Raw genomic sequence first — 113,581 nt, forward strand, 5'->3', positions numbered from 1 at the left:
CCGATGGCAGCGGTAAGGGGCTCGCGGAGGCCGAACAGCTGCACGGCAAGGAGATGTCGTTCAACAACTACACGGACACCGAGGCCGCCCGCCGGGCCGCGTACGACCACACCGAGCCCTGTGTCGCGATCATCAAGCACGCCAACCCGTGCGGGATCGCGGTCGGGGCGGATGTCGCCGAGGCGCACCGTAAGGCGCACGCCTGCGACCCGCTGTCGGCCTTCGGCGGAGTGATCGCCGTCAACCGCCCGGTGTCGGTCGCCATGGCCGAGCAGGTTGCCGAGATCTTCACCGAGGTGATCGTCGCCCCGGCGTACGAGGACGGCGCGGTCGAGGTGCTCGCCCGTAAGAAGAACATCCGCGTGCTGCGCTGCGCGGAGCCGCCGGCGGACGCCACCGAGCAGCGTCCCATCGAAGGCGGCTTGCTGCTGCAGGTCAAGGACCGCCTCCAGGCCGAGGGCGACGACCCGGCCAACTGGACCCTCGCCACGGGTGAGGCGCTGGACGCCGACGGCCTCGCCGAGCTGGCCTTCGCCTGGCGCTCCTGCCGCGCGGTGAAGTCCAACGCGATCCTGCTCGCCAAGGGCGGCGCCACGGTCGGCGTCGGCATGGGCCAGGTCAACCGCGTGGACTCGGCGAAGCTGGCCGTCGAGCGGGCCGGCGCCGAGCGGGCCGCCGGTGCGTACGCCGCCTCCGACGCCTTCTTCCCGTTCCCGGACGGCTTCGAGGTGCTGGCCGAGGCGGGCGTGAAGGCCGTGGTGCAACCGGGCGGCTCGGTCCGTGACGAGGCGGTGGTCGAGGCCGCCCAGAAGGCGGGTGTGACCATGTACTTCACGGGCACGCGCCACTTCTTCCACTGAGCGAGTACCGAGTGACCAGCGAGCGAGCACCGGGCGATCGCTGAACGAGCACAGGAGGCCGCACCCCGGCCGGATCACGGGGTGCGGCCTTCGCCGGTCCGGTCCCGGCCGGCCCCTGATTGGATCCGACGTCCCCGCATCCGGGAGGATGAAGTCATGACCGCCCAGATTCTCGATGGCAAGGCAACCGCAGCCGCGATCAAGTCCGATCTCGTCAGCCGAGTGGAGGCGCTGAAGGCCAAGGGCATCCATCCCGGCCTCGGGACCGTGCTGGTCGGCGAGGACCCCGGCAGCAAGTGGTACGTGGCGGGCAAGCACCGCGACTGCGCCGAGGTCGGCATCGCCTCCATCCGGCGCGACCTGCCCGAGACCGCCACCCAGGAGGAGATCGAGGCCGCGGTCCGGGAGCTCAACGAGGACCCGTCCTGCACGGGCTACATCGTCCAGCTGCCGCTCCCCAAGGGCATCGACGCCAACCGGGTGCTGGAGCTGATCGACCCGACCAAGGACGCCGACGGGCTGCACCCGATGAACCTCGGCCGCCTCGTGCTCAACGAGAGCGGCCCGCTGCCGTGCACACCCCAGGGCGTCATCCAGCTGCTGCGCCACCACGGTGTGGAGATCAACGGCGCGCATGTGGTGGTCGTCGGCCGTGGCATCACCGTCGGCCGGTCGATCGGGCTGCTGCTGACCCGCCGCTCGGAGAACGCGACGGTCACCCTCTGCCACACCGGCACCCGCGACCTGCCCGGGATCCTGCGCCAGGCCGACATCATCGTGGCGGCCGCCGGGGTGCGGCACCTGGTCAAGCCGGAGGACGTCAAGCCGGGCGCGGCGGTGCTCGACGTGGGCGTCAGCCGGGACGAGCACGGCAAGATCGCCGGCGATGTGCACCCCGGTGTGACCGAGGTCGCGGGCTGGGTCTCGCCGAACCCGGGCGGGGTCGGCCCCATGACCCGCGCCCAGCTGCTGGTCAACGTGGTGGAGGCCGCGGAGCGGGACGCGAAGGCGGCCACCGACGCCGGTGCCGGCCATGACGGCTGAGGCGAGCGAACCGGCGGCCGGGGAGCAGCGGCAGGAGCCGCCCGCGTCGCCCGCGGGGCCCGGCCGGTTCATCCGCAGGTCGCGCCGCTTCCCGCTGATCACCCGGGACACCGCGCGTCCGGAGGGCGGCGGCCGGGCCGCGCCCGGCGCCGCTCCGGCGCCCGCCCGGCAGTGGCCGCTGCTCACGGTGATGGGCGGGGTGGGTCTGGGGCTGCTGATCGTCGCCCTGGACGCGTTCCGTGCGGGCACGGTGCTGATCGGGCTGTCCCTGCTGGCGGGCGCCTTCTTCCGGTGGGCACTGCCCGAGGTGGGGATGCTCGCGGTGCGGTCGCGCTTCACCGACATGCTGACCTACGGGCTGCTGGGCGCGGCAATCGTGCTGCTGTCCCTGATGGCCCAGCCGGATCCCTGGGTGTCGATCCCGTTCCTTGACGACGTGGTGCATTTCACGGTGCGCTAGCCGACGACGTGAAACGGCGGCCCGTCCTCTCCCCCGTGGAAGGACGGGCCGCCGTCGTTGTGGCCGGATCCGAATGGTCCGGCGGCGGTCCGCCCTCTCCCCCGAAGAAGGACGGACCGCCTGGTAATCAGGGTTGTGTGTGAGCTGTGCCGGATCAATGAGCGTCGAAACCCTGTGGCGCGGAAGTGACCGTTCCAGCACGAGGTCTCGGCCGTGCAACGACGAGCCGGGCGTGAGGGAGTGCGTACCGGTGCACGAAATGCTCCGATGCGCCCCCATCCGAAGAGCTGACATCCTGGGGCAAGGCATCCCTTTGGGTAGTCAGTTCGGGGCTCGGGTACGCCAACAGCGGTCGCGGCGCGGGAGATTGACAGGTACGTGCGGGGGGACAGGGGGAGGCAATGCCTCGTTGGAGGGACTTACCGGAGGAACTCGATCCGCAGGTCCGGGAGTTCACCGGCCGACTGCGTACGCTCGTCGAGCGCAGCGGGCTGAGCGTCGTCGCCGTCGCCGACCGCACCGGCTGCAGCAAGAGTTCCTGGGAGCGCTACCTCAACGGGCGGCTGCTGCCTCCGCGGGGCGCGGTGGAGGCCCTGGCCGAGACCACCGGCGCCGACGTCCACCACCTCAGCGCGCTGTGGGAGCTGGCGGAGCGGGCCTGGAGCCGCTCCCAGATGCGGCGCGACGTCACGATGGAGGCCATCAGTGTCGCGCGGGCGCGGACCGCCGTCGAGCAGTTCGACCCGGCGGCGCAGGGGGTGGACGCCCGTAAGAACGGCCGCTCCCCGGGGGAGGCCCGGCCGAGGGTCGAACCGCCCGATCCGGAGCAGCCGTTGGTCGCGACGGCTCCGGTGTTCCCGGCCCGCGCGGCGTCGGCCGGGCGGGCACCGGACTCCGCCGAGCCGCCGTCGCCCGCGTCGTCCCTTCCGCCGTCGTCACCACCGTCGTCGTCCCCGCCGCCTTCGTCGTCGGCGTCCCCGAGGGGGCGGAAGCGTGTCGCCGCGCTGTCCGCCGGGGGCCTTGTCGGCGCGCTCCTGCTCGTCGCCGGTGCCGTCGTTCTGCTCGACGCGGGCGACGACGGCGGGAAGCGGGGGCAGAAGCCGGCCACCGCACCGGCCACCAGCGCGCGTCAGCAGCTCCCGGAGGGCGTGAAATGCGCCGGGCAGGACTGCACCGGCCAGGATCCGCAGGCCATGGGGTGCGGCACCTCCGCGACGACGACGGCGGACGTCACCGTCGGCACCGCGTATGTCGAGGTCCGCTACAGCAAGACCTGCGAGGCGGCCTGGGCCCGGATCACCCGGGCCACCCCGGGCGACGTCATCCAGGTCAAGGCGCCGGGTGCGGACGGCGGCGCGGCCCGCTCGCAGAGCGGCAGGGTCGGCGCCGACGGCGATGCCTACACCAAGATGATCCCGGTGGACTCACCCGCGCGGGCCACCGCGTGCGCCACCCTCGGCGGCGGTACGCGCGCCTGCACGGCCCCCGGCGCCCGGGGCTGAACGCGGGGGAGCGAGGCCCGTCCGGGAGGCAGCCCAGAGCTTGTCCGGAGCCGTTTCGCGGGCTCGTCCGGAGCTGACTCGCGGGCTCGTCCGGAGCCGGTTCGGGAACTCACCCAGAGCTGGTTCGGGAGCTCACCCGGAGCCCGTCCGGAGCCCGTCCGGAGCCCGTCCGGAGCCCGTCCGGAGCCCGTCCGGAGCCCGTTCGGAGCCCGTCCGGAGGAATTCGTAAAACCGGGGGGAATGAGCCGGGGGAATCGGGGCAGGCGCTGCCCGAGCCCCCCCCACGGGTGCGGCACTGGGCGGCCGCCTGCACTCCCCCTCCTGGCAGGCGGCCGCCAGAGTGCGCGGTGGTCCCATGTGCGCGGTGGTCCGGAACGCGCGGTGAGCGGTTACACAATGGCCCGAGAGAACGTGGGTCAGGTGCCGTCGGATAGCCTGACGCAAGTATCTCGACACCAAGAGATCTTGGACTGACAACACAGCGCAGGAGACCGCCATGACCCGCACTCCCGTCACCGTCACCGTCACCGGCGCGGCCGGCCAGATCGGCTACGCGCTGCTCTTCCGCATCGCCTCCGGTCAGCTCCTCGGCGCGGACGTGCCGGTCAAACTGCGTCTCCTGGAGATCCCGCAGGGACTGAAGGCCGCCGAGGGCACCGCGATGGAGCTCGACGACTGCGCCTTCCCGCTGCTCCAGGGCATCGACATCTCCGATGACCCGAACGTGGGCTTCGACGGTGCGAACGTCGCGCTGCTGGTCGGCGCCCGCCCGCGCACCAAGGGCATGGAGCGCGGCGATCTGCTGGAGGCCAACGGCGGCATCTTCAAGCCGCAGGGCAAGGCCATCAACGACCACGCCGCGGATGACATCAAGATCCTGGTCGTGGGCAACCCGGCCAACACCAACGCGCTCATCGCGCAGGCCGCCGCGCCGGACGTACCGGCCGAGCGCTTCACCGCGATGACCCGGCTGGACCACAACCGCGCGCTGTCGCAGCTGGCGAAGAAGACCGGCGCCCCGGTCGGCGAGATCAAGAAGCTGACGATCTGGGGCAACCACTCCGCCACCCAGTACCCGGACGTCTTCCACGCCGAGGTCGCGGGCAAGAACGCCGCCGAGGTCGTCAGCGACGAGCAGTGGCTGGCCGACACCTTCATCCCGACCGTCGCCAAGCGCGGTGCCGCGATCATCGAGGCGCGCGGCGCCTCCTCGGCCGCCTCCGCCGCCAACGCCGCGATCGACCATGTCCACACCTGGGTCAACGGCACCGACGCCGACGACTGGACCTCCGCCGGTGTGGTCTCCGACGGCTCGTACGGGGTGCCGGAGGGCCTGATCTCTTCGTTCCCGGTCACCGCCAAGAGCGGGAAGTTCGAGATCGTCCAGGGCCTGGACATCAACGAGTTCTCGCGGACCCGCATCGACGCGTCGGTGAAGGAGCTCGAGGACGAGCGCGAGGCCGTGCGGAGCCTCGGCCTGATCTGACGCACCCCCGGCCCACCCCGGCGCGGTCGCTTCCGAAGGGTCACATTCCGGTATTCACTCCGGAGTGTGACCCTTCGGCCATGCACTGTAATCGCGGGCCATCTTCCCCTACCGTGGAGGCAGTTGCTACGGCCTCGGGGGGAAACATGGCCAATACGCGCGGTGAGCATTTTTCAGGTGATGCTGATTCTTCCGGCGCTCACTCTTCTGGCGATGCTCACTCTTCCAGCGGTGCTCATTCTTCTGTAGGGAATCACTCCGCTCGTCTGCCGCGGTCGCGTTCGGAGCCGTCACGGGCCGTCCCTTCTCCTCGTACCGGCGCTGACGCGTCTCCCTACGCCACCAGCGAGGCCACCCGGCTGTTATGCGCGGGCGCCTATCTGGACGACGACTTCCGGGACGCGGTCGTGGACGAGCTGTATGTCCACGAGGAGCGCGCCGTGGCGCCCTCGCTGGGCATCGACGCGGTCCGGGTGCTCGCACACGCGCTGCGCGCGCGCCGTCTGGAGGCGTGCTGGACCGCGCTGCTGGTGTCCTTATGGGTGCTGGACTTCCTGTTGGCGCAGGGCTTCTTCTATCTCTTCCTGCTCTCTTGCGCGTTGCTACTGCTGGCGGCCTGGGCCAGAGGTGGCGCCATGGGCGCCTTCCGCGCCGACTATCCCGGGGCCGACGGGGTCACCGTCACCCGGCGGCGGGCGGCCGCGGTGCTGCGGGTGCTCGGCTGTCTGACCCTGCTGTCCTATGCGTTCTCCGCCCTGACGCAGGCGTTCACGGACGGGCAGTCCGATCCGGGCGGGCTGCAGGAATTCGTACCGGTCCTGGCCACCGGGTCGGACACCACCGCCGCCTGGTTCGCGCTGGTGATCCCGGCCGCGATGGCCGCCGCGGTCGCCCTGCACCGTGAGCATGTGGCCCGGGTGCTGGCCACCGATCTGGAGCCGGAGACCTTCGCCGACCCCGCCGCGGACCCCGCGGAGCGGTTCGAGGGCGCGCGGTTCCAGCGGGTGCGGGCCCTGATCCGCCGTGAGCAGCACTCACCGGTGATCCTCTACCACGATCGGCACCCCTTCCTCGGCGCGGGCGCCGCGCATGACACCTGGACCCTCGCCGTGGAGCTGCGGCCGCGCGAGGGCGGGGATCCGGTGTCGCTGGACAACCGGGTGATCCTGGAGCGGATCCGGCCGCTGGTCGAGAAGTTGCGCACCCCGTCCGCCCAGGGCATGGCCGCCGTCCAGGGCGCCGCCGCCGCGCAGGGCGCCGCCCCCGTCCAAGGCGCCGCTCGTGCCGCCGCCGAGAGCCGTGACCGGCTGCGCGGCCTGGAGCTCGACGAATGCGTCTTCCTCAAGGTCACCGGATTACGAAGCCGCTCCTTCGTGCCGTACGGAGAGGCGGACTTCGCGCGGGAGCGGGCGGAGGCCGTCGAGGAGGGCGGTGAGATCCGCCGGCACTTCCTGCGCATCCGCGTCGGCGCATGGCGGGAAGAGGTCGTCACCACCGTCTTCGTGCGGGTGCATACGCAGGGCGGCATGCTGATGCTGGAGTTCGCCCCGCATGTACTGCGCCCGATCCGCCCGGACTTCCGGGCGGTCGACCGGCTCTCCGACTCCCACCGCCGCGGCGGGCTGCCGGGCAAGGTGATCTGGGCGCTGGGGCGGACGCCCACGGCGGCGGGCCGGGCGGTCATCCACGCCTTCCGCTCGGCCGCCTTCCTCTGGCGGATGTACGCGGGGGGTTATGAGGCGGCCATCCCCGACGGTCCGTGGGCCTCGGTGCGAGAGCTGGGCAGCGACGCCGGCGCGTCGCTCTTCCAGGAGATGGATGTCAGCCGCTATCTGAAGAGCGTCGAGGACCGGGTGGCCAACGGCGTGCGAAGGGCGCTCGACGAAGCCGGCTGGGAGACCGGTGAGTTCGAGCAGAAGGTCATCAATGTGAGCGGCGGCGGAGTCTTCATCGAGTCCGCGGAGCACAGCGCCTTCGGCTTCGGTGACCACAACACCATCAGCAACACCACCGGAAGCAATGGAGCGGGAGGCGGCCATGGCGATGGCTGACACGGAGGACGGTAGCGACATGGGTGGCGGCGCGGACCACGCGGCGGGCGCGAGCGGTGGCGGCGCGACCCCGGCGGCGGGCGGCGGCAGCAAGTTCGGGAACATCCGGTTCGGCAAGGTGCAGGGCAGCGCCATCGGCTTCGGCGACCACAACCACATCGTGAACGGACCTCAGGCGGAGGCCCCCTGCGACCCCGCTTACCAGGAGCTGCTGGAGGCCGTTCGACAGCTAGCCGAGGATCTGCGGCGGGTGGTCCCCAGCCCGGAGGTCGGCGCGCTCTCCGACGAACTGGACCGGACCGAGGACGAGATCCAGCGCACCGGCCGGGCGGGGGCCGGCCGGCTGGCCCGGATCCGGGTGATGTTGCAGGACGCGAGCGCCAGTGTCGGCATGCTCGCCTCGGGCGTCGCCGTCGGACAGGCGGTCGGCGCGCTGTTGGGCGGGTGAGATGAGCACCCCGGGCGGCGAGGGGGGCCGTCGATGGGACGAGGAGGCCCAGCGCTGGGTGGGAGCGGGCGCGGAGCCACCGGCCCCGGGCCGAAGACCACCCAATCCGCATCTGGGCACGGTGCTGCTGGCGGTGCTCGCCGTGGTGCTGGTCGGCGGGATCGGGTTCGGCGCCTGGAAGCTGGTGTCGGACGGCGGGGATGACAAGCCCCGGGCGGACGGCGGTTCGCCCTCGGCCTCGTCCTGGTCGCCGTCGGCCCAGCAGCCTTCAACATCGTCGTCGGGGCCGTACGCGGAGCCGACCTCCGCGCCGCCGTCGGTGTCCGAGGACAGCACCCAAGGGCCGCCGGCGGACTATGTGCGCACCACCGACCCGGAGGGTTTCCGGCTGGATGTGCCCAGGGGCTGGCAGCGGGTCAAGCGCGACACCGGGGTGTTCTACGAGTCGTCCGACGGGGGCAGCCTGATCCAGGTCTTCGCGCTGACCGAGCCCGACATCACGCCGTATGAGGCGCTGCGCCAGGCGGAGACAGGGCTCAAGAAGAACCCCGACTACAAGCGGCATGAGCTCAAGCGGCTCGGGCCCGGCGATGACGCGGACGCGGAGCTTGAGTACGGCTACCGCAGCGCCAAGTACGGTCCGCGCCGGATACTCGACCGGGCCTTCACCGGCCCCGACCGGGTGCAGTACGCGGTGCTGGTCGCGGGCCCGGCCGACGACTGGCCGAAGCAGCGGGAGCGGCAGGGCATCGTGCTGGCGTCCTTCTGCCCCACGGCCTACTGCCCGGCCACCTGACCGGCGGCCGGGCGACGGATAAGTATCGGTGCGGTGACAGGGGGTGGGGCGGCCCCCGAACCGGGTACACCGATGTGAGCCAACACGGCTTATCCGCATATGGGAGCAGAGATCCATCATCGGGGGGCATAGATGAGCATGTACGACGGGGGCGCGCCGGGGCAGGACTCCAGGCGGGCGCTACGGGCGCTGGCGGTGATGATCTTCCTGGTCGCGGGGGTCGCGTTCTCCGGATGGGTGGCCTTCGGGGGCGATGGCACCTCCCGGAATCAGGCGGGTCCGCTGCCCTGGGACCGCGAGAGCCCCACGGCCACGCCGAGCGGGGACGCCTCCCAGCCGAGCGATCTCTACCCCTCGCCCGGCCCCGAGACCAGTGGGCCGACCGATCTCCCGACCGATCTCCCCACGGACCTTCCGACCGGGGCACCCTCCGGATCCCCGTCCGCGACGCCGTTCGGCACCCCGTCCTCACCCTCCCTGACGGGTGCCGCCCCGCCCGCTGGCTACAGCACCCAGGCCGACCCGGCCGGATACCACCTCGCGGTCCCGGACGGATGGCGGCGGACGACCGAGGGCCCCAGCGTCTACTACACCTCGCCCGACGACAGCACCGTGATCCAGATCTTTGAGCTGCACGGCCCCGAGTCGACGCCGTACGAGTCCGCCCAGGAGGCCGAGCGGATCGCCTCCACCCACCGCGACTACGAGCAGATCGCCCTCACCCGGCTGGGCTCGGCCGCCATGGACCCGGTCCAGCTGGAGTACACATACGAGTCCAAGAGCGACGGCCACCGCCGGATGCTCGACCGCCGCTTCGCCGCCCCCGGCGGCACCATGTACGCGGTGCTGGTGAGCGGCCCCTCCGGGGCCGGGGACCGGGCGGAGGAGCGGAAGGTCCACCAGGCGGCGGTGGACACCTTCTGCCCGACCGCCTACTGCACCGCGTCCTGAGCGCCCTGTCTCCTGACCGCGCCGCCTCCTGATCACCCCCTCTCGACCGCATCCCCTTGTGGCCGAACCACTTCTTGACCGCACGGCCCCTTGACATACAGGCCGATCATGAGCCGAGGGGCCGATTCCGCCTTCGGATCACGTGAGTCGGCCCACTTTCTCTTGCGAATCGCGCATAGGTTCCCGCCTTCCGGTTAGGGGTCCAAGTTGCTGGCTTGGACCAGTGGCACAGCACGCGGAACCGGAAGGCAGAAATCACGTGGCGGCAGTCGAGACCATTCATGTGGACGGGGTGTGGCAGGCAGCCGCATCCGGGGCGCAGCGGGAGGTCCTCGACCCCGCGGACGCCAAGACCCTCGCCGTCGTCGCGGAGGGTGGTGTCGAGGACACCGACGCGGCGATCGCGGCCGCGCGTCGCGCCTTCGATCAGGGACCCTGGCCCGGGACGCCGGTGGCCGAGCGGGCGGCGCTGCTGCGTCGCGTCGCCGATCTGCTCCAGCGCGACCGCGAGACGATCGCGCTCATCGAGAGCCGTGACACCGGCAAGACCCTGGAGGAGGGCCGGGTCGACGTCGATGACGTGACCAACGCCTTCCGTTACTTCGCCGACCTGGTCGCGGGCGAGTCGGCCGGGCGCGTGGTCGACGCGGGCACGCCGGATGTGCACAGCGTCGTGGTCCATGAGCCGGTCGGCGTCTGCGCGATGATCACCCCCTGGAACTATCCGCTGCTCCAGGCCAGCTGGAAGGTCGCCCCGGCGCTGGCCGCCGGGAACACCTTCGTGATCAAGCCCAGCGAAGTGACCCCGCTGTCCACCGTCCATCTGGTGAAGCTGCTGGCCGAGGCCGGGCTGCCGACCGGGGTGGCCAATGTGGTCACCGGCGCGGGCGACCCCGTGGGCGCGCGGCTGTCCGAGCACCCCGATGTGGATCTGGTCTCCTTCACCGGTGGCCTGGTCAGCGGCACCAAGGTCGCGCAGGCCGCCGCGCCGACGGTCAAGAAGGTCGCGCTGGAGCTCGGCGGCAAGAACCCCAATGTGGTCTTCGCCGACGCCTGCGCCACCGCCGAGGGCTTTGACACCGCCGTCGACCAGGCCCTGAACGCCGCCTTCATCCACAGCGGCCAGGTCTGCTCGGCCGGTGCCCGGCTGATCATCGAGGAGTCGGTGCGCGAGCGGTTCGTGGCCGAGCTCGCCCGCCGGGCGGAGAAGGTCAAGCTGGGCCGCGGCACCGAGGACGGTGTCGAATGCGGTCCGCTGGTCTCGGCCCAGCAGCTGGACAAGACCGAGGCGTATGTGGCGTCCGCCCTGGCGGAGGGCGCGTTGCTGCGTTGCGGCGGCAAGCAGCCGGAGCCCAACGAGGTCCGCCCGGCCACCGGCTACTTCTACCTCCCGACCGTGCTCGACCAGTGCCACCGCGAGATGCGGGTGGTGCGGGAGGAGACGTTTGGGCCGATTCTGACGGTCGAGTCCTTCCAAACCGAGGACGAGGCAGTCACACTCGCCAATGACACGGAGTACGGACTGGCCGGCGCCGTCTGGTCCGCCGACACCGCCCGGGCGCGGCGCGTCGCCGCCCGGCTGCGGCACGGCACCGTGTGGATCAACGACTACCACCCCTACCTTCCGCAGGCCGAATGGGGCGGTTTCGGCAAGTCCGGGGTCGGGCGTGAGCTCGGTCCCGCGGGCCTTGACGAATACCGCGAGACCAAGCACGTCTACGAGAACCTGCGACCGAGCCCGGTGCGCTGGTTCGCCGGCTGACACTCCGCCGCCGGCCCCGCCCGGGGCACGGCCGGGCCCGGACTCGTCCCCCGGGGCCCGGACCCGGCCGCGCCCGATCGCGGCGACCGGCGGCGAGAAGCCGTAGGCACTTGAGGCACCCAGCAACACCCCCACCCCCAGGGGCGGCAGCAGCCCCCGGCCCGCACCGGCGCGGGCCGTTTGGGTAAGACCGCGAGGAGTAACCCCACATGTCCGTACCTGTCGCATACGACTACGTCGTGATCGGCGGCGGCACCGCAGGATCGGTGATCGCTTCCCGGCTCACCGAGGACCCGGACATCCGTGTCGCCGTCATCGAGGGCGGACCGTCGGATGTCGACCGGCCCGATGTGCTCACCCTGCGCCGCTGGCTCGGCCTGCTCGGCGGCGACTTGGACTACGACTACCCCACCACCGAGCAGCCACGCGGAAATTCGCATATCCGGCACAGCCGGGCGCGGGTGCTCGGAGGGTGCTCCTCGCACAACACCCTGATCTCCTTCAAGCCGCTGCCCGGTGACTGGGACGAGTGGGCCGAGGCCGGCGCCGAGGGCTGGGACGCGGAGTCCATGGACCCGTACTTCCAGCGGCTGCGCAACAACATCGTCCCGGTGGACGAGAAGGACCGGAACGCGATCGCGCGGGACTTCGTCGACGCCGCCCAGGCCGCCGCCGATGTGCCGCGGGTCGAGGGGTTCAACAAGAAGCCGTTCCACGAGGGCGTCGGTTTCTTCGACCTCGCGTACCACCCGGAGAACAACAAGCGCTCCTCGGCGTCGGTCGCCTATCTGCACCCGTTCCTGGACCGGCCCAACCTCCATCTGATGCTGGAGACCTGGGCGTACAAGCTGGAGCTGGACGACACCGGCCGGGTCACCGGCGTACACGTCCGCACCAAGGACGACGAGGAGATCCTGGTCCGGGCCGAGACCGAGGTCCTGGTCTGCGCGGGCGCCGTGGACACCCCGCGGCTGCTGATGCACTCCGGTATCGGGCCCAAGGGCGATCTCGAGGCGCTGGGCATTCCCGCCGTCCACGATCTGCCGGGCGTCGGCGAGAATCTGCTCGACCACCCCGAGTCGGTCATCGTGTGGGAGACGGACGGCCCGATTCCGGACAACTCCGCGATGGACTCCGACGCGGGGCTGTTCATCCGGCGGGACCCCGAATCCCGGGGCCCGGACCTGATGTTCCACTTCTACCAGATCCCGTTCACCGACAATCCGGAGCGGCTGGGCTACGAAAAGCCCGAGCACGGCGTGTCGATGACCCCCAACATCCCCAAGCCGCGCAGCCGCGGCAGGCTCTTCCTCACCAGCGCCGACCCGTCCGTCAAGCCCGCCCTCGACTTCCGGTACTTCACGGACGAGGAGGACTACGACGGCCGCACGCTGGTCGACGGCATCCGTGTCGCGCGTGAGATCGCCAAGACCGAACCGCTGGCGAGCTGGCTCAAGCGCGAGGTGTGCCCGGGCCCGGAGATCACCTCGGACGAGGAGATCAGCGAGTACGCCCGCAAGGTCGCGCACACCGTGTACCACCCGGCGGGCACCTGTCGTATGGGTGCCACGTCGGACGAACTCGCCGTGGTCGGCCCCGATCTGCGGATCCGGGGCCTGAACGGCGTCCGTATCGCCGACGCGTCCGTCTTCCCGACGATGCCGGCCGTGAACCCGATGATCGGAGTCCTGATGGTGGGCGAGAAGTGCGCTGAGCTGCTGTTCGAGGAGCGCGATCGGGAACGGCGCAGGCCCGATGACCGAGCCGCGACACTGGCGCCGGGAGGTGAGGCGTGATGGCCACGACCGTGGTACCCGAGACGCCCGACACCCCCAAGGTCCCCGAGAGCGGCGAGCGCACCCCGGTGTTCTCGGTCCGCGACCTGTGGAAGGTCTTCGGCCCCAAGGCCGACCGGATCCCCGGCTCCGCCGAGGCCGAGCTGTCCGCCGCTGAGCTGCGTGCCCGCACCGGCTGCACCGCCGCCGTCCGCGAGGTCTCCTTCGACGTCCAGCCGGGCGAGGTGTTCGTGGTGATGGGGCTGTCCGGCTCCGGCAAGTCCACCCTCGTCCGCTGCCTCACCCGGCTGATAGAGCCCACCTCCGGCACCCTGAAGATCGACGGCGAGGACGTCCTGGCCATGGACAAGGCCCGGCTGCGCGATCTGCGCCGGCACCGCGCCGCCATGGTCTTCCAGCACTTCGGGCTGCTGCCGCACCGCTCCGTCCTCGACAACGTCGCCTACGGGCTGGAGATCCAGGGCGTGGGCAAGGCCGAGCGCCGGGCCAAGGCCGCCGAGGTGGTCGACAAGGTCGGCCTCACCGGCCTGGAGCGCCGCCGCCCGGGTCAGCTCTCCGGCGGTCAGCAGCAGCGCGTGGGCCTGGCCCGGGCGCTCGCCGTCGACCCCGAGGTGCTGCTCTTCGACGAGCCGTTCAGCGCGCTCGACCCGCTGATCCGCCGCGATATGCAGGAGGAGGTCATCCGGCTGCACCACGAGGAGGGCCGGACGATGGTGTTCATCACCCATGACCTCAGCGAGGCGCTGCGGCTCGGTGACCGCATCATGCTGATGCGCGACGGCGGGATCGTGCAGCTGGGCACCCCGGAGGAGATCGTCGGCTCCCCGGCGGACGACTACGTACGGGACTTCGTCCGCGACGTGCCGCGCGAGCAGGTGCTGACCGTGCGCCGCGCCATGCGCCCCGCGACCTCCGACGAGCAGGACGGCGGGCCCGCGCTGGCCCCGAGCACCACGGTCGCCGACGCGATCGAGGCCGTGGCCCGCACCGGCGGCCCCGCGCGCGTCGTGGACGGCGGCCGCTGCCTGGGCGTCGTCGACCACGCCTGTCTGCTGAGCGTCGTCGCGGGCCTGGACGGCAAGGAGGTGGCCGCGGCATGAGCCCCATCTCGACCCTCTCTCCGCCAGGTCGCACCGGGGGGCGCGTATGAGTGCCACCGCAACCCGCCCCTCCACCGACCCCGCCACCGAACCGGCGGCCACCGGGTCGGCGGCGGACGAGACGCGCCCGTCCCTGTTGAGCGCCGTCGTGCACAGCCATGCCGCGCGCAAGCTGGCGGTGCTCGTGGTGATCGCCGTCGTGCTGGTGCCGATCGCGCACGCGAAGTGGGCGAGCGGCAGCTGGCCCGACGCGCTGACCGTCGATGTGTCCGGACCGCTCGGAAGGGCCAGCGACTGGATCCTCGACAACCGGGACAGTCACTGGATCTTCCTCTACTTCTTCGGCCACATCAGCAACGTCATCATCATCGGCGTCCGCGCCGTCTACGTCGCCCTGCTCGCCCTCGGCTGGGCCGGTGTCACCGCCGGGCTGACCTTGGTCGCCTGGCGGGTCGCCGGGGTGCGGATCGCGGTGACGACCCTGGTGTCCTTCGCCGTCTGCGGACTGCTGGGCATGTGGGTGCCGACGATGCAGACGCTCGCGCTGATGGTCATCGCCGTCACCGCGTCCGTCGTCATCGGCGGACTGCTGGGGCTGGCCGGCGGCCTCTCGGAATGGGCGTTCCGGGTGCAGAGGCCGGTGCTCGACACCATGCAGGTGCTGCCCGCGTTCGCGTATCTGCTGCCCGTTGTGATGATCTTCGGCAACGGTGTGCCCGGCGCGGTGCTGGCCACCGTGATCTACGCGGCTCCGCCCATGGCCCGGCTCACCGCCCTCGGCCTGCGCGGCGCGGACGCCGGGGTGCTGGAGGCGGTGACCTCGCTGGGCGCCACCTGGCGGCAGCGGCTGCTGTCCGCCCGGCTGCCGCTGGCCCGCAAGGAGCTGCTGCTGGGCGTCAACCAGACGATCATGATGGCGCTGTCCATGGCCGTGATCGCGTCCGTGATCGGCGGCGGTGGTCTCGGTGACCGCGTCTACCAGGCACTGTCCAGCGTTGACGTCGGCAAGGCGCTCGCCGCGGGACTCCCCATCGTGCTCCTCGCCATCGTGATGGACCGCACCATCGGAGCGGCGGGCGAGCGGATCGGCGAGCCCCCGGCCGAGGGCGGGCCCCGGCTGCTGCGCGGCTGGCCCGCGTGGGCGGGCGTCGGGGTGATCACCGTGGTGGTGACCCTCGTCGGACGGCTGGCCGGGTCCCAGACCTGGCCGACCGGGTGGACCGTCGCCATCGAGGAGCCGGTCAACCAGTTCAAGGAGTGGATGGTCGACCACCTCTACACCGGAGTGCCGGTCGTCGGCGGCACTGCCGAATGGGCCGCGGACTACGTCAAGTGGATCCTCGACCCGCTGCGTGAGGGGCTGCAGGGCATCCCGTGGTACGGAATCCTGCTGATCGTCGCGGCGCTGGCCTGGCTGATCGGCACCTGGGGCACCGCGCTGACCGCCACCGCCGCCATGGCGGCGATCGGGGTGCTCGGGGTGTGGGCGCCGTCCATGGACACCCTCTCCCAGGTACTGGCGGCTGTCTTCGTCACGCTGGTCCTGGGTTTCGCGATCGGCATCTGGGCCGCGCGCAGCACCCGGCTGGAGCGGATGATGCGACCGGTGCTGGACATGTTCCAGACCATGCCGCAGTTCGTGTACCTGATCCCCGTGGTCGCGCTGTTCGGTGTCGGCCGTGCCCCGGCGGCCGCCGCGGCCATCGTCTACGCGCTGCCCGCCGTCATCCGCATCACCACCCAGGGGCTGCGGAACGTGGACCCGGCGGCGCTGGAGTCGGCGCGCTCGCTCGGTGCCACCCAGGGGCAGCAGCTGCGCCAGGTTCAGCTCCCGCTGGCCCGCCCGGCGCTGCTGCTCGCCGTCAACCAGGGCGTGGTGCTGGTGCTGGCCGTGGTCGTCATCGGCGGTCTGGTCGGCTCCGGCGCGCTCGGCTACGACGTGCTGTTCGGCCTGGCGCAGGGCGATCTGGCCACCGGTCTGGTCGCCGGCGCGGCGATCGTCTGCCTGGGGCTGATGCTCGACCGGGTCACCCAGCCGACCTCGCGCCGCGACAAGAAGGGGGCCTGAGATGGCTACGGCCCGTACGCATCGCCTTCGGCGGCTGCTGATGGCCGCCACCGGGGCCACGGCCCTGCTCACCGCGACCGGCTGCGGCGCGGCGGACATGACCAAGCAGTCCTCGCCGTACGCCAATGTGGGCGGCGCGAAGAGCGTCACGCTCTCGGTCCAGTCCTGGGTCGGCGCCCAGTCCAATGTCGCGGTCGCCCAGTATCTGCTGGAGCACGAGTTGGGCTACCACGTCGACACCGTCCAGGTGGACGAGATTCCGGCGTGGGACGCGCTCAGCCAGGGCCGGGTGGACGCGATCCTGGAGGACTGGGGCCACCCGGAGCAGGAGCAGCGCTACGTCAAGGACAAGAAGCTGATCGTGCCGGGCGGCGGCCTCGGCGTCACCGGCCATATCGGCTGGTGGGTGCCGAAGTACTTCGCCGACGCCCACCCGGACGTCCTGGACTGGAAGAACCTCAACAAGTACGCGAAGACCTTCAAGACCGCGGAGAGCGGCGGCAAGGGCCAGCTGCTGGACGGTTCACCGTCGTATGTCACCAATGACAAGGCGCTGGTGAAGAACCTGAAGCTGAACTACCAGATTGTCTTCGCGGGTTCGGAAGCGGCGCAGATCACCCAGATCAAGCAGTTCGCCAAGTCGAAGAAGCCGTTCCTGTCGTACTGGTACGAGCCGCAGTGGCTGTTCAACCAGGTGCCGATGGTCGAGGTCAAGCTGCCCAAGTACACGGACAAGTGCGCCAATGAGGGCACCAAGGACCCCGAGTCCATCGACTGCGCCTACCCGACCACACCGCTGCAGAAGTACCTGAACGCGGACTTCGCGAAGAAGGGCGGCAAGGCGTCGGCATTCCTGAAGAAGTTCCACTGGACCAAGGAGGACCAGAACGAGGTGTCCGAATTGATCGCCTCGAAGGGGATGTCGGCGCAGGACGCCGCGAAGAAGTGGGTCGAGGCGCATCCGGACGTCTGGAAGAAGTGGCTGCCCTGAGCCCGGATCGCGCTCAGGGCGGCCTGGGCGACCGGATTACTTGAGGAAGCCCGCGGTGTCGAGATCGAGGCCGAGCGGTTCGGGGAGCGTCAGTTTCTCCCCGAACATCGCTCGGTGCTCATCGCGGTAGAGGCCCTTCCCGTCGGGATGCGAGTACACGGTCGTGCTCCCGTCGCCGTCGTGCGGGTCGATCAGCAAATAGATCGGCACGTTGGAGTGCGCGTAGCCCTTGACCTTGGCTGTGAGATCGCGGTCCCGGGTAGAAGGCGAGGTGATCTCGGCGACGAGCAGAACGTGATCAGCGTTGAGCTGCCAGTCGTCGGGGCTGCTTGTGGCGCCGGATTTGTAAACGACCAGGTCAGGGATGTATCGCTCCTCGGTGGCGGGCAAGAAGACTGTCGTGGTGTTGGTGACGAACCAGTCCTCCGGTACTCCCTGGTTGAGCCATCGCTGCAACCGCGCGTAAAGCTCGTTGTGGAAAATCGTGGGCGTCGGTGAGATGACGATCTCCCCCCCGATGAGTTCCGCTCGCTTCCCCTCCGGCAACTCAAGCCGGGCATGGATATCGAGCAGAGTTTCGAACTCTTGGTCGGGCAGTGGCGCCGTCATCACGAGACCTCCCATTGGCGGGTCCCCCTTCTGGCTGTGTGCCTTCGTGCCGTACTGCCATGCGGGGGCCTGTCACCATCATGCGTTATGTGGTGACTCCGCCGTCGGTTAACGGCCCCCGTCGTCAATAACGACGACGGGGGCAGATGGTCACACGTTCGGCTTGTAGGCACCGGGGGCCATGCGGGTGGTCACACCGATCCGGTTCCAGGCGTTGATGGTGAAGATCAGGGCGATGAGCTGGGCCAGCTCCCGCTCCTCGAAGTGCTTGGCGGCCCGCTCGTAGACCTCGTCCTGGACGAAGCCGTCGGTCAGGACGGTGACGGCCTCCGTCAGGGCGAGGGCTGCCTGCTCCTTCTCGGTGTAGAGGTCGCCGGCCTCCTCCCAGGCGTTGAGGAGGTACAGGCGGTCCTCGGCCTCGCCCGCCGCGCGGGCGTCCTTGGTGTGCATGTCGATGCAGAAGGCGCAGTGGTTGAGCTGTGAGGCACGGACCTTGACCAGTTCGGCCAGCGTCGGGTCGACGCCCTTTCTGGCGGCCGCGTCCAGGGTGACCATGGCCTTGTAGACCTCGGGGGCTGCCTTGGCGAACTGCATCCGGGGGCCGTGTGCGTGAGAAGTTCCGGTAGTCATGGCTCCACGCTAGAGGCCGGGCGGCCCAGGGGTATGGTCCATTTCCATGACGGATTCATGGGCCACTTCGAGGAGTGACCCCGGACAGCGGACGGACGCCCCCGGACAGCGGGCGGACGGCCCGGCCGGGCCGGGGGCGGATCTCCATCTGGATCTGCTGCGGGGCGGCGGGGCCGGGGTGCGGGACGCGCTCATCCGCGCCCTGCGCGACGCCGTCCGCGGCGGGCGGCTCGCACCGGGCACCCGGCTGCCCTCCTCCCGCTCCCTCGCCGCCGACCTCGGTATCGCCCGGAACACCGTGGCCGACGCCTACGGGGAACTGGTGGCCGAGGGCTGGCTGACGGCCCGGCAGGGCTCGGGCACCCGGGTCGCCCGGCGCGTCGTACCGCCCGAGCCCGCGCCGCCGCGCACACCCCCGCCCGCCGCCGTGGCCGCCACCCGGCCCACCTACGATCTGCGGGCCGGTCAGCCCGATGTCTCGGCCTTCCCCCGGTCCGCCTGGCTCTCCGCGGCCCGGCGCGCCCTGACCGCCGCGCCGAACGACGCCTTCGGCTACGGCGACCCCGCCGGACGGCCCGAGTTGCGGCGGGTCCTGGCCGACTATCTGGCGCGCGCCCGCGGGGTGCGGGCCGCGCCCGAACGGATCGTGGTCTGCGCGGGGTTCGTCCAGGGGCTGGCCCTGCTCAGCAGGGTGCGGGCGAAGGCCGGACACCGTGAGGTGGGCGTGGAGTCCTACGGGCTCGACGTCCACTGGAACGTGATGCGCGGGGCCGGGCTGCGCACCGTGCCGCTGCCGGTCGATCAGCGGGGTGCGCGGACGGCGGAGCTGGACCGGTCGGCCGGGCTGCGGACCGTTCTGCTCACCCCGGCGCATCAGTTCCCCACCGGGGTCTCGCTGGACCCCGACCGGCGCGCCGCCGTGGTCGACTGGGCGTCGCGGGTGGGCGGGCTGGTCCTGGAGGACGACTACGACGGGGAGTTCCGCTATGACCGTCACCCGGTCGGGGCGCTCCAGGGGCTCGACCCCGAGCATGTGGTCTATCTGGGCACCGCCAGCAAGAGCCTGGCGCCCGCGCTGCGGCTGGCGTGGATGGTGGTGCCGGACCATCTGCTGGACGACGTCCTGGCGTTCAAGGCGACCGGGGAGTGGCAGTCGGGCGCGCTGGACCAGCTGACGCTCGCGGAGTTCATCGACTCCGGGGCGTACGACCGCCATGTGCGTGGCATGCGGATGCGCTATCGGCGGCGCCGCGACCAACTGGTGGCGGCGCTCGCCGAACGCGCCCCGCGGGTGCGGGTCACCGGCATCGCGGCGGGGCTGCACGCGGTGCTCCAACTGCCGCCCGGTACCGAGCGGTCCGTGGTGCAGGGCGCGGCCTGGCAGAGCCTCGCCCTGGAGGGGCTGTCCCGCTACCGCTACCGCGAGCGGCGGGGGCCGGACGAGCCCGGACCGGGTCCGGACGGGCAGTCGGACGCGCTGGTCTTCGCCTATGGCGCCCCGCCCGACCACGCCTTCACAGGCGCGCTGGAGGCGCTGTGCCGGGTGCTGCCCTGACGCCCCACACGTCGGTCAGGCAGTCCCCGTCCAGCACTAACTAGAAAACACGCAGCGTGTACGTCCCCTCCTGGTTCAACATGCAAGACCACCCATGGGTGCGCGGGGAACCGAGTTCCGCCAGGAATATCCCCATCGCTTTACATTGGGCATGGGTCTTGAAGTTGCCGATAACTGACTGCGACCGTTACGAAGCAAAATGCAGCTCCTTAGAAGGTAATTTCAGCAGATAGCGTTGGCCGCTATCCGCAACAGGACATCACGGAGATCCACCGGGATCATCAGCCAGAATTGTTCTGATCCGGCACTACCTCGTGGCACCGAACGGGGGCGGTACTGAGGGGAGGTTCGATGGAGATCCGCTTACTGCGCTACGTGGTGACTTTGGCCGAGGAGCTGCATTTCGGGCGGGCGGCCGAACGGCATCACATCTCGCAGCAGCCCTTCGGGCAGTACATCCGGCGTCTCGAACGCGAGGTAGGCGCTTCGCTGTTCGAGCGGACCAGTCGGCGGGTGACCCCGACCCCGGCGGGTGTGCGGCTCGTGGCCGAGGCCCGGGTGCTGCTCGAGGTGGTGGACCAGCTCGCCGAGCGCGCCAGGTCCGAGGGCGCGGGACGGGACGAGCGGACGCTGCGCCTCGGGGTGCTCGGATTCGGAGCGGGGCAGCGGTGGGATGACCTGCGTGCGGCGCTGAACGCTCAGGTACCCGGATTGTGCGTCGACTACGTCGACCTGGACTGGTCCACGCAATACCGCGCCGTGCTCGACCGCACCGTGGACGCCGGGATCATGTGGCACGCCGGTCCGGTGGAGGGGTTGCGGTCCGACGTCGTCCTGTCGTCACCCCGCGTCGCGGTGGTGCCCGCCCGGTCGCAGCTTGCCGATGCCACGTCGCTGACCATGGACGATGTCGCCGACGGGCCATGGCTGGCGACTCCACGCCTGAGCCCGGCCTTGCGCGAATGGCTCGGCCCCGCCGCCGAGCCGGGGCCGAACGCACCGGTCGTCCGTCAGCCGGCCGCCATCCCGACCGCCGTCGCCACCAGCGGATACATCTCGCTGCACGCGGAAGTGGCACGCGACTTCTATCCACGCCCCGATGTGCGGTTCGTTCCCCTGGAGGGAGCGGCCCCGGAGATCGCCGTCGTCACACGAGCCGACGACAAGCGGCCGACCATCGCCGCCCTCCGGCGAGCGGCGCGCTTCGCGGAAGCGCGAGGTTAAGGTGGTCGGTCACGGCCCCGGGCGGGACGAGGGCCGCGGGTGGGACGACTGCCTCGGAGGAGATGACGGCCTCGGGGGACAGGAACGGGGAGACGGGGATGGAACGGAAGACGACACGGCGGCTGCGGTCGAGCACGGTGATCCTGGGCGGTATGGGCGCGCTGGCGGCGGCACTCACCTCCTGTGGTTCGGAACCGGACAAGCGCTGTGTGGACCGGGACAGCTATGACGCGGTGAACGGCTATCGGGTCGTCGACTCCAGTGCCTGCAAGGGCTCTTCGTCCACCACGGGCGGCAAGGGCAAGAAGAGCCGGGGCACATCGGGCGTCGACGGCGAGTGGTACTACGACTCCGATGTCAGCGGCCGCTGGGCGGACTACGGCACCTTCGACAAGAGCAAGGCGGCCGACCGGGGCGGCTTCGGCTGCTCGGGCTCCGGCGGCGGCTGAGCGGGCCGCCCCACGATGAAGCGCCACACCATCGACCCCCGCCCCGACTGGCAGTCCACGGTGGAGGAGCAGGGGGTCATCTATCCGCTGACCCGCTACCCGGACGGCTCGCTGCGCCCCTACTGGGACGAGAGCGCCTACTACGCCTTCTCGCTGCCCGAGGTCGAGGCGCTGGAGGAGGTCGTCGAGGAGCTGCACCGGATGTCGCTGGCGGCGGCCGCCCATATCGTCGGGACCGGCCGCTTCGCCGACCTCGGCATCGACGATCCGCGGCTGGCCGGGCTGATCGCCGAGTCCTGGCACCGCAGGGCCGAACAGCCCAGCGTCTACGGCCGGTTCGATCTGCGCCACGACGGTGAGTCGGGCCCGGCGAAGCTGCTGGAGTACAACGCCGACACACCCACCTCGCTGGTGGAGGCGGCCGGCGCGCAGTGGTTCTGGATGGAGGACCGCTTCCCGGGCGCCGACCAGTGGAACTCCCTCCATGAGCGGCTGGTGGACGCCTGGCGCGCTCAGGCGGCGCTGCTGCCGGCGGGGACGCCCCTGTACTTCGCCCATTCGGCCGGGGACGAGCTGGGCGAGGACCTGATGACGGTGGCCTACCTCCGCGAGACGGCCGAGCAGGCCGGGCTGAGGACCGAGGCGATCTCCATGGAGGACATCGGCTGGGAACGGCTGTCGGGCCGCTTCGTGGACAAGCGGTTCCGCTTCATCCGGAGCTGCTTCAAGCTCTACCCCTGGGAGTGGCTGGCCACCGACCGGTTCGGCCCGCATGTGCTGGACACGCTGGACAACGGCGGCGGCACCGGATCCACCCTGTGGATCGAACCGGCCTGGAAGATGCTGCTGTCCAACAAGGCGCTGCTGGCCGTGTTGTGGGAGCTCTTCCCGGGCCACCCCCATCTGCTGCCCGCCTACCTCGACGGCCCCCGGGAACTGGCCCGCACCACCGGCTATGTGGCCAAACCGCTGCTGGGCCGCGAGGGAGCGGGAGTCACCGTGCATCCGCCGGGCGAGGAGCCCGTCGTGCGCGACGAGCCGTGCTGCTACCAGGAACTGGCGCCGCTGCCCGACTTCGACGGCAACCGCGTGGTGCTCGGCGCCTGGGTGGTCGAGGGCGAGTCGGCGGGGCTCGGCATCCGCGAGTCGGCGGGGCTGGTGACGGATGAGTACGCGCGCTTCCTCCCGCACGTCATCCTCTGAGCCGCGCGGGCCCACCGAGCTGTACGGGCCCACCGAGCTGTACCGGGGCCACCGAGCTGTACGGGCCCACCGAGCGGTACGCGTTCACTCGGCCAGCACCGCCCTCAGCTGATCCAGCCCCCACTCCAGATCCTCCTCGCTGATCACCAGGGGCGGGGCGATCCGGACCGTGGTGCCATGGGTGTCCTTGACCAGCACTCCGCGGTCCATCAGCCGCTCGGAGATCTGCCGCCCGGTGCCCCGCGACGGATCGATGTCCACACCCGCCCACAGCCCCCGGCCGCGCACCTCCTGGATCCCCCTTCCCAGCAGCAGCCCCAGCTCCCGGTGGAGCAGCTCGCCCAGCGTGGCCGAGTGGCGCTGGAACTCCCCGGTCCGCACCATGGCGATGACCTCCAAAGCGACCGCGCAGGCGAGCGGGGAGCCGCCGAAGGTGGAGCCGTGCTCCCCGGGGCGGTGCACCCCGAGGACCTCGCGGGAGGACACCACCGCCGACACCGGCACCACCCCGCCGCCCAGCGCCTTGCCCAGCACATAGGCGTCCGGGACCACGCCCTCGTGCTCACAGGCGAAGGTGGTGCCGGTGCGGCCGAGGCCCGACTGGATCTCATCGGCGATGAACAGCACATTCCGCTCCCGGGTCAGCTCCCGGACCCCCGCCAGATAGCCGGGCGGCGGCACCACCACCCCCGCCTCGCCCTGGATCGGCTCCAGCAGCACCGCGACCGTCTCCTCGGGCGCTGCGTCGAGCGTCGCCGCCATCGCCGCCAGATCCCCGTACGGCACGATCGAGAACCCCGGGGTGAAGGGGCCGTGGTCGGCGCGGGCCTCGGGATCGGTGGAGAAGCTGATGAGGGTGGTCGTCCGGCCGTGGAAGTTGTTCCCGGCGGCGATGATCCTGGCCCGGCCGTCCGGGACGCCCTTGATCCGGTAGCCCCATTTGCGGGCGGTCTTGACGGCCGTCTCCATCGCCTCCGCCCCCGTGTTCATCGGCAGCACCATCTCCATGCCGCACAGCTCGGCCAGCTCGGAGCAGAAGGCGCCGAAGCGGTCGTGGTGGAAGGCGCGGGACGTGAGGGTGACCCGGTCCAGCTGGGCCTTGGCGGCCTCGATCAGCCTGCGGTTGCGATGCCCGAAGTTGAGCGCCGAGTATCCGGCGAGCAGATCGAGATAGCGGCGGCCCTCGACATCGGTCATCCAGGCGCCTTCGGCGGACGCGACGACGACCGGCAGCGGATGGTAGTTGTGCGCGCCATGGGCCTCGGCGGCGGCGATGGCCCGCTCCGCGGAGCGTCCCGGTCCCATCTTGTCCTCCTTGTCTCACTAGCTAGAGTGGGGGTGCGCACCGTGACTGGCGAGCCGAGCGTGGAACCGACCACGAGGAAGCGATGCGCGGCCACAGCGCCACGAGGTGCCGCCCGCCTGGGCACCCCGGGACACGACCGGACCGTCACCGATCGCCCCGGAGGAACTCGATGAGCCTGCCCCTGTCCCATCCCGCCCTGCTCGCCGCCGACCCCGAACTGGCCTCCCTCGTCGGCTCCGAGGAACTGCTGCAGTCCGAGACCCTGCGCCTGATCCCGAGCGAGAACTATGTCTCCGCCGCCGTCCTGGAGGCCTCCGGGACGGTGTTGCAGAACAAGTACAGCGAGGGCTATGCGGGCCGCCGCTACTACGAGGGCCAGCAGGTCATCGACCAGGTGGAGACCCTGGCGATCAACCGGGCCAAGGCCGTCTTCGGCGCCGAGCACGCCAATGTCCAGCCCTACTCCGGCTCGCCCGCCAACCTCGCGGTTTATCTGGCCTTCGCCCGGCCCGGTGACACCGTGATGGGCATGTCACTGCCCATGGGTGGTCATCTCACCCACGGCTGGGGCGTCTCCGCCACCGGCAGCTGGTTCCGCGGTGTCCAGTACGGGGTGCGGCAGGACACCGGCGTGATCGACTTCGACCAGGTGCGCGGGCTGGCCCGCAAGGAGCGGCCCAAGCTGATCTTCTGCGGTGGCACGGCGGTGCCCCGCACGATCGACTTCGCCGCCTTCGCGGAGATCGCCCGAGAGGTGGACGCCGTGCTCGTGGCCGATATCGCGCATATCGCCGGTCTGATCGCGGGCGGCGCCCATCCCTCGCCCGTCCCGTACGCCGATGTCATCTCCACCACCACCCATAAGACGCTCCGGGGTCCGCGCGGCGCGATGCTGATGTCGCGCGAGACCCATGCCAAGGCCATCGACAAGGCCGTTTTCCCCGGGCTCCAGGGCGGTCCGCACAACCAGACCACCGCCGCCATCGCGGTGGCCCTGCACGAGGCCGCCCAGCCCGCCTTCCGTGACTACGCCGGGGCCGTGGTCGCCAACGCCAAGGCGCTCGCCGGGGAACTGCTCGCCCGCGGCTTCGACCTGGTCTCCGGCGGTACCGACAACCATCTGATCCTGATGGACCTGACGCCCAAGGAGGTGCCGGGCAAGGTCGCGGCCAAGGCCCTGGACCAGGCCGGGATCGTGGTGAACTACAACACCGTCCCGTACGACCCGCGCAAGCCCTTCGACCCCTCCGGCATCCGGATCGGCACTCCCTCCCTCACCTCGCGCGGTCTGACCACCGAGCACATGCCCGCGGTGGCCGACTGGATCGACCGCGGGGTGACCGCCGCGAAGAGCGGTGACGAGGGTGCCCTCACCAAGATCAGGGCCGAGGTGTCCGAGCTGATGGCGGCCTACCCGGCGCCCGGTCTGCCGACCGGCTGACCCCCGGCGCGGGGCCCTGCCCGGCCTCCAGGCCGGGCAGCGGCCGCCACCACTGCTCCTCCAGGATCCGGTCGTCGTCGGCCACCGGCACCGGCAGGCCCACGATCCGGGCCAGCACCCGCTCGACCAGCGTCTCCCCGCCCGCCGCCGGGACGCCGCCCTCCGCCGCCCCCGAGGGCGCGCCGCCCTCCGGCGCCACGCCGCCCTCCTGCGACACGCCGTGCCGCGACGGCGCGCCGGACGGCGGTATCCCCGGCCCCCGCCCGAGCGCCCGCAGCTCTCCGGGCAGCCCCTCCTCGGCCATCTCCCGCGCCTCCCCACTCCATCTCATCGGCCGTCTCCCTCTCGGTCTCCGACGTCTCCGACGGCCCCAGCAGCCGCTCCAGCCGTCTCAGGGCGCGGCTCAGCCGCGATTTCACCGTGCCGCGCGGCCAGCCCAGCGCCTCCGCGGTCTCCCCCTCGTCCAGATCCAGCAGATAGCGGTAAATCACCACCCGCCGCTGCGGCTCGCTCAGCTCCTCCAGCGCGGCCAGCAGCCGCGCCCGCCGCTCGCCCGCCAGCGCCACGGCCGCCGGATCGGCTGACTCCGGTATCACCGGCTCGGCTCCGGCGAGCAGCGCCCCCTCCCGGTCCGCCGCCGTGCGCCTCCGGCGCGCCGAGCGCACCGCGTTACTCGTCTCATGGGCGACGATCCGCAGCAGCCAGGGGCGGAACGCCGCCTCGCTCTGGAACCGCCCGAGCGCGAGATACGCCTTCACAAAGGCGTCCTGCACCACATCCTCGGCATCCGCGCCCGCCCCGAGCAGCCGGGCGGTGCGGTGCGCGATCGGCGCATGGGCCCGCACCAGCTCGGCATACGCCTCGGCGTCGCCGGCCCGCACCCGCGCGATGATCTGTGCTTCACCAGTCCTCACACATCTCATACACCGGCGGACGGAGTCCGGTTCCACACCTGAGAGAATGGGTGCCATGGCCCTCGATCGTCCCCGTGCGCTCTCCGGTATCCAGCCCACCGCAGGTTCCTTCCATCTCGGCAACTACCTCGGTGCGATCCGGCAGTACGTCGCGCTGCAGGAGACCCACGACGCGTTCTACACCGTGGTCGACCTGCACGCGATCACCGTGCCGCAGGATCCGGCGGAGCTGCGCGCCAACAGCCGGCTCGCCGCCGCCCAGCTGCTCGCCTCCGGCCTGGACCCGGACCGCTGCACGCTCTTCATCCAGAGCCATGTGCCCGAGCACGCCCAGCTCGGCTGGGTGATGAACTGTCTCACCGGCTTCGGCGAGGCGTCCCGGATGACGCAGTTCAAGGACAAGTCGGCCAAGCACGGCGCCGACCGGGCCACCGTCGGCCTGTTCACCTACCCGATCCTCCAGGTCGCGGACATCCTGCTCTACCAGGCCAATCACGTCCCCGTCGGCGAGGACCAGCGCCAGCACATCGAGCTCACCCGTGATCTGGCCGACCGCTTCAACGGCCGCTTCGGTGAGATCTTCACCGTCCCCGAGCCGTACATCGTCAAGGAGACGGGGAAGATCTACGACCTCCAGGACCCGACGATCAAGATGAGCAAGTCGGCGTCCACGCCGAAGGGCATCGTCAGCCTCCTCGACGAGCCCAAGGTCTCGGCAAAGAAGATCAAGAGCGCGGTGACCGACCTCGAGACGGAGATCCGCTTCGACGAGGAGAAGAAGCCGGGCGTCAGCAATCTGCTGACCATCTACTCCACCCTGACCGGCACCGCCATCGCGGAGTTGGAGCGCCGTTACGAGGGCAAGGGCTACGGCGCGCTCAAGACCGACCTCTCCGAGGTGCTGGTCGAGTGGGTCACGCCGTTCCGCGAGCGGACCCAGGAATACCTGGGCGACCCCGCGACGTTGGACGGAATCCTGGCCAAGGGCGCGGACAAGGCCCGAGCCGTCGCCGCCGACACGCTGGCCGCCACCTACGACAAGGTGGGCTTCCTGCCCGCCGTTCGCTGAGCGGCACACCGGCCGCCGTGCGCACCACCCGGTGAGCACGGCGCGCCCCGCGCCCGTACCAATACGGACGCGCGGACAGCGGAACACACCGGTCCGGCCCCCTGACCAGGGGGCCTTTGGACGGGTGTGCCAAAGGACCGAGGAATCTAGCCGCGAGGGCGGCGCAGCCGCCACACTGACACGGGTGCAGCGGCCAGAACCCAGCAGCCCGGGAGGGCCAGGAGGGAGAACGCAGTGGGGACCGTAACGCTCGGCGTTTCGATCGCGGTCCCGGAGCCGTACGGCAGCTTCCTCCAGGAGCGGCGCGCGGGCTTCGGGGACCCGGCCGCCCATGGCATCCCCACGCATGTGACCCTCCTGCCGCCGACCGAGGTCGACGTCTCGGCGCTGCCCGCCGTGGAGGACCATCTGGCGCGGGTCGCGGCCGAGGGGCGGCCGTTCCCGATGCGGCTGGAGGGCACCGGCACCTTCCGGCCGCTCTCGCCGGTGGTCTTCGTCAGGATCGTCGAGGGCGCGGAGGAGTGCGCGGCGCTCCAGGAGCGGATCCGGGCGGAGTCCGGGCCGTGCGCGCGTGAGCTGCAGTTCCCGTACCACCCGCATGTCACGGTCGCGCACGGCATCGACGAGGAGGCGATGGACCGGGCGTTCGTGGAGCTCAAGGAGTACGAGGCCGCGTGGACGATCACCGGCTTCGCGCTGTACGAGCAGGGGGCGGACGAGGTCTGGCAGTTGGACCGCGAATATCCCTTCGGGGCGGATGAACAGCCGGGCGGTGCCCAGCCCGTGGTGCCCCGTCAGGCCGATCTCTCGCGCCCGGCGGCACCCTCTCACTGAGCGCTCCGCCGGAACGCTCCGCCGGGGTTCCGGTGCGTCGGTCAGCCGCGGGCCCGTCGTGGCCGGTCGCGCCCACGCGGCGGAGCCGCACATCAACACGGCCCCGCCCCCCTGCGGGGCCCGCCCAGCCGGGAGACGGCGCGGGGCAGCAGGCGGGGTGCCGCCGTCATCAGCCGCAGCGCGCCCGGCACCCAGACGACCGGGGCGCGCCGCCGCAGCCCCTCCTCGATGGCCTCGGCGACCGCCTGCGGCGTGGTGGCCAGCGGTGCGGGCCGCAGCCCGGCCGTGAGCTTCGTACGGACGAAGCCGGGGCGTACGACCATCACATGGACGCCCGTGCCGCGCAGCGCGTCCCCCAGCCCCCGGGCGAACGCGTCGAGCCCGGCCTTGGCGGAGGCGTGGATGAAGTCGGTGCGGCGGACCCGTCCGGCGGCGGCCGATGAGAGCACCACCAGCGAGCCATGGCCCTGGCGGCGCATGGCGTTGGCGCAGATCAGGGCCGCGGAGACGGCGCCGGTGTAGTTGGTCTGGGCGACCCGGACCGCCGCCGGGGGATCGGTCTCGTCCCGCGCCTGGACGCCCAGGACGCCGAAGGCCAGCAGCACCAGGTCGATGTCGCCCTCGGCGAAGACCTTGCCCAGGGTCACCTCGTGGGCCTCGGGGGCGAGCGCGTCGAAGGGCACCGTAAGGGTGTCGGCACCGAGGTCCCGCAACTGCCGCGCGGTCGACTCCAGGGCGGGCGAGGGACGGCCGGCCAGCCAGACCGTACGGGCGCGGCGGGTGATCAGGCGGCGGACGGTCGCCAGGGCGATCTCGGAGGTGCCGCCCAGGACGAGCAGCGACTGCGGGGAACCGACGACGTCCTTCATGGGGGGAACTTATCCGCACGATCCGGAGCATATGGAGTGATCGTGCGTCCGTATGCGCGCCCTCACCGAAAAGAGTGATGAGGGGAGCGCCGGTCCGGGGAACCCGGATATCCGTACCTCGCGCCCGGCGCGCCGAGGAGTGACAACGCGCAGAAGGGTAGTTGCTGATCATGGAATCGTTGACCCGGCTGCCTGTCGTCGGCCCCGCCCTGGCCTGGCTGATGCGCTCCCACGCCTGGCGTACGTACGAACGGCTCGACCGCGTCCACTGGACCCGGCTCGCCGCCGCGATCACGTTCACCAGCTTCATCGCCTTCTTCCCGCTCATCGCCGTCGGGGCGGCGATCGGCGCGGCGACGCTCACCCAGGCACAGATGGCGCAGCTCCAGAAGAAGCTCGCCCAGCAGATCCCCGGTATCTCCGGCCAGCTCGACCTGGGCGCACTCGTCCAGAACGCCGCCACGATCGGGGTCGTCGCGGGCGCCCTGCTGCTGTTCACCGGCATCAGCTGGGTGGGCTCGCTGCGCGAGTGCCTGCGCGCCGTATGGGAGCTGGAGGAGGACCCCGGCAACCCGCTGGTGCGGAAGGTCAAGGACGCGTTCGTGCTGATCGGGCTGGGCGGGGTGGCGCTCGTCTCGTTCGCCGTGTCCGCCCTGGCCGCCACCGCCGTGGGCCGGGTCGCCCGGCTCATCGGCATCCCCGAGAACGGGGTCGGCGGCTGGCTGCTGCGGATCGCCGCGTTCCTCATCGCCGTCGGCGCCGACGTCCTGCTGCTGTGCTACGTGCTGACCTGGCTCCCGGGCGTGGAGCCGCCGCGCCGTACGGTCGCGGTCGCCGCGCTCATCGGGGCGATCGGCTTCGAACTGCTCAAGCTGCTGCTCAGCAGCTATCTGAAGGACGTGGCGGCCAAGAGCATGTACGGGGCGTTCGGGGTGCCCATCGCACTGCTGCTGTGGATCAACTTCACCGCGAAACTCACGTTGTACTGCGCCGCCTGGACCGCCATCCCGCCCGCCGCCCAGGCCGAGCACGAGGCGGAATGGGCGGCCGAGGCGGACAAGGCCCAGCCGTCCGAACCGGAGGAGCCGCCCGAGCCGGAGGAGTCGTCGGAGCCGTCCGGGCGGCCCGAGCCGTCGGGGCCGCCCGAGCCGGAGGTCGAGAAGCACCGCGCCGGCGGGCCGGAAGGCCCGCCGGCGGCGGCGTGACAACGGACGGCGGCGACCGTAAGGGGACCACGGCGGACCGTAGGGCGGCCACGGCGACCGTAAGGTGGCCACGGCCGCCGTCAGGGCTTCGCTCAGTCGCGCGAGCGGCGGCGCACCAGCTCCGGGAGCGGCCAGCGGCGGTGCACCCCGAAGGCCACCGCGCCCAGCAGCGCCAGGGAGCCGCCCGTGATGCCCATCGCGGTCCACATGCCGCCCGAACTTCCGCCGTCCGCCGAGACGGACGCCTGGGCGTGCTTATGGCCGTCCTCGCCACCGGCCGAGGGGTGGTTCGCGCCCGCCGCGCCCGGCCGGACGAGGGTGCCGACCGGGTTCACCGAGCCCGACGCCTTGAACCCCCAGTCGAAGAGCTTCGCGGTCTCCTTGTAGACCTCGTTCGGCTGCTGCTCCTGCGGATTCATGACGGTGACCAGCAGTACCCGGTCGCCGCGCTGGGCGACTCCGGTGAAGGTGGCGCCCGCGTTCGTGGTGTTGCCGTTCTTGACCCCGGCGATGCCCTTGTAGGGCTCCACGCCGAGGCCGGTCAGCAGCCGGTTGGTGTTCTGGATGCCGAAGCTGGAGCGGGTCTTCTTGCCCTTCTTGTCCTTCTCGAACACACCGGGGAACTGCGCGGTCGCCGTCGAGCAGTACTCCCGGAAATCCGCCTTCTGCAGCCCCGAGCGGGCGAAGAGGGTCAGGTCGTACGCGCTGCTGACCTGGCCCTTCTCGTCGTAGCCGTCCGGGGTGACCACATGGGTGTCCCGGGCGTTCAGGTACTTCGCGTGTGCCTGCATCTCCCTTACGGTCGCCGGGACCCCGCCGTTCATGGCCGCCAGCACATGCACCGCGTCGTTGCCCGAGCGCAGGAAGACGCCGAGCCACAGGTCGTGGACCGAGTAGGTGTAGTTCTCCTTGACCCCGACCAGGCTGCTGCCCTCACCCATTCCCTCCAGGTCGGACAGCTGCACCTTGTGGGTCTTCGTCTTCGGCATCTTCGGCAGCAGCGTGTCCGCGAACAGCATCTTCAGCGTGGACGCGGGCGGCAGCTGCCAGTGGGCGTTGTGCGAGGCGAGCACATCGCCCGACTCGGCGTCGGCCACCAGCCACGACTTCCCGCTGAGCCCCTTGGGCAGCGCGGGCGCGCCCGGCTTCGGGTCCACCTGGGTGTCGGGGCGGCCGAGCCGCTTCCCGCCCACCGTGGACATGTGCGCGGGCGGCTTGACCGCGTCGGCCGAGCCGCCCGGCTGGTCGGCGGCGTGCGCCGGGGCGGCGGCGAGCGGACCGCACAGCAGGAGGGCGGCGGCGGTGGCGGCCAGCGGAGCCACGGCGCGGCGGGCGGGGGTGCGGCCCTTGCCGGAGATCTTGCCGGTGCTCTCGCCGGAGATCTTGCCGGCGCTCTTGTCGATGCTCTCGCCGGTGCGCTTACGGGTGCTGTGTCGGACGTGAGTGCTGGTGAAGGAAGGTGTGGGCACGGAGGTGAACGTACCTCGCGTCGCTGAGGAGAGCGACAGCAGCGCCGACGTATTGACGGCAGACCCCCGCGTGGAGGTATGGGAGGTCGTGCCCATACTGGAGACCATGAAGCTCAGCCGCCCCGTGTCCTGGTTCCTGCTCGCCTTCGGGGTCTGGAGCTGGGTCATCTGGTTCACCTTTGTCAAAAATTTGTGGAAGGACGCCAGCGGACTCGCCTTCGACGACTCCGGCGACCCCACCGCGTACTTTTGGGTGCATCTGCTGCTCGCGATCACCTCGTTTCTCTTGGGGACGGCGATCGGGGTGATCGGGTTGCGTGGTGTGCGCGCCCTGCGCCGGAACGACGCCTCCGAGTAGCCGTTCCAGGCCGCCGTGGCAGGCAGACACAGCCGCAGCCGTGGCAGGTGGTCGGGTAGTGGCTAGGGGAGGGGACCGGGGATGGTCGTGCTCTACGTCCTGATCGCACTGGTCGTCGTCGGTCTGCTGACCGGCGTCCACTGGTACGTGTGGCGGCGGCTCGTCCGCGACACCACGGCGCGCGGGGGGTGGGCGCGCCGTACGGGCACGGCGGCGGCCTTCGCGCTGCCGCTGATCAGCGTCGGCGCGCTGATCGCGGGCCGCGCGGGCGCGCCCTTCCCCCTCCAGCGCGCCCTCGCCTGGCCGGGCTACCTCTGGCTCGCCCTCCTCCTGTACCTGACCCTGGCCCTCCTGGCGGGCGAGGCGGTACGCCCCCTGCTGCGCGCCTGGCTGAGCCGTAGCGAGCCCGCTGATGTGCGGTCGGCCGAGGGCCCGGGGGTGTCAGGCGGACTGCCGACGGCGTTCGCCGACCACAGTGGCGCCGCCGCTCCGGCTCCCGCTCCCGCTCCGGCGGCCGTCGGCACGGGCGGCCGCGAGGGCGCGGCGGCCGAAGGCGGCGCGGGCTCAGCGGCCGGAGATGGCCTGGGCGCCGCTGTGGTGAGTGAAGCCGAGGCCGTCGCCGACGGGGCCATCGAGGCCCCGGCCGGGGCAGTGGGGCCCACTGCGGCCGGGGCGGCCAAGGTCGCCGAGGGCGACGCCGCCAAGCCCATCCCGCAGGCGCCTGCCAAGGCCACCCCGCAGGCGGCTGCCAAGCCCATCCCGCAGGCGGCTGCCAAGGCCACCCCGCAGGCGCCTGCCAAGCCCATCCCGCAGGCGGCTGCCAAGGCCACCCCGCAGGCGGCTGCCAAGGCCACCCCGCAGGCGGCCGCCGAGCCCACCGCACAGACGGCCGCCGAGGCGGCCAAGGGCGGCGCGGCGGATGCCGGGGACGCGGCCCCCGCGCCCTCTCGCCGTCTCTTCGTCGCGCGGGCCGTCGCCGTCGGGGCCACCGCCGTGGCGGCCGGGACGGTCGGGTACGGGACGTACACCGTGTTGCGTGGGCCGCGGGTCAAGCGGATCACCGTGCCGCTCGCCAGGCTGCCGCGCCGGGCGCACGGCTTCCGGATCGCCGTCGTCAGCGATATCCACCTCGGGCCGATCCTGGGCCGCGACCACACCCGGCGGGTGGTCGAGGCGGTCAATCGCACCAACCCCGACCTCGTCGCCGTCGTCGGCGACCTCGTGGACGGCAGCGTGGCCGACCTCGGCCCGGCCGCCGAGCCGCTGCGCGGGCTGAGCGCCCGCCACGGCAGCTACTTCGTCACCGGCAACCACGAGTACTACTCGGGCGCCGCCGAGTGGGTGGACCACGTCCGCGAACTGGGCCTGCGGCCCCTGGAGAACGAGCGCACCGAGCTGCCCGGCTTCGATCTCGCCGGGGTGAACGACGTCGCGGGCGAGAGCGAGGGCCACGGCCCCGACTTCGGCAAGGCGCTCGGCGACCGCGACCGCTCACGCGCCTCCGTGCTGCTCGCCCATCAGCCGGTGGTGATCCACGACGCGGTGAGGGCGGGCGTGGACCTCCAGCTCTCCGGCCATACCCACGGCGGTCAGCTGTGGCCCGGCAACTATGTGGCCGAGCTCGCCAACCCCACCGCCGCCGGGCTCGACCGGTACGGCGACACCCAGCTCTATGTGACCCGTGGCGCGGGCGCGTGGGGCCCGCCGGTACGGGTCGGGGCGCCCCCGGACGTCACCGTCGTGGAGCTCGCCTCGACCCGCGCCTGAGCGACCGCCGTCACGTGGGCGACTGCCGTCACGTGGGCGACTGCCGTCACGTGGGCGACTGCCGTCACGTCAGCCCGCCTCACGTCAGCCGCCCAGCGTCAGCGGGAATTGGCGGCGGACCCCTGATCCTTCGCCGGACCGGGGCCGGTGGTGACCAGGGTGGCCACGGGACGGCCGGGTGCGGCGGCCGGTGCCTCGGCGTCCGCCCGCGCCACCGGGAGCGGGGCACGGTCGGCAGCCTGTCCCGCCCCCCGCGCCGCCGCCAGCACCGCCCGCCTGTGCGGCAGCGTCGCGTTGCGGATGCCCGAGACGCGGTCGTGCGGGGCCAGCCGGTCCGGGTGGCGCAGCGTCTTCCGTACGCAGACCGCCGTCAGCGTGAATCCGACCATCACCGCCAGCAGCTGAGTGGGGCTCAGCGCCATGAGGATCGCCGCCGCGCCCTGCGTGCCCGAGTCGCGGACGGTGGCGAACAGGCCGGACGGATACGGCTCGTTCAGCAGCGTCAGCACCGCCAGGAACAGCCCCGCCAGGAACGGCATCATCAGCGCCCCGATCAGCAGCGCGCGCAGGGTCAGCCGCCAGGCCACCAGCGGGCCGCCGTCGTCCGCCACCAGCTTCAGCAGCAACAGCCGCTTTCCGGGGGTCGCCCCGGTCGCCAGCGGCAGCAGTACGAACCAGGCCACGAAGATTCCCACCAGCATCCAGGTCGGGGCCGACCCGTCCTGGTGGATCATCACGGCGGCGGTGAACACCGAGGCGACGACATATCCGGCCACGTCCACGACCAGCGCCGTCAGCCGCCGTCCGAACGGCACCGGGCGCGCCGCCAGCGCCCGCCCGTCCAGCATCTCCAGCGCGGGCAGCATCCGCGCGACCGGCCCGGCCAGCAGCCAGCCGATCACCGCTCCCGAGGTGTTGACGATCAGGTCGTCCACGTCGAAGAGGCGGTACGGGCAGCTGTAGAGGCCCCACACCCCGGTCCACTGTGTCAGCTCGAAGGACAGCGAGATGGCGAGGCCGATCGCGGCGGCGGCGGGCAGCGAGCGTCGGAAGTGATAGCGCAGGAAGACTCCGAGCGGCAGGAGCAGCAGCAGGTTGAAGACGGTCCCGGCGACGGCGGGGTTCTGGAGGACCAGCGCGTTGAGCCCGATCTTGTGGTGCGCCTCCTTCCAGATGTCGCTGAAGGTGTTCCCGGGCACCCACTGCGGATGAGCCACCATCGCGAACCGCCGGCACATGTCGGCGGTCTGCTTCGGCAGCGGCACGATCGTCATGCAGTAGGCGGTGAGCAGGTAGTAGAGGAAGCCGTAGAGCGACAGCGTCCGCCCCGGGGACATCACGCCGTGACGGCGGTAGAGGGTGACGGCTGTCGGCAGCAGCAATAAGAGTGCCAGCAGGGGGAAGAGTGCGGCAGCGGTCTTGATCGGGAGAGCGTAGGCGGTGGCCATGCACACGACTATACGCGACGTGTATACTCACTGTGCATAGTTCCCCAGTACGCGTCGGAACGACGAAGGCCCCGCCCCCGGAAACCCGGGAAGCGGGGCCCTCGCCCACAAGCTCCTACGGAGCCACAGCCCGCCTCAGAAGCGCCGCGTGATCAGCGCGCGCTTCACCTCCTGGATGGCCTTCGTGACCTCGATCCCTCGCGGGCACGCCTCCGTGCAGTTGAAGGTCGTACGGCAGCGCCAGACGCCGTCCTTGTCGTTCAGGATCTCCAGCCGCTGCTCACCACCCTCGTCACGCGAGTCGAAGATGAAGCGGTGCGCGTTGACGATCGCCGCCGGGCCGAAGTACTGGCCGTCGTTCCAGAACACCGGGCACGACGAGGTGCACGCGGCGCACAGGATGCACTTGGTGGTGTCGTCGAACCGCTCGCGGTCCGCCGCGGACTGCAGCCGCTCACGCGTCGGCTCGTTGCCGGTCGTGATCAGGAAGGGCATCACATCGCGGTACGCCTGGAAGAACGGCTCCATGTCCACGATCAGGTCCTTGAGGACCGTGAGCCCCTTGATCGGCTCGACCGTGATGGGCTTCTCCGGGCTGATGTCCTTGATCAGCGTCTTGCAGGCCAGCCGGTTGCGACCGTTGATCCGCATCGCGTCGGATCCGCAGATGCCGTGGGCGCAGGAGCGGCGGAAGGTCAGGGTGCCGTCCAGCTCCCACTTGATCTTGTGGAGACCGTCGAGGACGCGCTCCTTCGGATCCATGTCGATCTGGAAGTCCTCCCAGACCGCCTGGTCCGAGACCTCCGGGTTGAAGCGCCGGATCCGGAAGGTGACGGTGATCAGGTGCGAGGCGGTGGCGTCGGCCGCCTCGGGGGCCCGGTCGGACTTCTCGAGAGTGGGGGTGCTCATCAGTACTTACGCTCCATCGGCTGGTAGCGGGTCTGCACGACCGGCTTGTAGTCGAGGCGGATGGACTCGGACCCGTCCGCGCCCACCTCTCGGTACGCCATGGTGTGCCGCATGAAGTTGACGTCGTCGCGGTTCGGGTAGTCCTCACGGTAGTGACCGCCGCGCGACTCCTTGCGGGCCAGGGCGGAGATGGCCATGACCTCGGCGAGGTCGAGCAGGTTGCCCAGCTCGATGGCCTCCAGCAGATCGGTGTTGAACCGCTTGCCCTTGTCCTGGACGCTGACGTTCCGGAAGCGCTCGCGCAGGTGGCCGATCTCCTCGACGGCCTCCTTGAGCGTCTGCTCGGTGCGGAAGACCATGACGTTCTTGTCCATGGTCTCCTGGAGCGCCTTGCGGACCTCGGTGACCCGCTCGGTGCCGGTGGCGTCCCGCAGGTTCTCGACCTGCGCCTGGACGAACGCGGCCGGGTCCTCCGGGAGCTCGACGAAGTCGGCCGTGGCGGAGTACTCCGCGGCGGCGATGCCCGCCCGGCGGCCGAAGACGTTGATGTCGAGCAGCGAGTTGGTGCCCAGGCGGTTGGCGCCGTGCACCGAGACGCAGGCGACCTCGCCGGCCGCGTACAGGCCGGGCACGACGGTGTCGTTGTCCGCCAGCACCTCGCCCTGGACGTTGGTCGGGATGCCGCCCATCGTGTAGTGCGCGGTGGGCTGGATCGGGATCGGGTCCGTGTACGGCTCGATGCCGAGGTAGGTCCGCGCGAACTCGGTGATGTCGGGCAGCTTGGCGTCCAGCTGCTCCGGCGGCAGGTGGGTGAGGTCCAGGTAGACGTGGTCGCCCTCGGGACCGCAGCCGCGGCCCTCGCGGATCTCGGTGTAGATCGACCGCGAGACCACGTCGCGCGAGGCGAGGTCCTTCATGACCGGCGCGTACTTCTCCATGAAGCGCTCGCCGTCCTTGTTGCGGAGGATGCCGCCCTCACCGCGGGCGCCCTCCGTCAGCAGGATGCCCATGCGCCAGATGCCGGTCGGGTGGAACTGGAAGAACTCCATGTCCTCCAGTGGCAGCCCGCGCCGGTAGGCGACCGCCTGGCCGTCACCGGTGAGGGTGTGGGCGTTGGAGGTCACCTTGAAGAACTTGCCGCAGCCGCCCGAGGCGAAGACGACGGCCTTCGCCTGGAAGACGTGCAGCTCGCCGGTGGCCAGCTCGTACGCCACGACACCCGCGGTGCGCTTGACCCCGTCGACCTCGGTCATCAGGAGGTCCAGGACGTAGAACTCGTTGTAGAACTCCACGCCCTCCTTGACGCAGTTCTGGTACAGCGTCTGGAGGATCATGTGACCGGTGCGGTCCGAGGCGTAGCAGGACCGGCGGACCGGGGCCTCGCCGTGGTTGCGGCTGTGGCCGCCGAAGCGGCGCTGGTCGATGGTGCCGTTCGGGGTCCGGTTGAACGGCAGGCCCATCTTCTCGAGGTCCAGGACCGAGTCGATGGCCTCCTTCGCCAGGATCTCGGCGGCGTCCTGGTCGACCAGGTAGTCACCGCCCTTGATCGTGTCGAAGGTGTGCCACTCCCAGTTGTCCTCCTCGACGTTGGCGAGGGCGGCGGCCATGCCGCCCTGCGCGGCGCCCGTGTGGGACCGGGTCGGGTAGAGCTTGGTGAGCACCGCGGTGCGGCTGCGCTTGGTCGACTCGATGGCCGCGCGCATTCCGGCCCCGCCGGCGCCGACGATGACGGTGTCGTACTTGTGGATCTTCATGAGTGGATACCTCAGCCCCGGGGCCTAGCGGATGTTCGGGTCGAAGGTGAAGATCACCAGAGTGCCGAGCACGATGGTGAATCCCGCCGCCGTGTAGAGCAGCGCCTTCAGCCACAGGCGGGTGTTGTCCCGCTCCGCGTAGTCGTTGATGATCGTGCGCAGGCCGTTCGCGCCGTGCAGCGTGGCGAGCCAGAGCATGATCAGATCCCATGCCTGCCAGAACGGCGAGGCCCAGCGGCCGGCCACGAAGGCGAAGCCGATCTTGGTGACACCGCCGTCCAGTACCAGCTGGATCAGCAGATGGCCCAGGACCAGGACGACCAGCAGGATGCCGGACAGGCGCATGAAGAGCCAGCCGTACATCTCGAAGTTCGTCCGGGTCGCCCTGGGCGTCTTACGGGTGCGGGCCCGCGGCGGCTCGATGACCGGCGCCGGGTGATCCACGTCGTACGCGCTGACCGCGTCGCTCGCGGGGGTGGTGGTCTCGGCGGACATGTGCGTCAGCTCCCGAACAGTTCGCGCAGCGTGTGCTGGAGGACCGGGTAGAAGGCACCGGCCATCAGCACGACCCAGATACCGACGACGCCCCAGAGCATCTGACGCTGGTACCTCGCGCCCTTGGACCAGAAGTCGACGGCGATGACGCGCAGGCCGTTGAGGGCGTGAAACAGGATGGCGGCCACCAGGCCGTACTCCATCAGGTTCACGACGGGATTCTTGTACGTGGCGACCACGTCGTCGTACGCCTCGGGCGAGACGCGGACCAACGAGGTGTCCAGCACATGTACGAACAGGAAGAAGAAGATGAGGACGCCGGTGACTCGGTGAGCCACCCAGGACCACATGCCTTCCCGGCCGCGATACAGCGTTCCAGCCGGCACGGAAAAACCCTCCGGAAGCGGGATTGGGGCCTGCCGGCTTCACGGTCGGTCGGGCCCGGCCGGGTACGGTCCACCGGCCCTGGCCATCGTACCGACGTGTTGTCGGAGGGTTCCTCCGGGGGGCTCAAGTGTGATCGATCAAGCACGGACGGGCGATCACGCGATCCGGAACCCGGGCACTTCCGGCAAACGGTACCGATTCCCGGTCAGTCGGACCAGTCTGCCGCGGGCGATGCGCCGCAGCTCTTCGGCGGTGTTGTCCCGCTCCCGCTCCCGCTCGTTGCCCAGCCGGTCCCGGATCCCGGTCAGCAGCCGGTCCAGCCGCTCCTCGGGCGGCAGACCATCCAGACAGATGACGAAAACGTGACCGAACCGACGCTCGTACGCGTCGTGGGCGGCCTGGAGCGCGGTGTGCGCCGCCAGCGACCCCAGGCTGTCCGCGGGCGGCAGCTCATGGCCGACGACCGACTCGTCCGCGAGCGCCTCGTCCAGATCGGCGGGGGTGAGGTCATAGCTGGCCTCGTCCCCGGCGGCCAGCAGTGCCTCCAGATCCGGGTACGGGCGGTGGGCCGCGATCAGCCGGGCCCAGCGGCGGCTGCCGCAACAGGCGAGGAACGCGGCCTCGGCCGCGTCGGCGGCGGCGGTGTTGAGCCGGTCGAGGCGGGAGGCGGTGGCGCGGGACCTGGACCTGGACAGCGTGGACTCCTCGGACACGCATGGGGCGCGCATGGGAACGGACACCCGGGAGAAACGGACCCGGGGGAGGCGTGGGACACATGGGCTGGGCGCGTGAGCAGTACACGCTAACGACGCGGGGAGGTGGGTGTGCCGGAGGGAACGCGATATCACCCGAACGGGGAGGTTTTACCGCATGCGGTGGACGGCATTCGGGGCGCAGGGCTTTTTTCGGCCACAAGCGGCCGAACGCATGAAACGGGGAGGGCCCGAGGAGGAGGTGCACCGCCATGGGATTGCCGCTCAGAGCCACCAAGGCGTCCTGCGTCCGCGGTCTCATCGCGGGGGCCACCGTCACGCTCCTCCTGACGGCCCTCGGCTGTCAGCAGACGGACGGCGGGCACCGCCCGCCGGGCACCCACTCGCCCGCGCGGTCCTCCCCACACGCCACGACCGCCACCTCGGCGCGGTCCCCCTCGGCCGTCCCGCCGCACCGCACGGCGGCCTCCGCGCCGCCCCGCACCATCCCCTCCGTCCGCGACTTCACCCCGGCCTCGGGCCCCGGCTGGCGGCCCGCCGACGACAGCCGGGTGGTGGCCGACCTCAAGGGCCCGCTCGCCGACGAGGCCCGCATGATCGCCGCGGAGCTGGGGCTGCGCACCACCTCCGGCCCCGCCCGCCGCGGTGACCTCTCCCTCGCCCTCGCCCCGAAGGAGAGCGGCGGCGGCGAGGCGTACACCCTGAAGGTCACGGGCGGCCGCGCCCGGATCACCGGCCCGGCCGAGGCGGGCGTCTTCTACGGCACCCGCACCGTGAAACAGGCCCTGCGCTCCGGCGGCCGGCTCCCCGAGGGCGTGATCCACGACCGGCCCGGCCGCGCCCAGCGCGGCCTCAACCTGGACATCGCGCGCAAATTCTTCTCGGTCGGCTGGATCGAGGCCCGGATGCGTGAAATGGCCGACCTCAAGCTCAACCAGCTGGCGCTGCACTTCTCGGACGATCAGGGCTTCCGCATCCAGAGCACCGGCCACCCCGAGATCGTCTCGTCCCAGCACCTCACCAAGGACCAGGTCCGGCAGATCGTCGCGCTCGGGCAGCGGCTGCACATCACCGTCATCCCCGAGATCGACTCGCCGGGCCACCTCGGCGCCGTCATCCGGGCCCATCCACAGCTCCAGCTGCGCAACGCGGGCGGCACCACGTTCCAGGGCTCGGTGGACATCTCCAATCCGGCCGCGGCCCGCATCGTCGACGACCTGATGCGCGAGTACGCCCCGCTCTTCCCCGGCCGCTGGTGGCACCTGGGCGCCGATGAGTACCTCGCGCTGACCGTCAAGGACCCCCAGGTGTCGTTCCCCGAGCTGGCGGCCGCCGCCAAGCGGAAGTACGGCCCCAGCGCCCGGGTGCAGGACCTGGTCACCGGCTGGCTGAACGACCGGGCCCGGCTCGCGCGGCAGCTCGGCAAGCAGCCCAAGGCGTGGAACGACGGCTTCTTCGCGGGCGGCGTCGTCCAGCCCGCCAAGGACATCGAGGTCGAGTACTGGACGGGACGGCTGAAGGAGACGGCACGTCCGCCGCTGGAGTATCTGAAGGAGGGCCGCAAGGTGGTCAACCTCAACGACTCCTTCCTCTATTACGTGCTCGGCGAGCCCGGCGGCTTCACCTATCCGACCGGGGAACGCATTTACGAGGACTGGTCCCCGGCGGTACTGCGCGGCTCCACGCCCATCGCCGACAAGAGCCTGACCGGGCCCGACCGGATCCTCGGCGCCCGCCTCGCGATCTGGGGCGACCAGCCCGAGGCCCAGACCCCCGTCCAGGTGGCCCAGGGCATCCGGCTGCCGCTCGCGGCACTGGCGCAGCGGGTGTGGGACCCCGGGAAGCCGCCGCTGAGCTGGTCCGGCTTCACCCGGCTCGCGGAGCGGCTGGGGGTCTGAGCAGGGAAATCCCTCGAACTCGGAGAGCGCTCCGGGAGGGAGGAAAGAAGGACGGTCGGGGCCGCCACCCCCCACAGGAGAGGCCCCGACCGTCGATCAGGAGAGCCCGCAAGAGGCTCGTACCCCTTACAGCGTCGCACGCCTCGATTGCGTCACACCTCCCCTTGGACGAAACCGGGGACTTCACCCCGCTGCCCGGGGCTCGTTCCACTCTGGACGGGACCGGTCGGATGCCCGTAACGTGCAGGTCCGCGCTCTGGGCGCGGTCAGAGGCTCATTTTCTCGCGTGGCCCGGAGCGGTCACGTTCCCAGGGGGACTCAAAAGACCATGTATCCGTGTGGGAACTGCCGCGCTGTCGCCGTCGGCCCCGACGGGCGCTGTGCCGCATGCGGGACCTACCAGCAGCAGCTTCAGCAGCCGTCCGGACCCCCGCAGCAGCCGTCCGTCCCGCCGCAGAGCCCGCCGATGCCCGGCGGCTACGGCTACCCGGCCGCTCCGCCGATGGGCATGCCGACCGGCGGGGTCGATCTGCGGCGCGGGCTTTCCACCACGCTCGTCGTGCTGTTCGGGCTGGCACTGCCCGCGCTCATCTTCCTCCTGGTGGCGCGATCCGGCCAGTACAGCGTGATCGGGGACATGCTGGACGCGGTCGAGGGCAAGTCGGTCTCCATCACCGAGGACGACCTCAACGACGCCGACGACATGTTCACCACGGCCCAGGTCATCTACTCGCTGCTCACCGTCGCGATCGCCGTGGTCTGGGCGGTCTGGTTCCGGCGGCTGCGGCTGAACGCCGAGGTCTTCGCCCCCGGCCAGCACCGCTTCAGCAGCGGCTGGGCGGCCGGTTCGTGGTTCACCCCGGTGGTCAACCTCTGGTTCCCCAAGCAGATCGCCAACGACATCTGGCGGGCCAGCTCCCCGCAGGGGCCGCAGGCCGTCAGCCGCGGTGTACTGGGCGGCTGGTGGGTCACCTGGATCGTGGCGCTGGTCACCAACGCCGTCGGCGGGATCCGGTACAACCTGCTGCGGGGCAAGGTGGAGGGCGACGACTACGCCCCTTCTCCCTCGGAGGCGAAGAGCGACATCGAGAGCCTGCACTCCATCCTGGCCTTCGACATGTTCGCCATCGTGATCTTCATGGCCGCGGCGGTCCTGGCGCTGCTGCTGGTCCGGCAGATCACCGCGATGCAGGAGCAGCGGGCCTCGCTGCCCCCGCAGATGGCCGGTCCGGCTCCGTACGGGATGCCTTCTCCGAACCCGTACGGCTCCCCGGCCCCCGGCCCCGCGCCGTATGGTGCCCCTCAGATGCCGCCGACCCCGCCGCCCGGCCAGCCCGGTCAGCAGTACCCGCCCTACGGGCAGGGCTAGCCCGCGGGTTACGCCGGAATCGACTGGACCACGGATTCTCCGAGTGGGGCAGGAAGAGAGCGTGCAGGGGGACGACGCGGAACTGACCGCCGCGGTGCTCGCGGCGCAGGAAGGGGACGAGACCGCCTTCCGGACCGTCTACCGGTCCGTGCACCCTCGCCTCCTCGGCTACGTACGCACGCTGGTCGGTGATGGCGACGCGGAGGACATCACCTCAGAAGCATGGCTGCAAATAGCCCGTGACCTGCAACGATTCAGCGGAGACGCGGATCGTTTCCGGGGCTGGGCGGCCCGGATAGCCCGCAACCGCGCGCTGGACCACATACGGATGCGCGGCCGCCGCCCGGCCATCGGCGGCGATGAGTCGGAGCTGGAGTTCCGGCCGTCCGACGCGGACACGGCCGGTGAGGCGATGGAGGCCATCGGCACCGGCAAGGCGCTCGGGCTGATCTCCCAGCTGCCGCAGGACCAGGCCGAGGCGGTGGTGCTCCGGGTGGTCCTCGGCCTCGACGCGAAGAGCGCGGCCGCGGTGCTGGGCAAGCGGCCCGGGGCGGTGCGCACCGCCGCCCACCGGGGGCTGCGGCGGCTCGCCGATCTGATCGGCCCGGCGGCCGGGGGCGATTCGGTGCTCGACGGGGTTCCAGGGCAACGCGAGTCACACGGCGGCGGCGCAACCAAGCCGGGTGTGGCGAAGTCTGCTGGTGTGACGGATTCACGCGCGCCAACGCAGAAGGACATGTGATGGCCGAAGACCACCGCTACAGCTGGCTGGATGACAGTGCCGCGGAGCGGTTGCTTCGCGGCGAACCGGTCGAGGGGCAGCCTGCAGCTCCAGACGGCCGAAGCGACCAGTCATATGCCGATGCGGAACGGTTGGCGGCCGTGCTCAGCGCCGCCGCCGGCGCGGGCCGTGCGGCGGCCCCCTCCGACGCGTCCGCGCTTCCCGGTGAGGAGGCGGCCGTGGCCGCCTTCCGGGCGGCCCGGGTCGAGGCCGGTGCACAGGCCGGTGCCGAGGCCGGGGCGGGGTCCGTGGCCGAGGTGGCCGAAATGGACATGGCCCGGCGGCCGCACCGGATCCGGCGTTTCAGAGAGAGACAGCCGCGGCTGCGGCGCCCGCTGCGCGCGGGCATGGTCGCGGTCGTGGCCGGATGTGCGCTCAGCGGATTCGCGGTGGCGGCAGCCGCGGGGGTACTGCCGACACCGTTCGGGCAGAGCGACCACACTCCGGGCCCCTCGGTGAGCATGTCGAACGGCGGGTCCGGCGGGGACTCCGCCCATCCGGAGATCTCCCAGGACGGCGGCACGACGGCGCCTGATCCCAGTGGTTCGGGCGACAACGATGCCAGCGACGTGGGCTCGAACGGCGCCCAGGGCGGAACGGTTCCCTCCGACCCGGAGGACGACGGCAAGGGCAAGAACGGCAAGGGCCCCGGCTCCTCGAACGGGAACCCCGGCGTCCCGAAGTGGGCCCTCGCCGTCTGCCCGCGCTATCTGGACTCGGAAACGGGCGTGGGCGCGGACCTCGACAAGAAGTCGCTGAAGAAGCTGACGAAGGCGGCGGGCAGCGCGTCCGCCATCCACGGATACTGCACGCAGATCCTCGCCGACGACGGCACGGGCAGCACCCCGCGCAGCGACGAGAGCACCGGCAGCGGCGGCGACGGTGGCGGCACGGACAGCGGCAACGGCGGGTCTGACGGCTCCGGTTCCGGTTCTGGTTCCGGCTCCGGCGACAGCGCCGGTTCGGACAGCGGTGGCGGCTCCGGTGGCGATCCGGGAAAAGCTGGAGGGGACGGCGACACGGCCCCGCCGCCCCCTCCGCCGGACACCACCGACACGCCGACCGACGTCACCACGCCCACGACCGCCGCTGATCCCTTGAAGTCCACGGAACCGCCCGCTTCGGGCGACCCCACGACCGCCGCGGAAACGGGTGCCGACTGAGACTCCGGCACCCAGGTGTGACGTTTTTTTCAGCGGCGACGCTGAAAGAAACGGGCCGACTGGTCATCGGCCGCGCGGGAGCCGAGGTTCCCCCCGTACCGACGGCTCCGCGCATTCGGCGCGGGCAGAGCACGTTCCCCCGGCTCTGCCCGCGCCGCCCCCCTCTTCGCGCCTAAACCGGCGCCGCTCTCGCGGACCGGGTCCTCGCCGTCGGGGTTCCTCAATTGATGGTCGCGGTCCTACTTGTAGACCACGACCTTGTCGCCCGCCTTCACCTTGTCGAAGAGGGCCGCGATCTTCTTCTTGTCCCGGACGTTGACACAGCCGTGTGAGGCGCCGCTGTAGCCGCGGGCGGCGAAGTCCGAGGAGTAGTGCACCGCCTGGCCGCCGCTGAAGAACATCGCGTAGGGCATCGGCGTGTGATAGATCGTCGAGACATGGTCCCGGCTCTTGAAGTTGACCTGGAACAGCCCCTCCCGGGTCGGGGTGTACTCCGAGCCGAAGCGCACATCCATCGCCGACACCACCCGGCCGTTCACCATCCAGGCCAGGGTGCGGCTGGTCTTGCTGATGCACAGCACCCGGCCGGTCAGGCACCGCGGATCGGGCTTGGCCAGCGGAAGGGTGGTCGGCGGGTAGAGCTGGTCGCGCGTGGGCGTCTTCGTGGCCGAGCGCAGTGAGGTCCAGGTGCGTTGGCTCACCGAGCCGGTGGCCGCCAGGCCGTGGCCCCGCTGGTACGCGCTGACCGACGCCTGCGTGATCGTGCCGAAGTACCCGGTCGGGTTCCGGTGGAAGAGCCCGAGCGCGCGCAGCCGGGCCTGGAGTTCGCGCACCCGGTCCCCGCTGGTGCCGAAGGGGATCACCGGCGGGGCCACCCTCGGCGCGGTGCGCCGCGGCGCGGCGGGGGCCGTGGTGCGCGGCGGGCGTGCCGCCACCCGCTTGGGCTTGGCCTTGTGGGTGTACGTGCGATGTGGCCGGGGCGACGTCTCGCGCTCGGGCGCGCTCGTACTCGTCCGGGCCTGGGGTCGCTCCTGCCCCCGGCCGTTCACGGTCGCCTCCCCCGGCCGGCACCCGGCGACCAGTGCCGCCGCCGTGGCCGTGGCCAGCGCGGTGCCGACCACCGCTGTCCGGTGCATCCGAACCCCTCCCCTGATCTTTTTGCTCTGAATGCTTCCCGGGGCTGCCGTGGGGCGAACATCGACGCATGCTGTGAACAAGGCCCCGTACCGGGAGAACGCCCGGTATCAGCCATCAGGAGGCGTGACCCATGGCGCGCGAGTCGGAGTCGGGATTCCCCGTCGAGCCGGTGTACGGGCCGGGCGCGCTCAGCGGCTGGGACCCGGCCGGGCGGCTGGGCGAGCCGGGGGAGTACCCCTTCACCCGCGGGGTCCATCCGACGATGTACACCGGCCGCCCCTGGACGATGCGGCAGTACGCGGGGTTCGGCACCGCCGCCGAGTCCAACGCCCGCTACCGGCAGTTGATCGAGCACGGCACCACCGGTCTTTCGGTGGCCTTCGACCTGCCGACCCAGATGGGCTACGACTCCGACGTGCCCCTCGCGCACGGCGAGGTCGGCAGGGTGGGCGTGGCCATCGACTCGGTCGAGGACATGCGGGTGCTGCTGGGCGGCATTCCGCTGGACCGGGTCTCGACCTCCATGACCATCAACGCGCCCGCTGCCCCGCTGCTGCTCCTCTACCAACTCGTGGCCGAGGAGCAGGGCGTGTCCGGGGCCCGGCTGACCGGCACCATCCAGAACGACATCCTCAAGGAGTACATCGCCCGCGGCACCTACATCTTTCCGCCCGTCCCCTCGCTGCGGCTGGTCGCGGACATCTTCAAGTACTGCAAGGCCGAGCTGCCCAAGTGGAACACCATCTCGATCTCCGGCTACCACATGGCGGAGGCCGGGGCCTCGCCCGCGCAGGAGATCGCCTTCACCCTCGCCGACGGCATCGAGTACGTCCGTACGGCCGTCGCGGCGGGCATGGACATCGACGACTTCGCGCCCCGGCTCTCCTTCTTCTTCGTCTCCCGCACCACACTGCTGGAGGAGGTCGCCAAGTTCCGGGCCGCGCGGCGGATCTGGGCGCGGGCGATGCGGGAGGAGTTCGGCGCCCGCGACCCGAAGTCCCAGATGCTGCGCTTCCACACCCAGACCGCGGGCGTCCAACTCACCGCCCAGCAGCCCGAGGTGAACCTGGTGAGGGTGGCCGTCCAGGGCCTGGCCGCCGTCTTCGGCGGCACCCAGTCCCTGCACACCAACGCCTTCGACGAGGCCATCGCGCTTCCGACCGATGTCTCCGCCCGGCTGGCGCTGCGCACCCAGCAGGTGCTGGCACACGAGACCGATGTGACGGCCACCGTGGACCCCTTCGCGGGCTCCTACGCCGTGGAGTCGCTGACCGACACCGTCGAGGAGGCCGCCGTCGGCCTGATGCGGCGGGTCGAGGACCAGGGCGGCGCCGTGGCCGCCATCGAGCGGAACTTCCAGAAGGAGGAGATCGAGCGCAACGCCTACCGGATCGCCCAGGAGACGGACGCGGGGACGCGGGTGGTGGTCGGCGTCAACCGCTTCCAGCTGGCGGAGGAGGCGCCGTACGAGCCGCTGCGGGTGGACCCGGAGATCGAGGCCCGGCAGCGCGCCCGGCTCGCCCGGCTGCGCGCCGAACGCGACCGGTCGGCGGTGAGCGCGGCGCTGTCCTCCCTGCGGAAGGCCGCCGAGAGCGAGCCGGGGACGGCCAACGTGCTCTACCCGATGAAGGACGCGCTGGCGGCGCGGGCCACGGTTGGCGAGGTCTGTGACGCGCTGCGGGAGGTGTGGGGGGCGTACAAGCCGGTGGACGCGTTCTGAGCGCTCCCCGGGCGTCGGTCCGGGGCCGTTGTCGGACGGCTGGGCGACACTGGATCCATGTCGTCGTCACCCCGCCGCACCTGCCCGGTCTGCACCCGAGAGATCGCGGTCGTCGGCGGGCGCTTCGCCCGCCATGACCCGCCGGGACGGCGCTCCGCGTACGAGCTGATCTCCTGCCCCGGCTCGCGGCGGATCGCGCCGCTGCTCACCACTCCGCCGAAGCTGTTCGGCGAGGAGGAACCCCCGACATCGGGCCAGCAGGCCCTGTTCTAGCCCGCGCTGGATGGTGCCGCCTGCGGCGGGCTGTCCCCTCCCCGCCCCTTCCCGACACCGACGATATGCGGCTCCGCCGCGTGGGGGGCTCCGCCCCGGCCTCCGGCCATCCGCCGCACTGGCGCGCGGACCGCGATCGGTTGGTTCGTCGGCCCCCGGGGGGTCCAGGGGTCCAGGGGGACGAAGCGAAACCGGGTCTCCGCCCCGGCCCCGGCTGGACGGTCCGGGTGTGCGCGGGTGTCCGCTTCGGCGGCGTGCCGACCGCGTTCGTGGCGGCGATGGTCGGCTCATCGACCCCGGGCTCCAGGGGCGGAGCCCTTGGTTACGGGAAGGGGCGGGTAGGGGAAAGGACCATCGGCCCGCCACCCCGGCGTGCCAGTGCGCTTGGGGGTCCGGGGACTTCGCCCCAGGTCCCGGTGCCAGGGGGAGCCCTGCCACGCGGGGGAGCCGCATGTCGATGCTGCGGGAAGGGGCGGGGTGGGGAAAGATCCACCGGCCCCGCCGCCCCACCGGCTCCAGCGCTACGCGGCACCCACCAGCCGGGAGGCGATCGTCACCCCCGGGCTCGCCTCCGTCAGTGCCTCCACCAACTGGTCACCGGCCGCCTTCAGCGCCGTGTCGTCCATCGGCCCCAGCGCGTCCAGGACGAACATCGCCCGGGTGGTGTCATGCGTGAGCCGGGTGCGGGTGCACTGGCGCCAGTTCCAGCGGCGGCAGGTGGCGCCCGCCTCGTCCCGCCACACCACCTCGCCGGGCGCCGGGTGCTCGACCACGGGCTCGCCGCCGGCCGTCGTCTCGAAGGTCTCGTCGCCCTCGGCGCGCACGAGCCGGGCCGCGCCCACGTAGTGGTCGAGGTCCTCGCCGCCGAGCGGGATCACATGTCCGACCGAGATCGCGTTGTAGATGTCGGTCAGCCGGTCCACCCGGGGCAGCCCGGCGGAGACGCGCCGCAGCAGGGCCTCCGCGCTGGGCCGGGTGCGCTGCGGCTTGGCGCCGAAGGCGCGGAACGCCTCTCGCCAGGCGGCCAGATGCGGATGTTCCTCCACCGGGCCGTCCCCGAACCGCTGCCGCGCCGCCGACTCGGCGTCGGCCAGGAGTCGCTCGCTGAGCTCGTCGCTGGGCCCGGGGCGCAGCCCCTCGGCGGTGATGAGCAGTACCCGGTAGTCGGGGCGCAGGGCGAGTACGGCGGGGTCGATGGTGGCGGATTCCAGCCAGGCCGCGGCGTCGAACGTCATGCGGTCCACTATGGCATACGGTGCGGTGCAGTGTGATGTACGGCTTCGGGGGGCATCCCCACCCCGGAGACGGCGGGTGCCCCGATGGTGGCGTACGGCCGGAAGCGGAACGCTCTACGGCATGACCACACCTGCTTCCGACTCCGGCCCGCGCCGCCGGGCCCTGCTGGCCGCCACCGCCCTCGCCACCGTGGGGGTGGGGGCGGCGCAGCCGAGGGCGGTCGCCGCCCCGGCCGCGCGGCGGGTGCGGCCGCCCCGGGTGCGGCTGACGCTGCCCGCGCCCACCGGACCGTACCCCGTGGGCACGGTCTCCCACCGCCTCGTCGACCATGACCGGCCCGATCCCTGGGTCGCCTCCCGGCCGTCGCGTGAGCTGATGGTCAGCGTCCGCTATCCGGCCCGGGACGTCGAGCGGTATCCGCGCGCCGCGCAGATGTCGCCGGGCGAGGCGGCCGGTTTCGACCGGCTGAACAACTTCGGGGGCGTGCCGCGGGGCAGCGTCGACTGGGCGGCGACGCGTACCTTCGCGCACCAGGGGGCCCCGCCCGCGAGGACGCGCCGGGGCGCCGCGCACCCGAGGGTGCACCCGGAAGTGCACCCGGTGGCGCGCCCGGTGGTGCTCTACTCGCCCGGCGTCGGCGACCCGCGCTCGCTGGGCACCACGCTCACCGATGAGCTGGCGTCGCGCGGCTATGTCGTGGTCTGCGTCGACCACACCTACGACGCGTCGGCGGTCGAGTTCCCGGACGGCCGGATCGAGACCACCCGGCTGCCGGAAGAGTACGAACGGGCCGAGCGGGAGGGCACGGTCGTCGAGCTGCTGCGGAAGACCTGTGCGGTGCGAGTGGCGGATCTTCGCTTCGTTCTCGACCGGCTGGAGGCGATCGTCCCGGCACCGTTCGCCCCGTCCGTCATCGGCGCGTTCGGGCAGTCGGCGGGCGGTTTCGCGGCCCTTCAGACGATGCACGACGACCGGCGGATCGCGGCGGCCGCGAATCTGGACGGGCTGCTGGCCTACGTCCAGGAGGATCAGGACCCCGGCCCCCTCTCCACGGTCGCCGCGGACGGTGTGGACCGCCCCGTGCTGCTCATGGGCAAGGACGGAAACGACCACCACACCGTGCCGTCGTGGGGTGCGCTGTGGGAGCACGGCTCGGGCCCGCGGCTCGATCTGACGCTGCTCGGTTCGGGCCATGCGAGCTACACCGACGCCACGTCGATGCTGCCTCGGATCGCCGAGCGGCTGGGCCTGCCGAAGGAGGTGGTGACCGGGGCGATCGGCACGGTCGCCCCGGAGCGGGCGGTGGCCGTCCAGCGCGCGTATGTCCCGGCGTTCTTCGACCGCGAGCTGCGCCACCGCGATGACGCGGGGCTGCTGGACGGGCCGTCGGCCCGCTACCCGGAGCTGCGGTTCGTCGGTTAGGCCCGCCCGCTCGGGCCGGGGCCTAGAACAGCCCCAGCCGCGTGATGAGCAATGCGAGGACTACGACGAGCGACCAGCCGAGCAGATGCTCCAACAGGTGGTCCTCGCCGTCGGAGGGGCCTCCGGTGCGGGCGTGGAGGCCGGTGCGGCGCGCCGCGATGTCGGTCATGCGGGTGTCCTCTGTGCTCAGCGATGATCGTGATGAACGTGATGGATGTGATGGACGTGATGAAAAAGGTCATCACCGTTGCCCAGGGTGCGCCGAGCGGCCACCTGGGGTAAAGGGGGAGTGGCCGAACTCACCCGAGGAGGTCCACGGTGACCAGCGTCATTCCCAAGGGTCTGGGCGAGCAGATCCGCGCCCTGGCCGGAGGCGAGGTGACCTCCCGTGCGCTGGTCGAGCAGTCGCTCCAGCGCATCGCCGAGACCCAGCTCACGCTCAACGCGTTCCGCCGCGTCCGCGCCGAGGCCGCCCTGCGCGAGGCCGCCGAGGCGGACCGGCGGCTGGCGGCGGGGGAGCGGCTGCCGCTGCTCGGTGTCCCGCTCGCGGTCAAGGACGATACGGACGTGGCGGGCGAGCCCACCGCCTTCGGCTGCCGCGGCGACTTCCCCGCCAAGGCCGAGGACGGCGAGGCGGTACGGCGGCTGAAGGCGGCCGGGGCCGTGATCGTCGGCAAGACCAACACCCCCGAGCTGGGCCAGTGGCCGTTCACCGAGGGCCCCGCCTTCGGCGACACCCGCAACCCCTGGAGCCCGGAGCACACCCCCGGCGGCTCCTCCGGCGGCGGCGCGGCCGCCGTCGCGGCCGGTATCGTCCCCGCCGCGCTCGGCTCGGACGGCGCGGGCTCGGTCCGCATCCCCGCGGCCTGGACGCATCTCATCGGCATCAAGCCGCAGCGCGGCCGGATCTCCACCTGGCCGGACGCCGAGGCCTTCAACGGCATCACCTGCAACGGCCCGCTGGCCCGCACGGTCGCCGACGCGGCGCTGCTGCTGCATGTCGCGACCGGCAACCGCGAGGGGGATCTGCACTGCCCCGAGCCGGTGGACGTGCTGTCGGCGGTGGGCCGCGATCCGGGGCGGCTGCGGATCGCCCTGTCGTTCAGGACGGCCTTCACCGGCACGCCGAAGCGGCTGGACCCGGTGGTGCGGGCCGCCGTCGTCCGGCTCGCCGAGCGGCTGGCGGCCCTCGGCCACGAGGTGGTGGAGGCCGAGCCGCGCTACGGGCTCGTGGGCTTCTCCTTCCTGCCGCGCGCCACGGCCGGGCTCACCGAATGGTCCGGCCGGGTCCCCGATCCGCTGCTGCTGGACATCCGCACCCGCGGCGCCGTCCGCAACGGCCGCTTGCTGGGCGGCACCGCGCTGCGGTGGGCGCGGTCGTACGAGGAGCCGCTGCGGCGCCAGGTCGGGGCGATCTTCGACCGTTTCGACGTGGTCCTCTCCCCGACGACGGCCGCGCCCCCGCTGCGGATCGGTGCCATGGCCGGTCTGTCCGGGTGGCGTACGGACCGGGCCATGATCGCGGCGTGCCCGTACGCCTGGCCGTGGAACGTGCTGGGCTGGCCCGCGATGAACGTGCCCGCCGGGTTCGCCGACCCCGAGCGCCGCACGCTGCCGCTCGGCGCCCAGTTCCTCGGCCCGGCCAACAGTGAGCCCGTGCTCATCTCGCTGGCGGCCCAGCTGGAGGCCGACCAGCGGTGGTACGAGCGCTGGCCCCAGGTGTCCCGCCCCGGCCCGCAGTGACCCTTCTCTCATACTTTTCAGACATACCCGCTTGAGAGAGAAAGACCAGGTCACGCCTACCGCCGGTAATGAGGAGGACGTCATCTCGCGTGGTCACGAGCGGGCGAACGCGTCACTACACTTCCGCCACATGGTGAAGAGGGTGACCGAAAAGCGTCGGCGAAGAAAACAAGCCGGTCAGATATTCGTCAATGCGTCCGGCGGCCGGAGACAGCTCTTGGCGCTCGCGGCGCTGGCTGTCGGCTGTGCCTGCGTCGGTTATCTGCTGCTGCTCGTGACCGCCCTGTCCGGTGTGCTGTGGCAGGACGACCAGGAGCCGCCGAGGACCGCCGAGCGGTCCACCACCGGCACGGCCCCGGCCGCACGGCCCTGGCCCAGCTCATACACGTACGGCACCGCGGTGACCGCTCCCCTTGCCGCCGACTCGCCGTCCAGGGGCGGCCCCTGGTGAGCCGGCACGCACACCGCCCCGAGCCGCGCGGCCACTGGCTGCTGATGCTCGTCGTCGTCTCCGCCGTCGCCGCCGCGCTGGTCTTCGAAGGCTGGACCACCCACGAGGTCGCCTCCCAGCCCACGCGCAGCGCCTGTACGAGCCCGATCCCGAAGGCCGCCGACACCGGGAAGCCGGTGGTGCGCCTCGACGGCTCCACGGTGCAGACGGCCGGGATGCCCGCCCGCACCGTCGCCCTCACCTTCGACGGCGGACCCGACCCCGTCTGGACCCCACGCCTGCTGCACCTGCTGCGCGCGCACCACGCGCACGCCACCTTCTTCCTCTCCGGCGTCCAGGCGGCCCGCCACCCCGAGCTGGTGCGGCGGATCCGCGACGCGGGCCATGAGATCGGCTCGCTCACCTACACCGGCTCCGACCTGGGCTCGGCCTCCGCCGCGCGCACCCGCCTCGAGCTGTCCCTCACCCGGACCGCGCTCGCGGGCAGCGCGGGGATCGACACCCAGCTGCTGCGGCTGCCGCTCACCACCCAGGCCGACACGATGTGCGGCGGCGAGTGGACGGCCGCCCGGCGCGCGGCCGAGCAGGGCTATCTGCTGGTCACGGCCGACCGGCCGGACCGGAAGCCGGAGCGGGGCGTCATCCAGCAGTACAGCCAGACCGACAGCGCCTACAGCGAGATCAAGAAGCTCTTCCGGAACCGGAAGGTCGAGAAGTACACGACGGTGTCCGAGGGGCTCGGCCGCGCCCCGGCCGACACCCCCGCCTCCACCGTCGGCCAGTTGCAGGGCAAGGCGCTGCTCCAGGTCCAGTCCATCGGGCACGGCTTCGTCAAGGCCATGACCTGGGTGCTCGGCGTCGCGGGCACCCTGGCCCTGCTGCGGCTGGTGCTGATCGTCTTCTTCGCGCGGGCCCACGTCCGGCGCCTGCACCGCTTCCGGCCCGGCTCCCCCTGGTTGCGCGAGGTCAACGACCCGGTGACGGTGCTCATCCCCGCCTACAACGAGGAGGCGGGGATCGAGTCCACCGTGCGGTCACTGCTCGCCTCCACCCACCCGTGGCTCCAGATCATCGTGATCGACGACGGCTCGACCGACCGGACCGCCGACCTCGCCACCTGGATCGACGACCCCCGCGTCTCGGTGATCCGCCAGCCCAACGCGGGCAAGGCGGCCGCCCTCAACACCGGCCTCGCCCACGCCCACCACGACATCGTGGTGATGGCCGACGCCGACACCGTCTTCGAACCGGAGGCCATCCACCAGCTCATCCAGCCGCTCGCGCACCCGGCCATCGGCGCGGTCAGCGGCAACACCAAGGTCGGCAACCGCCGCCGGCTGCTCGGCAGGTGGCAGCACCTGGAGTACGTCTTCGGCTTCAACCTCGACCGCCGGATGTACGAGGTGCTGGAGTGCATGCCCACCGTGCCCGGCGCGATCGGCGCCTTCCGGCGGGACGCGCTGCTGGGCGTCGGCGGGGTCAGCGAGGCCACCCTCGCCGAGGACACCGACCTCACGATGGCCCTGTGGCGGGGCGGTTGGCGGGTGGTGTACGAGGAGTCCGCGATCGCCTGGACCGAGGTGCCCACCTCCCTGCGCCAGCTGTGGCGGCAGCGGTACCGCTGGTGCTACGGCACGCTCCAGGCCATGTGGAAGCACCGCCGCGCCCTCCGCGAGGTCGGCCCGGCTGGGCGCTTCGCCCGCCGAGCGCTGCCCTACCTTTTCCTCTTCCAGGTGGTGCTGCCGCTGCTCGCCCCCGTCGTGGACGTATTCGCCCTGTACGGCGTGGCGTTCGCCGATCCCGTGGAGTCGATCGGGGTGTGGCTCGTCTTCCTCGTGGTGCAACTGTTCGGCGCCGGATACGCGCTGTGGCTGGACAAGGAACGGCTGCGGGCGCTGTGGGCGATGCCCTTCCAGCTCGTCGTCTACCGGCAGTTGATGTACCTCGTGATCATCCAGTCCGTGGTCAGCGCCCTGTTCGGCACGAGGCTGCGCTGGCACCGCATGCACCGGTCCGGCTCCGCCGGGGAGCACCGGACGGTCGGACCGGCCGCGCGTCAGGGTCTGTCATGAGCAGCGGAGGGATGACCATGCCGAACAGCGCCGACGAGGCCACCTCCCGTCGCCGGTGGCCCCGGCGGCTGCGGCGCACGGTGGTCGTGCTGCTCGCGGTGGTCCTGCTCGGGGCCGCCTCCACGTACGGCTGGGCCTGGTCCCGGCTGAACAACGACGTCGACCTGGTGAAGGTCGAGCACCGGCCGGCGCCGGGCAAGGGCACCAACTACCTCATCGTTGGTTCCGACAGCCGTGACGGCCTCTCCCAGCAGGACAAGAAGAACCTGCATACCGGCTCGGCCGAGGGCCGCCGCACCGACTCGATGATGATCCTGCACACCGGCGCCCACGGCGCCACGATGGTGAGCCTGCCGCGTGACTCCTGGGTGACCCTCCCGCCGTTCACCTACCCCATGACCGGTAAGCGTCCCGGGCCGTCCAAGAACAAGCTCAACGCCGCGTTCTCGCTGGGCGGCCCCGAACTGCTGGTACGGACGATCGAGCACAACACCGGGCTGCGGATCGACCACTACGCGGAGATCGGCTTCGCGGGCTTCGTCAACGTCGTCGACTCGGTGGGCGGCGTGCGGATGTGCCTCGACAAGCCCGTCAAGGACAAGAAGTCGGGCGCCGATCTGAAGGCGGGCTGCCAGACGCTGGACGGCCGCCAGGCCCTGGCCTTCGTCCGCCAGCGCCACCAGGAGGCCAACGGTGACCTCGGCCGCAGCCAGAACCAGCAGAAGTTCCTCGCGGCACTGGCGAAGCGGGCCGCGCGGCCGGACCAGGTCTTCGTTCCCTGGAAGTCGCTGCCGACCGTCGGCGCGGGCCTCGACACGCTCATCGTGGACAAGGGGTCCGATCTGCGGACGCTGATGTCGTTGTTCAAGGCGATGAAGCAGGTCGCGGGCGGCGACGGCAACCGGCTGAACGTCCCCGTGGCCAACCGTGGTCTCGCGACGTCCAAGGGCGACGCGCTGAAGTGGGACGAAGGGCGGGCGAAGCGGCTCTTCGAGCGGCTGCGGAACGATCAGCCGGTGGGCCGCCGCGGGTAGGGGACGCGGGGGTCCTTCCCCTCCCCGCCCCTTCCCGAAACTGGGGCTCCGCCCCAGACCCCGGCCGGGGCTCGGCCCCGGGCCCCGGGGTTGGGGTTCCGCCTCAGGCACCGAAACTGGGGCTCCGCCTGTGGTGTCCCGCCTGTCACAGGTGGGTGTTTGACTTTCCGGATGGATCCTGAGGCTACGTTTTCCGCCCTGCACGGCTTCTGCGCCGAGCGCGTCGGCGGCCCCTTGGCCGCGCGCCTCGTACGTCTCGCCCGGCCCGGTTTCGAGCTCACCGAAGCCGGGCCGGGCGAGGCGGCCGGGCACAGTCGATTCGGCGGCCGGGCGATGCTCGAGCCGGGCACGCCGTGGCCCGACTGCGAGGGCGTACCGCTGAGCCTGCTCGCCGTCCTCGACACCGACGCCCTGGCTCGGTGGCCTTCTCCCCGCCGGGACGGGCCTGTTGAACTTCTTCGCCCTCGACTCCGAGTCGGAGCGGTGCGATCCCGTTGCCCTTGAACTGTCGCTCAAGCTGGACCTCCTCGACCCACGGCTGGGGGCGGTCGTCCCGGCTCGTTCCGCCCATGCCGTGGAGAGGGACGCACCGGCCCGGTCGAGCGTCTTCGAGCCGATCGCGTGGACGGCGTCACCCGGGTTCGCCTTCCCCGACACCTTCGACCCGGCCTGGGACACGGTCGACTTGGGATCCGTGGTCGACGACATGCCCGTGTACGACATCACCGATCTGCTCCCCGGCTGGTCGGAGCAGCCGTATGCGATCCATGCCGATGACATGGCCTTCGGCTGGCCGGTGTTCCCCACGGGATCCTCGCCGACGCTGCCGGACGACGAGGATTCCATTCGTTACCAGCACTTGCTTCAGTTGTCCGGGCAGGACGAGTGGTGGATCGGCGGCGACGGCGGCTGGACGCACTGGTCGATCCCCGTCGAAGCACTGCGCGGTGGCGACTTCAGCCGGGCGATCCCGACACCGGACATCTGGTGACGGCGGTGCTCTCGCGCGGCGGGTGCTGACGAGGGACGCGATTCCCTGCATGACGGCGGCGACACGCCGGCCTCCCGTGCCAGCTCACGCAGCGACAGCGCGCCGAAGGCGCGAGACGGCGCCGCGCCCGGCAGCGAACGCGGAGGTCCAACGCGGTCTGCTGATCAACAACGCGGGCACCTCGGCCCTCGAACTCGGAAGGACTCGCGGGCCGTGGCCGGTGGCCGAGGGGTTTACCAAGGGACGGTCCGGCCGAAGCGGTCCAGATACGCCAGACCGGGTGTGCCCAGTCGGGAAAGCAGGATATCCACCAGCAACGGGACGGTCTCCTCGATGGTGAACGGCGCGTCCGGACCACCCAGGGCGGTGCGTATCCAGCCCGGTGCCATGAGCACGAAGGCGCGCTGCGTCTCACTCTGCCGGGCCGCGAAGCTCCGCAGGAACATGTTCAGGGCCGCTTTGCTCCCCCGGTAGACCTCGCGGCCTCCGGTCGTGTTGTTCGCGATGCTGCCCTGCCCGGAGGACATCGCCCCGATGAGCCCGGCCGGGGACACCAGGTCTTCGAGGGCCTCGATGGCGCGCATGGGGCTGAGCGCGTTGGTGACCATCACGTCGATGAAGTCGGCTGTCGCAACCGAGCCGACGGGCGTCTGCTCATTGTTGGTGGTGCCCGCATTGACGAAGAGCACATCGAGTCGGCGGTGCGCCAGGCGTTCGTGCAGCGGGGGCAGTTGGCCGGGGTCGTTGATATCGAGATGTTCGATGGATATCCGCCCGTCGGCGTGGTCCGCGAGATCGTGCAGCGGCGTTCGGGCAGTGGTGTCGCGAACGGTGCCGACGACGTTCCAGCCCCTGTCGAGGAACTCTGCCGCCATCGCGTGGCCGAGGCCGCGCGAGGCCCCGATGATGAGAGCGGTCGATGGGTGTTGTTCGGCGCCGGTCGATGACATCCAGCGTCAACTCCGTTCTTAAAGCGTTGTAATCCGTTCGGGCATCGTCGAGGCCGCGGGATCGGCGCAGGGCGTTGCCCGCTGCGGTGGCCTCTCAACCCGTGTGCTTGAAGTGTTCCGCCCGCGCCGCGCCGCAGGCGAGCCACGAGCGCTCGTTTGTACGATTGCCGCCATGGCAAGGGTGTTCATGACGGAATCCGCTTCGGTAGCGCCTGATGATGTACGAATCATTCGGGCGTTGCAGATCGCTCCGCGGGCTTCGTTCGCCGCGATCGCGTCCGCCCTCGGCCTGACCGAGGGCGCCGTCAACCGCCGGTATCGCCGCCTGCGCGCCGACGGTGTCATCCGCGTGGCCGGTGTGGTCAACCCGGGCGCCCTGGGGCAGAGCAGGTGGCTGGTGAGACTGCGCTGCCGCCCTGGCAGTGTCACGGCGATCGCCGAAGCGCTCGCCAAGCGTGACGACGTCAACTGGGTAGCCCTGAGTGCGGCGGGCTGCGAGATCACCTGTGCGACGCAATCCCGGACGCGGGAACAACGCGAGGACCTCCTGGGGCAGCGGCTTCCCCGCACCGCAGCGGTGATCGACATCAACGCCTTCGCCATGCTCCGCCAATTCCTCGGAGGCCGCGCCCATTATTGGTCCGCCCTGCAAGGCACGCTGTCCCCGCGGGAAGAAGCGGCGTTGGGGAGCGGCGGGTCGCCCTTCACCGAGTTTCCGGTCGTCACCCGCGAGCCCCTGCGCCTCGCCCCCGAGGACGAGAAGATGCTCGACGCGCTCGCTGCGGATGGCCGCGCCAGTCTCGTCGATCTCGCCACAGCCGCCGGCCTCACTCCGGGACGCGTCTCGCGACGCCTTGATGTTCTGCTCCAGCACCGCGTCGTCCACATCGACGTCGAGATCGCGGCAGCGGCGTTGGGCTATCACGCTCGCGCGAACCTCTGGCTTCGCGTGCACCCGTCAGCGGTGAAGAGCACGGGCCGCATACTCGCGCAGGAACCCGAGGTCGCCTTCGCCGCGGCCATCTCCGGGCCCTGGAATATTCACGCCGTCGCACACTGCCGGGACCTCGACGAACTGTTCGAGTTCACTTCGGATCGCATCGGGTCCCTGACCGAACTCCAGAGCATGGAGGTCTCGCCCGTGCTGAGGCACATCAAGCAGGCCGGCACCCGGCTCTCCGGCGATCGCCTCGTCGAGCCGTCCAGCGCTCGCGCGCGACGCTGAGAGGCTGGACGGCCGCGCGGCTTCGCTGGGATCGGAACCACCCTGGGGCGGACTCAGGGCGCGGGCGGCCAGTTGCGCAGCGCCATGTCGGCCACCTGCTGCAACTCCTCCTGTGTGGCGCCGCTGGCCGCTTGGACGGCCATGCCGTTCGCCACGGTCATGAGGTAGCGGGCGAGCACTCCGGGGTCGGTGTCCGGTGGCAGGTCGCCCTCGTCGACGGCCTGCCGGAACCGGTCGCGGAGGCGGGCCGCGCCCTCGTTGCGCCAGTCGATGAGGGCGTCGCGGGCGCTGCGTCCGGGGTCGCCGGCGGCGAGTGAGCCCTGGACGCCGAGGCATCCGGCGGGGCAGCCGGGGCGGGTGTTGGCCCGGACGGAGCCGTGGAGGAACGCGGTGGCCACCTGCTGGGCGGTCGGTTCCCGCATGGCCCGGTCCGCGTACGCGGCGGGGCCCTCGGAGTAGCGCTCCAGGGCCTTGCGGAACAGGTCCTCCTTGTTGCCGAAGGCCGCGTACATGCTGGTGCGGGTGATGCCCATGGCGCTGGTCAGGTCGGTGAGGCTGGCGCCCTCGTAGCCCTGTTCCCAGAAGACCCGCATGGCGCGCTCGAGGGCCTCGTCGGCGTCGAAACCCCTCGGTCGGCCGATCGGTGCCTGCTGCCGCGTCTTCATGCCGTCCAGCATATCTCTTCAGTACCGGTCGGTGCAGAAGTGCGCTACGCTCGCTTTCGGTACCGAACGGTACTGAAATTTGGGGAGGTCATTGACATGGGACAGCTTGAGGGCAAGACCGCCGTCATCACCGGCGGCGGCACCGGGATCGGCCTGGCCACCGCCGTACGGCTGGCGGCCGAGGGCGCGCACGTGTTCATCACCGGACGGCGGAAGGCCGAACTGGACGCGGCCGTCGAGGCCATCGGCCCGGCGGGGGCCACCGCGGTGGCGGGTGACGTCACCGACCTGGCCGACCTGGACCGGCTCTACGACGCGGTCCGCGCCCGGGGCCGGGGCCTGGACGTGGTCTTCGCGAACGCCGCGACCGCCGAGTTCGCCACACTGGAGGAGGTCACCGAGGGGCACCTCGACCGGACCCTCGCCGTCAATGTGCACGGCACGGTGTTCACCGTGCAGAAGGCGCTGCCGCTGCTCAACGACGGCGCCTCGGTGATCCTGAACGCCTCCACCGCCGCCGACAACGGCACGCAGGCGTTCGGCGCGTACGCGGCGTCGAAGGCCGCGGTCCGGTCCTTCGCGCGGACCTGGGCCAACGAGCTCAAGGGCCGTGGCATCCGGGTCAACGCGATCTCGCCGGGCCCGGTCGAGACTCCGGCGATCACGGCCCTCGCCGGCGAGGGCAAGGCGGCCGACTTCAAGGCCCACCTCGCCACGACCACCGCGATCGGCCGGATGGGCCGCCCCGAGGAGGTCGCCGGGCTGGTGGCGTTCCTCGCCTCCGAGCAGAGCAGCTTCGTCCTCGGCGCCAACTTCTATGTCGACGGGGGTGAGAACCAGATCTGACCGGAGCGCACAGTCTGCCCTCGGGCAGACTCGGAGTGCCGCGAGGTCGGGGTACCTCCTCCGAAATCGCTTGACGTATTGGTTGCGCCATATCAAGCATTTTTCGAAGGGGTACCCGGACGCCCGCCGCTCGCAGTCCGGAGGGCCTCCGGGCCACCGAGTGCGGAGGCCGCTCAAAGGCGCCGAAGGCGCGAAGCGAAACCCGCATTCAACAGACGGCCGGTGCGGACCCCGCCGTCCTCACGGTGCCAGGATGTCCAGCTCGCGCAGCGCGCCCACGGTGATCTCCTTCGTGAAGCGCTCCGCCGCCTCCGCGTCGCCCGCGCGGACCGCTTCGGCCACGCGGACGTGGAGGGTGACCGCCTCCGGGTCGGGGTCGCTGAACATGACGCGGTGCTGGGTGCGGCCGGTGAGGACCTCCGCGACGACATCGCCGAGGCGGGCGAACATCTCATTGCCCGAGGCGCGCAGGACCACGCGGTGGAAGGCCACGTCGTGGACCAGGTACGCGGGGAGCTGCTGGCCGCGCGAGGTGGCCACCATGTTGAGCGCGTGCCCGGTGAGTTCGGCGCACTGCTCCGGCGTGGCGTGCTCGGCGGCCAGCCCGGCGGCGGCGGGCTCGATGGCCGAGCGCAGGGCGGTGAGGGAGCGGAGCTGGCGGGGGCGGTCGGGGCCGGCCAGGCGCCAGCGGATGACCTGGGGGTCGAAGACGTCCCACTCCTCGGTGGGGCGCACCGTCACCCCGACCCGGCGGCGGGACTCCACCAGGTGCATGGACTCCAGGACCCGCACCGCCTCCCGGACGACCGTGCGGGAGACGTCGTAGCGCCGCTCCAGTTCGTCCGTGCGCAGCACCGTGCCGGGCGGGTAGTCGCCCGCGGTGATCGCGGGGCCCAGGGATTCCAGGACGCGGTCGTGCAGCCCCCGGCCCCTGGGCCTCTGACCACGGCCCTCGGGCCCCTGTTCGTCCATGGGCTCAGCCTACGCGGCCACCCGTCCATCAAATAAGTATGACTTTTAAGTCACGGCCTCTTGAATACGTCGTATCTGTGGGGTTGAGTGTCCGGCGGCGCCGAGGTCGAAGAAGACAGCGAGGTTTCACACAATGCACGCCCCCCAGGTAGTCGTGGTCATGGGAGTGTCCGGAACGGGCAAGACCACGATCGGCCCTCTGCTGGCGGAGGAGCTCGGCGTCCCGTACGCCGAGGCGGACGACTTCCACCCGCCGGCCAACATCGCCAAGATGTCGGCCGGGACCCCGCTGGACGACGACGACCGACGCCCCTGGCTGGACGCCATCGGTGCCTGGGCCCGGACCCGCGCCGAGCGCGGGGGAGTGGTGAGCTGCTCCGCGCTCAAGCGGATGTACCGCGACCGGCTGCGGTCCGCCGCCCCCGGCATCGTCTTCCTCCATCTGACCGGCGACCGCGAGCGGATCGCCGAGCGGATGAAGGAGCGCAAGGGCCACTTCTTCTCCGGGGATCTGCTCGACTCCCAGCTCGCCACGCTCGAACCGCTCCAGCCGGACGAGTACGGCGTCGCCGTCGACATCTCCCCCGAACCCGAGGTCATCACCGAGCGGGCCGCCGCCGAACTGCGGCGGCTCGAACATCAGTAACGCACGTTAGGAAACCCGCCGTGACCAGACTCAGCGCCGAGATGCTGGCAGCGGACACCGTCGACCCGATCACGTCGGCCGGTCACGCACAGCTCGGCATAGCCGTCCTCGTCGGCATAGCCGTTCTCGTCCTGCTCATCACCCAGACCAAGCTGCACGCGTTTCTGTCGCTGACGATCGGCTCACTGGCGCTCGGCGCCGTCGCCGGAGCCCCGCTCGACAAGGTCATCACCAGTTTCTCGGCCGGTCTCGGGTCGACCGTCGCGGGCGTCGGCGTGCTGATCGCCCTCGGCGCGATCCTCGGCAAGCTGCTCGCCGACTCCGGCGGCGCCGACCAGATCGTCGACACGATCCTCGCCAGGGCAAGCAACCGGACGATGCCCTGGGCGATGGTGCTGATCGCGGGGATCATCGGGCTGCCGCTCTTCTTCGAGGTCGGCATGGTGCTGATGATCCCGGTGGTGCTGCTGGTCGCCAAGCGCGGCAACTTCTCCCTGATGCGGATCGGCATCCCGGCGCTCGCGGGCCTCTCCGTGATGCACGGCCTGGTACCGCCCCACCCCGGTCCGCTCGCCGCGATCGACGCGGTCCACGCCGACCTGGGGATCACCCTGGCGCTCGGTGTCCTCATCGCCATCCCCACCGCGATCATCGCGGGGCCGGTCTTCTCGCGCGTCGCCGCCCGCTGGGTCGACGTCACCCCGCCCGACCGGCTGATGCCCACGCGTCCGTCGGAGGAGCTGGAGCGGCGCCCCGGGTTCGGCGTCACCGTGTTCACCGTGCTGCTGCCGGTCGTGCTGATGCTGATCAAGGCACTGGTCGACATCGTCGTGGACGATCCGGAGGACGGGGTCCAGCGGGTCGCCGACGTCATCGGCACCCCCCTGATCGCGCTGCTGGCGGCCGTGCTCGTGGGCATGTTCACCCTGGGCCGCCCGGCGGGCTTCACCCGGGACCGGCTCTCCTCCACCGTCGAGCACTCGCTCGCCCCGATCGCGGGCATGCTGCTGATCGTCGCCGCGGGCGGCGGCTTCAAGCAGACCCTCATCGACATCGGCGTCGGCAAGATGATCATGGACATCTCGGAGGACTGGAACGTCTCCGCGCTGCTCCTCGCCTGGCTGATCGCGGTCGCCATCCGGCTCGCCACCGGCTCGGCGACGGTGGCCACGATCTCGGCCGCCGGGCTGATGGCCCCGCTCGCCGCCGATATGTCCAGCACGCATGTGGCGCTGCTGGTGCTGTCCATCGGCGCCGGGTCGCTCTTCTTCAGCCATGTCAACGACGCGGGATTCTGGCTGGTCAAGGAGTACTTCGGGATGAGCGTCGGGCAGACGGTGCGGACCTGGTCGGTGATGGAGACGATCATCTCCCTCGTCGGGCTCGTCTTCGTCCTGCTGCTGTCACTGGTGGTCTAGCGCCGAGTAAGAGGTAGGGGTACGTACGCCATGACGACACATCCGCTCTTCGACATCGCGGGCCGCACCGCGCTGATCACCGGCTCAAGCCGGGGCATCGGCCACGCCCTCGCGCGGGGGCTCGTGGAGGCCGGCTGCACGGTGGTGCTCAACGGGCGCGATCAGCGGGCCCTGGAGAAGGCCGCGGCCGAACTCGGCGACGTGGGCGACGTGGGCGGGGTCGGTGCGGGGGGCGCGGGGGTGCACACCGCCGCGTTCGACGTCACCGACGGCCCGGCCGTCGCCGCCGGTATCGCCGATGTCGAGGAGCGGGTGGGCCCGCTCGACATCCTGGTCAACAACGCCGGGATGCAGAACCGGGCGCCGCTGCTGGAGTTCACCGACGACGCCTGGCGGCAGATCCTGGACACCAACCTCACAAGCGCCTTCCTGGTGGGCCGGGAGGCCGCCCGGCGGATGACGGCCCGCGGCCACGGCAAGATCGTCAACATCTGCTCCCTCCAGAGCGAGGTGGTCCGCCCCGGCATCGCGCCCTACGCGGCGACCAAGGGCGCGCTGAAGATGCTCACCAAGGGCATGTGCGCGGACTGGGGCCGGTACGGAATCCAGGTCAACGGGCTCGGTCCCGGCTACATCGAGACCGAGCTGACCCGGCCGCTGGTCGAGGACGAGGAGTTCAGCGCCTGGGTGCGCGGCCGGACCCCGGCCGGGCGCTGGGGCCGCACCGAGGACCTGATCGGGGCGCTGCTGTATCTCGCGTCCCCGGCGGCGGACTTCGTGAGCGGACAGGTGCTGTACGTAGACGGCGGCATGACGAGCGTGTTGTGAACGCCGGGATACCAGGTGAGCGTGAGGAGGCTGGGCGAATGGTGCTGGGCTGTGTGATCCACGGACAGGGCGATCTGCGGGTCGAGGAACTCCCGGAGCCGGAACCGGCGCCCGGGCAGGCGCTCGTGGCGATCCGCTACGGCGGGATCTGCGGATCGGACCTCCACTACCACCGGCACGGCGGGGTGGGCGACTTCCGGCTCCAGGAGCCGATGGTGCTGGGACACGAGGTCGTCGGCACGGTGGTGGCGTACGGCGAGGGCGCGACCGGGCCCGCGGCCGGCACCCCCGTCGCCGTGCACCCGGCCACGCCGTGCGAGGTGTGCCCCGAGTGCGCCGACGGCCGCGCCAACGTCTGCCGCGACACCCGCTACCTGGGCAGCGCCGCGCGCTTCCCCCACGTCCAGGGCGGCTTCGCCTCCCGCGTCACCGTCCCGGCGGCCCAACTGCGCGCCCTGCCCGACGGACTGGACCCACGCCGGGCGGCGCTCGCCGAACCGCTGTCCGTCGCGCTGCACGCGGTGCGGCGGGCGGGCACGGTGAAGGGCCGCCATGTGCTGGTCACCGGCGCCGGCCCGATCGGCTGCCTCACCATCGCGGCAGCCCGCGCGGCGGGCGCGGCGACCATCACGGCGACCGATCTGCTGCCCCGCGCCCTGGAGTTCGCGGCGGCGGCCGGAGCGACCGCGTGCGTACGGGCCGACGACCCGGACGACCCCAACTGGCCCTCGGACGAGTTCGACATCGCCATCGAGGCATCCGGCGTCGCCGCCGGACTCGACACCTGCCTGCGGCGGGTGCGGCGCGGCGGGGTCGTCGTCCAACTCGGCATGCTGCCGCCCGGACAGAGCCCGTTCGCCGGGAACGTACTGGTCAGCCGCGAGATCGAACTGCGGGGCGCATTGCGCTTCCACGCCGAGTTCGACGACGCCCTGCGGCTGCTGGCCGCCGAGCCGTCGTTCGACGCGCTGATCAGCGGGGTCCGGCCGGTGGAGGAGGCGGCGGAGGCATTCACTATGGCCGCCGACCGCAGCCAGTCCTGCAAGGTCCTGCTGGACTTCGCCTAGCCGGGGCCTGGTCTGGCGGTACGCGTACGCCTGCGGCGGGCTGTTCCCCTACCCGCCCCTTCCCTCAACTGGGGCTCCGCCCCAGACCCCGGCCGGTCCGCTGCCGTGGCGACGGTCGGCTCCTCGACCCTCCCGGGGTCCAGGGGCGGAGCCTTTGCCGCGCGGCGGAGCCGCATAGTGATGCTGCGGGAAGGGGCGGGTAGGGGAAAATCCGCCAGCACGGCCGAAACCCGGGCTCGATCATCGCGTGAGCAGGGGGTGTACCCGGGCGCCGTCCGCCGTCCAGCAGACGTAGCCGTCCGGGCGGATGAGGAAGAGGGCCGGGGCGGGGCCGTAGGTGGTGGTGAGGTGGCCGTCCGGGTCCAGGAGGTCGGGGGACGGGCCGCCTGCCCTGATCGTGCGCACGCATCCGGCCGTCCCCAGCGTCGGGGCGAGGCCGCCGAAGTCGGTGTCCGGTGCGGGCGGTGGCGCGTCGCCGAGGACCAGCAGGGTGAAGTGCGGGCCGCGCAGGACGTCGAAGAGCCGGACGGGCGTTCCGTCGGGCAGGGCGCACGGTGCGTCCGGGGCGCGGTCACCGGCACCCAACTGGTTGCGGTGGTCGCCGTCGTTCCGCTCGTTCACCGCCAGCGGGCCGTCCCGGTAGGACAGGCCCAGCTGGTGGACCTCGCTCGTGCGGCGCCGCCCCTCCGCGTCGCCCGCGCGGTGGGCGCGGTGGATGCGGGTGCTGATGCCGAGGACGCCCGTCGCGATCGGCAGGCGTTCGGCCTCGTAGCTGTCGAGCAGGGCCGGGTCCGCGCCGTGTCGTAGCACCTGCCCCAGCTTCCAGCCCAGGTTGTACGCGTCCTGGACGCTGGTGTTGAGGCCCTGGCCGCCCGCCGGGGAGTGGATGTGGGCGGCGTCGCCGATCAGGAAGGTCCGGTCCGCGCGGAAGCGGTCGGCCATAGCCGCCCGTGGGGTGAACGTCGAGGCCCACCGCACCTCGCGCACGTCGGAAGCGGCGAGGTGGGTGCGGTCGGCGATCAGTTGGCGGACGGCCTCGGGGGAGGTGTTGGGGACCGCGTCCGGGGCGTCGTACTGCGCGGCGACCTGGAACTGGTCGGTCCCGGGGAGCGGGCACAGCGCGATGGCGCCGCCCTTCGCGTGCTGCCAGACGTGCCAGTGGTCGCGGCCCAGGCCGCGCTCCGCGCCGTCGATCGCCGCGTCCGCGATCAGCGTCGGCGCCGGGTGGACCGTCTCGCCCGTCATGCCGATGCCGAGCCGCTTCCGGACGGTGCTGCGGCCGCCGTCGGCCGCCACGAGGTACGCGGCGCGCGCGGTCCCGGTCGAGCCGTCGGCGTAGGCGAGGTGCGCGGTGACACCGCCCGCGTCCTGCTCCAGGCCGGTGAGCGCGGTGCCGAACTCGACGCCGCCGCCCAGTTCCCGGAGGCGCGCGTAGAGGACACCCCGAGCGCCGCCGCCCGCGCCTCGTTCATCGCGTACAGCTTCACGCTCGGCTTCGTGATCGAGGAGCAGTCGGTCGAGCCCCGGCCGGGGGAGCGGGCCCCCGGCTACGACGTCACCGAGCGCGAGGAGCGCATGGCCGCCGAGGGCTATCCGCTGGCGGCGGCGGTGAGTTCGGACCTGTTCCTGGACTACGAGGCGCGCTTCGAGGAGGGGTTGCGCGCCATCGTGGCGGGCATCGAGGCCACCCTGGCCCCGGCGGCCCCGGCGGCCCCGGCGGCCCCGGCGGCCCCGGCGGCCCCGGCGGCCCCGGCGGCCCCGGCGGCCCCGGCCTCGCGCCAGTAGTCGGTACCGCGATCGTGCTCGCCGCGGGCGGCCCGCTTCACCGGACGGACGGGCCCGCCTCCCCCGCGGGGAATTCCTCGATGCCGAGCACCCGCAACAGGTCCAGCCGCTCGCGGGTCTCGGCGTCCGCCGGGGTGAGCACCAGCAACTGCTGGCCCAGGTCGGGGGTGACGAGGGTTTCGCAGTCCATCGCCAGCCGCCCCACCCTCGGGTGCAGCACGGTCTTGCGGTCGGCGCGCCGGACCGCCACCTCGTGTTCGGCCCAGAGCCGGCGGAAGTCGGCGCTCGCGGCCCGCAACCGGTCGACGAGTCCGGTGACCGTGGGGTCGCCGGAGCGACGGCCGGCGGCCGCGCGCAGGTCGGCCACGATGCTGCGGGCGTAGTGCTCCCGCTCCTCGGCCGGGTGGACGGCGCGGGCGGCGGGGTCGGTGAACCAGCGGTAGGCCGTATAGCGCCGGTCGCCGGTGAAGCCGCTGTGGTCGCCCGCCAGCAGGATGCCCATCCGGTTCTGGACGAGCACCTCGCCCAGGTCGGACAGCACCATGGCCGGGGTGTCGCCGAGCAGGTCGAGCATGCGCAGCAGACCGGCGCGGGCCAGTCGGGCCGCCCCGTCGGCGGGCGGGGGCCGGTGTCCGGCGAGGTGGAACAGATGGTCGCGCTCGTCGTCGGACAGACGCAGCGCGCGGGCCAGCGCCCCGAGCAGTTGGGGCGAGGGCTGACTGCTGCGGCCCTGCTCCATGCGTACGACGTAGTCCACCGACACCCCCGCGAGCATGGCCACCTCCTCCCGGCGCAGACCGGCGGTGCGGCGGCGGGGGCCCTCGGCGATACCGACCTCGGCCGGGGGGATCGCCTCACGGCGGCGGCGCAGGAAGTCGGCGAGCTGGTCACGCTGCATGCCCTCATGGTCCTCGGGACGGACGAGCCCATCCAGGGAGCGCCGGTCCCTGGATGAACGCTCCGCTCCCGTACGTCCGGGCGGGGGCCCACAGTGAGTGGCGGATCGACGACGTGAGGAGAACACGATGCAGACACGAACCCTGGGCAGCACCGGTCCGGCCGTCTCCGCGCTGGGCCTGGGCGCGATGAGCATGTCGGGCGTCTACGGCGAGGCCGACCGTGCGGAGAGTGTCGCCACCGTGCACGCCGCGCTGGAGGCGGGCGTCTCACTGATCGACACCGGTGACTTCTACGCCATGGGCCACAACGAACTGCTGCTGGCCGAGGCGTTGCGCGGCCGGGACCGGGACAGCTACCGGCTGAGCGTGAAGTTCGGCATGCTGCGCGGGCCGGGCCGGGAGTTCGGCGGGATGGACGGCCGGCCCGAGGCGGTGAAGAACTTCCTCGCCTACTCGCTGAACCGGCTGGGCACCGATCACATCGACATCTACCGTCCGGCCCGGCTCGACCCGGCGGTGCCCATCGAGGAGACGGTGGGCGCGATCAAGGAGATGATCGACGCGGGGTACGTACGCCACCTCGGCCTCTCGGAGGTCGACGCCGCGACGATCCGCCGGGCACACGCCGTACACCCGGTGGCCGATCTGCAGATCGAGTACTCGCTGGTCTCCCGCGCGGTGGAGGCGGAGGTTCTGCCCACGCTGCGGGAGCTGGGCATCGGCATGACCGCGTACGGCGTCCTCAGCCGTGGTCTCATCTCCGGGCACTGGTCCCCCGGCCACACCAGCGGCCCCGGCGACAGCCGCGCCTTCAGCCCGCGGTTCGCGAGCGGGAACGTGGAACACAACCTCGCCCTGGTGGAGGCCCTGCGCCGAGTGGCCGAGACGAAGGGGTGCACCGTCGCCCAACTCGCCATCGCCTGGGTGGCGGCACAGGGCGAGGAGATCGTGCCGCTGATCGGCGCGCGTAGCCGTGAACGGCTCGCGGAGGCGCTGCCCGCGATCGAGGTGGAGCTCACCGCGGACGACTTCGCCGAGATCGAGAAGGCGGTGCCGCTGGGCGCGGCGCGCGGCGACCGATACCCGGCCGTGTTCATGTCCGGGCTCGGCGTGGGGAACTGAGGCCCGGAGCTCCGGGCCCTTCCGGCGCTCGCGGCGCTCCCGGTGGGGCCCGGGCCGGTACCCACAACAGGCACCGTTGCGGTATGAGGGCGCATCGCACGTGCGCTAGGGGGATCCCTAATTGTGACGTCCGGCCTCATGGCAGGTCTGGACCAGTCGTGGCACCCTACCGGCGACAAAGCGTCAGACAACGTTGTCCGGCGCTCTCGGGCACCTCCAACGGACTTGGAGCCGACCGCATGAGACGTGTCGCCACCTTATTCAGCGCCCTCACCCTCGCCACCCTCAGCTGGACCGCCGGAACCACCGCCCACGCCGCCACCCCCGCCCCCGCCCCGGCCCACCCTGCTCCCTCCGCTCAGGGAACCTCCGTCTCCACCGAGGAGCAGCGCGCCGCCGTCCGCTTCTGGACGGCGGAACGGCTTCGCACCGCCAGGGACGTCACCACCCTGCCCGCCGCCCACACCGCGAAGCTCGCGGACCCGGCGCCCACCACGGGCCAGCGGGTGACCGTGCCCCCGCTCCCAGGTCCCACCGCCCCCGCCCCCGCGCCCTCGCCCCGGGCCACGTCCCCCACCGCCTGGACCGGCGGCGGCCTGATCAGCACCACGGCGGGCAAGGTCTTCTTCCAGAACGCCTCCGGCTCCACCTTCGCCTGCTCCGCCACCGTCGCCAACAGCGACAACAAGTCCGTCGTGCTCACCGCCGGCCACTGCACCGTGGACGCGGCCACCGGCACCGGTTACCGCAACTGGGTCTTCATCCCGGGCTACAACAACGGCAACCGCCCCTACGGCACCTTCACCGCCCGCCGCCTCCTCTGGGACGCCCAGTACGTCTCCACCCGCGGCAACGCCAACTGGGACTACGCCTTCGCCGTGATGAACACGCTGAACGGCCGCACCCTGGCCGACACCGTGGGCGCCCAGGGCATCGCCTTCAACTCGCAGACCGGCCGCCACGTCCATTCCTTCGGCTACGGAGGCTCCGCCGCCGAGGGCAACGGCGAGCGGCTGAACCACTGCGAGGGCAATGAGTTCGCCGACGCGGGCCGCCCCGGGTCCACGATGTGGGGCATCGACTGCGTCCAGACCGGCGGGTCGAGCGGCGGCGGCTTCCTCGCCGACTTCTCGGGCGGCGCGGGCTATCTGATCGGCAACATCAGCGTCAGCGCGGGCACGAACGAATACCACCCGACGCTGGGCAACGAGGCCCTCGGCCTCTACCAGCAGGCGGGCGCCGCATAGGCCCGCCACCCACCTCGCACGGCCCGCCCTCTCCGTCCCCGACCAGGAGGAGGGGGCGGGGCACTCGCCGTAAGGCGCTCAGGTGCTCCGGCGCTCGTTCGCTCCGGCGCCCAGGCGCACAATGAGCGCATGACGAGGAGCGACGCACCACCACCGGACACGCGGGACGCGGCCACCGCCCACGCCTGGGCCGCCCTCGGCGGCGACCCGGCGCTGCTGGAGCAGGTGACGTACCGCCCGGTGAGCGGCGGACTGCCCGCCCAACTGCCCGTGGCCGAACTGGCCCGCGCCACCGTGGGCGTGTGCTCGCTGGCCGCCGCCGAACTGGGCGCGCGGCGCTCCGGCGGGGCCGTTCCGGCGGTACGGGTCGACGAGGGCGCCGTCGCCACCGCGTTCGTCAGCGAACGGCACCTGCGGATCGACGGCCGGAAGCCCACCAACTTCGCCCCACTGTCCGGCTTCTGGCGCGCGGCCGACGGCTGGGTCCGTACGCACGCCAACTACCCGCACCACCGGGCCCGGCTGCTCACCGCCCTCGGCCTGCCCGGCGACAGCGGGCCGGACGAACTCGCGGCGGCGCTCGCGGCCCGCCCCGCCCGCGCGATCCAGGAGACCGTCTACGCGGCGGGCGGCTTGGCCGTGGCCGTGGCGGAGCCGGAGGAGAGCGAAATCCCGCTGGCCGCGCTGCCGTTGATCGAGTCCCGGCGGGCCGGAGAGGGCACCCCGCGCCGCCTCCGGGAAGTGCCCCCGCCCGCAAGCGGTGCGCTGCCCGTGAGCGGTGCGCTGCCCGCAAGCGGTGCGCTGCCCGTCAGCGGCGTGCGCGTGCTCGATCTGACCCGGGTCATCGCCGGACCGGTGGCCACCCGCACCCTGGCCCTGCTCGGCGCCGACGTACTGCGCATCGACTCCCCCCGGCTGCCCGAGGACCCGGACGCCCACGCCGACACCGGCTTCGGCAAGCGCTCCGCCGCACTCGACCTCGCCGCGCCCGGGGACCGCCGGACCTTCGAGGCGCTGCTCGCCGACGCCGATGTGGTGGTCACCGGCTACCGACCCGGTGCGCTCGACCACTTCGGACTCGCCCCGGACGCCCTGCTGGAGCGCCACCCCGGGCTGGTCGTGGCCCAGCTGTGCGCTTGGGGCTGGTCCGGGCCCTGGGCCGGGCGGCGTGGCTTCGACAGCCTGGTCCAGGCGGCCACCGGCATCGCCGCGATCGAGGCGGACGCCGACGGTCGCCCCGGTGCGCTGCCCGCCCAGGCGCTCGACCACGGCACCGGCTACCTGCTGGCGGCGGCGGTGCTGAGGGCGCTGACCGAGCGCCAGGAGATCGGCGGCGGACACCATCTGCGGCTCTCCCTCGCGGGCACCGCGTCCTGGCTGACCCACGGCATCGCCCCCGCCGCCCTGGCGGACGGCCCCGCCCATGATCCGGCGCCCTGGCTCGCCGAAACCGCCTCCGACCTGGGCACGCTGCACCACGCCCGTTCGCCGATAGCCACCCCGGACGGTCCCCTCGCCTGGCCCCGCCCACCCGGCCGCCTGGGCGCCGACGCCCCGCGCTGGCTCTGACCCCGGGCACCTCCCCACGGGGTGTCCGGCGGACCACGCGGCGGAGCCGCGCATCGAGGCTTTCCCCTGCCCGCCCCCTCCCGACACCTGACGATATGCGGCTCCGCCGCGTGGGGGGCTTCGCCCCTGGACCCCGGGGTCGGACGAGCCGGATGACCGGGCGGGCGCCCGCGCGCATTCCGGTCGCCCGGCCGGGGTCCGGGGCGGAGGGCCCGGGTTTGTTTCGCTGCCGAATCCCGGGGGGTGTGACGAGGCGGCCGTCGCCTGCGATCAGTCCACCGGTCAGGACGCCGGGGTCTGGGGCGGAGCCCCAGTTCGGGAAGGGGCGGGGTGGGGAACGGCCCGCCGCAGGCGCAAATTCGGTTGCCGCCGAGCCCTCCCCTGACGCGTAGTGGTGTCCGACATGACTCAGGAGGCTCAGGAGGGTGCCGATGAGCGCGAGCACGATGCATGCCGACGAACGGCCCATCGACGCGGCTCTCGTACGGCGGCTGCTCGCCGCGCAGTTCCCCCGGTGGGCGGGACTGCCCATCGAACGGTTCGCCTCGTCGGGCACCGTCAACGCCCTGTTCCGGCTCGGCGACGATCTCGCCGTGCGGCTGCCGAGGATCGCGGGCGGCGCCGGGGACGTGGAGCGGGAGCACCACTGGTTGCCCCGGCTCGCGCCCGCGCTGCCGGTCGCCATCCCCGCGGTGCTGGGCAGGGGCGCGCCGGGCGACGGCTTCCCCTGGCCGTGGACCGTGCAGCGCTGGCTCGACGGGGAGAACCCGCTGGAGGGGCGGGTCGCCCGGCCCGGGGCGCTCGCCGCCGATCTCGTGGAGTTCATCGTCGCGCTGCGCGCGATCGAGCCCGCGGACGGGCCGCCCGCGTACCGGGGCGGACCGCTGTGGGAGGTGGACGAGGAGACCCGTACCGCGATCGGCCTGTTGCGCGGATCAGTGGGCACGGTCGACACCGACGCGGCCACCGCGGCGTGGGAGGAGGCGCTGGCGGCGCCCGGCTGGGACGGGCCGCAGGTGTGGGTGCACTCCGATCTGATGCCGGGCAATCTGCTGGTCGCGGACGGGCGGCTGAGCGCCGTCATCGACTTCGGGACCGCCGGGGTGGGCGACCCCGCCTGCGATCTGATCCCGGCCTGGAATCTGCTCCCGGCGTCGGTACGGGAGGACTTCCGCGCCGCGCTCGGCGTGGACGACGCCACCTGGGCGCGGGGCCGGGGCTGGGCCCTGAGCATGGCGCTCATCCAGCTCCCGTACTACCGCGAGACGAATCCGATGATGGCGGCCAACGCCCGTCATGTCATCGACCAGGTGCTGGCCCAGCGAAACGCCCAGGGGAAACGGGTAGGGGAAACCCCTGAGGGAAACGCCTGAGGGAAACGCCTAGGGCTCCTCTCACCGCTAGCGGCGAACCGCGGAACAGCGAGGGGAGCCCTTGAGCCCTGGGACCGCGCGCGGCCCTTACAGCCGGGCCGTGCTCAGCGAGCGCTTGATCATCGGGGTGAACCGCTGCTCGATGAAGCGGTAGAGCAACCAGGCGAGGCCCAGCATCACCAGCACGGTCAGGGCGAACGTCCCGTAGGAGGGGATGCCCAGCTTCTGGTGGAGCACCCAGACGACGACCCAGCCCAGATGCTCATGGACCAGGTAGAACGGGTAGGTCAGGGCGCCCGCGACGGTGAGCCAGCGCCAGTTTGCCCAGTTCAGCTTCCCCAACGCGATCAGCGTGACCGCCACATAGCCGAAGGCGACCACGGCGATGATGCCGGTGGCCGACCGGTAGGAGAAGGCGTCGATGTCGGCCGGGTGCCACAGCTCGCGGATCGCGTAGTGCTGGCCGATCAGGAAGCTGATCCCGATGATGCCCCAGGCCAGGGCGTCATGGCCGAAGCGGTGGAGCAGATAGATGCCCATGCCGCCGATGAAGTACGAGGAGTACTCCGGCATCAGGACCACGTCCAGCAGCGGCAGGTCCGACGCCTCGGCGAACGCCGAGCCCAGCGTCCAGACGGCGCAGAAGAGCACCACGCGGTGCCGGGTCGCGCCCGGGAGCACCACGAACAGCGCGAAGAGGGCGTAGAAGCGCAGCTCCGCCCAGAGCGTCCAGCACACGCCAAGCACCCGGTCCACGCCGAGCGGCTGCTGGAGCATGGTGAGGTTGACCAGCGCGTCGCTGGGCGACACCGTCTTGTAGGCGACCCAGGGCAGCGCGAAGACGCCGGTCACCAGGATGATCGCGACCCAGTAGGCGGGGTAGAGGCGGGAGACGCGCGAGGCGAAGAACGAGCGCAGCGGCCGTCCCCATCCGCTCATGCAGATGACGAAGCCGCTGATGACGAAGAAGATCTGGACGCCGAGACAGCCGTAGGCGAAGTAGCTGGAGAGGGTGGGGAACTGCGCGCGGGGCGAGGAGCCCCACGCCTGGGTTATCTCACCGTCGCGGCCGCCGTAGTGGTACGCGGCCACCATGAGCGCGGCGAGCAGCCGCAGCCCGTCCAGCGCCCGCAGCCGCACCGGATGGCCTCCGCCGCGCGCTGCCGCCTTGGCAGTGCGCTCGGCGGATCGCTCCAGGGCCGTGTCGGGGGCGGGGGCGCGCGGCGGCGTCGGCGTGGGAGCCGTCGCCGCCGCGGTGGGTATCCGCCCGGTGTCGGGGGCGGACATCGGCCCGGCGTCGGCGGTGGGTATCGGCCCGTCGCCGGGGGCGGGTATCGGCCCGGCGTCCGCGTCGGATATCGGCCCGGCGTCGGGGGTCGGCGGCGCGCTCATCCGGTGACCGTCCGCTTGAGGGCGGCCCGCTTCAGGGCCCGGGCCCGGCGCGCCACCTTGCGCACCGTCTCATTACGCGGGATGAACGCCAGTTGCGAGGGCACCGCCCCGGGCAGGGCGAGCGCGGTCAGCCGGCGCTTCTTGAAGTAGCGCCAGGTGTTGTTGTCCAGGTGGGCGGAGAGATAACGCTCGGTCGCGGGCCGCAGATCCGGGTAGATCTTGGCCTGCATGCAGAAGCCGACCGCGGAGACCAGCCCGGTGAGCCGCTTGCCCGCCCGCTCGTCCACCGGCTGGGCGGCGGCCACCGCCTTGTGGTCCTCGAGGTCGGGCAGCAGCGCGTCCACGATCGTCACCGGCACGCGGTTGCTGTTCTGGTACGGGGTGAGCCGCTCCAGCAGCGTATCGGTGCCGATCCGGGCCACCGGCAGTCCGTAGAAGACGTCGGCGGTGAGCAGCGCGGTGGAGAAGCAGCCGATGACCAGGGCCGGGCTCATCCGCTGGTAGAGCACCTCGGCGAGGACCGGAGTGTCCATGACGGTCAGCTCCGCGCCCAGTTCGGCGGCCTTCTTCTCCAGCATCCGCGACCAGCGGGCCGGGGCGGTGGGGTGCGGTTTGAAGACGACGGTGCGGTGGCCCAGCGCCACGGCGCCGCGCAGCATCCGCAGATGCAGCTCTTCCTCCTCCTGCGGGGAGAGGATGTCGAGCGCGGACAGGTACTGGCCGAGCATCAGCGCGGGGCCGTTGCCGAGCGCGATCCGCTCACTGGCGGAGGCGACGCCGCGCGGGGCGGCCTCGGCCACCTCCGTGAGCACCTTGGTGAACACCTCGGTCGGCAGGATCTCCGGCTCGACGCCGAACTCGGTCAGCAGCAGCGGCCGCAGCCCGGGCACCAGGTCGAGGTGGAGCAGCCGGCGGATCCGGGTGCCGATCAGCGGGTCCAGCTTGTTGCGGGTCGGGCCGTAGCTCATCAGCCCGTCCGCGTAGACGTCGATGGGCGCGCCCTGGAACACATTGGCGACCGCCATCGCCGGGTTGACCTGGATGGACTCCAGGATCAGCTCGACCTTGTCGTCGCCGAGGTTCCACAGCAGCCGCAGATGGCGCTCCCACAGCGGGGCGTCGTCGACGCGCGGGGCCCAGCCGCCGGGGTGGAACGGCGAGATCGTCTCGTTCCAGGACAGTACCCGGTCGAAGCGGTCGCGCAGCCGCTCGAAGCCGGGCATCTCATCGACCGGCGGGGTGGTCTCGGGCGTCGCGGCGTTGTTGCTGATCAGCAGCAGCCGGCGGTCGGCCGGGCCGACGCTGCCCGCGTCGATCGCGGCCGCGAGGGTCGCCGCCCCGTAGAGGGTCGAGGCGAGGAAGATCTGGGTGCGCTTGCGCTCCGCCAGGGGCTTGTAGGCGGACATCAGGCCGCCACCTCCGCCCCCGCGGACCGGCGCTTGACTCGCCGCAGTCGCGCGGCGCGCTCGTAGTCCATGGAATCCAGTGCGTCCTTCAATACGTCCTGGGGCATGCGTTTCATCGCCGCCGCCGACATGGAACGGAGTTTGCGTGCCACCTGTGGTTCGAATCTCTCGATGTTGCCGAGGTGGTGGGAAATGATCGCGCAATAGGTGCGGACGGCCTTCGGCAGCAGGGCGTCGGCGTCGCGGTCCCGTGCGGTTTCCTCGATCACCTGGTCGAATGCGCGAATGAAGTCGAGCTGCCGCACATCGCCGATCTGGGTGAGCGAGGAGGAGACCCCGCGCCGGTAGAAAACCCCGGCCAGTCCGAGGACGGCGAAGCTGCGGGCCTCGCGGTGCAGCCGCCAGATCCAGGGCCGGTCCTCGGCGGTGCGCAGCCCGTGGGTGAAGTGCAGCAGCCCCTCGTCGACCAGGCGGCGGTGGTACATGCCCGCCCAGGCGTAGGGGTAGTCGACGGAGGTGGAGCGGTCGGCCGGGAGGATCACGTCCCGCGGGTTCAGCACCTCATCGCGGCGGCCGTGCGGCACCCGGGTGATGGAGCGCGCCCGGGCGGTGCACTGGACATGGTCGGTGCGGACGAAGTCGCACCCCAAGTCCTCGATCGCCGCGAGCAGTTGGGCGTAGTAGCCGGGGGCCAGCCAGTCGTCGCCGTCAAGGAAGGCGAGGTACTCCCCGGTGGCGTTGTCCAGGCCGGTGTTCCGCGCGGTGGCCAGCCCACCGTTCTTCTCATGCCGTACGTAGACGGCCCCCGGAAGGTCGCGTTCTGCCCGCTCCAGGATCTCCGGGGTCCCGTCGGTGGCACAGTCGTCGACGAGAATGAATTCGAAGTCCTCACGCGCGTTCGCGCGCAGACTTCTGAGCGTGTCGGGGGCATAGGTCTGCACGTTGTAGAACGGCACGATGACGGAGAGCTTAACCACGCGGGTGACGCTAGGTCGCCGGTCGGCATTCGTCTTGACCTAGGGTGTACGTAAAGGTGAACGAAGGACGTCGGAACGGTTAACCCGCCGCTCCCGCCAGCCGATTCTCCAATCGTCGACGTTCTGTTAACCCTTTGTTGCTCTTGCGTTGGGCCGTGAATCGACAACGCTTCCTAGCGTCTCCGACGTGTCCTCACGTACCAAATCTCCTGTGCGAGTCGCCGTGCTCGCCGACTCCGACACCCGGTGGAAATGGGGCGCGCTCACCGCGCATCGCCTCGTACCGGATGGGTCGGGTTCTGCCTCGGAGCGCCGCCTCGACGGCTTCCTGCTGCGCGGCCGCGCCACGCCGACCGCCCGGCAGCTCACCGAGGTCGGGGTGCGCGCCGACGCGATGCGCGAGGTCACGGGCGTGGAATTCGTACGGGCGGTGGACCGTGAGCGCTATGACGTGATCGTCCTCTCCCTGGTGGGCGGCGCCGTCCAGGCCATGCTGCACGGACTGCGCCACGCCTGGGAGGGCGCCGACCGCCGCCCCGTGGTCGTCACCGGCTATGTCGGTGTCGTCTACGAGAAGCTGGCCGACGGGCTGCTGCTGCGCCACGGCGCCGATGTGGTGCTGGCCAACTCCCGCCATGACGCCGAGCGCTTCCGCGACGTCTACAAGGGCGTCGGCGCCGACGCGGAGAGCGTCGTGGAGTGCGCGCTGCCCTTCCTCGGCGGCGACCGCTACGACGAGAAGGCGCGGCTGGGCCGGAAGTACCCCGGCGGCACGGTCGTCTTCGCCGTCCAGCCGTCCGTCCCGGACAACCGCGCCGACCGCACCTATCTGCTGCGCCGCGCCGTGGAGCACGCGCGCCGCCACCCGGACCGCGAGGTCGTGGTCAAGCTGCGCTCCAAGCCGGGCGAGCACACCACCCACATCGAGGAGCTTCCCTACCAGAAGCTGATCGCGAAGTTCGGCGACGATCTGCCCGCCAACTTCCGGCTCGCCTACGGAAACATGGGCGAGGTCCTGGACACCGCCGACCTGCTGGTCACGGTCAGCTCCACGGCCGCCCTGGAGTCGCTGCACCGCTCCGTACCGACCGCCGTGCTCACCGACCTCGGGGTGCGCGAGACGCTCGGCAACCACCACTTCCTCGGCTCCGGCTGTCTGGCCTCCTGGGACCAGTTGGACGCCGGGCACCTGCCCGAGCCGGACGCCGCATGGCTCAGCCGTCAGGGCGTGGCCGCCGACGGGCCGTACGAGACCTGGTTCGACGCCGCGCGGGAGCGGGTGGCCGAGCTGGCCGCCGCACCGGCCCTGCCGCCGCTGGCCCCCTTCTACACCCCCGTCACCGCACCCGGCTATCTGCCCGGCCGGCTCGCCCGGTACGGCTTCGAACCGGACGGCTCACCCCGCCCCGGGGCCTCCGCCGAGGACGAGGCGCAGGTCTCCGCGTTGCGGCGGGTGGTGCGCAACACGATGCGGGAAGCGGCCCGCGGCGCCTACCGCCACGGCGTCCAGCGCGTGGCTCCCGTCATCCGGCGGATGGGGGAGCTGTGAGCGACGTAGCGGCCGTGAGCAGCGCCCCGCGCGCGGACCAAGGCGCCCCGCGCGCGAACCAAGAGGAGGCCGGGACGGCCTCGATCACCTCTGCAACCCCTGAAGGAGCCGCCATGACCGCATCGAGCCCGTGTGTGCTCGCCGTGATCCCCGCCCGTGGCGGATCGAAGGGCGTTCCCGCGAAGAACCTCGCCGCCGTCGGCGGCGTGCCGCTGGTCGCCCGCGCGGTCATGGAGTGCCGGGCGAGCCGCCTGGTGACGGACGTGGTCGTCTCCACCGACGACACCGGTATCGCGGCCGCGGCGCGCGGTGCCGGCGCGGTGGTCGTCCAGCGGCCCACCGACATCGCGGGGGACACCGCCACCAGCGAGGCGGCGGTGATCCACGCGATGGACGCCTACGAGGCGTCGCACGGCACCACCGTGGACGTGGTGCTCCTGGTGCAGTGCACCAGCCCCTTCATCATCAGCGAGGACATCGACGGGGTGGCCGCGGCGGTCGCCGAGAAGGGCGCCGACACCGCCCTGACCGTCGCCTCCTTCCACGGCTTCGTCTGGCGCGAGGGCGAGAACCCCGGGAGGGACGGCGGCGACGGGGTCAACCACGACAAGTCGTACCGCCCGCGCCGCCAGGACCGCCCCCAGGACTTCCTGGAGACCGGCGCCGCCTACGCGATGGACGCGCGCGGCTTCCGCGAGGCCGGGCACCGCTTCTTCGGCCGCACCGACCTGGTGCGCACCGACCCCGCCCGGGTGCTGGAGATCGACGATCCGCACGATCTGGCCCGCGCCCGCGCGCTCGCCCCGCTGTTCGACGCCGAGCGGCCGGGCGCCCTCCCCACCCGCGACGACATCGACGCGGTGGTACTCGACTTCGACGGCACCCAGACCGACGACAGGGTGCTCGTCGACTCCGATGGACGCGAACTCGTGGCCGTGCACCGCGGCGACGGGCTCGGGATCGCCGCCCTCCGCCGCGCTGAGCTGGCGCTGCTGATCCTGTCCACGGAAAAGAACCCGGTCGTCGCCGCACGGGCCCGCAAACTCCAGGTCCCCGTGCTCCACGGCATCGACCGAAAAGATCTCGCACTGAAGCAGTGGTGCGAGGAGCAGGGCATCGCGCCGGAGCGCGTGCTCTACGTCGGCAACGACGTCAACGACCTCCCGTGCTTCGGCCTCGTCGGCTGGCCCGTGGCGGTCGCAGGTGCGCACGACGTCGTGCGCGGCGCCGCACGTGCGGTCACCTCCACCCCCGGAGGGGACGGCGCGATCCGCGAGATCGCCTCGTGGATTCTCGGAAAGGAACTGTCTTAAGTGAGCTCCAACTCTCGCCTCCGCACCCTCGGCGCGAAGACCGCCGGACCCGGCCACCCGGTCTATGTCACCGGTGAGATCGGCATCAACCACAACGGCGACCTGGAGAACGCGTTCAAGCTGATCGACGCCGCCGCCGAGGCCGGCTGTGACGCGGTCAAGTTCCAGAAGCGAACCCCGGAGATCTGCACCCCCCGCGACCAGTGGGACATCGAGCGTGACACCCCCTGGGGCCGGATGACCTACATCGACTACCGCCACCGCGTGGAGTTCGGCGAGGACGAGTACCGCGCCATCTCCGAGCACTGCCAGAAGCGCGGTATCGACTGGTTCGCCTCCCCGTGGGACACCGAGGCCGTCGCCTTCCTGGAGAAGTTCGACGTCCCGGCGCACAAGGTGGCCTCCGCCTCGCTGACCGACGACGAGCTGCTGCGCGCCCTGCGGGCGACCGGCCGCACGATCATCCTGTCGACGGGCATGTCCACCCCCAAGCAGATCCGGCACGCGGTGGAGGTGCTCGGCAGCGACAACATCCTGCTGTGCCACGCCACCTCCACGTACCCGGCCAAGGCCGAGGAGCTCAACCTGCGCGTGATCAACACGCTGCAGGCCGAGTACCCCAACGTGCCGATCGGCTACTCCGGCCACGAGACCGGTCTGCAGACCACCCTGGCCGCCGTGGCGCTCGGTGCCGCGTTCGTCGAGCGTCACATCACCCTCGACCGCGCCATGTGGGGCTCGGACCAGGCCGCCTCGGTCGAGCCGCAGGGCCTGACGCGGCTGGTGCGGGACATCCGCACCATCGAGGAGTCCCTCGGTGACGGCGTCAAGAAGGTCTACGAGAGCGAGCTCGGCCCGATGAAGAAGCTCCGCCGTGTCGCGGGCGTCGTCGCCGAGTCCGAGTCCGAGTCCGCCGACCGCGAGCCCGCCGCGGTCTGAGGCACTCTGCCGTGAATCCACCGGCCGGTGAGCCCGGCCCTTGCCCGGAAGCGGCGGGCACCCCTGACTCGTCGGGGGCTGCCCGCCGCTTCCGGGCCCTGCCTTTGGACGGTGCGATGGTCTCCGCTGCCCCCCCTGCCTCTCCGGCCACGCTTGCCTTCGTAGAGAGCCCGGTTCAGCTGCTGAACGTGCTGGAGTGGGCGTACGCCGACGCCCAGCGCGCCACGGGCCCCGAGGCCACGGTGGTCCAGGACCTCACCGTGGTGGTGCTCTCCCCGCACGATCCGATGACCCGCGGCCAGCTGCGCCGGATGGCCGAGCTGGCGCGGGACGAGGGCTTCGCCGTGCGCTGGGAGGACGCGCGCGGCGGGGCCGGTGCGCCGATCAAGACCATCGGCGGGCTGCGCGGTCCGCTGCGCCGGGCCGGGCGGATCGTCATAGGCGATCCGTTCTCCCGCTATGTCCAGCTGCTGCTGACCCTCACCCGGGCCAAGGACCTGGTCGTGGTGGACGACGGCACGGCCACCATGGAGTTCATCTCCCAGCTGGCCAAGGGGGAGCCCCTGGTGCGCTGGCACCGGCGCGGCAGCAAGGGGCCGCGCGACATGGTGTTCGCGCCGGTCTCCGCCACCGCGCGCCGCCGGCTCACCCCGGGCACCAAGCGCCGGGTCGAGGTCTTCAGCTCGATGCCGGTGGAGCCGCCCGCCGGGGTCACCATCACCGCCAACGACTTCGCCTGGACCCGCGCCCGGTTCGGCCCGCCCCGGCTCACCGGGGGCACCGATCTGGTGGGCACGTCCCTGGTCGAGACGGGCGTGGTGGACCTGGAGCGCTATCTGGAAGCGGTCGGCTCGCTGGCCCGCGCCCATGGCGCCACCCGCTACTTCGCCCACCGCCGGGAGAGCGCCGAGAAGCTGCACCGGGTCTCGGCCGAGGTGGGTCTGGAGATCGTACGACCCGATCTGCCGCTCGAGCTGATAGCCCGCCGCGGCCCCATCGGCCACACGATCGTGAGCTTCCCGTCGACCGTGGTGCACACCCTGCCGCTCGCGCTCGTGGGCACCGGCGTCCAGGTCGCGGTCTGCGATGTGGACCCCGCCTGGCTGACCAGGGACGCCTCCCCGCGTGCCCAGGGCTTCCTGTCCGGGGTCACCGGGACGGCGCGCGATGTGCGCCGGCTGGGCTCGGGGCCGCAGACGGGGCCGCCCCCACCGAGGGACGCGGCCCCACCGAGGGACGCGGCCCCGCCCAGAGACGCGGTCCCGCAGCGAGACGCGGCCCCGCCGGCGAACCCGGGACCGCCCGCGGCACCGGTCGCGGCGTCCTGAGACCGGTCGCGGCGTCCTGAGGCGTCTCAGGTTCTGAGCCAGTCGCCCGTACGGCCGTGTGGCACATCTCACCCGCGGCCGACCGGGAAAACCCGCTGTTATACCCCCTGACTAGGAGGATCATGCAGCGGGCCGGGTACTTTTGCGTACCCGAACAGATTGAATTTTTGTTGATCGACATTCGGCGGACCCACCTGGCGTTCTACGCTTCTTCAGGTGAAGCAATTGATGTCCCTCGATGCGACCGATGTCACACCCGCCGACGCGCCCGCGCTGCCCGGCACGCTCCCCGACGAGCTGCGTGCCGAACTCATCGCCTTCCGGCGCGACTTGCATATGCACCCCGAGCTCGGCAACTGCGAGTTCCGCACCACCGCCGCGATCAAGGCGCGGCTGGAGCAGGCGGGACTCGAGCCGCGGGTGCTGCCCTCCGGCACCGGTCTCATCTGTGACATCGGCCCGCGCGACGGCGTAGCGCCCCTGCTGGCGCTGCGCGCGGACATCGACGGACTGCCCATCCCCGACACCAAGACGGTCGACTACCGCTCGACCGTCGCCGACCGCGCCCACGCCTGCGGCCACGATGTGCACACCACCGTCGTGCTCGGCGCCGGTCTGGTCCTGGCCGAGCTGGCCCGCGAGGGACGGCTGGCGCGTCCCGTGCGGCTGCTGTTCCAGCCCGCCGAGGAGGTGCTGCCCGGCGGCGCGGCCGACGCGATCGAGGCGGGCGTGCTGGACGGCGTCGGCCGGATCCTGGCCCTGCACTGCGACCCGAAGGTCGAGGTCGGCCGGATCGGGCTGCGGGTCGGGCCGATCACCTCGGCCTGCGACCGGCTGGAGGTCTCCCTGGACGGGCCGGGCGGCCACACCGCGCGCCCCCATCTGACCACCGACCTGGTGACCGCCGTCGCCAAGGTGATCACCGAGGTGCCCGCGCTGCTGGCCCGCCGGGTGGACGCCCGCTCGGGTCTGGCCGTCACCTGGGGCCGGGTGGAGTCGGGCCACGCCTGCAATGTGATCCCGCAGCACGCCGAGCTGTCCGCCACCGTCCGCTGCCTGGATCTGCCCTCCTGGCGGGAGGCGCCCGACCTGGTCCATGCCGCGGTGGACGAGATCGCCACCCTGCACCGCGCCAAGTCGGAGATCAACTACATCCGCGGGGTCCCGCCGGTGGTCAACGAGGCGAGCTCCGCCGAACTGCTGCGGGACGCGATGATCGCCCGTCGGGGCACGGACGCGGTCGAGGGCACCGAGCAGTCCCTGGGCGGCGAGGACTTCTCCTGGTACCTGGAGCGGGTGCCCGGCGCGATGGCCCGCCTCGGCGTCCGCAAGGTCGGCGACACCACCCGGCGCGACCTGCACGCGGGCGACTTCGACGTGGACGAGGGCGCGATCGCGGTGGGCGTGGAGCTGTTCACGGCCGCCGTGCTGCTGGACCGGAACGCGTAGACCCGACGGCCCGGATCACGTAGAGCCGACGGTCCGGAACACGTAGAGCTGACGCCCCGGATCACGTAGACCCGATGAGCCGGAACACGTAGACCCGACGGTCGCGGCGCCGCGCGCTTCCCTTGGCGCGCGGCCTGATCACCCCTTCGTCACCGCCGGTACCGCCCGCGGTCACGAGAGGTTCGCGACGATCCGATAACGGCTTCCGAGGGGGCCTTTATCTGGCATCTACGCGCGTTACGATGCGGCGGAGCCAGCGCCGCAAGGGGCGCTTCGAGATCATCAGAGGGGACCCTCGTGCGCCGGGTATCCACGATAGCTGTCGCGGGCATTGCCACCGCGGCTCTCGCATTCTCCGTCACCGCGTGTGGCAGCAGTTCCGAAGAGGGAAGCAAGGACGCCGGCATCGGTCTGGCCTACGACGTGGGCGGCCGCGGCGACCACTCCTTCAACGACTCCGCCGCCAAGGGCTATGACAAGGCCCTGAAGGACTTCGACGTCAAGGGCAAGGAGCTGACGGCGAAGGACGGCGACACGGACGCCGACCGCTACGACAAGCTGGCGAGCCTCGCCGAGGCGGGCTACAACCCCGTCGTGGGCGTCGGCTACGCGTGGACCCCCTCGCTCACCAAGGCCGCCAAGAAGTACAAGGACACCGACTTCGCCATCGTCGACTCGGTCGTCGACTCCAAGAACGTGGCCAGCCTGGTCTCCGCCGAGCACGAGGGCTCCTACCTCGCCGGCGTGGCGGCGGGGCTGAAGACCAAGTCCAACAAGGTCGGCTTCATCGGCGGCACCGACAGCGCCCTGATCAAGAAGTTCGCGGGCGGCTTCCAGCAGGGCCTGAAGGACACCAACCCCAAGGCGTCCCTCGACGTCCAGTGGGTGCAGGTCGGTTCGCCCAAGGGCTTCGGCATGCCGGACCGCGGCAAGGACATCGCCGAGGGCATGCTCTCCAACAAGGTCGACGTGATCTTCTCCGCGGCCGGCGGCTCCGGCGCGGGCGCCATCGAGGCGACCGCAGGCAAGAAGGGCACCTGGTCGATCGGCGTCGACGGCGACCAGTACTACGACAAGGGCCTGGCCCAGTACAAGAAGGCGATCCTGACCTCCATGGTCAAGACCGTGGACGGCTCGGTCTACGACTTCATCAAGAGCGTCGTGAAGGACAAGAAGCCCGAGAGCGGCGTCCAGACCTACGACCTCAAGCGCGGCGGCGTCTCCCTCTCCTACTCCGGCGGCTTCATCAACGACATCAAGCCGAAGATCGAGGCGGCCAAGAAGAAGATCATCGACGGTCAGATCAAGGTCCAGGACACCTACAAGGACTGACCCCTCGCGCCACGGACCCGTAACGAGACCCCCGGCACCCGCCCCGGGTCCGCCCGGGTCCGTGGCGTACCCGGCCGGTCCGGCCCCCGGCCGGCCCCGCCCCCCTCCGCCCCTCAGGAGTGCGCCATCAAAGCCGCCAGCCCACCCAAGGGCGCTCCCGCCGGTGCCGTCACCGACGTCGCCGTAGAACTCCACGGAATCACCAAGCGGTTCCCCGGAGTCGTCGCCAACCACGACATCGACATCACCGTGCGCCGCGGCACCGTGCACGCCCTCGTGGGCGAGAACGGCGCGGGCAAGTCGACCCTGATGAAGATCCTCTACGGGATGCAGCGCCCGGACGAGGGCACCATCGCGATCGACGGCGAGACGGTGGAACTGCACTCCCCGGCGGACGCCATATCCCGCGGCGTGGGCATGGTGCACCAGCACTTCATGCTCGCCGACAACTTCACCGTGCTGGAGAACGTGGTCCTCGGCGCCGAGAAGCTGCACGGCATCGCCGGCAAGGCGCGGGCCCGGATCAAGGAGATCTCCGACGCCTACGGGCTGGGCGTCCGCCCCGATGTCCTTGTCGAGGACCTGGGCGTGGCGGACCGTCAGCGCGTGGAGATCCTCAAGGTCCTCTACCGGGGTGCCCGGACGCTGATCCTCGACGAGCCGACCGCCGTCCTCGTCCCGCAGGAGGTCGACGCGCTCTTCGACAACCTCCGCGAGCTCAAGTCCGAGGGCCTGACGGTGCTGTTCATCTCGCACAAGCTGGGCGAGGTGCTGTCCGTGGCCGATGACATCACCGTCATCCGGCGCGGCACCACGGTCGCCTCCGTCGTGCCGTCCGAGACCAGCCCCCGGCAGCTGGCCGAGCTGATGGTCGGCAGCGAACTGCCCTCGCCCGAGACCCGCGAATCCACCGTCACCGACACCGACATGCTCGTCGTGGACGCGCTGCGGCTGACCGCCACCGATGTGGACGGGGTCGAGCGGGCCGTGCTCGACGGCATCGACTTCGCCATCCGCAAGGGCGAAGTCCTCGGCATCGCCGGTGTGGAGGGCAACGGCCAGGCCGAACTGGTCGAGGCCATCATGGGCATGCGCGACCCCGACGCCAGCACCATCACCCTCGACGGCGCCGACATCTCCCACGCGCCCACCCGCAAGCGGCGCGAGGACGGCATCGGCTACATCCCCGAGGACCGCCACCGGCACGGACTGCTGCTGGAAGCGCCGCTGTGGGAGAACCGCATCCTCGGCCATGTCACCGAGCAGCCCAACAGCAAGGCCGGGCTGCTCAACCCGGCCGCCGCCCGGCGCGACACCGAGCGGATCGTCGCCGAGTACGACGTGCGTACGCCGGGAATCGAGGTCACCGCGGCCTCGCTGTCCGGCGGCAATCAGCAGAAGCTGATCGTCGGCCGGGAGATGAGCCACCACCCCAAGCTGCTGATCGCCGCGCACCCCACCCGGGGAGTGGACGTGGGCGCCCAGGCGCAGATCTGGGACCAGATCCGCGCCGCGCGCCGGGACGGCCTGGCCGTGCTGCTGATCTCGGCCGACCTGGACGAGCTGATCGGCCTGTCCGACACCCTGCGGGTGATGTACCGCGGCCGGCTGGTCGCCGACGCCGACCCCGCCACGATCACCCCGGAGGAGCTGGGCTCGGCCATGACCGGCGCCGCCTCCGGCCATCTGGAGGGCCCGGCGGACGACAGGACCGGGGCCGAGAGTGAGGCCGGGACCGAGGCCGAGGCCGCGACCGGGGGAGAGGACCGATGAAGAAGCTGGACAAGGAGCGGGTGCTGCTCGCGGTCGCGGCCCCGGTGCTGGCGCTCGCCGCCGCGTTCGTGGTGACCGCGCTGGTGCTGCTGGCGACCGGCAAGGAGCCGTTCAACGCCTTCGGCATCATGTTCGAGTACGGCGTGAAGGCCGACAGCCAGGTCTACATCCTCAACAAGGCGACCACGTACTACCTGGCGGGGCTCGCGGTGGCCATCGGCTTCCGGATGAACCTCTTCAACATCGGCGTCGACGGCCAGTACCGGCTCGCCGCCTTCTTCGCCGCCGTCGTCGGCGGGGCGCTGAAGCTCCCCGGGCTGGTGCAGATCCCGCTGATCCTGCTGGTCGGCATGCTCGTCGGCGCCATGTGGGCGTCCATCGCCGGTCTGCTGAAGGTCTACCGGGGCGTCAGCGAGGTGATCAGCACCATCATGCTGAACTCCCTCTCGGGCATCGTCATCAGCTACCTGCTGGTGGACGGGCGGCTGGCCGACCTCGACAAGCAGACCAACATCGTGGCCACCGACCCGCTGCCGTCCTCCAGCCACTTCTTCACCATCCCGGCGGGCGGCGACCTCGACCCCATCTGGGGCTTCATCGTGGTCGCGGCGCTCGCGGGCGTCGGCTTCTGGTTCCTGCTCGGGCGCACCCGGTTCGGCTTCGACCTGCGCGCGGTGGGCCGCTCCGAGTCCGCCGCCCAGGCCAGCGGCGTCAACGTCAAGCGCATGGTGCTCACCAGCATGCTGCTCTCGGGTGCGATGGCCGGTCTGATCGGCATGCCGACCCTGCTCAACGACACCCACCAGTTCACCTCCGACTTCCCCACCGGCATCGGCTTCACCGGTATCGCCATCGCGCTGCTCGGCCGCAACAACCCGGTCGGCATCGGCCTGGCCGCCGTGCTGTGGGGCTTCCTCGAGCGCGGCGCCAACCGGCTGGAGTTCGAGGGCTACGACAAGGAGATCGTCGGGGTGATGCAGGGCGTGATCGTCCTGTGCGTCGTCATCGCGTACGAACTGGTGCGCCGCTACGGGCTCAAGCGCCAGCAGCAGAGGGTGGGCGCGGAGCTCGCCGCCCAGGCCAAGGCCGACAAGGGTACGGACAAGCAGGAGGTGCCGGCATGAGTGCCACGGTGACCACCACCAAGAGCACGAGCACGCCGGGCAAGGGGAACGGGCCCGCCTCCCGGATGTCCCTGGGCAAGGTGCTGCTGATCGTCGCCGGGGCGCTGGTCGCGCTTTCGGTGCTGCGGGCGCTCGTCGACGCCGCCCAGCAGGCGGACTTCGACCGCGTCACCTCCGCCGGGCAGATCGGCGCCGCGCTCTCCATGGCCGTGCCCATCGGCCTCGCGGGCCTCGGCGGGCTGTGGTCCGAGCGGGCCGGTGTGGTCAACATCGGCCTCGAGGGCATGATGATCCTCGGCACCTTCTTCGGCGCCTGGGCCGGCTACCAGACCAACCCCTGGGTGGGGGTGCTCGCGGGCGTCCTCGGCGGCGCGCTCGGCGGGCTGGTCCACGCGGTGGCCACCGTCACCTTCGGGGTGGACCACATCATCTCCGGTGTGGCGATGAACATCCTCGCCCTCGGCGCCACCACCTATCTGGCCAAGCGCTGGTTCGAGCCGCTGGCCGACATCGGCGGCTCCCCGAAGAACTCCCCGCAGGTCGACCCCATCCAGTCGTTCACCGTCCCCGGACTGTCCGACTGGCTCGCCGACCTGGAGAACCACCACTGGTTCCTGGTCTCGGACGTCGCGGGCATCCTCGGCGGCCTGGTCACCGACATCTCGGCGCTGACCGTCGTCTCCGTCCTGCTGGTCGTGGGCAGCTTCTTCGCCCTGTGGCGTACCTCGTTCGGACTGCGGCTGCGGTCGTGCGGTGAGAACCCGACGGCGGCCGAGTCCCTCGGCGTCAACGTCTACCTCTACAAGTACGCGGCCGTGGTGATCTCCGGCGGCCTCGCCGGGCTCGGCGGCGTCTTCCTCGCCCTCGTCCGCTCGCACATCTACAACGAGGGACAGACCGGCGGCCGCGGCTACATCGGCCTCGCCGCCATGCTCTTCGGCAACTGGCGGCCGGGCGGGCTCGCGATGGGCGCCGGTCTCTTCGGCTACTCCGACGCGCTCCAGCTGCGCAACGGCGGGGCGACCGTGCACGCCCTGCTGCTCCTGGTCGCGCTCGGCCTCGCCGCGCTGGCGGCCTGGCGGATTGTCCGCAAGAGTTATGTCGCGGGCGCGGTGTCCGGCGCCGCGGCCGTCGCGCTGCTGCTGTGGTACGCCCTGACCGACACGGTCCCCAACGACCTGGTCAGCGCCACGCCGTACATCGTGACCCTGCTGGTCATGGGGCTCGCCGCACAGCGGCTGCGGATGCCCAAGGCGAACAACCGGCCCTACCGGAAGGGACAGGGCACATGACCGCTTCCGCCGCCGCGGCCCCCGACTGGGAGGGCTTGCGCGTACAGGCCCGGGACGCCATGTCCCGGGCCTACGCGCCCTACTCCGGCTTCCCGGTGGGCGCGGCCGCGCTCGTCGACGACGGCCGCACGGTCAGCGGCTGCAATGTGGAGAACGCCGCGTACGGCGTCGCGCTGTGCGCCGAATGCGGTCTGGTCTCCTCCCTCGTCGCCTCGGGCGGCGGCCGCCTCACCGCCTTCACCTGCTGCGACCGCGAGGGCACCGTACTGATGCCCTGCGGCCGCTGCCGTCAGCTGCTCTGGGAGCACGGCGGGCCGGAGCTCCAGATGGACACCGCCACGGGCATCCGCCCGCTCGCCGAACTCCTCCCGGACGCCTTCGGCCCCGCCGACCTGCGCCGCGCCGCGGCCCACGGCTGACGCCCGCGCCGCCCCGGCCCGCCCGGCCCCCTGAACACGAAAGGCCCCGTACAGCCCCCATGGACGCCATCTCCGTCATCCGCGCCAAGCGCGACGGCACCCGCCTCACCGACGCCCAGATCGACTGGATCATCGACGCCTACACGCGCGGCGAGGTGGCGGACGAGCAGATGTCCGCGCTCGCGATGGCGATCTTCCTCAACGGCATGGACCGGGCCGAGATCGCCCGCTGGACCGCCGCGATGATCGCGTCCGGTGAGCGGATGGACTTCTCCTCCCTGCCGCGCCCGACCTCCGACAAGCACTCCACCGGCGGCGTCGGCGACAAGATCACCCTGCCGCTCGCCCCCCTGGTGGCCGCCTGCGGAGCCGCCGTACCGCAGCTCTCCGGCCGGGGCCTGGGTCACACCGGCGGCACCCTGGACAAGCTGGAGTCCATCCCCGGCTGGCGCGCCCAGCTGACCAATGGCGACATGCTGGCCGTCCTCCGCGACGTCGGCTCGGTGATCTGCGCGGCGGGCGAGGGGCTGGCCCGGGCCGACAAGAAGCTGTACGCCCTGCGCGATGTCACCGGCACGGTCGAGTCGATCCCGCTCATCGCCTCTTCGATCATGTCCAAGAAGATCGCCGAGGGCACCGGCTCCCTGGTCCTGGACGTCAAGGTGGGCTCCGGCGCCTTCATGAAGGACATCGAGTCCGCGCGCGAACTGGCGGCCACGATGGTCGGCCTCGGCAACGACCACGGCGTACGTACGACCGCCCTGCTCACCGACATGTCCACCCCGCTCGGCCGGACGGCGGGCAACGCCCTCGAGGTCCGCGAGTCCGTGGAGGTCCTGGCGGGCGGCGGCCCGGCCGACGTCGTCGAGCTCACCCTCGCCCTGGCCCGCGAGATGCTGGACGCGGCGGGCCTGAAGGACGCCGACCCCACCAAGGCCCTGGCCGACGGCACCGCGATGGACCACTGGCGCCGCATGATCACCGCCCAGGGCGGCGACCCGGACGCCCCGCTCCCGGTGGCCCGCGAACACCACGTCCTCCACGCCGAGTCGACCGGCGTCCTCACCCGCCTGGACGCCTACGCGGTGGGCCTCGCCGCCTGGCGCCTGGGCGCGGGCCGCGCCCGAAAGGAGGACCCGGTACAGGCGGGCGCGGGCATAGAACTCCACGCCAAACCAGGCGACCACATCACCGCCGGCCAGCCCCTCCTCACCCTCCACACCGACACCCCGTCGGCCTTCCCCTACGCCCTGGAGGCCCTGTCGGACGCGATCGGCTACGCCCCCGCGAACACGGAATTCACCGCGGCCCCGATCGTCCTGGACCGCATCGCCCAGGGGTAGGCTGCCTCGGCCGCATCGTTCTGCCGCTCGCTTCATGATCCCCCTTTTCATCGGTCGCCGGGAGTAGGTCTCCCGCCTCATGCGCGCTTTGAGCCTGCTGGCTAAGGTCGGCACTCATGCGGACCCCGGGGATCGTTCGCCGCCAGGCGGCGGAGCGTAGGCGCGACACTCTGGAACGGCTCGTTACCGAGCGGGACGTATGGGTGTCGACAGCACACCCTGATCACGGGCCGCACCAGGTGCCGCTGTGGTTCTTGTGGGATGGACGAGCAGTGTGGATGTGCACCAGTGCCACTTCCGCGACTGCACGGAACGTCCGCGAGGAGCCACGCGTGCGCCTGGCGCTGCCTGACACCTTCGACGTGGTGCTTCTCCAGGGTGAGGCGGAGTGCTTCCTGGACCAGGATGTGCCCGGAGACGCGGCGGAGGCATTCGCCGCCAAGTTCGAGTGGGACCCGCGTGCGGAGGAGGGTTCCTTTCTGTACGTGCGCGTGGCGCCGAAGAGTGTGCGCGCTTGGCGCGGCGAACCGGAACTACACGGCAGAGTCATCATGCGCGCCGGGACGTGGCTGGAATAGCGGCTGTCCCTGACTGACGCCCCTCCCCCCAGAGCTGCGAGAACGGGAATACGGAGGGCGCGCAGGTCGTCGCCTGCTGCCTCCGGGCGTCAAGCAGAAGGACAGCCAGGGAACGCGTCGCCCGACCCGGACATCTTTCGTTGCGAAACGATCAGCGCAACGAGAGGACGTCCTGCTGTGAAGACCATGGGCGCCAGCACATCCCGCCGTGCACTGCTCTCCTTCGGCGCCGGTACCGCGCTCGCCGTACTGGTGCCGACCGGGGCGCGGGCCGCGACGGGGATCCCGGGGCGGATGCGGGAGCTGGAGCGGGAGTACGGGGCGCGGCTGGGGGTGTTCGCGCTCGACACCGGTACGGGGCGGGCCGTGACGCACCGGGCCGATGAGCGGTTCCCGATCTGTTCGGTCTCCAAGACCCTCGCGGTCGGGGCCGTGCTCAGAGATCTCGACCGGGACGGGGAGTACCTAGCCCGGCGCATCCGCTACACCGAGGACGACGTCAAGACGGCCGGGCACATCCCGATCACCGGTACGCCCGAGAACATCGCGAACGGGCTGACCGTCGAGGAGCTGTGCGCCGCGGCCATCTCCTACAGCGACAACGGCGCCATGAACCTCCTGCTGCGCCAGCTCGGCGGCCCCACCGCGGTCACCCGGTTCTGCCGCTCCCTGGGGGACGGGATCACCCGGCTCGACCGCTGGGAGCCGGATCTGAACTCGGCCGAGCCGGGGCGGGTGACCGACACCACCACCCCGCGCGCCATTGGGCGGACCTACGCCGGGCTCGCCGTGGGCCGCGCCCTCGACACCGGGGACCGCGAACGGGCGGCGGGCTGGCTGGTGGCGAACACCACGGGCGACGCGCGCATCCGGGCCGGTGTTCCGGGCGGCTGGACCGTGGGGGACAAGACCGGGACCGGCCGCTACGGCACCACCAACGACGTGGGCATCGCCTGGCCCACGGACCGGGCGCCGATCGCGCTGGCCGTCCTCTCCACGCGGCCGGAGCAGGACGCCGAGGCCGTCGACCCCCTGATCGCCAAGGCCACCGCACTGGCGGTCGAAGCGCTCGCCTGATCCGTGTGCCGGGCCGGCTTACGTCAGCAGCTGGCCCCGGCGGCTCAGCAGGAACTTCTTGAAGGCCGCCACCGGGGGTGTGTCCGGGTGGCCGTCCAGCCAGGCGACGCCGATCTCGCGGACGGCGCGTGGGGCGGTTACGGTCAGCTCGGCCACTCCGGGGCGGGGGACCGCCGGGGGCGGCAGGAGGGCCACGCCGAGCCCCGCGGCGACCAGGCCGCGGAGGGTCTCCGCCTCCTCGCCCTCGAAGGCGATCCTCGGGGTGAAGCCCGCCTCGGCGCACAGCGCGTCCGTGATGCGCCGCAGCCCGTAGCCCGGTTCCAGGGTGACGAACAGCTCCGCGGCGGCCTCGGCGAGCCGGACCCGGCGGCGCCCGGCCAGCCGGTGGTCGTCGGGGACCACCAGCCGCAGCCGCTGTTCGTCCAGGCGGCGGGCGACCAGGTCGGGGGCGTCCGGCACCGGCGAGGTCAGGCACAGGTCGAGGCCGCCCGCGCGCATCCGCTCGATCATCGCCTCGCCGTAGTTCTGGACCAGTTGGAAGCGCACCCGCGGATGGTCCACCCGGAAGCTCCGGATCAGTCCGGGCACGGTCTCGGTCCCCAGCGTGTGCAGGAAGCCGAACGAGACCCGGCCCGCCGCGGGGTCGGCGTCGGCCCGTACGGACTCGGCGGCTCGGTCGACCTCGGCGAGGGCCCGTTCGACCGAGCGCAGGAAGGTCCGTCCGGCCGGGGTGAGCGCCACCGTACGGCCCCGGCGGGCGAAGAGCGACACGCCCAGGTCCTCCTCCAGCCGGACCATCGCCCGGCTGAGCGTGGACTGGGGCACTCCCAACTCCTGTGCGGCGCGGGTCACATGCTCATGGCGGGCGACGGCGGCGAACTGGGCGAGGCGCGGGGTGAGCGCGGCGGCCCAGGACTCCGCCTCGACATCCGCTGTCACCGGAATGTCGTTTTCGTAACTGATGCGTGACACGGGTGGCCCTGACCTTTACTCATGCGGCAGTGGATTGATTATCGCCATTCCGTGCATTGGACGCATCAACCGTGGTTACGTACGGTCGAACCATGCCTCCTGCCGATACCAGGGCGTCCACCGGGAACCACCGCGTGGACGCCTCCGCTTCGCCGTCCTCGAACCAGAACCAGAACCCGAACCCGAACCCGAACCCGGATTCCTCCGAGTCCGAGCGGATGAGCCCGGGCCACCCCGGCTACCTCCGGATGCGGCTCGCCCTCTTCACCGCGGGACTCGCCACCTTCGCCCTGCTCTACTCGACCCAGGCGCTGCTGCCCGCGATCTCCGACGATCTGCGGGTCCAGGCGGACCAGGCCAGCTGGAGCGTCTCCGCGGCCACCCTCGGCCTCGCGCTCGCGGTGGTACCGCTGAGCGCGCTGTCCGAGCGGTTCGGCCGGCGCGCCATGATGACCGTCTCGCTCACGGTCGCGGTCGTCCTCGCCCTGCTGGTGCCCTTCGCACCGGACCTGGGCTGGCTGATCGGGCTGCGGGCGGTCCAGGGCGCGGCGCTGGCCGGGATCCCGGCCTCCGCGATGGCGTACCTCTCGGAGGAGGTCCACCCGAAGGCGCTGATCGGCACGATCGGGCTGTTCGTGGCCGGTAACAGCGTCGGCGGGATGAGCGGCCGGATCGTCACCGGCTGGGTCGCGGACGCGTGGGGCTGGCGGGCCGCGCTCGCCGCGGTCGGCGTGATGGCGCTGCTGTGCGCGGCCTCCTTCCGGATGCTGCTGCCCAAGGCCCGGCACTTCACCCCGGCCGAGGTGAGCCCGCGGGCGCTGGCCCGCACCCTCGCCGGGCATCTCTCCGATCCGCTGCTGTGCCGGCTGTACGCGATCGGCGCGCTGTTCATGACGGTCTTCGGCGGGGTCTACACGGTCATCGGCTACCGCCTGGTTGCCGAGCCCTTCGGGCTCTCCCAGAGCCTGGTCGGCTCGATCTTCCTGATCTACCTGGTCGGCACGGTCTCCTCGGCGGCCACCGGCAAGCTCGTCGGCAGGCTCGGGCGGCGCGGCGCGTTGTACGTGGCGGTGTCCACGACCGCGGCCGGGCTGCTGCTGTCCCTGCTGAACTCGATCCCGGCGGTGCTGGCCGGTCTGGTGCTGATCACCGCGGGCTTCTTCGCGGGCCACGCGGCGGCGTCCTCGGCGGTGAGCCGTACGGCCAAGACCGGACGCGCCCAGGCCGCGGCGCTCTACCAGGCGTCGTACTACATCGGCAGCAGCGTGGGCGGCGCGCTGGGCGCGCTCGCCTTCCACGTGGCCGGGTGGGGCGGCACGGTCACCATGGGCCTGGTGGCGGTCGGCGGCGCGGCGGCGATCACGGTGTACGCGACGCGGAAGGCGCGGGCCGCGCGGCGCGCGGAGGCCGCGCGGCGCGATCTGTGCGGTGTCCCGGCCTAGCCTCGGCCCGACCCCCTGAAGCCCGAAGGGGCCGCTCCGCCACTGTCCGGCGAGCGGCCCCTTCGCCTACGCGGGCCTGGTTCGTGGGGACTTGGGCGTCCCCGCTCGGTCGGGTGCGGCTTTCGTCTCGCGCCTTCGGCGCATTTGAGCATGGGTCGGGGGGTGCCGGGCGCGGGCCTCGCCGCCGGGCGCCGGACCGGTGGGGCCGAGCGCCGGTGGCGGCGCCGGTAGTCCGGGGCCCGAGCCCGATGCCGGGCAGCCGGGGAGTACCCCCTCTCGAAATCGCGTGACAAATTAGTTGCGCCAGATCAAGCGTTTTCTGGAGGGGTACCCGGAGGGCCGTCCGGGATCGGCTCCCAGCCGCCCGCAGTCCGGCGGGACGCCGGCCATCGAGCACGGAAGCCGCCCCGGCGCCCACACCCACCGGCCCGCCGCCCGGCGGCGAGGCTCGCGCCTCCCACCCCCTGCCCCGCTGCTCAAATGCGCCGAAGGCGTGAGACGGCGCCGCGCCCGGCAGCGAACGCGGAGGTCCAACGCGGTTCCGCCGTTGTTCGTGCGCGGCGCCGCCGTGGCTGGTCGCGCCCACGCGGCGGAGCCGCACATCGACACAGCCCCGCGCCCCTTCGGGGCGCGCCCCCACCGCACCCGCGCGGCCAAGCGCTCAGCGGCCCAGGTTCGCTCCGAAGCCCGCCGCCAGTGGCATTCGCAGGCCCAGCGGCGGGGGAGCCGCCAGGGCGTCGGCCACCGGGCGGGAGAAGCCGGAGTGGAAGAGGGAGCCGAGGAGGAAGTCCGCGGCCAGCGCCTGCACCTCGGAGCGGTGCTGATGCAGCCCGTGCCCGTCGGTGTGCACCTCGAAGCGGCACACATCGCGGTTGGCCTTCTTCGCCCGTTCCGCCAGCCGGTAGGACAGCTCGGGGTCGGTGCGCTCGTCGTTCGTGCCGTGGGCGATGAGTACCTGCCGTCCGACCAGCTGTTTCACCGGCTCGGGTTCGAGCATCTCGTCCGGTGCCGGAAGCCAGGGCGCCAGCGCCACCACCGAGGAGACGGCTTCGTGCCCGGCGGCGCGGAGGGCGGCGCGCCCGCCCATGCCGTGCCCCACGAGGCAGACCGGTATGTCGCCGTAGCGCCGCACCACCTCCTCCACGGCCCACGCCGTATCCGACGCGGCGTCGGCGGCAGCGCCGTTCCAGCCCCGGCGCCGGTAGTGGACGACATGGGCGGCCAGTCCCTCCTCCCGGCCCGCCCGGACCAGCCGCCGGGCCAGCGGCAGCGTGGCGGCCACCGAGAGTCTGGACGGCCGTCTGGTCCCGCTGGGCTCCCCCTCGGGGAGCAGCAGCACCACACCATGTACGGTCGTTCGCGCGGCGGCCGCGCCCATCGGCCGCCCCAGCCGTGCGCCCCGCTCGGGCAACGCTTGCTGAGCCATGGCGACACGATCGCAGAAGGATTGGTGTACTCCACTACCCGTGCGGGTCACTGTTGCGTATCTATCCCTCACGTTCTACGCGCGTAGGGGCTACGCTGCCCAGATGACGAGCGAGCACACCCACGAACCCACCCCCGAACAGATCCACCGCGCCCCCAAGGTGCTGCTGCACGACCACCTCGACGGTGGGCTGCGCCCGGGCACCATCGTCGACCTCGCGAGGGAGACCGGGTACGACGCGCTCCCGGAGACCGAGCCCGACAAGCTGGGCATCTGGTTCCGCGAGGCGGCGGACTCCGGGTCGCTGGAGCGCTATCTGGAGACGTTCTCCCACACCGTCGGTGTGATGCAGACCCGCGACGCGCTCGTCAGGGTCGCCGCCGAATGCGCCGAGGACCTCGCCGAGGACGGCGTCGTCTACGCCGAGATCCGCTACGCCCCCGAGCAGCACCTGGACGGCGGGCTGACCCTGGAGCAGGTCGTCGAGGCGGTCAACGAGGGGTTCCGCGAGGGTGAGCGGCGGGCCTGGGAGAACGGCCACCGCATCCGCGTCGGCGCGTTGCTGACCGCGATGCGCCACGCGGCCCGCGCCCTGGAGATCGCCGAACTCGCCAACCGCTACCGCGACCTGGGCGTGGTCGGCTTCGACATCGCGGGCGCCGAGGCCGGTTTCCCGCCCACCCGCCACCTGGACGCCTTCGAGTATCTGAAGCGGGAGAACAACCACTTCACGATCCACGCGGGCGAGGCCTTCGGACTGCCGTCCATCTGGCAGGCACTCCAGTGGTGCGGCGCCGACCGGCTGGGTCACGGCGTCCGCATCATCGACGACATCGAGGTCGGGGACGACGGCTCGCTCACCCTCGGCCGCCTCGCCTCGTACGTCCGTGACAAGCGCATCCCGCTGGAGCTGTGCCCGACCTCCAACCTCCAGACCGGCGCGGCCAGTTCCTACGCCGAGCACCCCATCGGGCTGCTCCGCCGGCTGCATTTCCGCGCCACCGTGAATACGGATAATCGTCTGATGAGCGGGACGAGCATGAGCGGAGAATTCCAGCATCTTGTATCAACGTTCCATTACACGCTCGACGACATGCAATGGTTCACGGTCAATGCGATGAAATCGGCCTTCATTCCTTTTGGCGAACGTCTGGCGATGATCAATGACGTCATCAAGCCTGGATACGCCGAGTTGAAGTCCGAATGGCTGTTCCGCAATGTGGCCTCCGCATCGGCTGTGACCAGGGATTCCGCGCCCGAGAGCGGCTGAGCGGGCGCATCCGGCACCTGACCCGGGCGGGGCAGCGAAGGCCGTTTTCGGTGTTTGCGGGCAGCCGAAATCCATGGCTACGTTTCCGTATCGGTCAAGCCCCCGTCTCAAGGACAGATTTCTGATGAAGCAGGGAACCCTCAAGACTCTCGGTGTCATTGCCCTCGGTGCCGCCGCCGTCGTCGCCGGAGGCAGCGCCGCGTCCGCGGCGCCGGTCCCTGGTGGCTCCGCGGGCCGTGTCGCCGCCCCGGGGCAGCCAGCCGCGCCCGCCAAGCCCGCCGCCCCCCAGGCCAAGCCCGCCCAGGGCATGCTGGGGCAGCTCCCGCTGGGGAATCTGCCGACCGGCGGCCTCATCAAGCTGGGCTGAACCCCGCCCGGGCACACGGCCGGGCCGCACATCCCGATGGGAGTGTGCGGCCCGGCCATTTCCGTATGAGTACCTGTGCGGGGTTACGCCGCGGCGTAGGCGCGCCGGGTCACCACGCCTCGCGGTAGGCGTCCTCCGCCGGAAGCAGGACCCACAGCGCGAGATAGAGCAGGAACTGCGGCCCCGGCAGCAGACATGAGACCACGAAGAGCACCCGCATCGTCGTCGGGGTGGTACCGAAGCGCCGGGCGAGACCGGCACAGACACCGGCGATCTTCTTGTCGTGGCGGGGGCGGACCAGCGGTGCGGCCATGATGGGCACTCCTCGTCGTCGGGTGGGCTCGGGAAGAGCTGGTTCCCGATGTCCTCAACGCTATGTCCGCGAGCTGGAGGAGACATCGCTCCACGGTGCGATCCCGACCCTGGGAATCGTCGGGGTCGGGGCCTGGGCGCCGTCGTTCCGGGGGAGGGGGGCCGCCCGCCCCCGGTCGGCCCGGCGGCGGAGCCACGCCCGTACGGCGGGGACCACCAGCACGTGTGCGAGGGCGACCCCGACGGTGTTCAGCAGCACCGTGTCCACGTTCATGATCTGCCCGGTCAGCTCGCTGCGCAGCAGCGCGAACCCCATGGCCGCCATCGCCCCGGTGAAGGCCGTACGGATCAGCGAGGCCAGCGGATACGCCTCCACCCGGCCCGCGGCCAGCGGCAGCAGCACCCCGAGCGGGGCGAGCAGCAGCAGCCCGCCCCCGATGGAGCGGGCGGCCGACCAGGGGCTGAGCGCCAGATCGGCGCGGATGGTGGCCAGTGGTTCGAGGGTCGCCGCGGAAACCCAGGGGACGTTCACCGGTCGCAGGGTCAGCCAGCAGACGAACGAGAGGTGTGCCACGAGGAGCACGAAGCCCGCGATGCGGTAGCGGAAGGCGGCCCTGCGGCCGAAAGGACCCTGCACGAAAATCAGGACGCCGCACGCGGGGGTCGCGGTTCCGCCCTCACCCCGCTGGTCAGCACCTTGTTACTGACAAGTCGCCGACCTGGGACGGGGCGGTACCGACAGGTGACGAATCAGGACACCAGCACCCCGGAGTTGACCGCGATCATCGGATTGCGGCGCATCTCCTCGGTGCACTGGTACGCCTTGAGCGGATCCCGCTGGCTGTCCGGGCCGCCCAGCACCACCTTGCCGTCGTCGCCGGCCACCGTGGTGTCCGCGAAGGTGCAGACGATCTGGGCGAGCGCCAGGGACTGGATCTCCTCCGGCGGCCGGTTCAGCCGCAGCGCGCTGTCCGGGTCGCCCTTGGCCGGACCGGAGATCTCCATCCAGTCCTCGACCGCCGTGGAGAACCCGGCCGACACCTCGGCCGCCGACGGCGGCAGCCGCAACTGCTCCAGCAGCGCCCGGGCGACCCGCACCGGCTCCCGGGACGTCTTCTCGTCGCCCTGCCGGGTGGTCCGGCTCACCGACAGGATCCGCGACGAGCACAGCAGATAGATCCGCACGGAGACCCGGCCCATCCCCTCGGCGGCCCGCTCCGACTCCGGCGCCCGGCAGGACGCCCGCGAGGGCGCGGCCCCGGCGTCCACCGGCACCGAGGTGCCCCGTATCCCGCACCCGGCCGCCAGCAGCGCGACCGCGCCGGTCAGCAGGAGGGCGGCCGACCGGGTCCAGCGCGCGCTCATGGCCTGCCCTCCTCGTCCCGGCCCGTGGCTCTGCCGGGGCCCTTGCCCTCGGACTCCTCGGCCTCGTCGGAGGCGATCCGGGAGGCGTCCATCGGCAGCCGCAGTGTGAAGACCGCGCCGCTCTCCGGCGAGTTCGCGGCGCTGATGTCGCCGCCGTGGATATGCGCGTTCTCCATCGCGATCGACAGTCCGAGCCCGCTGCCCTCCGAGCGGGGGCGGGACGCGCTCGCCTTGTAGAAGCGGTCGAAGACATGCGGCAGCACATCCTCGGGGATGCCGGGCCCGTGGTCCCGGACCTTGATCAGCAGCTCATCGCCGTCGGTGCGCACCGAGACCCGCACCGGCGAGCCGCCGTGCTTGAGCGCGTTCCCGATCAGATTCGCCAGGATCACATCCAGCCGCCGGGGATCCAGCCGGGCCACGATCCCGCGCGCCGCGTCCAGCTCCACCGCGTCCAGCCAGGCGCGGGCGTCGATGCACGCCGTCACCTGATCGGCGACATCGACGTCGTCGAGCACCAGCCGGGCCGTGCCCGCGTCGAAGCGGGTCACCTCCATCAGGTTCTCCACCAGGTCGTTCAGCCGCCGGGTCTCGCTCACCACCAGCTGCACCGCCGGAGCGATCATCGGGTCGAGCGAATCGGCCTCCTCCTCCAGCACCTCGGTGACGGCCGTGATCGCGGTGAGCGGCGTCCGCAGCTCATGCGACATGTCCGCGACGAAGCGCCGGCTGGACGCCTCCCGCCCCGACAGCTCCGCCACCCGCTTCTGCAGCCGCTCCGCGGCCCGGTTGAAGGTGTGGGAGAGATTGGCCAGCTCATCGGAGCCGGAGACCTGCAGCCGGGTGTCGAGATGCCCCTCGCCCAGCCGGTGCGCCGCCTCCCCGAGCCGCTGCACCGGCCGCAGCACCGTGGCCGCGGCGGCCTGCGCCAGCAGCGCGGCGCCGATCAGCGCGAGCCCGGTGGCGATCCCCAGCGACCAGGCCAGGGAGTTCAGATCCTGGCGCTCGGTGTCCAGGGACTTGAGCAGGTAGCCGGTCGGCCCGCCGCCGTTCACCTTGGCCCCGCCGACCAGGTACGGGGTGCCGCCCAGCGTGATCCGCTGCCAGTAGAGGTGGTACGGGGCGGTGTTCCCCTTGCCCACCGGGCGCTTCTGGTCCACCGCGCGCCGCAGCGAGGAGGGCACCACATCGAGGGTGAACAGATCCTTGTCCGAGGCCGCCGGGCAGCTTCCGGCGTCCTTCGTCCGGGTGATCAGCAGCACCTCGTACTTCTGGGTGTTGTCCGCCATACGACCCGCCGCCTCACGCAATTCGGAACAGGTGGGGACGGAGGGCAACGGGTCGGTGTCGTCCTTCAGCGACTTGCGGAACTCGTCCAGCGCCGCGTCCTGGGTACGGGTGAGCACCGCGTCCCGGTTCAGCCAGTACGCGATGGCGGACGCGGACACTGCGGCCGTCAGCGCCACCAGGCCGAATACCAGCATCAGCCGCAGCCGGAGGCTGAACCACCGCAAGAGCCCCGCGGCCCAGCCCCGGGCCCGACCGGGCTCGTCGCTCACTGCGCTCAATTCCGTACTTCTCCGCCCCCGTGCGCGCGGCACACCGTATTGCTCACCGTGCTCACTGTGGCGTGTCCAGCCGGTACCCGACCCCACGCACCGTACGGATCAGGGTCGGCGACGACGGCACGTCCTCCACCTTCGCGCGCAGCCGCTGTACGCATGCGTCGACCAGCCGCGAGTCCCCCAGGTAGTCGTGCTCCCACACCAGCCGCAGCAGCTGCTGCCGGGACAGCGCCTGCCCCGGACGGCGGCTGAGCTCCAGCAGAAGCCGCAGCTCAGTGGGGGTGAGCTGGAGATCCTCGCCGTTCTTGGTGACCGTCATGGCCGCGCGGTCGATCAGCAGATTGCCGAAGGCCGCGGAGTCATTGGCCTCCCGCTCCCCGCGCCGCAGCACCGCGCGGATCCGGGCGTCCAGCACCCGGCCCTGCACGGGTTTGACCACATAGTCGTCGGCACCGGACTCCAGGCCGACCACGACGTCGATGTCATCGCTGCGCGCGGTCAGCAGGATGATCGGCAACTGGTCGGTACGGCGGATCCGGCGGCACACCTCGAAGCCGTCGATCCCGGGCAGCATCACATCGAGCACGATCAGATCCGGCCGCTGCTCACGCAGCAGTTTCAGGCCGTCCTCGCCCGTCGCCGCGGTCGCCACACGGTGGCCCTGGCGAGACAGCGAGAGTTCGAGGGCCGTGCGGATGGCGTCGTCGTCCTCGATCAGCAACAGGAAAGGCACGTTGGTCATTCTGGCCTACAAGGGGCCTGTAGTTCGACCGTCAGGGGTTTATCGGTCCGATCGCCTGTGACGAGCCTGTGACAGTCGACAGACACCCCCATGAAACTGGCCCGGCAAAGTCTTCTGTGCACCGGGCGGAACACACCGGCCGGGGCAGCCAGAAGCCAGACCGACCAGGCTCCATCGACGGGGGGCGCGAAATGAGCACACTGCACTTCTCCACCACCAGCGCAGTTCGCACACGCCTCCACGACGCCGGGCGGGGCAATGAGAAGTCCGGTGCCGTGAGCGGGCGGGGGTGCGCTCGCGGCGCCGGGCGTCAGCGGCCTCCTTACATGGTGGCCATTGACGCGATCACGGGGGACCAGGAGGCCGGTAACGGCCTCGGGGGGGACAACGGGGGACCGGGGGGCCACGGGGGAGGCTCGTACGGGGAGGCAGAGGGGGAGCGGCGCACCACGTCGGAGGCGGAGTTCACCGCCTATGTCCAGGAGCGCCGCGCCTCCCTGTACGCAACCGCCTACCACCTGACCGGGGACCGCTTCGAGGCCGAGGACCTGCTGCAGAGCGCGCTGTTCTCGACCTACCGGGCCTGGGACCGGATCAGCGACAAGGCGGCGGTCGGCGGCTATCTGCGCCGCACCATGACCAATCTGCACATCAGCGCCTGGCGTCGGCGGAAGCTCAACGAGTACCCGACGGAGGAGCTGCCGGAGACGGCCGGCGACCACGACGCGATGCGCGGCACCGAACTGCGCACCGTGCTGTGGCAGGCCCTGGCCCGGCTCCCCGAGCTGCAGCGCACGATGCTGGTGCTGCGCTACTACGAGGGCCGGACGGATCCAGAAATCTCGGACATCCTGAACATCAGCGTCGGAACGGTCAAGAGCAGCATCTGGCGCTCGCTGCGCCGGCTGCGCGAGGACGAGACCCTCAGCTTCGGCCGTGACGAGGAGGAGTCCTTCGGCGAACTGGTCGCCTGACGGTGGCGGGGACGATCGAAGGCGGGGGGAAATCGGGGGATACGGGGGAAATGGGAGGGAGAAATCGGGGGAGCACGGGGGAAACAGGTGCGAGGCCGGACAGCCGAGGGGGGATGTCCGGCCCCGCACCTTTTTTGGCCGCGTGGCCGCGTGGCTGCGTCGGCCGCGTGGCTACGTCGGCTACGTGGCTACCTCGGCCGCGTGGCTATACGGACGCCTTCTGGCCGGAGGCGGGGATCCGCTCTCCCGCCGCCGCTATCCGGCCCAGCGCCACGTCCTTGCCGCACGCGTACGCGCCCAGTGCCGTCTGCCGGGCCACGATCCCGCGCTCCGCGCGCATCAGCCGCCAGCCGCGCCGCAGCAGATAGAGCGCGGGCTTACGGCCCTCCCGAAGATCGCGCAGCAGTCTGCGCCGGAACGTGGTGGACGGGCGGCCGCGCAGACAGATCGCGTCCGCGAGCACCCCGAGGTCGGCGCACCGCCCGACGATGTCGGCGGCGAAGATCCCCTCGGCGATGAAGAGCGGCGACCGCCCGATGTCCAGCGCCTCCTCGCCGACGCGGGCGCTGGTGGCGATGTCGTACAGCGGCACGGTGGTCCGTGACGTACGGCACAGCTCCTCGATGGCCGCGACCGCCGCGTCCGTGTCCCAGGACAGCGGCGAGTCCCAGTCGGCGCCCCCGCCGTCGGGCAGTTGGGGGAGCGTCGGGTCGCCGCCCTCCTTGTAGAAGTCGTCGAGGTTGAGCACGGGCAGCCCGGCGCGGGCCGCGAGGGAGGACTTGCCCGAACCCGAGGGGCCGGAGAGCAGGACGACACGGGCGGAAGGCGGTTGGCTGGTCACGGAACACCAGTGTGACGCATCCTTATCTCCGCGTGACCCCCGCGTGGCGGGCGAGCTGACCGCCCATGTGGCCCCGGCCCGCCGTCAGACGACCGCGCGTGGCCGTTCCGCCGCCGCCGTACGGGCCGGGCGGGTCCGGGGGCCGAAGACCGCCAGGATGAGGGCGCCCAGGAGCCAGGTGCCCGCGATGAAGAAGAAGACGCTCTGATAGCCGGTGCCGTGGTAGAGGGCCGCGATGATCAGCGGCCCCGCGGCGTTCGAGAGCCGCCCGAGCCCGTAGGAGACGCCCGTCCCCAGCGAGCGGCCGCGGGTGTCGAACAGCTCGGGCGAGTAGGCGTACCCCAGCGCCGTGTAGCCGCGCTCGAAGAGGTTCACCAGGAAGCCGAAGACCACGATCAGGACCGGGTTGAAGGTCAGCCCGTACAGCAGACCGCACAGCGCGATCACCGCGCCGAAGGCCACCAGACACCATTTGCGTTCGAACCGGTCGGTGACCAGGGAGGCCAGGAACGATCCGAGCGGCGCGCCCACGGTGGTGAGGGCCACGTAGAAGACCGACTTCTCGACGCTGAAGCCCTCCTTGGCCAGCAGGGTGGGCGCCCAGCTCGAGTAGCCGAAGAAGCCGATGGTCTGGGTCACCCACAGGACGGTGAGCAGCGCGGTCGGCCCGAGGTACTTCTTCTTCAGGAGGAGGCGGGGCGACGCCTTGGCGGGGCGGGTCTCGTCGATCGGCGGCGCGGGCTCGGGGAGCGGGCCCTTCTCGGCGGCGACCCGGGCCTCGATCTCGCCGAGTACCGCATCCGCCGCGTCGTACTCGCCCCGGCTCTCGTGCCAGCGGGGGGACTCCTTCAGATGCCGGGTGAAGAGGACGAAGAGGAGGCCGAGCGAGCCCCACAGATAGACCAGCCGCCAGGACCAGTCGCTGAGCGGTACGACGGCGCTGGCGATGAGGTTGGTGGCGGGGGTGCCGCAGATGCCGATGACGATGGCGTACGCCTGGTACTTGCCGCGTACGGCGGACGGATACATCTCGTTGACGTAGATCACCGCCACGACGGTCATCGCGGACAGCCCCGCCGAGGTCAGCACCCGGAAGACGCCCAGCGAGACGACGTCCCAGGAGAACGCCGAGGCGAGCGAGAAGACCCCGAAACACAGCGTGGTCTGGATCAGCGCCTTCTTGCGGCCCCAGCGGTCGGCGAGGGTGCTCGCGACCACGGAGCCGATGAACATGCCGACGAACGACAGCGAGGTGACGTAGGCGATCTGGTCGACCGTGATGCCCCAGAGGCCGATGAGCTGGGGAGCGGTGGTGGCGAAGGTGTTGATGTCCGCGAACTCGAAGAAGTAGGCGAACGAGACGGCCAGCAAGGTGATCTTGTGGAACCGGGAGATGGGGAGTCTGTCCAGCCGGTTCACCGCGTTGGAGTGCTGCATGGGCGGCCCTTGTCGAAGAGGCGGGGAGGGGGACGGAGCGGGGGATTCGGGGGGAGCGCGCTTCCGGGCGGGGCGGATCGGGATCGGGGTCAGGCGCCTTCGCCGGGCCAGTAGAGCCGCATGGGGTTGTCCACCAGCAGCTTCCGCCGCTGCTCGGCGGTGACGGCCACCTGGGGCACGTAGTCGACCAGCAGCCCGTCGTCTGGCATATGGGCGGTGAGGTTGGGATGCGGCCAGTCCGTGCCCCACAGCACCCGGTCGGGGAACTCCTCGATCGCGCGGCGGGCGAAGGGCACCACATCGGCGTACGGGTGCCGCTCGGCGTTCAGGGCCGGGGGGCCGGTGACGCTGAGGCGCTCGGGGCAGGTCACCTTCACCCACACCTCGTTGCGTTCGGCGAACCGCAGGAAGCGGGTGAAGCCCGGCCCGTCCGCCGGTTCGGTCACGTCCGGCCGTCCCATGTGGTCCACGACGAGAGGGGTGGGCAGGGAACTGAAGAAACGTTCCAGCTCGGGCAGGTCGGCGCTTTCGAAGTAGAGGACGACATGCCAGCCGAGCGGGGCGATCCGCCGGGCGACCGCGGCCAGCGCGTCCTGGGGCGCGGCGTCGGCCAGCCGCCTCAGGAAGGTGAAGCGCACCCCGCGCACCCCCGCCGCGTCCAGCCGGCGCAGCTCGGCGTCGGTGACGTCCGGGCGTACGGTCGCGATGCCACGCGCCCGGCCGCCGGACGCCCGGACGGCGTCGGCCATGGCGCTGTTGTCCGCGCCGTGGCAGGTCGCCTGGACGATCACATTGCGGGCGACCCCGAGGTGGTCGCGGAGGGCGAAGAGGTCGTCCTTGCCGCCGTCGCAGGGCGTGTACTTGCGCTCGGGCGCGAAGGGGAACGCGGCCTGCGGGCCGAAGACATGACAGTGGGCGTCGACGGTGCCCGGCGGCAGGGCGAAGGCGGGCCTGGCCGGGTCGGGATGCCAGTCCAGCCAGCCCGGGGTCTTGGGGGAGAGCGTGCTCATGAGGGCTCCTCTGGGCGGTGGGCGGCCCTGCGGTCATTGGGGAACCCGGGCGGATCGACGGACGCGCGCGTCATCTCAGCGGCTCTGTTTCGTCAGCAGGGCGTCCAGACGGGGGTAGACGGTGCGGGCATTGCGTTCGAAGACGCCGGTCAGCTCGTCCGCGCCGAGCCCGGCCGCCTCGGCGTAGCGGCGGGTGTCGTCGAAGTGCCGGCCGGTCCGGGGGTCGACGTCGCGGACGGCGCCGATCATCTCCGAGGCGAAGAGGATGTTCCGGGCCGGGATGACGTCGAAGAGCAGATCGATACCGGGCTGGTGGTAGACGCAGGTGTCGAAGAAGACATTGCCCAGGACATGCTCCTCCAGGGACGGCTTGCCCAGGGCCATCGCCAGTCCGCGGAACCGGCCCCAGTGATACGGAACGGCGCCGCCGCCATGCGGGATGATCAGCCGCAGGGTGGGGAAGTCGGCGAACAGATCGCCCTGCACCAGCTGCATGAACACCGTCGTATCGGCGTTGAGGTAGTGCGCCCCGGTGGTGTGGAACGCGGGGTTCACGCTGGTGCTCACATGCACCATCGCCGGAACGTCGTACTCCACCAGCTTTTCGTAGATCGGGTACCACGAGCGGTCGGTCAGCGGCGGGGCCGTCCAGTGGCCGCCCGAGGGATCGGGGTTGAGGTTGACCGCCACGGCCCCGTACTCCTCCACACAGCGGACGAGCTCGGGCACGCAGGTGACCGGATCGACGCCCGGCGACTGCGGGAGCATCGCGGCGGGGGCGAAGCGCTCCGGGTAGAGCTCGCTGACGCGGAAGCAGAGCTCGTTGCAGAGCGCCGCCCACTCGGAGGAGGTGCGGAGATCGCCGATGTGGTGGGCCATGAAGGACGCCCGGGGCGAGAAGACCGTCAGGCCGATGCCGCGCTCGTCCATCAGCCGGAGCTGATTCGGCTCGATGCTCCGGCGCAGCTGGTCGTCGCCGATGCGGAGGTCGGCGGGGGAGGGGGCGCGGGCGGGGTCGGTGAGTCCGTCGATCTGCTGGGTGCGCCATGCCTCCAGCGCCGGGGGCGCGGTGGTGTAGTGGCCATGGCAGTCGATGATCATTCGCGGTTCCTTCGTGGCGTGCGGTTCCTCGCAACCTAACTGTCGATGAAATTGTTGACAATATGTGCGACGAAAAATGCTGGCGCGATGTCCGGGATGCGGGCGGTGCGGGGGCGCTCGGTGCGGAAGAGGGGGGGGGGGGGGGTGCAGGGTGTGTTTCCGGTGGCTCGTGACGCCTGCGGCGGGCCACGCGGCGGAGCCGCGTATCGATGCTTCCCCCTCCCCGCCCCTTCCCACAACTGGGGCTCCGCCCCAGACCCCGGGCCGGACGACCCTGCTGCACGCGGAAGCCCGCACGCCCATCCGCCGCGTCGGCGTACGGACCGCGATCAGCCCGCTGGCGCAGGCGTGCCCGCCCAGCGCCGCGTCCGCGCCCAGCGCCGTGCCTGCGCCCAGCGCCGTGCCTGCGCTCAGCGCCGTGCCTGCGCTCAGCGCCGTGCCTGCGCTCAGCGCCGTGCCTGCGCCCAGCGCCGTGCCTGCGCCCAGCGCCGTGCCTGCGCTCAGCGCCGTGCCTGCGCTCAGCGCCGTGCCTGCGCTCAGCGCCGTGCCTGCGCTCAGCGCCGTGCCTGCGCTCAGCGCCGTGCCTGCGCTCAGCGCCGTGCCTGCGCTCAGCGCCGCGCCCGCGTCCGCGTTCGCGCCGAGAAGGACATCACGCCCGCGTCGGTGTGCCGACCGTGACCAGTCCGCTGGCGCAGGCGTGTCCGCCCAGTGCCGCGTCCGCGCTCAGCGCCGTGCCCGTGCTCAGGGCCGCGTCCGCGTCCGTGGCGAGAAGGGCATCACGCCTGCGTCGGCGGACCGACCGTGATCAGCTCGCTGGCGGAGGTGATCACGCCCTCACCGGTCGCCGCGAACGGCGCACGGCCGCCGGTTTGCGGGGCGGGGGCTCCTGGGGGCCGTCCGGGTGCCGGCCGACCCTTGACCCTGGATCCGGTCTTCGGCGCTGGTCGGCAGATATGGCGACGCGGGTGCCGTTCCGCGGGCGCCCTGGCCCCCTGCTCACCGGGCGGCCACTCGGCCATCGCGTCGCAGGCGGGGTGGTTGGTGCCCGGGCCGGTGAGTCGGCCGTCGTCGCAGTCGGCTCACCGGCCCCCCCGGGGTCCGGGGGCGGGGGGCTCGTCCGTCGGGCTAGGCGCCCATCGGGTGCCAGACGGTTTTGGTCTCCAGGAAGGTGAGGAGGCGGCCGGTGCCGGGGTCGGCGGTCCAATCCACAGGCTGTGGACGCAGGACGCGCTTGAGGTTCTCCGCGGCGGCCTTCTCCAGCTCGGTCGCGAGTTCCGGGTCCGCGCCGGCGAGGTCGATCGCGTTGACGTCCTGGTGCGCGGCCAGCGGGGCGGCGATCTCCGCCGTACGGCCGGACAGGACGTTGACCACGCCGCCCGGGAGGTCGGAGGTGGCCAGGACCTCGGCGAGGGAGAGGGCGGGGAGTGGGGACTTCTCACTCGCCACCACCACGGTCGTGTTCCCGGTGACGATCGCCGGGGCGATCACCGACACCAGGCCCAGGAAGGCGGAGTCCTGGGGCGCGAGGAGCGCGACGACGCCGGTCGGCTCGGGGGAGGAGAGGTTGAAGTACGGCCCGGCCACGGGGTTGGCGGACCCGGCGATCTGGGCCGTCTTGTCGGACCAGCCCGCGTACCAGACCCAGCGGTCGATCGCCGCGTCCACCTGCGCGGTGGCCTTGGACTTCGACAGGCCCTCGGCGTCGGCGACCTCGTGGATGAACTGGTCGCGGCGGCCCTCCAGCATCTCGGCGACGCGGTAGAGGATCTGGCCCCGGTTGTAGGCGGTGGCCCCCGACCAGCCGCCGAACGCCTTGCGCGCGGCGACGACCGCGTCCCGGGCGTCCTTGCGGGAGGCCAGCGGGGCGTTGGCCAGCCACTTGCCCTTTGCGTCGGTCACCTCGTACACCCGCCCGCTCTCGGACCGGGGGAACTTGCCCCCGACGAACAGCTTGTAGGTCTTGAGCACGGAGAGTCGGTTGTCAGACATCGAGGTACGCCTCCAGGCCGTGGCGACCGCCTTCACGGCCGTATCCGGACTCCTTGTAGCCGCCGAAGGGGGAGGCCGGGTCGAACTTGTTGAAGGTGTTGGACCACACCACGCCCGCCCGGAGCTTGTTCGCCATCCACAGGATGCGCGAGCCCTTCTCCGTCCAGATGCCCGCCGACAGCCCGTACGGCGTGTTGTTGGCCTTGGCCACGGCCTCTTCGGGGGTGCGGAAGGTGAGCACCGAGAGCACCGGGCCGAAGATCTCCTCGCGGGCGATCCGGTGGGCCTGGGTGACGCCGGTGAAGAGCGTTGGCGCGAACCAGTAGCCGGAGCTGGGCAGTTCGCACGCCGGGGCCCAGCGCTCGGCGCCCTCGGCCTCGCCCGCGTCGGCCAGGGCGCGGATCCGGGCCAGTTGCTCGGCGGAGTTGATGGCGCCGATGTCAGTGTTCTTGTCCAGCGGGTCGCCGACGCGCAGGGTGCTCATCCGGCGCTTGAGCGCGTCGAGCAGCTCGTCCTGGACGGACTCCTGGACCAGGAGGCGGGAGCCCGCGCAGCAGACATGGCCCTGGTTGAAGAAGATGCCGCCGACGATGCCCTCGACCGCCTGGTCGAGGGGGGCGTCGTCGAAGACGATGTTCGCGGCCTTGCCCCCGAGTTCGAGGGTGACCTTCTTCCTCGTACCGGCCACCGTACGGGCGATGGCCTTGCCGACCTCGGTCGATCCGGTGAAGGCCACCTTGTCGATGCCGGGGTGGGCGACCAGTTCGGCGCCGGTCGAGCCGTCGCCGGTGACGATGTTCACCACACCCTTGGGCAGGCCCGCCTGACGGCAGATGTCCGCGAAGAACAGGGCGCTCAGGGGCGTGGTCTCGGCGGGCTTGAGGACGACCGTATTGCCGGTGGCGAGCGCCGGGGCGATCTTCCAGGCCAGCATCAGGAGGGGGAAGTTCCAGGGGATGACCTGACCGGCGACGCCCAGGGGCCGGGGGTCCGCCCCGCTCGTGCCGTTCAACGGGCTACGCCCGCGGACCGCGTACGCCAGCTTGTCGGCCCAGCCCGCGTAGTAGAAGAAGTGGGCCGCGACCAGGGGCAGATCGGCGTCGCGCGACTCGCGGATCGGCTTGCCGTTGTCCAGCGACTCCAGTACGGCCAGCTCGCGGGAGCGCTCCTGGATGATCCGCGCGATGCGGAAGAGGTACTTGGCGCGCTCGGAGCCGGGGAGCGCGGACCAGGTCTCGAACGCCTTGCGGGCGGCCTTGACGGCGCGGTCCACGTCCTCGACGCCCGCTTGGGCGACCTCGGAGAGGACCTCCTCCGAGGAGGGGGAGAGGGTCTTGAAGACCTTGCCGTCGCCCGCCTCGGCGAACTCCCCGTCGATGAACAGGCCGTAGGACGGGGCGATGTCGACGACCGCGCGGGACTCGGGCGCGGGTGCGTACTCGAAAACTGGCATGGCGTATCAGTCCACCGTCACGTAGTCGGGACCGGAGTACCGGCCGGTGCTCAGCTTCTGGCGCTGCATGAGCAGATCGTTGAGCAGACTGGAGGCGCCGAAGCGGAACCACTCCGGGGAGAGCCACTCGTCGCCCAGCGTCTCGTTGACCATCACCAGGTACTTGATCGCGTCCTTGGAGGTGCGGATGCCGCCCGCGGGCTTCACGCCCACCTGCACACCGACCGCGGCGTGGAAGTCGCGGACCGCCTCCAGCAGGACGAGGGTGACGGGCGGGGTCGCGTTGACGGCCACCTTGCCGGTGGAGGTCTTGATGAAGTCCGCGCCCGCGAGCATCGCCAGCCAGGAGGCGCGGCGGACGTTGTCGTACGTCTGGAGCTCACCGGTCTCGAAGATGACCTTGAGGTGGGCCGCGGTGCCGCTGCCGTCCTCGCGGACGCACGCCTCCTTCACCTGCCGGATCTCCTCGAAGACGTCGAGGTAGCGGCCGGAGAGGAAGGCGCCGCGGTCGATCACCATGTCGATCTCGTCCGCCCCGGCGGCCACCGCGTCCCGGGTGTCGGCCAGCTTGACCGGCAGCGAGGCCCGGCCGGAGGGGAAGGCGGTGGCGACGGCGGCCACATGGATGCCGCTGCCGGTCAGGGCCTCCTTGGCGGTGGCCACCATGTCGCCGTAGACGCAGATCGCCGCGACCTTCGGAGCCGAGCGGTCGGTGGGGTCGGGGTTGATCCCCTTGGCGCAGAGCGCCCGGACCTTGCCCGGGGTGTCGGCACCCTCGAGGGTCGTCAGGTCGATCATCGAGATCGCCAGGTCGATGGCGTACGCCTTCGCCGTGGTCTTGATCGAGCGGGTGCCGAGGGTCGCGGCACGGGCCTGCAGGCCGACCGCGTCGACGCCCGGCAGGCCGTGCAGGAAGCGGCGCAGCGCGCCGTCGCCGGCGGTCACGTCCGCCAGCGACGCGAGTCGCTCCGCGGCCTCTTTGCCGTATGCGGGAACTGTGGTGGGCATGGTCACCAGATGAGCATATCTACGCGCGTAGTCGGATGTCACCCCCGGGCCTGGAATCGATCGGGGCCCGGGAACCGGCGATCCCGCGTCCGCCCTGGGCGCCCGCCGCCCCGTGAGTGTGGTGCACAATCGGGCGCATGACGAGCCCGGACGACGACTCCACCCCCGCTGCCTCCAGCTCCGCTTCCGCCGCCTCCTCCGATGCCGAGACCGAGACCTTCTCGGACCGGATCTACCGCTCCCCGAGCGGTATCGCGGGCGGAGTGCTGCTGCTCGGGCTCAGCGGCTGGCTGGGCATCGACGCGATGATCCGGGGCGAGGGACGGACGCCGTGGCTGGCGCTGGCCGGGCTGTTCTTCGCGGTGCCCGTGGTGATCGCCTTCACGGTGCGCCCGGCGGTGTACGCGGGACAGGACCGGCTGCTCGTCCGCAACCCGTTCCGTACGATCACGCTGCCCTGGGCCTCGGTCGAGGGGGTGCGCGCCGGGTACACCAGCGAGGTGCTCGCGGGCGGGGCCGCCTACCAGCTGTGGGCGATCCCGGTCTCGCTGCGCCAGCGCAAGCGGGCCGCCCGGCAGCAGGCCAGGGCGGCCTCCGAGGACCCCTTCGGCGCCACGTCCGCCCATGTCGCGGCCGGAAAGCCCGACGAGGACCGCCGGGCCCCCTCCGACGCGGCGATCGGCGACCTGCGCGAGATGGCCGAACTCAACGGCCGGCGCGAGGGCGCCCAGGGGGCGCCGGAGGTGCGCTGGGCCTTCGAGGTCATCGCGCCGACGCTGGCGGGCGCGGTGCTGCTCGGCGTCATGCTGGCGATCGGCTGAGAGCTGGGCCCGCTGAGCCCGCTGGGCCCGGTTTCCGCCGTCGGGCTTCCCGGCCCCGGCTTCCCGGCCCCGGCTTCCCGGCCCCGGCTTCCCGGCCCCGGCTTCCCGGCCCCGGCTTCCCGGCCCCGGCCGGGACGGTGCCCGACGCCGGGCCCCGCTACCTCAGCCGGGCCCGTCCCCGCTCCGGCGCCGTCACTGATCGCCGTGGGCGACGGCGACGGGCTCGGCGGCTGATACGCCCGCGTCCGCGGTGGCGGCTTCCGGGGGCTGGATTCCCGCCGCCGCCGAAAGGTCCGCCTTGAGCGCGGCCAGCACGGTGTCCGCCGTGGCGCGGGCCGGAGTGAGCGCGTGGGCGGCGGGGACGTCGACG

General features: G+C 71.6%; 103 protein-coding genes, 1 pseudogene and 1 riboswitch (2 of these 105 running past the window's edge). Of the genes and pseudogenes, 66 read left to right on the forward strand and 38 right to left on the reverse strand.

Annotated features, from left to right (window positions below):
- The 14 genes from purH to LIV37_RS28870 all read left to right on the forward strand — a co-directional run.
- Positions 1-860: the 3' portion of a bifunctional phosphoribosylaminoimidazolecarboxamide formyltransferase/IMP cyclohydrolase gene (gene purH / locus LIV37_RS28805; RefSeq protein WP_020870610.1), read on the forward strand. It extends 730 nt beyond the left edge of the window; only the last 860 of its 1,590 coding nucleotides appear in the window; its start codon lies off the left edge, out of view; it ends in the stop codon at positions 858-860.
- A 156-nt stretch (positions 861-1,016) separates the two neighbouring features.
- Complete coding sequence (locus tag LIV37_RS28810; protein WP_020870611.1) at positions 1,017-1,904, forward strand: bifunctional methylenetetrahydrofolate dehydrogenase/methenyltetrahydrofolate cyclohydrolase; 888 nt, start codon at positions 1,017-1,019, stop codon at positions 1,902-1,904.
- Positions 1,894-2,364 (forward strand): DUF3017 domain-containing protein, encoded by a 471-nt coding sequence (locus tag LIV37_RS28815; RefSeq protein ID WP_020870612.1) that lies wholly within the window; start codon positions 1,894-1,896, stop codon positions 2,362-2,364. Before LIV37_RS28810 ends, LIV37_RS28815 begins: the two co-directional genes overlap by 11 nt.
- Before the next feature lie 401 nt (positions 2,365-2,765).
- Positions 2,766-3,866: a helix-turn-helix domain-containing protein gene (locus LIV37_RS28820; RefSeq protein WP_020870613.1), complete on the forward strand. Its 1,101-nt coding sequence runs from the start codon at positions 2,766-2,768 to the stop codon at positions 3,864-3,866.
- A gap of 496 nt (positions 3,867-4,362) precedes the next feature.
- Positions 4,363-5,352: a malate dehydrogenase gene (locus tag LIV37_RS28825; protein WP_020870614.1), complete on the forward strand. Its 990-nt coding sequence runs from the start codon at positions 4,363-4,365 to the stop codon at positions 5,350-5,352.
- A gap of 407 nt (positions 5,353-5,759) precedes the next feature.
- A complete protein-coding gene (locus LIV37_RS28830; RefSeq protein ID WP_020870615.1) occupies positions 5,760-7,403 on the forward strand; it encodes a hypothetical protein in 1,644 nt (547 codons plus the stop codon).
- On the forward strand, positions 7,390-7,851 hold the full coding sequence (locus tag LIV37_RS28835; protein WP_121825202.1) for a hypothetical protein: 462 nt from the start codon (positions 7,390-7,392) through the stop codon (positions 7,849-7,851). The genes LIV37_RS28830 and LIV37_RS28835 overlap by 14 nt, the downstream gene beginning before the upstream one ends.
- 1 nt (position 7,852) lies before the next feature.
- Positions 7,853-8,647, forward strand: coding sequence for a hypothetical protein (locus LIV37_RS28840; protein WP_214663079.1), 795 nt, complete (start codon positions 7,853-7,855; stop codon positions 8,645-8,647).
- Positions 8,648-8,779: 132 nt separating this feature from the next.
- Entirely contained in the window at positions 8,780-9,598 is an 819-nt protein-coding gene (locus LIV37_RS28845; protein WP_243146147.1) for a serine/arginine repetitive matrix protein 2, read from the forward strand.
- Between the two features lie 259 nt (positions 9,599-9,857).
- Positions 9,858-11,360 (forward strand): aldehyde dehydrogenase family protein, encoded by a 1,503-nt coding sequence (locus LIV37_RS28850; protein WP_020870619.1) that lies wholly within the window; start codon positions 9,858-9,860, stop codon positions 11,358-11,360.
- 209 nt (positions 11,361-11,569) lie between these two features.
- Positions 11,570-13,156, forward strand: coding sequence for a GMC family oxidoreductase (locus LIV37_RS28855; RefSeq protein ID WP_020870620.1), 1,587 nt, complete (start codon positions 11,570-11,572; stop codon positions 13,154-13,156).
- Complete coding sequence (locus LIV37_RS28860; protein WP_020870621.1) at positions 13,156-14,256, forward strand: quaternary amine ABC transporter ATP-binding protein; 1,101 nt, start codon at positions 13,156-13,158, stop codon at positions 14,254-14,256. The genes LIV37_RS28855 and LIV37_RS28860 overlap by 1 nt, the downstream gene beginning before the upstream one ends.
- Positions 14,257-14,302: 46 nt before the next feature.
- Positions 14,303-16,324, forward strand: coding sequence for an ABC transporter permease (locus LIV37_RS28865; protein ID WP_020870622.1), 2,022 nt, complete (start codon positions 14,303-14,305; stop codon positions 16,322-16,324).
- 1 nt (position 16,325) lies between these two features.
- On the forward strand, positions 16,326-17,315 hold the full coding sequence (locus LIV37_RS28870) for an ABC transporter substrate-binding protein (RefSeq protein WP_121824389.1): 990 nt from the start codon (positions 16,326-16,328) through the stop codon (positions 17,313-17,315).
- Between the two features lie 36 nt (positions 17,316-17,351).
- On the opposite strand, the gene LIV37_RS28875 is transcribed toward LIV37_RS28870, so the two are convergent.
- Positions 17,352-17,924, reverse strand: coding sequence for a Uma2 family endonuclease (locus LIV37_RS28875; RefSeq protein ID WP_158634878.1), 573 nt, complete (start codon positions 17,922-17,924; stop codon positions 17,352-17,354).
- 150 nt (positions 17,925-18,074) lie between these two features.
- Complete coding sequence (locus LIV37_RS28880) at positions 18,075-18,554, reverse strand: carboxymuconolactone decarboxylase family protein (protein ID WP_121824388.1); 480 nt, start codon at positions 18,552-18,554, stop codon at positions 18,075-18,077.
- A gap of 46 nt (positions 18,555-18,600) precedes the next feature.
- Between LIV37_RS28880 and pdxR the strand changes: the two genes are divergently transcribed.
- From pdxR to LIV37_RS28900, 4 genes are all read left to right on the forward strand, one after another.
- Positions 18,601-20,109: a MocR-like pyridoxine biosynthesis transcription factor PdxR gene (pdxR, locus tag LIV37_RS28885; RefSeq protein ID WP_020870626.1), complete on the forward strand. Its 1,509-nt coding sequence runs from the start codon at positions 18,601-18,603 to the stop codon at positions 20,107-20,109.
- Between the two features lie 351 nt (positions 20,110-20,460).
- Positions 20,461-21,333 carry a LysR family transcriptional regulator gene (locus LIV37_RS28890; RefSeq protein WP_020870627.1) on the forward strand — a complete coding sequence of 291 codons (873 nt, stop codon included), beginning with the start codon at positions 20,461-20,463 and terminating at the stop codon, positions 21,331-21,333.
- 98 nt (positions 21,334-21,431) lie between these two features.
- Positions 21,432-21,782, forward strand: a complete 351-nt coding sequence (locus tag LIV37_RS28895) for a hypothetical protein (protein WP_020870628.1) — start codon at positions 21,432-21,434, stop codon at positions 21,780-21,782.
- A gap of 15 nt (positions 21,783-21,797) precedes the next feature.
- Positions 21,798-22,985 carry a glutathionylspermidine synthase family protein gene (locus tag LIV37_RS28900; RefSeq protein WP_020870629.1) on the forward strand — a complete coding sequence of 396 codons (1,188 nt, stop codon included), beginning with the start codon at positions 21,798-21,800 and terminating at the stop codon, positions 22,983-22,985.
- An 84-nt stretch (positions 22,986-23,069) separates the two neighbouring features.
- Here the strand turns inward: LIV37_RS28900 and rocD are convergent, their stop codons facing one another.
- Complete coding sequence (rocD, locus tag LIV37_RS28905; RefSeq protein WP_020870630.1) at positions 23,070-24,290, reverse strand: ornithine--oxo-acid transaminase; 1,221 nt, start codon at positions 24,288-24,290, stop codon at positions 23,070-23,072.
- 32 nt (positions 24,291-24,322) lie between these two features.
- A riboswitch (ZMP/ZTP riboswitch) is annotated at positions 24,323-24,420 on the forward strand.
- Positions 24,421-24,460: 40 nt separating this feature from the next.
- On the opposite strand from rocD, the gene LIV37_RS28910 reads away from it, so the two are divergent.
- Positions 24,461-25,732 carry a serine hydroxymethyltransferase gene (locus tag LIV37_RS28910; protein WP_020870631.1) on the forward strand — a complete coding sequence of 424 codons (1,272 nt, stop codon included), beginning with the start codon at positions 24,461-24,463 and terminating at the stop codon, positions 25,730-25,732.
- Between the two features lie 326 nt (positions 25,733-26,058).
- On the opposite strand, the pseudogene LIV37_RS28915 reads toward LIV37_RS28910, so the two are convergent.
- A pseudogene (locus LIV37_RS28915) lies at positions 26,059-26,625 on the reverse strand (RNA polymerase sigma factor); the annotation flags it as partial.
- A 76-nt stretch (positions 26,626-26,701) separates the two neighbouring features.
- On the opposite strand from LIV37_RS28915, the gene trpS reads away from it, so the two are divergent.
- Together trpS and LIV37_RS28925 are read left to right on the forward strand one after the other, a co-directional pair.
- Complete coding sequence (trpS, locus tag LIV37_RS28920) at positions 26,702-27,715, forward strand: tryptophan--tRNA ligase (RefSeq protein WP_020870634.1); 1,014 nt, start codon at positions 26,702-26,704, stop codon at positions 27,713-27,715.
- Between the two features lie 234 nt (positions 27,716-27,949).
- Complete coding sequence (locus tag LIV37_RS28925; protein ID WP_020870635.1) at positions 27,950-28,549, forward strand: 2'-5' RNA ligase family protein; 600 nt, start codon at positions 27,950-27,952, stop codon at positions 28,547-28,549.
- Between the two features lie 92 nt (positions 28,550-28,641).
- Here LIV37_RS28925 and LIV37_RS28930 read toward each other — a convergent pair whose 3' ends face one another.
- A complete protein-coding gene (locus tag LIV37_RS28930) occupies positions 28,642-29,418 on the reverse strand; it encodes a decaprenylphospho-beta-D-erythro-pentofuranosid-2-ulose 2-reductase (protein WP_020870636.1) in 777 nt (258 codons plus the stop codon).
- Positions 29,419-29,588: 170 nt separating this feature from the next.
- Between LIV37_RS28930 and LIV37_RS28935 the strand changes: the two genes are divergently transcribed.
- Positions 29,589-30,623, forward strand: coding sequence for a YihY/virulence factor BrkB family protein (locus tag LIV37_RS28935; protein ID WP_121825201.1), 1,035 nt, complete (start codon positions 29,589-29,591; stop codon positions 30,621-30,623).
- Between the two features lie 92 nt (positions 30,624-30,715).
- Here the strand turns inward: LIV37_RS28935 and LIV37_RS28940 are convergent, their stop codons facing one another.
- Entirely contained in the window at positions 30,716-32,092 is a 1,377-nt protein-coding gene (locus tag LIV37_RS28940; RefSeq protein WP_020870638.1) for a D-alanyl-D-alanine carboxypeptidase family protein, read from the reverse strand.
- 106 nt (positions 32,093-32,198) lie between these two features.
- On the opposite strand from LIV37_RS28940, the gene LIV37_RS28945 reads away from it, so the two are divergent.
- Positions 32,199-32,450, forward strand: coding sequence for an SCO4848 family membrane protein (locus tag LIV37_RS28945; protein ID WP_037953585.1), 252 nt, complete (start codon positions 32,199-32,201; stop codon positions 32,448-32,450).
- 81 nt (positions 32,451-32,531) lie between these two features.
- Positions 32,532-34,217, forward strand: a complete 1,686-nt coding sequence (locus LIV37_RS28950; RefSeq protein WP_020870640.1) for a metallophosphoesterase — start codon at positions 32,532-32,534, stop codon at positions 34,215-34,217.
- A 98-nt stretch (positions 34,218-34,315) separates the two neighbouring features.
- On the opposite strand, the gene LIV37_RS28955 is transcribed toward LIV37_RS28950, so the two are convergent.
- From LIV37_RS28955 to LIV37_RS28980, 6 genes are all read right to left on the reverse strand, one after another.
- Positions 34,316-35,665: a VanZ family protein gene (locus LIV37_RS28955; protein ID WP_020870641.1), complete on the reverse strand. Its 1,350-nt coding sequence runs from the start codon at positions 35,663-35,665 to the stop codon at positions 34,316-34,318.
- A gap of 135 nt (positions 35,666-35,800) precedes the next feature.
- Positions 35,801-36,574, reverse strand: a complete 774-nt coding sequence (locus LIV37_RS28960) for a succinate dehydrogenase iron-sulfur subunit (RefSeq protein WP_020870642.1) — start codon at positions 36,572-36,574, stop codon at positions 35,801-35,803.
- The gene (gene sdhA / locus LIV37_RS28965) at positions 36,574-38,328 is read right to left on the reverse strand and encodes a succinate dehydrogenase flavoprotein subunit (RefSeq protein ID WP_020870643.1); all 1,755 of its coding nucleotides are present in this window, start codon (positions 38,326-38,328) and stop codon (positions 36,574-36,576) included. The genes LIV37_RS28960 and sdhA overlap by 1 nt, the downstream gene beginning before the upstream one ends.
- Positions 38,329-38,352: 24 nt before the next feature.
- Positions 38,353-38,823 (reverse strand): succinate dehydrogenase hydrophobic membrane anchor subunit, encoded by a 471-nt coding sequence (locus LIV37_RS28970; protein WP_020870644.1) that lies wholly within the window; start codon positions 38,821-38,823, stop codon positions 38,353-38,355.
- Between the two features lie 5 nt (positions 38,824-38,828).
- On the reverse strand, positions 38,829-39,209 hold the full coding sequence (gene sdhC, locus LIV37_RS28975; RefSeq protein WP_037953444.1) for a succinate dehydrogenase, cytochrome b556 subunit: 381 nt from the start codon (positions 39,207-39,209) through the stop codon (positions 38,829-38,831).
- A 156-nt stretch (positions 39,210-39,365) separates the two neighbouring features.
- Positions 39,366-39,938, reverse strand: coding sequence for a 2-oxo-4-hydroxy-4-carboxy-5-ureidoimidazoline decarboxylase (locus LIV37_RS28980; RefSeq protein ID WP_214663081.1), 573 nt, complete (start codon positions 39,936-39,938; stop codon positions 39,366-39,368).
- A 236-nt stretch (positions 39,939-40,174) separates the two neighbouring features.
- On the opposite strand from LIV37_RS28980, the gene LIV37_RS28985 reads away from it, so the two are divergent.
- From LIV37_RS28985 to LIV37_RS29000, 4 genes are all read left to right on the forward strand, one after another.
- Positions 40,175-41,821 (forward strand): beta-N-acetylhexosaminidase, encoded by a 1,647-nt coding sequence (locus LIV37_RS28985; RefSeq protein ID WP_020870647.1) that lies wholly within the window; start codon positions 40,175-40,177, stop codon positions 41,819-41,821.
- 328 nt (positions 41,822-42,149) lie between these two features.
- A complete protein-coding gene (locus LIV37_RS28990; protein ID WP_121824386.1) occupies positions 42,150-43,190 on the forward strand; it encodes a DUF4328 domain-containing protein in 1,041 nt (346 codons plus the stop codon).
- Positions 43,191-43,251: 61 nt separating this feature from the next.
- A complete protein-coding gene (locus LIV37_RS28995) occupies positions 43,252-43,932 on the forward strand; it encodes an RNA polymerase sigma factor (RefSeq protein WP_121824385.1) in 681 nt (226 codons plus the stop codon).
- Positions 43,932-45,134 (forward strand): hypothetical protein, encoded by a 1,203-nt coding sequence (locus LIV37_RS29000; RefSeq protein WP_020870650.1) that lies wholly within the window; start codon positions 43,932-43,934, stop codon positions 45,132-45,134. Before LIV37_RS28995 ends, LIV37_RS29000 begins: the two co-directional genes overlap by 1 nt.
- 239 nt (positions 45,135-45,373) lie before the next feature.
- Here the strand turns inward: LIV37_RS29000 and LIV37_RS29005 are convergent, their stop codons facing one another.
- Positions 45,374-46,270 carry a L,D-transpeptidase family protein gene (locus LIV37_RS29005; protein WP_020870651.1) on the reverse strand — a complete coding sequence of 299 codons (897 nt, stop codon included), beginning with the start codon at positions 46,268-46,270 and terminating at the stop codon, positions 45,374-45,376.
- Between the two features lie 131 nt (positions 46,271-46,401).
- Between LIV37_RS29005 and LIV37_RS29010 the strand changes: the two genes are divergently transcribed.
- Entirely contained in the window at positions 46,402-47,991 is a 1,590-nt protein-coding gene (locus tag LIV37_RS29010; protein WP_020870652.1) for an acyl-CoA mutase large subunit family protein, read from the forward strand.
- A gap of 57 nt (positions 47,992-48,048) precedes the next feature.
- Positions 48,049-48,264 carry a hypothetical protein gene (locus tag LIV37_RS29015; protein ID WP_020870653.1) on the forward strand — a complete coding sequence of 72 codons (216 nt, stop codon included), beginning with the start codon at positions 48,049-48,051 and terminating at the stop codon, positions 48,262-48,264.
- 521 nt (positions 48,265-48,785) lie between these two features.
- On the opposite strand, the gene LIV37_RS29020 is transcribed toward LIV37_RS29015, so the two are convergent.
- A complete protein-coding gene (locus LIV37_RS29020; protein ID WP_020870654.1) occupies positions 48,786-49,499 on the reverse strand; it encodes a B3/B4 domain-containing protein in 714 nt (237 codons plus the stop codon).
- Between the two features lie 121 nt (positions 49,500-49,620).
- Here LIV37_RS29020 and LIV37_RS29025 point away from each other — a divergent pair, with 121 nt between their 5' ends.
- Positions 49,621-50,922, forward strand: a complete 1,302-nt coding sequence (locus LIV37_RS29025) for an alpha/beta hydrolase family protein (RefSeq protein ID WP_020870655.1) — start codon at positions 49,621-49,623, stop codon at positions 50,920-50,922.
- 22 nt (positions 50,923-50,944) lie between these two features.
- Here the strand turns inward: LIV37_RS29025 and LIV37_RS29030 are convergent, their stop codons facing one another.
- Positions 50,945-51,091 (reverse strand): SCO1431 family membrane protein, encoded by a 147-nt coding sequence (locus tag LIV37_RS29030; RefSeq protein ID WP_020870656.1) that lies wholly within the window; start codon positions 51,089-51,091, stop codon positions 50,945-50,947.
- A gap of 149 nt (positions 51,092-51,240) precedes the next feature.
- Here LIV37_RS29030 and LIV37_RS29035 point away from each other — a divergent pair, with 149 nt between their 5' ends.
- From LIV37_RS29035 to LIV37_RS29055, 6 genes are all read left to right on the forward strand, one after another.
- Positions 51,241-52,665: an amidase gene (locus tag LIV37_RS29035; RefSeq protein ID WP_020870658.1), complete on the forward strand. Its 1,425-nt coding sequence runs from the start codon at positions 51,241-51,243 to the stop codon at positions 52,663-52,665.
- A gap of 142 nt (positions 52,666-52,807) precedes the next feature.
- On the forward strand, positions 52,808-53,116 hold the full coding sequence (locus tag LIV37_RS29040; protein WP_158634877.1) for a hypothetical protein: 309 nt from the start codon (positions 52,808-52,810) through the stop codon (positions 53,114-53,116).
- Positions 53,110-55,188 carry a bifunctional polysaccharide deacetylase/glycosyltransferase family 2 protein gene (locus LIV37_RS29045; protein WP_373920782.1) on the forward strand — a complete coding sequence of 693 codons (2,079 nt, stop codon included), beginning with the start codon at positions 53,110-53,112 and terminating at the stop codon, positions 55,186-55,188. The genes LIV37_RS29040 and LIV37_RS29045 overlap by 7 nt, the downstream gene beginning before the upstream one ends.
- Positions 55,185-56,222 (forward strand): LCP family protein, encoded by a 1,038-nt coding sequence (locus LIV37_RS29050; RefSeq protein ID WP_121824384.1) that lies wholly within the window; start codon positions 55,185-55,187, stop codon positions 56,220-56,222. Before LIV37_RS29045 ends, LIV37_RS29050 begins: the two co-directional genes overlap by 4 nt.
- A 333-nt stretch (positions 56,223-56,555) precedes the next feature.
- Complete coding sequence (locus LIV37_RS53060) at positions 56,556-56,726, forward strand: hypothetical protein (RefSeq protein WP_476718418.1); 171 nt, start codon at positions 56,556-56,558, stop codon at positions 56,724-56,726.
- Positions 56,671-57,213 (forward strand): YwqG family protein, encoded by a 543-nt coding sequence (locus LIV37_RS29055; RefSeq protein WP_020870662.1) that lies wholly within the window; start codon positions 56,671-56,673, stop codon positions 57,211-57,213. Before LIV37_RS53060 ends, LIV37_RS29055 begins: the two co-directional genes overlap by 56 nt.
- A 233-nt stretch (positions 57,214-57,446) precedes the next feature.
- Here the strand turns inward: LIV37_RS29055 and LIV37_RS29060 are convergent, their stop codons facing one another.
- Entirely contained in the window at positions 57,447-58,163 is a 717-nt protein-coding gene (locus tag LIV37_RS29060; protein ID WP_020870663.1) for an SDR family NAD(P)-dependent oxidoreductase, read from the reverse strand.
- A gap of 172 nt (positions 58,164-58,335) precedes the next feature.
- Between LIV37_RS29060 and LIV37_RS29065 the strand changes: the two genes are divergently transcribed.
- Positions 58,336-59,388, forward strand: a complete 1,053-nt coding sequence (locus LIV37_RS29065) for an Lrp/AsnC family transcriptional regulator (protein WP_121824383.1) — start codon at positions 58,336-58,338, stop codon at positions 59,386-59,388.
- 53 nt (positions 59,389-59,441) lie between these two features.
- On the opposite strand, the gene LIV37_RS29070 is transcribed toward LIV37_RS29065, so the two are convergent.
- On the reverse strand, positions 59,442-60,053 hold the full coding sequence (locus LIV37_RS29070) for a TetR/AcrR family transcriptional regulator (protein ID WP_121825198.1): 612 nt from the start codon (positions 60,051-60,053) through the stop codon (positions 59,442-59,444).
- A 96-nt stretch (positions 60,054-60,149) separates the two neighbouring features.
- Here LIV37_RS29070 and LIV37_RS29075 point away from each other — a divergent pair, with 96 nt between their 5' ends.
- Positions 60,150-60,899, forward strand: coding sequence for an SDR family NAD(P)-dependent oxidoreductase (locus tag LIV37_RS29075; protein WP_020870666.1), 750 nt, complete (start codon positions 60,150-60,152; stop codon positions 60,897-60,899).
- 240 nt (positions 60,900-61,139) lie between these two features.
- Here LIV37_RS29075 and LIV37_RS29080 read toward each other — a convergent pair whose 3' ends face one another.
- Positions 61,140-61,871, reverse strand: a complete 732-nt coding sequence (locus LIV37_RS29080) for a FadR/GntR family transcriptional regulator (protein WP_020870667.1) — start codon at positions 61,869-61,871, stop codon at positions 61,140-61,142.
- A gap of 133 nt (positions 61,872-62,004) precedes the next feature.
- Between LIV37_RS29080 and LIV37_RS29085 the strand changes: the two genes are divergently transcribed.
- Genes LIV37_RS29085 through LIV37_RS29100 form a run of 4 tightly spaced genes read left to right on the forward strand, consistent with a single transcriptional unit; the run spans position 62,005 to position 65,830 of the window.
- A complete protein-coding gene (locus LIV37_RS29085) occupies positions 62,005-62,517 on the forward strand; it encodes a gluconokinase (RefSeq protein ID WP_121824382.1) in 513 nt (170 codons plus the stop codon).
- A gap of 20 nt (positions 62,518-62,537) precedes the next feature.
- Entirely contained in the window at positions 62,538-63,935 is a 1,398-nt protein-coding gene (locus LIV37_RS29090; protein ID WP_020870669.1) for a GntT/GntP/DsdX family permease, read from the forward strand.
- A 30-nt stretch (positions 63,936-63,965) separates the two neighbouring features.
- Positions 63,966-64,763, forward strand: a complete 798-nt coding sequence (locus LIV37_RS29095) for an SDR family oxidoreductase (protein WP_020870670.1) — start codon at positions 63,966-63,968, stop codon at positions 64,761-64,763.
- 38 nt (positions 64,764-64,801) lie between these two features.
- The gene (locus LIV37_RS29100) at positions 64,802-65,830 is read left to right on the forward strand and encodes an L-idonate 5-dehydrogenase (RefSeq protein WP_020870671.1); all 1,029 of its coding nucleotides are present in this window, start codon (positions 64,802-64,804) and stop codon (positions 65,828-65,830) included.
- A gap of 240 nt (positions 65,831-66,070) precedes the next feature.
- Here LIV37_RS29100 and LIV37_RS29105 read toward each other — a convergent pair whose 3' ends face one another.
- Positions 66,071-67,246, reverse strand: coding sequence for an FAD-dependent monooxygenase (locus LIV37_RS29105; RefSeq protein ID WP_309471204.1), 1,176 nt, complete (start codon positions 67,244-67,246; stop codon positions 66,071-66,073).
- Between LIV37_RS29105 and LIV37_RS29110 the strand changes: the two genes are divergently transcribed.
- Positions 67,175-67,615: a TetR/AcrR family transcriptional regulator C-terminal domain-containing protein gene (locus LIV37_RS29110; RefSeq protein ID WP_309471205.1), complete on the forward strand. Its 441-nt coding sequence runs from the start codon at positions 67,175-67,177 to the stop codon at positions 67,613-67,615. The two genes, LIV37_RS29105 and LIV37_RS29110, sit on opposite strands and share 72 nt — an antisense overlap.
- Positions 67,616-67,652: 37 nt before the next feature.
- Here the strand turns inward: LIV37_RS29110 and LIV37_RS29115 are convergent, their stop codons facing one another.
- Positions 67,653-68,513, reverse strand: a complete 861-nt coding sequence (locus LIV37_RS29115; protein WP_020870674.1) for a helix-turn-helix transcriptional regulator — start codon at positions 68,511-68,513, stop codon at positions 67,653-67,655.
- Positions 68,514-68,640: 127 nt separating this feature from the next.
- On the opposite strand from LIV37_RS29115, the gene LIV37_RS29120 reads away from it, so the two are divergent.
- The 4 genes from LIV37_RS29120 to LIV37_RS29140 all read left to right on the forward strand — a co-directional run bounded on the left by LIV37_RS29120 (position 68,641) and on the right by LIV37_RS29140 (position 73,825).
- Positions 68,641-69,636: an aldo/keto reductase gene (locus LIV37_RS29120; RefSeq protein ID WP_020870675.1), complete on the forward strand. Its 996-nt coding sequence runs from the start codon at positions 68,641-68,643 to the stop codon at positions 69,634-69,636.
- A 239-nt stretch (positions 69,637-69,875) separates the two neighbouring features.
- Positions 69,876-70,883: a trypsin-like serine peptidase gene (locus LIV37_RS29130; protein WP_020870676.1), complete on the forward strand. Its 1,008-nt coding sequence runs from the start codon at positions 69,876-69,878 to the stop codon at positions 70,881-70,883.
- 129 nt (positions 70,884-71,012) lie between these two features.
- The gene (locus tag LIV37_RS29135; protein WP_020870677.1) at positions 71,013-72,452 is read left to right on the forward strand and encodes a CoA transferase; all 1,440 of its coding nucleotides are present in this window, start codon (positions 71,013-71,015) and stop codon (positions 72,450-72,452) included.
- Positions 72,453-72,883: 431 nt separating this feature from the next.
- Entirely contained in the window at positions 72,884-73,825 is a 942-nt protein-coding gene (locus tag LIV37_RS29140) for an aminoglycoside phosphotransferase family protein (RefSeq protein WP_020870678.1), read from the forward strand.
- An 87-nt stretch (positions 73,826-73,912) separates the two neighbouring features.
- On the opposite strand, the gene LIV37_RS29145 is transcribed toward LIV37_RS29140, so the two are convergent.
- The 3 genes from LIV37_RS29145 to LIV37_RS29155 form a co-directional block, all read right to left on the reverse strand.
- Positions 73,913-75,112: an acyltransferase family protein gene (locus tag LIV37_RS29145; protein ID WP_121825195.1), complete on the reverse strand. Its 1,200-nt coding sequence runs from the start codon at positions 75,110-75,112 to the stop codon at positions 73,913-73,915.
- Positions 75,113-75,213: 101 nt separating this feature from the next.
- A complete protein-coding gene (locus LIV37_RS29150; protein ID WP_020870680.1) occupies positions 75,214-76,623 on the reverse strand; it encodes a polysialyltransferase family glycosyltransferase in 1,410 nt (469 codons plus the stop codon).
- A complete protein-coding gene (locus LIV37_RS29155) occupies positions 76,623-77,600 on the reverse strand; it encodes a glycosyltransferase family 2 protein (protein WP_020870681.1) in 978 nt (325 codons plus the stop codon). Before LIV37_RS29155 ends, LIV37_RS29150 begins: the two co-directional genes overlap by 1 nt.
- Positions 77,601-77,787: 187 nt before the next feature.
- On the opposite strand from LIV37_RS29155, the gene LIV37_RS29160 reads away from it, so the two are divergent.
- The 13 genes from LIV37_RS29160 to bla all read left to right on the forward strand — a co-directional run bounded on the left by LIV37_RS29160 (position 77,788) and on the right by bla (position 93,116).
- On the forward strand, positions 77,788-79,149 hold the full coding sequence (locus tag LIV37_RS29160) for a DUF6716 putative glycosyltransferase (RefSeq protein WP_121824381.1): 1,362 nt from the start codon (positions 77,788-77,790) through the stop codon (positions 79,147-79,149).
- Positions 79,150-79,262: 113 nt separating this feature from the next.
- On the forward strand, positions 79,263-80,462 hold the full coding sequence (locus LIV37_RS29165) for an acylneuraminate cytidylyltransferase (protein ID WP_020870683.1): 1,200 nt from the start codon (positions 79,263-79,265) through the stop codon (positions 80,460-80,462).
- Positions 80,463-81,401, forward strand: a complete 939-nt coding sequence (locus LIV37_RS29170; protein ID WP_020870684.1) for an N-acetylneuraminate synthase family protein — start codon at positions 80,463-80,465, stop codon at positions 81,399-81,401. It abuts the gene before it with no gap.
- A gap of 116 nt (positions 81,402-81,517) precedes the next feature.
- Complete coding sequence (locus LIV37_RS29175; protein WP_121824380.1) at positions 81,518-82,729, forward strand: hypothetical protein; 1,212 nt, start codon at positions 81,518-81,520, stop codon at positions 82,727-82,729.
- A 228-nt stretch (positions 82,730-82,957) separates the two neighbouring features.
- Entirely contained in the window at positions 82,958-84,178 is a 1,221-nt protein-coding gene (locus LIV37_RS29180; RefSeq protein WP_020870686.1) for an amidohydrolase, read from the forward strand.
- 297 nt (positions 84,179-84,475) lie between these two features.
- Complete coding sequence (locus tag LIV37_RS29185) at positions 84,476-85,510, forward strand: BMP family lipoprotein (protein WP_020870687.1); 1,035 nt, start codon at positions 84,476-84,478, stop codon at positions 85,508-85,510.
- Between the two features lie 126 nt (positions 85,511-85,636).
- Complete coding sequence (locus tag LIV37_RS29190; RefSeq protein ID WP_121824379.1) at positions 85,637-87,283, forward strand: ABC transporter ATP-binding protein; 1,647 nt, start codon at positions 85,637-85,639, stop codon at positions 87,281-87,283.
- Complete coding sequence (locus LIV37_RS29195; RefSeq protein ID WP_020870689.1) at positions 87,280-88,407, forward strand: ABC transporter permease; 1,128 nt, start codon at positions 87,280-87,282, stop codon at positions 88,405-88,407. The genes LIV37_RS29190 and LIV37_RS29195 overlap by 4 nt, the downstream gene beginning before the upstream one ends.
- Positions 88,404-89,699: an ABC transporter permease gene (locus tag LIV37_RS29200; protein ID WP_020870690.1), complete on the forward strand. Its 1,296-nt coding sequence runs from the start codon at positions 88,404-88,406 to the stop codon at positions 89,697-89,699. Before LIV37_RS29195 ends, LIV37_RS29200 begins: the two co-directional genes overlap by 4 nt.
- Positions 89,696-90,118 carry a cytidine deaminase gene (locus tag LIV37_RS29205; RefSeq protein ID WP_020870691.1) on the forward strand — a complete coding sequence of 141 codons (423 nt, stop codon included), beginning with the start codon at positions 89,696-89,698 and terminating at the stop codon, positions 90,116-90,118. The genes LIV37_RS29200 and LIV37_RS29205 overlap by 4 nt, the downstream gene beginning before the upstream one ends.
- A 59-nt stretch (positions 90,119-90,177) precedes the next feature.
- Complete coding sequence (locus LIV37_RS29210; RefSeq protein WP_020870692.1) at positions 90,178-91,461, forward strand: thymidine phosphorylase; 1,284 nt, start codon at positions 90,178-90,180, stop codon at positions 91,459-91,461.
- A gap of 116 nt (positions 91,462-91,577) precedes the next feature.
- Positions 91,578-92,039 carry a pyridoxamine 5'-phosphate oxidase family protein gene (locus tag LIV37_RS29215; protein ID WP_121824378.1) on the forward strand — a complete coding sequence of 154 codons (462 nt, stop codon included), beginning with the start codon at positions 91,578-91,580 and terminating at the stop codon, positions 92,037-92,039.
- A 186-nt stretch (positions 92,040-92,225) separates the two neighbouring features.
- A complete protein-coding gene (gene bla, locus LIV37_RS29220) occupies positions 92,226-93,116 on the forward strand; it encodes a class A beta-lactamase (protein WP_121825194.1) in 891 nt (296 codons plus the stop codon).
- Positions 93,117-93,134: 18 nt separating this feature from the next.
- On the opposite strand, the gene LIV37_RS29225 is transcribed toward bla, so the two are convergent.
- Positions 93,135-94,088: a LysR family transcriptional regulator gene (locus LIV37_RS29225; protein WP_020870695.1), complete on the reverse strand. Its 954-nt coding sequence runs from the start codon at positions 94,086-94,088 to the stop codon at positions 93,135-93,137.
- Positions 94,089-94,180: 92 nt separating this feature from the next.
- On the opposite strand from LIV37_RS29225, the gene LIV37_RS29230 reads away from it, so the two are divergent.
- Positions 94,181-95,530, forward strand: coding sequence for an MFS transporter (locus LIV37_RS29230; protein ID WP_121824377.1), 1,350 nt, complete (start codon positions 94,181-94,183; stop codon positions 95,528-95,530).
- 661 nt (positions 95,531-96,191) lie between these two features.
- Here LIV37_RS29230 and LIV37_RS29235 read toward each other — a convergent pair.
- Positions 96,192-96,956 carry an alpha/beta hydrolase gene (locus LIV37_RS29235; protein WP_121824376.1) on the reverse strand — a complete coding sequence of 255 codons (765 nt, stop codon included), beginning with the start codon at positions 96,954-96,956 and terminating at the stop codon, positions 96,192-96,194.
- A 103-nt stretch (positions 96,957-97,059) separates the two neighbouring features.
- Between LIV37_RS29235 and LIV37_RS29240 the strand changes: the two genes are divergently transcribed.
- Both LIV37_RS29240 and LIV37_RS29245 read left to right on the forward strand, forming a co-directional pair.
- Positions 97,060-98,226: an adenosine deaminase gene (locus LIV37_RS29240; protein WP_020870698.1), complete on the forward strand. Its 1,167-nt coding sequence runs from the start codon at positions 97,060-97,062 to the stop codon at positions 98,224-98,226.
- Between the two features lie 124 nt (positions 98,227-98,350).
- A complete protein-coding gene (locus tag LIV37_RS29245) occupies positions 98,351-98,593 on the forward strand; it encodes a hypothetical protein (RefSeq protein ID WP_020870699.1) in 243 nt (80 codons plus the stop codon).
- A gap of 109 nt (positions 98,594-98,702) precedes the next feature.
- On the opposite strand, the gene LIV37_RS29250 is transcribed toward LIV37_RS29245, so the two are convergent.
- The 5 genes from LIV37_RS29250 to afsQ1 form a co-directional block, all read right to left on the reverse strand.
- Positions 98,703-98,906 (reverse strand): PspC domain-containing protein, encoded by a 204-nt coding sequence (locus LIV37_RS29250; RefSeq protein WP_020870700.1) that lies wholly within the window; start codon positions 98,904-98,906, stop codon positions 98,703-98,705.
- Between the two features lie 60 nt (positions 98,907-98,966).
- Positions 98,967-99,542 (reverse strand): VanZ family protein, encoded by a 576-nt coding sequence (locus tag LIV37_RS29255; RefSeq protein WP_020870701.1) that lies wholly within the window; start codon positions 99,540-99,542, stop codon positions 98,967-98,969.
- 113 nt (positions 99,543-99,655) lie between these two features.
- Complete coding sequence (locus LIV37_RS29260) at positions 99,656-100,270, reverse strand: hypothetical protein (protein ID WP_020870702.1); 615 nt, start codon at positions 100,268-100,270, stop codon at positions 99,656-99,658.
- Positions 100,267-101,754 carry a sensor histidine kinase gene (locus LIV37_RS29265; RefSeq protein WP_243146280.1) on the reverse strand — a complete coding sequence of 496 codons (1,488 nt, stop codon included), beginning with the start codon at positions 101,752-101,754 and terminating at the stop codon, positions 100,267-100,269. The genes LIV37_RS29260 and LIV37_RS29265 overlap by 4 nt, the downstream gene beginning before the upstream one ends.
- Positions 101,755-101,890: 136 nt before the next feature.
- Positions 101,891-102,568: a two-component system response regulator AfsQ1 gene (afsQ1, locus tag LIV37_RS29270; protein WP_171072689.1), complete on the reverse strand. Its 678-nt coding sequence runs from the start codon at positions 102,566-102,568 to the stop codon at positions 101,891-101,893.
- Between the two features lie 200 nt (positions 102,569-102,768).
- Here afsQ1 and LIV37_RS29275 point away from each other — a divergent pair, with 200 nt between their 5' ends.
- A complete protein-coding gene (locus tag LIV37_RS29275) occupies positions 102,769-103,551 on the forward strand; it encodes a SigE family RNA polymerase sigma factor (RefSeq protein ID WP_121824375.1) in 783 nt (260 codons plus the stop codon).
- A gap of 205 nt (positions 103,552-103,756) precedes the next feature.
- On the opposite strand, the gene LIV37_RS29280 is transcribed toward LIV37_RS29275, so the two are convergent.
- From LIV37_RS29280 to deoC, 7 genes are all read right to left on the reverse strand, one after another.
- The gene (locus LIV37_RS29280) at positions 103,757-104,392 is read right to left on the reverse strand and encodes a nucleoside/nucleotide kinase family protein (RefSeq protein WP_020870706.1); all 636 of its coding nucleotides are present in this window, start codon (positions 104,390-104,392) and stop codon (positions 103,757-103,759) included.
- A gap of 84 nt (positions 104,393-104,476) precedes the next feature.
- A complete protein-coding gene (locus LIV37_RS29285) occupies positions 104,477-105,829 on the reverse strand; it encodes an MFS transporter (RefSeq protein WP_020870707.1) in 1,353 nt (450 codons plus the stop codon).
- A gap of 89 nt (positions 105,830-105,918) precedes the next feature.
- Positions 105,919-106,839 (reverse strand): amidohydrolase family protein, encoded by a 921-nt coding sequence (locus LIV37_RS29290; protein ID WP_020870708.1) that lies wholly within the window; start codon positions 106,837-106,839, stop codon positions 105,919-105,921.
- A gap of 75 nt (positions 106,840-106,914) precedes the next feature.
- Complete coding sequence (locus tag LIV37_RS29295; protein WP_020870709.1) at positions 106,915-107,940, reverse strand: amidohydrolase family protein; 1,026 nt, start codon at positions 107,938-107,940, stop codon at positions 106,915-106,917.
- A gap of 1,125 nt (positions 107,941-109,065) precedes the next feature.
- On the reverse strand, positions 109,066-109,929 hold the full coding sequence (locus LIV37_RS29300) for an aldehyde dehydrogenase family protein (protein WP_121825192.1): 864 nt from the start codon (positions 109,927-109,929) through the stop codon (positions 109,066-109,068).
- On the reverse strand, positions 109,922-111,382 hold the full coding sequence (locus LIV37_RS29305; protein WP_020870711.1) for an aldehyde dehydrogenase family protein: 1,461 nt from the start codon (positions 111,380-111,382) through the stop codon (positions 109,922-109,924). Before LIV37_RS29305 ends, LIV37_RS29300 begins: the two co-directional genes overlap by 8 nt.
- A gap of 6 nt (positions 111,383-111,388) precedes the next feature.
- Positions 111,389-112,390 (reverse strand): deoxyribose-phosphate aldolase, encoded by a 1,002-nt coding sequence (deoC, locus tag LIV37_RS29310; RefSeq protein ID WP_020870712.1) that lies wholly within the window; start codon positions 112,388-112,390, stop codon positions 111,389-111,391.
- Between the two features lie 137 nt (positions 112,391-112,527).
- On the opposite strand from deoC, the gene LIV37_RS29315 reads away from it, so the two are divergent.
- Positions 112,528-113,211 carry a PH domain-containing protein gene (locus tag LIV37_RS29315; RefSeq protein WP_020870713.1) on the forward strand — a complete coding sequence of 228 codons (684 nt, stop codon included), beginning with the start codon at positions 112,528-112,530 and terminating at the stop codon, positions 113,209-113,211.
- Positions 113,212-113,403: 192 nt separating this feature from the next.
- On the opposite strand, the gene LIV37_RS29320 is transcribed toward LIV37_RS29315, so the two are convergent.
- On the reverse strand, positions 113,404-113,581 hold the final stretch of the coding sequence (locus LIV37_RS29320; protein WP_020870714.1) for a phospho-sugar mutase. 1,595 nt of this gene lie beyond the right edge of the window; 178 of the gene's 1,773 nt are visible here — the last part of the coding sequence; its start codon lies off the right edge, out of view; its stop codon occupies positions 113,404-113,406.

Origin of the sequence: Streptomyces rapamycinicus NRRL 5491 (assembly GCF_024298965.1) — a bacterium.
Lineage (GTDB): Bacteria > Actinomycetota > Actinomycetes > Streptomycetales > Streptomycetaceae > Streptomyces > Streptomyces rapamycinicus.

Excerpts from the sequence above, each read along its gene's own strand:
- LIV37_RS28810 (WP_020870611.1), top strand. The coding sequence starts at position 1,017 with ATGACCGCCCAGATTCTCGATGGCAAGGCAACCGCAGCCGCGATCAAG.
- LIV37_RS28815 (WP_020870612.1), top strand. The coding sequence starts at position 1,894 with ATGACGGCTGAGGCGAGCGAACCGGCGGCCGGGGAGCAGCGGCAGGAG.
- LIV37_RS28820 (WP_020870613.1), top strand. The coding sequence starts at position 2,766 with ATGCCTCGTTGGAGGGACTTACCGGAGGAACTCGATCCGCAGGTCCGG.
- LIV37_RS28825 (WP_020870614.1), top strand. The coding sequence starts at position 4,363 with ATGACCCGCACTCCCGTCACCGTCACCGTCACCGGCGCGGCCGGCCAG.
- LIV37_RS28835 (WP_121825202.1), top strand. The coding sequence starts at position 7,390 with ATGGCGATGGCTGACACGGAGGACGGTAGCGACATGGGTGGCGGCGCG.
- LIV37_RS28840 (WP_214663079.1), top strand. The coding sequence starts at position 7,853 with ATGAGCACCCCGGGCGGCGAGGGGGGCCGTCGATGGGACGAGGAGGCC.
- LIV37_RS28845 (WP_243146147.1), top strand. The coding sequence starts at position 8,780 with ATGAGCATGTACGACGGGGGCGCGCCGGGGCAGGACTCCAGGCGGGCG.
- LIV37_RS28855 (WP_020870620.1), top strand. The coding sequence starts at position 11,570 with ATGTCCGTACCTGTCGCATACGACTACGTCGTGATCGGCGGCGGCACC.
- LIV37_RS28860 (WP_020870621.1), top strand. The coding sequence starts at position 13,156 with ATGGCCACGACCGTGGTACCCGAGACGCCCGACACCCCCAAGGTCCCC.
- LIV37_RS28865 (WP_020870622.1), top strand. The coding sequence starts at position 14,303 with ATGAGTGCCACCGCAACCCGCCCCTCCACCGACCCCGCCACCGAACCG.
- LIV37_RS28870 (WP_121824389.1), top strand. The coding sequence starts at position 16,326 with ATGGCTACGGCCCGTACGCATCGCCTTCGGCGGCTGCTGATGGCCGCC.
- LIV37_RS28875 (WP_158634878.1), bottom strand. The coding sequence starts at position 17,924 with ATGACGGCGCCACTGCCCGACCAAGAGTTCGAAACTCTGCTCGATATC.
- LIV37_RS28880 (WP_121824388.1), bottom strand. The coding sequence starts at position 18,554 with ATGACTACCGGAACTTCTCACGCACACGGCCCCCGGATGCAGTTCGCC.
- pdxR (WP_020870626.1), top strand. The coding sequence starts at position 18,601 with ATGACGGATTCATGGGCCACTTCGAGGAGTGACCCCGGACAGCGGACG.
- LIV37_RS28890 (WP_020870627.1), top strand. The coding sequence starts at position 20,461 with ATGGAGATCCGCTTACTGCGCTACGTGGTGACTTTGGCCGAGGAGCTG.
- LIV37_RS28895 (WP_020870628.1), top strand. The coding sequence starts at position 21,432 with ATGGAACGGAAGACGACACGGCGGCTGCGGTCGAGCACGGTGATCCTG.
- LIV37_RS28900 (WP_020870629.1), top strand. The coding sequence starts at position 21,798 with ATGAAGCGCCACACCATCGACCCCCGCCCCGACTGGCAGTCCACGGTG.
- rocD (WP_020870630.1), bottom strand. The coding sequence starts at position 24,290 with ATGGGACCGGGACGCTCCGCGGAGCGGGCCATCGCCGCCGCCGAGGCC.
- LIV37_RS28910 (WP_020870631.1), top strand. The coding sequence starts at position 24,461 with ATGAGCCTGCCCCTGTCCCATCCCGCCCTGCTCGCCGCCGACCCCGAA.
- trpS (WP_020870634.1), top strand. The coding sequence starts at position 26,702 with ATGGCCCTCGATCGTCCCCGTGCGCTCTCCGGTATCCAGCCCACCGCA.
- LIV37_RS28930 (WP_020870636.1), bottom strand. The coding sequence starts at position 29,418 with ATGAAGGACGTCGTCGGTTCCCCGCAGTCGCTGCTCGTCCTGGGCGGC.
- LIV37_RS28935 (WP_121825201.1), top strand. The coding sequence starts at position 29,589 with ATGGAATCGTTGACCCGGCTGCCTGTCGTCGGCCCCGCCCTGGCCTGG.
- LIV37_RS28945 (WP_037953585.1), top strand. The coding sequence starts at position 32,199 with ATGAAGCTCAGCCGCCCCGTGTCCTGGTTCCTGCTCGCCTTCGGGGTC.
- LIV37_RS28950 (WP_020870640.1), top strand. The coding sequence starts at position 32,532 with ATGGTCGTGCTCTACGTCCTGATCGCACTGGTCGTCGTCGGTCTGCTG.
- LIV37_RS28955 (WP_020870641.1), bottom strand. The coding sequence starts at position 35,665 with ATGGCCACCGCCTACGCTCTCCCGATCAAGACCGCTGCCGCACTCTTC.
- LIV37_RS28960 (WP_020870642.1), bottom strand. The coding sequence starts at position 36,574 with ATGAGCACCCCCACTCTCGAGAAGTCCGACCGGGCCCCCGAGGCGGCC.
- sdhA (WP_020870643.1), bottom strand. The coding sequence starts at position 38,328 with ATGAAGATCCACAAGTACGACACCGTCATCGTCGGCGCCGGCGGGGCC.
- LIV37_RS28970 (WP_020870644.1), bottom strand. The coding sequence starts at position 38,823 with ATGTCCGCCGAGACCACCACCCCCGCGAGCGACGCGGTCAGCGCGTAC.
- LIV37_RS28980 (WP_214663081.1), bottom strand. The coding sequence starts at position 39,938 with ATGCGCGCCCCATGCGTGTCCGAGGAGTCCACGCTGTCCAGGTCCAGG.
- LIV37_RS28985 (WP_020870647.1), top strand. The coding sequence starts at position 40,175 with ATGGGATTGCCGCTCAGAGCCACCAAGGCGTCCTGCGTCCGCGGTCTC.
- LIV37_RS28990 (WP_121824386.1), top strand. The coding sequence starts at position 42,150 with ATGTATCCGTGTGGGAACTGCCGCGCTGTCGCCGTCGGCCCCGACGGG.
- LIV37_RS29000 (WP_020870650.1), top strand. The coding sequence starts at position 43,932 with ATGGCCGAAGACCACCGCTACAGCTGGCTGGATGACAGTGCCGCGGAG.
- LIV37_RS29005 (WP_020870651.1), bottom strand. The coding sequence starts at position 46,270 with ATGCACCGGACAGCGGTGGTCGGCACCGCGCTGGCCACGGCCACGGCG.
- LIV37_RS29010 (WP_020870652.1), top strand. The coding sequence starts at position 46,402 with ATGGCGCGCGAGTCGGAGTCGGGATTCCCCGTCGAGCCGGTGTACGGG.
- LIV37_RS29015 (WP_020870653.1), top strand. The coding sequence starts at position 48,049 with ATGTCGTCGTCACCCCGCCGCACCTGCCCGGTCTGCACCCGAGAGATC.
- LIV37_RS29020 (WP_020870654.1), bottom strand. The coding sequence starts at position 49,499 with ATGACGTTCGACGCCGCGGCCTGGCTGGAATCCGCCACCATCGACCCC.
- LIV37_RS29025 (WP_020870655.1), top strand. The coding sequence starts at position 49,621 with ATGACCACACCTGCTTCCGACTCCGGCCCGCGCCGCCGGGCCCTGCTG.
- LIV37_RS29030 (WP_020870656.1), bottom strand. The coding sequence starts at position 51,091 with ATGACCGACATCGCGGCGCGCCGCACCGGCCTCCACGCCCGCACCGGA.
- LIV37_RS29050 (WP_121824384.1), top strand. The coding sequence starts at position 55,185 with ATGAGCAGCGGAGGGATGACCATGCCGAACAGCGCCGACGAGGCCACC.
- LIV37_RS53060 (WP_476718418.1), top strand. The coding sequence starts at position 56,556 with ATGCTCGAGCCGGGCACGCCGTGGCCCGACTGCGAGGGCGTACCGCTG.
- LIV37_RS29060 (WP_020870663.1), bottom strand. The coding sequence starts at position 58,163 with ATGTCATCGACCGGCGCCGAACAACACCCATCGACCGCTCTCATCATC.
- LIV37_RS29065 (WP_121824383.1), top strand. The coding sequence starts at position 58,336 with ATGGCAAGGGTGTTCATGACGGAATCCGCTTCGGTAGCGCCTGATGAT.
- LIV37_RS29070 (WP_121825198.1), bottom strand. The coding sequence starts at position 60,053 with ATGAAGACGCGGCAGCAGGCACCGATCGGCCGACCGAGGGGTTTCGAC.
- LIV37_RS29075 (WP_020870666.1), top strand. The coding sequence starts at position 60,150 with ATGGGACAGCTTGAGGGCAAGACCGCCGTCATCACCGGCGGCGGCACC.
- LIV37_RS29080 (WP_020870667.1), bottom strand. The coding sequence starts at position 61,871 with ATGGACGAACAGGGGCCCGAGGGCCGTGGTCAGAGGCCCAGGGGCCGG.
- LIV37_RS29085 (WP_121824382.1), top strand. The coding sequence starts at position 62,005 with ATGCACGCCCCCCAGGTAGTCGTGGTCATGGGAGTGTCCGGAACGGGC.
- LIV37_RS29095 (WP_020870670.1), top strand. The coding sequence starts at position 63,966 with ATGACGACACATCCGCTCTTCGACATCGCGGGCCGCACCGCGCTGATC.
- LIV37_RS29100 (WP_020870671.1), top strand. The coding sequence starts at position 64,802 with ATGGTGCTGGGCTGTGTGATCCACGGACAGGGCGATCTGCGGGTCGAG.
- LIV37_RS29115 (WP_020870674.1), bottom strand. The coding sequence starts at position 68,513 with ATGCAGCGTGACCAGCTCGCCGACTTCCTGCGCCGCCGCCGTGAGGCG.
- LIV37_RS29120 (WP_020870675.1), top strand. The coding sequence starts at position 68,641 with ATGCAGACACGAACCCTGGGCAGCACCGGTCCGGCCGTCTCCGCGCTG.
- LIV37_RS29130 (WP_020870676.1), top strand. The coding sequence starts at position 69,876 with ATGAGACGTGTCGCCACCTTATTCAGCGCCCTCACCCTCGCCACCCTC.
- LIV37_RS29135 (WP_020870677.1), top strand. The coding sequence starts at position 71,013 with ATGACGAGGAGCGACGCACCACCACCGGACACGCGGGACGCGGCCACC.
- LIV37_RS29140 (WP_020870678.1), top strand. The coding sequence starts at position 72,884 with ATGAGCGCGAGCACGATGCATGCCGACGAACGGCCCATCGACGCGGCT.
- LIV37_RS29145 (WP_121825195.1), bottom strand. The coding sequence starts at position 75,112 with ATGTCCGCCCCCGACACCGGGCGGATACCCACCGCGGCGGCGACGGCT.
- LIV37_RS29150 (WP_020870680.1), bottom strand. The coding sequence starts at position 76,623 with ATGTCCGCCTACAAGCCCCTGGCGGAGCGCAAGCGCACCCAGATCTTC.
- LIV37_RS29165 (WP_020870683.1), top strand. The coding sequence starts at position 79,263 with ATGACCGCATCGAGCCCGTGTGTGCTCGCCGTGATCCCCGCCCGTGGC.
- LIV37_RS29175 (WP_121824380.1), top strand. The coding sequence starts at position 81,518 with ATGGTCTCCGCTGCCCCCCCTGCCTCTCCGGCCACGCTTGCCTTCGTA.
- LIV37_RS29180 (WP_020870686.1), top strand. The coding sequence starts at position 82,958 with ATGTCCCTCGATGCGACCGATGTCACACCCGCCGACGCGCCCGCGCTG.
- LIV37_RS29195 (WP_020870689.1), top strand. The coding sequence starts at position 87,280 with ATGAAGAAGCTGGACAAGGAGCGGGTGCTGCTCGCGGTCGCGGCCCCG.
- LIV37_RS29200 (WP_020870690.1), top strand. The coding sequence starts at position 88,404 with ATGAGTGCCACGGTGACCACCACCAAGAGCACGAGCACGCCGGGCAAG.
- LIV37_RS29205 (WP_020870691.1), top strand. The coding sequence starts at position 89,696 with ATGACCGCTTCCGCCGCCGCGGCCCCCGACTGGGAGGGCTTGCGCGTA.
- LIV37_RS29210 (WP_020870692.1), top strand. The coding sequence starts at position 90,178 with ATGGACGCCATCTCCGTCATCCGCGCCAAGCGCGACGGCACCCGCCTC.
- LIV37_RS29215 (WP_121824378.1), top strand. The coding sequence starts at position 91,578 with ATGCGGACCCCGGGGATCGTTCGCCGCCAGGCGGCGGAGCGTAGGCGC.
- bla (WP_121825194.1), top strand. The coding sequence starts at position 92,226 with ATGGGCGCCAGCACATCCCGCCGTGCACTGCTCTCCTTCGGCGCCGGT.
- LIV37_RS29230 (WP_121824377.1), top strand. The coding sequence starts at position 94,181 with ATGCCTCCTGCCGATACCAGGGCGTCCACCGGGAACCACCGCGTGGAC.
- LIV37_RS29235 (WP_121824376.1), bottom strand. The coding sequence starts at position 96,956 with ATGGCTCAGCAAGCGTTGCCCGAGCGGGGCGCACGGCTGGGGCGGCCG.
- LIV37_RS29240 (WP_020870698.1), top strand. The coding sequence starts at position 97,060 with ATGACGAGCGAGCACACCCACGAACCCACCCCCGAACAGATCCACCGC.
- LIV37_RS29245 (WP_020870699.1), top strand. The coding sequence starts at position 98,351 with ATGAAGCAGGGAACCCTCAAGACTCTCGGTGTCATTGCCCTCGGTGCC.
- LIV37_RS29250 (WP_020870700.1), bottom strand. The coding sequence starts at position 98,906 with ATGGCCGCACCGCTGGTCCGCCCCCGCCACGACAAGAAGATCGCCGGT.
- LIV37_RS29260 (WP_020870702.1), bottom strand. The coding sequence starts at position 100,270 with ATGAGCGCGCGCTGGACCCGGTCGGCCGCCCTCCTGCTGACCGGCGCG.
- LIV37_RS29265 (WP_243146280.1), bottom strand. The coding sequence starts at position 101,754 with ATGCTGGTATTCGGCCTGGTGGCGCTGACGGCCGCAGTGTCCGCGTCC.
- LIV37_RS29275 (WP_121824375.1), top strand. The coding sequence starts at position 102,769 with ATGAGCACACTGCACTTCTCCACCACCAGCGCAGTTCGCACACGCCTC.
- LIV37_RS29285 (WP_020870707.1), bottom strand. The coding sequence starts at position 105,829 with ATGCAGCACTCCAACGCGGTGAACCGGCTGGACAGACTCCCCATCTCC.
- LIV37_RS29290 (WP_020870708.1), bottom strand. The coding sequence starts at position 106,839 with ATGAGCACGCTCTCCCCCAAGACCCCGGGCTGGCTGGACTGGCATCCC.
- LIV37_RS29295 (WP_020870709.1), bottom strand. The coding sequence starts at position 107,940 with ATGATCATCGACTGCCATGGCCACTACACCACCGCGCCCCCGGCGCTG.
- LIV37_RS29300 (WP_121825192.1), bottom strand. The coding sequence starts at position 109,929 with ATGTCTGACAACCGACTCTCCGTGCTCAAGACCTACAAGCTGTTCGTC.
- LIV37_RS29305 (WP_020870711.1), bottom strand. The coding sequence starts at position 111,382 with ATGCCAGTTTTCGAGTACGCACCCGCGCCCGAGTCCCGCGCGGTCGTC.
- deoC (WP_020870712.1), bottom strand. The coding sequence starts at position 112,390 with ATGCCCACCACAGTTCCCGCATACGGCAAAGAGGCCGCGGAGCGACTC.
- LIV37_RS29315 (WP_020870713.1), top strand. The coding sequence starts at position 112,528 with ATGACGAGCCCGGACGACGACTCCACCCCCGCTGCCTCCAGCTCCGCT.